Source organism: Thermodesulfitimonas autotrophica (genome assembly GCF_003815015.1).
Classification (GTDB): Bacteria; Bacillota; Desulfotomaculia; order Desulfotomaculales; family Ammonificaceae; genus Thermodesulfitimonas; species Thermodesulfitimonas autotrophica.
In genome coordinates this window covers 631,514-746,142 of the sequence record NZ_RKRE01000001.1, presented here as the reverse complement: position 1 = coordinate 746,142, position 114,629 = coordinate 631,514, and the positions used below count along the sequence as shown (strand labels likewise).

The following is a 114,629-nucleotide window of genomic DNA, read 5'->3' as shown; positions in this document are numbered from 1 at the left end:
AGTCGACGGACAAAGTAATCGCCATCGGCGCGTCTACCGGGGGAACGGAAGCAATCCGCCGGATTGTCCGGGTTTTACCGGCCACCACGCCGGGGGTGGTCGTGGTGCAACATATGCCGCCCGGCTTCACAAGGCACTTTGCCGAAAGCCTGGACAGAGTCAGCGCTATGGAGGTGGTGGAGGCGAAAACGGGCGACCGGGTAATGCCCGGCCGGGTGCTCATCGCTCCGGGAGACAGGCACATGCGCGTGCGCCGGTCTGGCGGCATCTACCTGGTTGATTGCGAGCCGGGGCCAAGGGTCAACGGCCATTGCCCTTCAGTCGACGTTCTCTTTGAGTCGGTGGCTAAATACGTGGGGCCAAACGCTATCGGGGTAATTTTGACGGGCATGGGAAGCGACGGCGCGAACGGGATGGTGGCGATGCGGCAGGCCGGGGCGCGGACGATCGCGCAGGATGAGGCTACCGCGGTCGTTTACGGGATGCCCAAAGTCGCCTACGAACGCGGCGGCGCGGAGCTTGTCCTGCCCCTTGGCGAGATCGCGGGAGCGATTCTTAACCTCTTAAATGGTAGAAGATGAGCACATAAAGGAGGGAGACCGATGGCGCTTAACGAAAGACTGGAAGCTGAGCTACTCGAAGACGAGGACGAGAACGAGGATACGCAGGAAGACAAGTTTCTCACCTTTGTTCTTGCCGACGAGGAGTACGGGATCGAGATCCGCTACGTGACGGAGATCATCGGGATGCAGAAGATCACCGAAGTCCCCGATGTGCCGCCCTATATCCGGGGCGTCATCAACCTGCGCGGCAAGGTGATCCCGGTGATGGATGTCCGGCTACGTTTCGGCCTTCCGGAGCGTCCTTACGACGAGCGGACCTGCATCGTGGTGATCAACGTTGCCGAGCAGGCGGTCGGGCTCATTGTCGACCGAGTGTCGGAAGTGTTAGACATCCCGAAGAGCGAGATCGAACCGCCGCCGCAGGTAAAAAAGGGTAGCGGCAGCCGCTTCATCGAGGGATTGGGAAAGGTCGGAGATACGGTGAAGATCCTGCTGAACGCGGGAAAACTGCTCTTCGACGAAGGGGGGAGTAACTAATGAAAGGCGGCAAGGGATCGGCAGGGGAATTTGCGATCTTCGATCTTCTCCCGGAGCCAGTAGTAGCTGTGGATGCGGATCTTAAGGTGACTTACGCTAACGGCGCCTTCCTCGCGCTGGTGGGCAGGACGGCGAAACAGGTGAAGGGCACCCCGGTAACCTCCCTGCTCGGGACGGAGGACGGCCAGGTGGAGGACGCCTTCAGCACCACGAGCGGGGCAAAGGTCACTATTCACACAACGGTCAACAGGAAGCAGCTCTATCTCGAATGCGCTACCGCGCCTCTCCCCGGTGCGGAAGAAGGCGCCGGTGGGGTTGTTGGGATCATCAGGGATAAGACGGACCTGGCTCTGGTTACCGGGGCGATCCGGGATCTTGCGGCAAAGGTGGAGGCCGGGGACCTCTTCGCGCGCGCTAATTTGAACGGCGAAGGCGGGGATTGTGCCGGCGTTATCGAAGATGTCAACCGGGTGGTCGCTACTCTTGTCGGTTATCTCAACGCAGTACCCGCGCCGGTGATGATTATCGACAAGGATTTTAGTATTCGCTTTATCAACCGGGCGGGAGCGGCCATCCTTGGCCTCAGCCCAGAGCAGTTGTGTGGCCAGAAGTGCTACAGCCACTTCAAAACTTCCGACTGCAACACGCCAAACTGCGCCTGCGCCCGCGCGATGGCGATGGGTAGCGTGCAGAAACACGAGACTGACGCTCGTCCCGCTGGCCAAGACCTCTTTATTCATTACACCGGCGCGCCGGTGCGGGACCGGGACGGGAAGATCATCGGTGCCGTCGAGATTGTGATGGATAAAACTGACGTTCGGAACGCCATCGAGGATGCCCGGGCAAAGGTTGATTACCTCAACAAGATCCCGACGACCGTTATGGTGGTGGATAAGGACTTCACCGTCCGCTTTATGAACCCTGCGGGGGCCGCTGCTGTCGGGCGCACGCCGGAAGCCTGCATCGGGGAGAAGTGCTACAACCTCTTCAACACGGGCCACTGCAACACGCCCGACTGCCGGGTGGCCAAAGCGATGCGACAGAACGGTGTCTTTACCGGTGATACGGTGGCCAAACTCCCTTCCGGCGAACTGCCTATCCGCTATACCGGTGCCCCGCTTAAAGACGAAAAAGGCAATATCATAGGGGCGCTTGAGTACGTGCTCGACATCAGCAAAGAGATGGAGATCACGAAGGAGATGCTGAGTCTGGCGGAGGCTGCCCTCGAGGGGAGACTCAGCGAGCGGGCCGACGCGGCCAAATTTGAGGGGAATTACCAGCGGATCGTCCAAGGCGTGAATGATATTCTCGATGCCGTCCTGAAACCGATTACCGAGGCCACAAAGTGCCTCGAAGAGATGGCGCGTGGCAATCTCGACGTGGCCGTAACCGGCGACTATAAGGGCGATCATGCGATCATCAAGAACGCGCTCAACACTACCATCGATTCCTTTAACGAGGTTTTAAGCGAAGTGGTAGCGGCAGTTGACCAGGTGGCGGGCGGTTCGCAGCAACTTGCGGCGACGAGCCAGCAGCTCTCCCAGGCCGCAACGGAAACCGCCGGGACGCTCGAGGAAACCACCGCTTCGATGCAGCAGATGGCGTCGCAGACAAAGCTTAACGCGGATAATGCCGCACAGGCCAACCAGCTGGCGACCCGCGCTAAGGAAAGCGCCGAAAACGGCAACCAGCAGATGGCCGAGATGGTCAGGGCAATGGGCGAGATCAACGAGGCGGCCACCAACATCTCGAAGATCATCAAGGCGATCGAGGAGATCGCCTTCCAGACGAACCTGTTAGCGCTGAACGCCGCCGTGGAGGCAGCCCGCGCGGGCAAGCACGGGAAGGGCTTCACTGTGGTGGCCGAGGAGGTCCGGAACCTAGCGCAGCGGAGCGCTAAAGCGGCCAAAGAAACCGCGGAGCTAATCGAAGATTCGATTAAGCGGACCGAAGTCGGCACCAGAATCGCAACGGAAACGGCGAAGGCGCTGGAGGAGATTGTGCTGAACGTGACGAAGGTAACCGACCTGGTAGGCGAAATTGCCTCGGCGTGTAAAGAACAGGCCATGGGCATCGAGCAGATCAGCCGGGGGCTCAGCCAGGTTGACCAGGCCACTCAGGAGAACACCGCAAGTGCGGAGGAGCTTGCTGCCACCAGCGAAGAGCTTTCCTCCCAGGCCCTGCACTTACAGCAGATGCTCGAGCGCTTCAAGCTCAAGAAGCGGCAAGAGCTCGTGGGAGCTTTAAAAGACTTGCCTGCAGGGCTGACGCCCGAGATTCTCGCGGCTTTGCAGAAATTCCTACGCAAGCAGGGCGCGGGTGAAGCCGCAACCCCGTCGCGGAACCGGTCGGGAAAGAGAACGGAGGCGAAAAGCGCGCAGAGGGTCAGACCGGAAAGCGTTATTGCTCTTGATGACCGCGAGTTCGGGAAGTTTTAGCACTTAGGCCCTTTAGGAGATATTGGAGGGAGGCGCGGCAGCCCGCCACCTATTGGCTATCCGCTCACGGAAGGTCGGCATCCGGACATCGGTGAGGGGCAACGACCACTTTGGGGCCTACCTTTTCCGGCTTCCCCGAAGATTAAATCGAAAATGGCAGGCCCGGCGTTGACGGGAACCGCAAGGTTCCCGTTGTTGTGTTATAGAGGAGCGTGGTAGCGGTTCTGGGACCGGATACCGACCCCAACGAGCGGCTGCACATCGAAGTCCGGCGGACGGAAGCACCGGTCAGGGTGCGCCTGTTGCGGCTAAAGGAGTTGCAGCCATTTCTCCGATGGCGAGCTATCTGAATAAGTTAGATACGGTGCTGTTGCAAAATCGTAGCACAATTGTATACAATAGCGGTGAGAAAACGTTGGTGGAGGTGCCAAAACTTAATGAAATTTATTTCTGTGCGTAACCTGCGGCTGAGGTCTGGGGAGATTTGGCGTCAACTGCAGCAGGAGAAGGAGATGGTGATCACTTTAAACGGCAGACCGGTGGCCATCCTGGCCGGTGTTGAAGGAGAAGACGTGATGGAATATTTGGCCACTTTGCGCCGCACCCGCGCGATGCTATCGGTCAATAAGATCCAGGAACGTGCACGGCAAACCGGTAAGGATAAGATAACAGCAGCCGAGATAGATAAAGAGATCCGGGCGGTACGGCGGAGCCGGACACGATGAGGATAGCGTTGGATACCAATGTGCTGGTTTCCGGCCTGCTAAAGGGCTATAGCACTGCCGGGATGATTGTCCGGTTGGTTGCCGGGGGACTGGTGCAAGTAGTCTATGATGCGCGCATCCTCACTGAGTACCGGGAAGTTTTGGCGCGCCCGAAATTTAGCTTCGAAGAGTCGCTTGTAAAGGCCATTCTCGTTCAAATCGAAGAAGAGGGAGTCCTGGTCACCACCGCGCCTCTGCCGGAAAGGCTCCCCGACCCGGATGACGAGCCGTTTCTGGAGGTGGCGCGCGCCGCCGGTGTCATTCTTGTTACCGGTAACAAGAAGCATTTTCCTCGAGTAGCGTGTGGACCGGTCAGGGTGATGAGCCCGACAGAATTTATTAGGTTTTGGCGGGAAAGCTGCGGCGGTTTATAAGCGGTTTATAAAAAGTTGTAGGCGCATATTTACTGTGCCGCTAGGTCATCTTAATGGAGAGGGAAGGTTGGCTAATGGGTGGGGGTGAGGCGTCTTTGGAGCACCCGATTGAGGGCCTGATGAAGACGGCGATGGAAAATATCCGGAGCATTGTCGATGTTAATACGGTGGTAGGCGATCCTGTAGAGACGCCGGACGGTACGGTGATCATTCCGGTTTCCCGGGTTACCTGTGGTTTTGCCGCGGGCGGGAGCGCCTTCCCCGGCGAGCAGGGTGGTCAGGCGGATGGGGAGTTGCCTTTCGGCGGGGGAAGTGGGGCTGGCGTTTCGGTCCAGCCGGTCGGTTTTCTGACGGTTAAAGGGGAAAATATCCGGCTGATTCCCGTTGAGGGAAACCACTTTGCGGAGCGCCTATTAGAGCTTACCCCCCAGGTACTAGAAAAGATCGAGGCGCTAAAGCAGCGAAAGGCCGGCCAGCAGTAGAAGTCCGGGGTTCAAGAATTTGTAGGGGAGCGGCTGCGCCCAATTGCGGGGAACGCTCCCCTTTGCTTTTCCCAGTGCGGCGTTGCGGTGCTGCTGTTTCTTTCTGGCAGTTACCTGCGTGGCCCAGAAGGAGTTTGCCAATTAGTGTCGAAAAAACACTAGTAAGGGATTCCGTGACTTCTGGAGAGGATCTGCGTGCAAGCTACAAGAAGGGAATTCCTTTATTTTTCTCTTTTTTATGCCGCGGTTACGCTCTTCGGCACCGGTCTTTACGTGGTTCACGACCGGCTGCCGGAGGTGCCGCTCCACTTGGCGGGCGAGGTTCTGGCCACGACGTTGTCTCTCGGTGTTTTTTTAGTGCTCTGGTACGCCTCACAATGGAGTGAACGACTGGAACACTACGTACTCGGCGTTTTTTTTCTCGGGGTAGCCGTTTTGAACCTCTTCTACGCCCTTTCCGTTCCGGCGTTGCCGGACTTTGTCTTGGCGAACAGCAGTGCCAAAGCCCTTTTCTTCTGGGTGGGGGGGCGCCTTTTTGCCGCAGCGGGGTTGTTTTGCGGCGGGATGACCGGGGAGACGCGGCGGACGACTTCCGCCCTGCGCTATTTATTGGTCGGGTTGGGTCTGGTAGCGACGGCTGCTTTTACCACTGTAGCCTTTAAATTCGGTTCTGTTTTAGGTTCTGTAAGTTCCGGGACGGCAAATCTCAGCAGCACGGCCGGGAATATTGAACTCATAGCGGCTCTGCTTACCGGAGGTGCGGCCGTTCGTTATGCTTTGAAATACCTGCGCAGCGGCGAGTTGCTTTACCTCATGATGGTGCGGGTGACCGGGGTTTTCTTGGCGAGCACCGTCTCGTCTCTTTTAGCCATTCACGGTAGCGAGTTCTTTAACTACTTAGCCCACATCTATAAGTTAGTTGCGTTTTTCCTCCTTTTTCACGCGATTTTCCTGGTGGCCGTTAAGGAACCTTTTCTGCGCCTGCTGCAGGTACAGGAGAATCTGCGCTGGGTCAACGAAAACCTCGATACCCTTGTTTCTCTACGGACGGCTGATCTGCGGGCGGTGAACGAGCGGCTGCGGCGGGCGGCAACAACCGACTACCTGACCGGGGCGCTTAACCGGCGCTATTTTCTCCAAAAGGCCCAGGAGGTGATGCTCCAGGCGAAGGTTATCCGGCGGCCTTTCAGCGTGCTGATGATGGACATCGACGGCTTCAAAAAGATAAACGATACCCTCGGGCATCAGGTGGGTGACCAGTGCCTGCAGCAGCTCGTTATCCTGGCGAAGGCGAACCTGCGCCAGAATGACGTTATCGGGCGCTATGGCGGGGACGAGTTTGCGGTTCTGCTCCCGCAGGCCGACGCTCAGGAAGCCGCAAGCGTGGCCGAGCGCGTTATCGCCGCCGTGGCGCAGAACGCCAACCCTCCTTTCACCATTTCCGTCGGGATTGCATCATTCCCGCAGCACGGGGACTCGGTAGAGGAGATCCTCGCGGCAGCGGATGCTGCGCTTTACGGGGCCAAGCACTCGGGGCGCAACCAGTACTTCATTTACGAGCCCCAGCCCGCTGCGGTTTAAGATTCACCCCGTTTTGTCTTCCGCACCGGCACTTATCTTAAGAGGTAAAATCGCTGTTATATACCTGCCGGGCCTCCAGATTTTCTCTGATCCGGACAAGTAAATTACCGGCTGAGGTGAAACCTCCAGTCTGAATAATTGACATATGCCCAAAAATAGCCTATAATTAATCACTAGCAGCCCATACTAAAGACAATAACGTCCTGAGTTGGGAGGTGACGGCATGAAAATTGCGGTGTCGGCTGCGGCAGCGCGGCCGGAGGCGGCGGTAGACGGGCATTTCGGGCGCTGCGCTTACTTCGTTATTTACGATACGGCAGCCCAATCCTGGCAGGCGATCGCGAACCCTGCCAGTGGGGCAGGTGGCGGGGCCGGCATTCAAGCGGCCCAGGCGGTGGTAGACCAGGGGGTCAACGTAGTGGTTACGGGGAGTCTTGGTCCCAACGCCTACCGGGTTTTACAGGCGGCGGGAATCCGGTGCTTTACCGGTGCCCGCGGAACGGTTAAAGAAGCGGTGGCCGCTTACGAAAAGGGCGCTCTGAAAGAGGTCCGGGATGAACCAGCGCCGCGTCCGGGTATGGGCATGGGGCGCGGGCGGCAGATGAGCCTGCGGAAAGGAGGGGAGTAAGGTGAAGGTAGCGGTGGCAACGGAAAACGGTTACGTCGCGCAGCATTTTGGTCACTGCCCTGCGTTTACCTTGGCCGAGGTCGTTAACGGTCAGGTAAAGGAGAAGACGGTAATCCCGAATCCAGGGCACCAGCCCGGGTTTTTGCCCGGTTACCTGGCCGATTTAGGCGTAACCCACGTTATCGCCGGTGGGATCGGCGCCCGGGCACAGGAGCTTTTTCTATCGCGCGGGGTCGTGCCGCTGGTCGGCGTGCGGGGAAGGGTGGATGAAGCGCTGGATGCTTTCCTCGCGGGCAGGCTGGCTACCGGGCCGTCGCTTTGCGATCACGGCGCAGGGGAGCATGGTCACGGGCGCTGTGGCGGTGGTTGCGGGGGCCAGGACAGGTGATCGTCGCCGTTCTCAGCGGTAAAGGAGGCACGGGTAAAACTACCGTTGCGGTTAACCTGGCTCTATCTATAGGCGAGGAACTCTGCTTCCTTGACTGCGATGTGGAAGAGCCGAACGCGCACCTCCTGTTGCATCCGAAAATCAGCAAGACTACGCCGGTTTACCTGCCGGTTCCCGTTTTTCAGGAGGGCAAGTGCAACAGTTGCGGCCGGTGCGTAGAGGTATGTGCGTACAACGCTCTCGCTTTAATCGGTGACGCGGTTTTGGTATTTGCGGAAATGTGCCACGGGTGCGGCGGGTGCACCTACTTTTGCCCTACCGGCGCGCTGACGGAGGGGCAAAGGGAGATTGGCGTTATTACGGAGGGAAGAGCGGGAAAGGTCATCTTCGGCGGCGGAAGGCTCCGGGTAGGCGAAGCGCTGGTCCCGCCTTTGATCAAAAACCTCCGCCGGCGGGAGTGGGGAACAGCCCATACCATCATTGACTGCCCGCCCGGCGCGTCCTGCCCGGTGGTTCACGCGGTGCGGGGCGTGGACTTCGGTCTCGTGGTGACCGAACCCACGCCCTTCGGCCGCCACGATTTGGAAGTGGTAGTGGCCATGCTGGACCTATTGGGGATTGCTGCCGGTGTGGTGATTAACAAAGCCGATCTAGGCGATAGTGGGGTGCGGGATTTCTGCCGGGAGCGCGGTCTGCCGGTGCTGGCGGAAATACCTTTTGATCTGGAAATCGCCCGCGCCGGTGCGGCCGGGACGCCTTTTACGGAGCGCCTGCCGGCGTGGCGGGATGCCTTTCGCGCGCTCTGGCGGGAGATTGGAGGGATAGTTGGCCGTGCGCGAGATCGTGGTGCTCAGCGGTAAGGGGGGCACCGGGAAGACTACGCTGACGGGTGCTTTCGCGGCTCTGGGGCAGGACCTGGTGCTGGCCGACGCGGATGTCGACGCGGCTAACCTCCATTTGCTGCTCAGTCCGACCGTTTTAACCAAGGAGCCGTTTTACGGCGGGCGGTTACCGGTGGTAGACCAGGAAAAGTGCACCCGTTGCGGGATGTGCACCGAACGGTGCCGCTTTGACGCCATTGAAGACGGGGTGGTGGACGAGACCGCCTGCGAGGGTTGCGCCGTCTGCTACCATGTCTGCCCGGCGGGGGCAATCACGCTGGCGGAGCGGTTGAGCGGCCACCTTTACAGCGCTACCACTCCCTACGGCCCTTTTGTTTATGCGGAATTGGGTGTCGGGCAGGAGAATAGCGGCAAATTGGTAGTGCGGGTGAAAGAAAAGGCGCGCCACCTGGCGCAGGAAACGAGGCGGAAGTATCTGCTTATAGACGGCCCACCGGGGATTGGCTGCCCGGTTATCGCCTCTCTTTCGGGTGCCGATCTGGCCGTGTTAGTAACCGAGCCTACGGCTGCAGGTAAGCATGATCTTGCCCGGGTCCTGGAGCTAGCGCGCCATTTTGGGGTGCAGGTTGGCGTCTGTGTAAATAAGGCCGACATCGACCCGGAAATGAGCGCGGCGATTGAGGCTTACTGCCATGACGCTGGTGCCGCTTTTCTCGGGCGCATTCCTTTTGCGCGCGCGGTTGTAAAGGCCCAGTTGGCGCACCAACCGGTAACGGAAGCCACGGCCGGTGCGGCTGGGAAGGCGGTGCGGGATATCTGGGAGGGGGCGCTGGCGCTGCTCTGACTGCTTGCTGCCGGCGGTTTAAGACTGCTCGCATACCTGGATGGCCTTCGGTTCAGTAAAAATTGAAGGGGCTGCCTTTTTCGGGCAGCCCCTTCATTCTGTTACTCCTGCTTTTGTAGCTCTTGCAGCCGCTTTTCGATTGCCTCCAGTTGCTGCCGGAGGAAAGAGGCTTCGTTTTTTAAGAATTCTTTCTCCTCGGGGAAGCCGTACCAGTAGGGCGCTCCCCAGAACCGCCGCCGGCACCAGGGTGCTGCGTGCCAGCGACCGAAGCCAAATCCCCGGCCGAAGCCGTAGCCGTATCCCCAGGGCACGAGACTCACCTCCTTCGCTTATTATGAACATATGTTCATTATAATTGTAAAAATACCAGGATAAAAAGTCAAGAGGTCTTATGCCGGTTACTGGGAGATTGCGGGTTATGATGTGTAAAACAAGGCGAAAGCCCTTTCGCGCCCGCTTCTAATTGCCGCCCACGAGGAAATAAGCTTTAGATAACGGATCTGCCGGAGGCGCGTGAGCAGCGTCCCGGCCTGGAGGGTGCGCCAGTGGTTAATCTTTTATGGCTTTTCCTTATGCTTTCTGGCGTTATCATAGCGATGATCAAGGGCAGGGCCGAGGCCGTCACGGCGGCTGTCCTTGAAGGAGCGAAAACAGCGGTGGATACCTCCTTTGGCTTAATCGCCATCATCGCCTTCTGGCTCGGGGTGATGCGGGTAGCGGAAGCGGCGGGCTTGGTTGAGTTCCTGTCTCGCTTGGTGCGGCCGCTAGTCCGTTTGCTCTTTCCGGGGCTGCCGCCCAACCACCCGGCCGTCGGTGCAATTATTTTGACCCTTGCCGCAAACATCCTTGGCCTCGGCAATGCCGCGACACCCGCGGGGCTTGCGGCTATGCGGGAGATGCAGAAACTGAACCCGCATCCGGAGGAGGCCACGCCGGCGATGTGCACCTTCCTGGCGCTTAACACCGCCTGCCTCACGCTGGTCCCCACTACGGTAATCGGTATCCGGGCACTTTACGGCTCGCGTGAGCCCGCGGCAATCATCGGCACCACGATTCTCGCAACGGCCTGCGGGATGACGGTAGCGGTGCTTGCCGACGCGGTGCTGCGGCGGTTTTACCCAAAAAGCAAGTAGGCTCAGGCAAAACAAGCGGTTCCGGGAGGCGGCCTGAATGATTGGTTTCGTGAGTGTGGCGGCGGAATGGGTGATCCCCGGCCTCTTACTTTTGGTGCTGGTGGCTGCTTTTTGCCGCCGCGTCCCTGTTTACGAGGCTTTTGTTTCCGGAGCCCAGGAGGGTTTCGCCATCGCGGTCAAAACGATCCCTTATTTAGTGGCCATGCTGGTTGCGATCAGCGTCTTTCGCGCTTCCGGTGCCATGGCGGGGATGGCACACCTGCTGGCGCCAGTCCTCACGCCGCTGGGTATCCCACCGGAAGTTTTGCCCCACGCGATTATGCGCCCGCTGTCGGGTGGCGCGGCCCTCGGCATCGCCACGGATATTATCCGCACCCACGGGCCGGACAGCTTCCTCGGCCGACTGGTCTCAACAATGCAGGGCTCGAGCGATACGACGTTCTACGTGCTGAGCCTTTACTTCGGCGCGGTCGGGGTAAAAAAGTACCGTTACGCGCCGGTAACCGGCCTTTTGGCCGATTTTACTACGTTTTTAGCTTCGGTGCTTTTTGTGCGGCTCTTTTTTCGGTAGGGGAGGAACATTTGGGGCGATAGCCAAAAGCGGGCCTTTGCCCAACAAGATTTTCGGCTGAAAGGGGGGCGTTGGCAGCGAAAAGGTAGCCCGTCCTTGCCGTTACGGGTATAATATTCCCCGGGTGATGGCGCTTTGGCAGAAGAAAGATTGCATAAGCTTTTAGCCCGGGCGGGGGTGGCTTCGCGGCGGCGGGCCGAGATGCTGATCAAGGCGGGGCGGATAAAGGTTAACGGGCGGCTCGTGGCGCGGCCCGGGGTGAAGATCGACCCGGCGCGGGACGTGGTGGAGATCGACGGAAGGCCGGTTTATTTGAAGCGGCTTCTTGAGAAGAAGCGCGTTTATCTTGCTTTTTATAAACCGGTGGGCGTCGTTACGACACTTTACGACCCCCAGGGGCGGCCCAAAGTAAGCGATTTTCTGCGGGCGGTTCCAGAGCGGGTCTATCCTGTGGGGCGACTCGACTATGAGAGCGAAGGGCTGCTTCTCCTCACCAACGACGGCGAGTTAGCCAACCGCCTGATTCACCCCCGGTATAAGGTGCCGAAGATATATTACGTATGGGTTGCGGGCGCTATTGGAGAAGAGGCCGTCCGGCAGCTCCGCGAGGGGGTGCTCTTGGAAGACGGTCCGACGCAGCCAGCAGAGGTGACGGTGCTCCGCAGGCTGCCGCGGCGCACGCTTTTGCAGATTACGCTGCGGGAAGGACGCAAGCGGCAGGTACGGCGCATGTGTGCGGCAGTAGGCTACCCGGTACTGCGTCTTAAGAGGGTTGGTATCGGCCAGTTGCGTTTGCAAGGGCTGCGTCCCGGGGCCTACCGATACCTGAGCGAAGATGAAGTGGCGGCGCTAAGGGAAGCGGTTGGCCTCTGTCCGGATTACGAAACAAGAAGTAAAGGCGAAGGAGAAAGCCGGCCGGGGAAGAGCGCGGGCGGTTAGCATTTTCTTTAAGACCTGGTCTCCTGTACAAATTTTGGGGCTAAAGAGGCGGGTAGACGCGCGGCGGGGAGGAATTTGCTGGCTTGGCGCGAATGAATTGTTATTATGGGGTGTAAGGGGGAATTCGTATTGGTCAAAAGCCTTGCGGGTACCGACCTGTTAGAAAGAGAGATTCGGGCGCGCATCCGCCTCGATTTTCGCGGGGTGAGCAGGCCGGGTCGTCTCCTGTTTGGCGGCAAAACGACGGAGAAGGCAGCGGAGGATGCGCGGGAACAGCAGGCTGCGCTTTTCCGGAACGTGCCGCTGCAGGGGATACGCATCGAGGATATCAACATGTCCTGGGAAGTGTACACCGTTACCGATGAGGTTACGGGAGCGGAGGTTGCCTTCGCACCGCTGGAGTTGACGGTGGTCGCGGAAGGTATAGATGATCTGGTGCGACTGGTCTTTCGCGAGGAATTTAGAAAAATCGAGATCCTCGAGCCGGAAAATGTGGTGCTCAGCAGGTACGAGATGGAGCGGTTCTTCTTCCGGATCGGCGAAGAACTTGCGCGTTACCGGGTTGCCCTGGAGCGCAAGTATAACGGGCGCTGAAATTTCGTGAAGGGAGTGTGCAGGCCAATTCGTGTTCGCGGGATAAGGGGAGCGATTACCGTCGAGAGGAACACGCGGGAGGAAATTATTGCGGCCACCAAAGAGCTGCTTTTAGCACTTGTCCGGGAGAACGGAATTGAGATCGAGGATATTGCGAGCATCTTTTTTACCCTGACGCCGGACTTGAACGCGGAGTTTCCTGCTTTGGCGGCAAGGGAACTAGGCTGGCAGTATGTGCCTCTTCTCTGCGCGCAGGAGATTGATGTGCCTGGGGCGATGGGAAAAGTGCTCAGGGTGCTGATGCACGTTAATACGGAAAAATCCCAGAGGGAACTCAAGCATCTTTACTTGAAAGGAGCCGCTACGTTGCGGCTCGACCTAAGTAGCGGGAATTAATTGGGAAGCGGTGGCTCGCCGCTGGCGACTTCTATTCTGGAGCGTTTGAGTTTTGCGCGCGTGGAAGCCAAACTGGCTAAGTTAATCAGGCTTTCCACCACGTCCGCCGGATTGGTCCCGGGCCGGAAGCTCCGGCGCCTGCCACCGGCTATTCCCGCCGAGAGGCTGAGGGAAACGGATTTGCAACTCCTTTCCGCTTCTTCCGTCAGGCTTCTTGCCCACACAACCGCATCTTCCAGGGGCCGGGTGCTCACCACAGCGAACTCGTCGCCGCCATAGCGACAAGGAAAGTCCTGCCCGGGTTTGCTCTGGCAACATAAAAGATTAGCCACCAGCCGGAGGCACTGGTCCCCCTGCGAGTGGCCGAGCAGCTTGTTGATCAATCCGAAATCGTCAATGTCGAAAAAAATAATGCAGATCTCCGGCGCCGTCTGCAAGAGTCGCTCTGCCGTGTCCCGGAGGTAGGCGGCGGTATAAAGGCCGGTGAGCGAATCGGTATGGCGGGCGATAGTGGTAAGAAGATCGATCTTGGTAACGATACCGATAAGTTTCTTGGCGGCGACGACCGGCAGCCTTTCAACGCCTGCCTGGTTCATAATATCCATCGCTTCCCAGAGTGACGTTGCAGGGTCAATAACCGTGAGGTCGCGGGACATTATTTCGCTGATTGGCTGGCTTGTCGGGACGCCACGCAGGTCGCGCGAGGTTACAATTCCCGCTAAGGTGCCGTCTGGTGCTAAGACGACGAGCCCTCCTACTTTATGTTTTTCCATCAGGTGAACAGCCTGCGAAACCGGCTGGTCTTGGCAGACGGTGAGGACGTTGCGGTTCATAATTTCGGTGATCTTCACGGTTGCTTCCGCCTTTCGGTATTGTAGTGCGTGAAGAACCGGAATAAAAACGAGAAAGAGACTTTCGTGGTTTGCCGGAATTTTCCTTGCTACCGCGATTAAAAAACCCAAATAAATTTTTACCAACCGGGATAAAAATGTCAAGCTATTTCTCATTCTCTTCCTGAAGATTTTTAGACAATTGTTTCTGTTTTTCGCCATTGCTCTGGGATGGCGCCTCTTTAGTCTTTGGTAAAGACGCGGTAATCGATTTCCGGGAAGATGTTGTTATGACTTTCGAGTTCTTCGATCCAGCCGTCCTCGACGCGGTTCTCGGTGATTTGTCGGTAAATGCCGATAAAATTTGCCATATGCGTTTGGAAGCGGCGCACGGCATACTCCACCATGGTGCCGGTGGCCATGATGAAGGGCCAGTCGCTTGATTGTGCCAGGAGCAGTTCCCGCGCCGCCTGGTTGAGGGCCCGGCGGAGCATACCGCTGCTTTCCGGAAAGCGGTTAGCAAGCTCTACCATTCGGTCGGCTCCCCAGTGAAGGTGCCGGTAGATCCAGTCGTTGGCGCCGCAAAGCCAGACCTCGTGGTAGCCTTTGTTCCCCCAGCTTGACGGGCAGGGGGTAACCACCTGGTTGCAGGGGTGGCGCCGCAAGTAATCCGAGGGCGTAACAAGTTCAATGATTTCCTGATCGTAAGTTATTTTGCGAACAAGGAATTCGAGCCATTGGGGCCCTTCGAACCACCAGTGGCCGAAAAGCTCGGCGTCGTAAGGAGCGACGATGAGCGGCGGCCGGTCCATGAAGCGGGAGAGATACCTGATCTGGTGTTCCCGGTTGAACATGAAATTACCGGCATGAGTAGCCGCCTTCTCGCGGGCCCATTCGGGAACGTAAGGCTCTTTGTGCTCGGTTTTGCCCGTGATCCGGTAGTATTTAAGGCCCGTGTTGATGCGGATGCCGTCCGGGTGGATGTAATCGCGAATATACTCCAAATCCAGGTCGTAGCCGATGTCCCGGTAATACTCGCGGTAGTCGAAGTCCCCCGGATAGCCTTCTTTAGCGCTCCAGACCTGCTTGGAGGATTCTACGTCACGGCCGAAGGCGGCAACGCCGGTGGGGCAGAAGACCGGGGCGAAGACGCCGAAACGGGGTCGGTGGGAGCCGAAAAGGAGGCCGTGGGTATCGACGAAAAAGTAACGGATGCCGTGCTTCTTTAAATAGGCGTCGATTCCCGGTGTGTAGGCACACTCGGGCAGCCAAAAACCGGGTGGGTTATGCCCGAAATGGCGGCGGTAAAGTTTAACCGCCACCGCGATCTGGGCGGCCACCGCCTGCGGGTTGACGAAGAGGAGGGGGAGATAGCCGTGGGTGGCAGCAGTGGTGATGATTTCGAGACACCCGGCTTCTTGGAATTTTTTGAAGGCGGCGATCAGGTTGCCACCGTAAGCGTTGAAGGTGTCGCGGACGCGGCGAAAGCGTGCTTGGTACATCTGGGCCAAGGGGAAGAAGGGCGTCCCCGCTGTACGCCAGGTTTCCTTATCCGTTAGCTCCAGCAGCTTGTGGAGGTGATGGAGATAGCGCTGCCGGAGGAATTCGTCGGTGAGCATAGAGAGGAGCGGCGGCGAAAGGGAGAGGGTGAGGCGGAAACGCACCCCGTCATTGACCAGCGCTTCGAAGGCCCAGATGAGCGGGATATAGCACTCTGTGATCGCTTCGTAAAGCCACCTTTCCTCCAGAGCAAAGGAATGTTCCGGATGCCTGACAAAGGGCAGGTGGGCGTGCAGCACGATGGCGAGATAGCCTTTACGCATGCTCGTTTCCTCCAGCTACTTTCTTACAGGGGGAAGGATTACCGGGGAGCCGATCCCAACCGGTATCACTTCCTTACCCATGCGGGCGGCGATTTCTTCGAAAAGCAACGGGGAGCTGATACCGAACTGGTAGCGCAGAATGGACCGGTACACCCCTTCTATCCACATCCATTCTTCGTCGCAGAGTTCGGAAAGTACTGCCCGCGGTGTGTGGGCTAAGTTCGAGCGGAGCAGCGTCACGAACTCCCCCGTAGGCAGGAGCCGCCCAAGGTCGACGCAGAAGGTGCGGTTGGGCTGGCCGACCTCGAGGTACCAGTTGTCCGCTTCCTCACTGATGGGAATATCAACGTAACTGTTGGCGTTGTATCCTTCGAATTTGATGCCGGTCACGTCGTAAAGGCGCAACACGGGCCGGGAGGTCCGCCAGGCTTCCGGACCGTAGCGGGCCTGAAACTCTTCCTGCTTGGTAGCGCTTACCTCCCAATAGGCAAAAAGCCAGTGGGGGTCGCGGGCGAGGAGGACAAGGCGGTCTTCCCCGTACCGCCGGGGCAGTTCGGGAGCCATTTGCCCTGCCGGCGCGGGTGGTACGGAGACGGAAGGCCAGATTTCAGCGGCGAACTCCGTATCGGGTCTCTTTGGCGGCAGCGGGGGAGAGACGTTAAGCCCTTCCCCGGCCGGCCGGCGCCAAGCCCGAAAAAAAAGGACGATAATTATAGCCGCCAAGATAATACTTAATATTAAAACGAAGAAGCTCATTATGCTTTACCCCCTCAAGGATGGCTCTCGGTCACGGTGCATATGATTTGCGTGCGGAAAATATCATAGACAAAAAACGGTAAAAAAATAGCGCCGTTCAAGCTTTTTTTATTATTGCCTCGCTTTTTGCGCTTTATAAAAGTAAAATCACGGCGCGTTTGGCCGTAAGCCGGAATTTGGGGCGAGGATTTGTCTGCAACGGTAATAACCTTTATCATGTTGTGGAGAGGTAGACCAACTGAATAAGTCGGGGAGGAAATAAATGCCGCGCGAGATAGTGCTCGGTAACGGAACGATGCTGGTAAATTTTGATAAATTTTATCACCTGCGGGACCTTTACTACCCTTACGTAGGGATGGAAAATCATTTTGGGATGGGTAAAGGCGAGGTCGGGTTGTGGGTGAACGGTGCTTTTTCTTGGGTTGGCGGGGACGGTTGGGAAATCACCATGCGCTACCAGGAGTATACCCTGGTGGCGGAAACCGAAGCGGTTCATACGGGACTGGGGGTGGCGATTCGTTTCACCGACGCTGTTGACTGCCAGGAAAACATTCTCCTCCGCAGGGCGGAGATTGAGAATCTGGCGGATGAGGCAAGGGAATTCCGGGTCTTTTTTTTCCACGATTTTAATATCGCCGGTTTTGACGTCGGGGACACGGCGCTCTACGACCCGAGTACCGCGACCCTTATTCACTACAAGCGCGACTATTATTTCCTCCTGAACGGGCGTTTTGGCGGGCAGGGCATTAAACAGTACAGCATCCGCAAGCGCTTCCCGGGAGGGCAGGGAAGCCGTGCCGACGCCGAAGACGGGGTGCTGCTGAGCAACCCCGCCGATCAGGGGGCGGTTAACAGCACGGTTGGGTTGGCGGCGGAAATCCCGCCGCAGGGAAAGGAAGTGCTCTTCTTCTGGGTGGTGGCGGGCCGGAACTTCCATGAGGTCTGGGAAAAGAACACGCTTGTCCTGAACGAAGGGCCGGAAACGCTTTTGAAGCGCACGGCCATCTACTGGCAAAATTGGGTCCGGAAGGCGGAGAACGACTTCGGGGATCTGCCGGAGGAGGTGGTCCGTCTTTACCGGCGCAGCCTGCTCATCCTGCGGACGCAGATCGATAGGCGGGGCGCAATCCTGGCGGCCAATGACAGCGACATCCTGCTGACCAACCGGGACCACTATTCCTACGTCTGGCCGCGGGACGGGGCGCTGGTGAGTTACGCGTTAGACAGGGCCGGCTACCCGGAACTCACGGTTCCTTTTTATCACTTTGCGGCGCGAACGCTGAGCGAAGGCGGTTACCACTGGCATAAGTACAACCCGGAGGGCTCGGTAGGTTCGAGCTGGCAGTCGTGGGTGCGCGACGGGGAGTTTCAGTTGCCCATCCAGGAGGACGAAACGGCGCTGGTGCTCTGGGCGCTCTGGGAGCACTACCGGCGCTACCGGAGCTTTTGCTTTCTGGCCGAGCTTTATCCCAAGCTGGTTAAACCCGCTGCCGCGTTTATGGCCGGTTACCGTGATCCCGGGAGCGGCCTGCCGCTGCCGAGCTACGATCTCTGGGAGGAGCGGTGCGGCATCTTCACTTTCACGGCGAGCGCGGTCTACGCGGGCCTCCACGCGGCCTCTTTATGCGCGGCGCTGTTAGGGGACGTGAAGTCTGCCGTGAGGTGGGAAGAGGCGGCGGAAGCGGTCAAAACCGGGATTTTGACGGAGCTTTACAGCGAAGAGTTGGGCCGGTTTATCCGCGGTTTTTACCCGGTAGCCGGGGAAAAAGTGACGCCAGATTACACCCTCGATGCGAGTCTGTGGGGCGTTTGGGGGTTCGGCGTGCTTCCGGCAACCGATCCGCGCGTGGTGCGCACGATGGAAGCGGTCCGCGACGGGCTCTGGGTGAAGACGGAAGTAGGCGGCCTGGCGCGGTACGCGAACGACTACTATTTCCGCCGCAGCGACGATATCGCCCGGGTGCCGGGAAATCCCTGGTTTATCTGCACTCTATGGCTGGCGGGCTGGCACGTGGCCCGGGCGCAGTGCCGGGAAGATCTCGCGGCTGCCAGGGAGCTGATCGAGTGGGCGGTACGCTACTCTCTGCCTACGGGAATCATGGCGGAACAGGTCCACCCTTATACCGGGGAGCCCCTTTCCGTGGCGCCGCTTACCTGGTCCCACGCGACGTTTGTGCAGGTGGTCGGGGATTACGGCAGACGCTGGTGCGAGCTTGGCCCCTGAAGTTTTTCGTTAGCATTCCCCCGGTATTTACGCTATACTTAAGGTTAAAGCAGGGTGCGCGAAGGGAACGAGCCGAATTGGCGGTTAAAGTGCTTCTACAGCGCTTCGGGGCGGCTCAGGGATATGATCTGGTTATTACGGCGAAAAGAGCAACCGTCCAGGATTATCTTGACGCCCTGAACCGTGCCTTTACGGGGCTTGAGCTCACCCGGGTGCGGCGGCCGGAAGTGCGGGCCTGCCGGGGTTGCGACCGCTGCTGCGCGGAGCGGGCGCCGCTCACGATTATCGACTCTTTTTTGCTGTCGCGGGTTACCGGATGCTCCTCTTTAAGCGAGTTTTTGAGCCGCTACGGCTACGTTGCCGTCACCGGTCCGGTTGTCGACATCACCCTCCGCCGTCTCGATGATGGTTACTGCATCTTTCTTGACCGGCAGGCGCGCACCTGCAGGGTTTACCCGGTGCGACCCTTCGTTTGCCAGACCTTTTTCTGCTGTCCGGCGACGGGTAGGGCCCTGGCGGTCCGGGAGGCGGTTGTGAACAGCGGTGAGGATGAATTAGTGCGGCGGTGGCTGAAGACCCGCCGGGTTGTTCACTACGCGGACCGGCCGCACGTTAACCCGCGTGATTGGCTTAAGAACCCTTTTACGGGGAGGTGGCGGTACGACGCGGTCCGGTTACGGGCGCTTCTGCCGGGGCGGCTCTGGCGGGAACTCTACGTGCCGCAGCAGGAAGGGCGAAGAAGTCGGGGGTGAAAAGATGCCGCAAGCACGGGCGCACGTTATTGTGAGGGGGAAAGTCCAGGGTGTCTACTTCCGCGGTTATACCCAGCAGGAGGCACTTGCGGCCGGAGTTACTGGGTGGGTGCGCAACCTGCCCGATGGTTCGGTAGAGGCGGTTTTCGAAGGAGAGCGGGAGGCGGTCGAGCGGCTCGTTGCCTGGTGCCACAAAGGTTCGCCAGCGGCGCGGGTGATGGAGGTAAAGGTTACGTGGGAAGATTGGCGCGGCGAGTTTAACGGCTTTGCGATTCGGCGGTGATCCCTGGAAAGGAGAAGTAAATGTCTAAAAAACAAGCGTTAAGCGAACAGAATAGGGTCGGACGGAACGGGGTTCGGTCAGCCTGCTCCGGGACGGGGCGGTTCCTTTACCCAGAGGAGCAAAACGGCCAGTCCGATCAAGATCAGGCTGCTGGCGATCATAAAGGTTTGGCGAAAGCCGAGGTGTTCCGCCACGAAGCCTCCGAAAGTGGGCCCCACGATCCAGCCGATAAACCAGGTGCGGTCGTATATCCCCATCGCCCAGCCCCGGCGGCTACGCGGGGCAAGGTCCGCAACCAGCGCCGTCGCCGCCGCGCCCAATCCCGCCCAGGCGACACCTTCCACGGCCTGGATCGGAAAGGCGAGCTGAATGTGGCGCATGAGGGCGTAAGCGAGGAAAACGAGAAAGAAACTCAGCATCGCGCCCATGATCACGGGCTTCCGCCCGTAACGGTCGGCAAGGCGGCCAAGACACGGACCGGTAAGAGCGCCGGTGAGGGCACCGGTGGTGTAAATCAGGCCGATCTGGCTGGTGGTGGCGCCGAGGTTGGCAAAGTAGAGGGCCAAGACGGAGTAGACCATCCCCGAACAGATCATGACGGGAAGGATGGCCAGGCAAAAGGTATAAAGGCGCTTATCCAGAGGATGCTCACCCCTTTACGCCTATTTTACCATAAAAAGACTACTCCGGACGCCAAGGGCCATACGGCCGCTCTCTCAGAACGCCTTGGCGGTGGGGTCCCGGCGGCGGGAAAGGAGTGCCGCGGTTTACGCCCCCGCATTGTTGTGGATACCAACGTGGTGATGGGGGGACTTATCAACCCGGTTAAAGCCTCTGGCCGGCTGGTAAGTCTCTGGTTGGAAGGTAAAATTGACGTCCTGATAAGTCCCGCTTTGCGGGAAGAGTACCTGCACATCTTCAACCGGATGCGTTTTGGCCCGCGGGAGGCGGTTGACCGGCGCGAACGGGCGATCCAGAAGCTCCTGTCCCGCGAGAACATGACGTTAGTGCATCCGGATTTTCGTCTGCGGGTTATTAAAGAGGACCCCTCAGATAACCGCCTGCTCGAGTGTGCGGTTTGCGGTGGGGCCGGTTATATCGTCTCTCAGGACAGACACCTGCTTCAGGTGGGCGAGTACCAGGGGATTAAAATCCTTACCGCGCACGCCTTCCTGTCCCGGGAGTTCCCGGAGGCTAAGGGGAAATCCTGAATGGAGAAGCGCTACTACACGTTTAGCCGCTTCTTGAAGGAGCATTTTGGGGGACCGGTGCGTAAAATCCCGCTTGACGCGGGTTTCGGGTGCCCGAACCGTGACGGCACCGTGGGTTCGGGGGGCTGCATCTTTTGCCTGAACCCGGCTTTCAGCCCCTTTTCCGGACGTGGACTGACGGTTGCGGAGCAGGTGCGCCGTTTTAAAGGGCACCGGCGAGGTCCGGGACGTTACATCGCCTATTTTCAGGCCTATACCAATACCTACGCGCCAATAGCGGCGCTGCGCCGGGTTTACGAGGAGGCGCTTGCTGACCCGGAGGTGGTGGGGCTGGCTGTCGCCACCCGGCCCGATTGTGTTCCTGACCCGGTTCTCGATTTACTCCAAAGCTACACGGACCGCTGGATGGTTTGGGTGGAATACGGCTTGCAATCCTGTCACGACGCGACGCTCCAGCGGATCAACCGGGGGCACGACTTCGCCACTTTTGCGGCTGCAGTGGCCAGGACCCGCGGGCGGAGCATTTATATCGGCGCGCACGTGATTCTGGGACTGCCGGGGGAGACGGCAGCCGACATGCTCGCGACGGCCGCCGCCCTGAACGCCACCGGTGTTGACGGGGTGAAGCTGCACCATTTACAGGTTTTTGAAGGAACGCCTCTTGCGGCCGCGTTTCTGCGCGGGGAAGTTAAAACGCTTAGTCTGGACGAGTATGTTTCCCTATCCTGCGATTTTATTGAGGCCCTTTCGCCGCAGACGGTGATTTTGCGATTGGTGGGTGACGTGACCGACGACGCGCTTCTCCTTGCGCCGCGCTGGGGCGTAAGTAAAGCAGCGGTCATTGACCGGATTGACCGCGAACTTGAACGGCGCGGGACGCGGCAGGGAAGCCGGGCGGGTTGGGCTTTAGAGTCTGCGGTCTTAAAAACGGTACGTCAGCACCTGGAGGGAAGGGGTTAAAATAAAGGTGAAATTGGCACCGGGAGCAACCGCTTCCCGGCGCCTTTCGGGTGAAAGAGTGACGCGCGGTTCGGTTTGGCTCTACCGGCTTTACGATGTGGCGCAGGAGATCGACCTGCTGCAGGCGGAAGAATTGCTGGCAGTGGAAAAGCCTGTTTCGCGGCTGAAGCTAGCGCGGGTGCGGCCGAAGGCGCTCGAGTTTAAGAACCCGCCGCTGACGGTGGAACTCGCGGGACGCCCGGTGCGGCTTGGGGATTGGGAGTTCGCTACGGCGCCGAGCGCGCGGCTGTACGACTTTGGGGTGCTGGCGATAGTCGTCCGGCTCTTGCTGCCAGAACGTTTTGGTTACGATGATCTCCGGAAGCTCTCGGTGTTGCTTGGCGACGCAGGGGAGTTTGAGTCGCTCTTCATGAGCTACCGGGATGAGCTCGTGAATGCTCTGCAGCCGGCGCTGGCGGGGGTGGGCTTTACCGGTTTTGCTGAAGACTTTATTGTATACTTTTTTGAAACCTGGCCGCGGGAGTGGGATCCGGTCCCTTTGCTCTTAGGGGAACCCGGAACGGTGAGCCAGGAAATGAGGCGGGAAACGTTACGCAACCAGTTTTCTTACGGTGACGATACCACCATCATTACGTGGGACGCAGCGCTGGTTTGTGATCCAGCCGGGAGCACTGACATTCCCGACCTCCTCGAGTTTGCCAACGCGCAGCTCCTGGAACTCAGGTACTACGACAGCCTGCTCGACCGGGAGGTGGCCGCGATGTATGATGCGATTGAGGAGGCGGGCCGGGGTGGTTACCGTCGCCTTCACAAGTACCGCAGCATAATGCGGAAGATGATGGAGCTGGTCGTCGAGGTTACGGAGATTACGGAGCGGGTTCAGAACGCGCTTAAAGTGACGGAGGACGTCTTCTACGCCCGCGTTTACACGGCGGCCCTGAAGATTTTCCGCGTCCAGGAATGGCTCCGGAGTATCGAGCGCAAGGTGGAGGTTATCGAGCGGAACTACGCCATGTTAAGTGATGAGTTGGTGACCCACCGTTTCTTAGTGCTTGAGGTGGCAATTGTGGTGCTGATTACCTTTGAAATTTTGCTCTGGCTTTGGACGCTACGGTAAGGAGGAATAGGCTTTGCGGGTAACGGTTTTAGTCGAAAACAGTGTAGGGCGGACGCTGCCGATCTTCGGGGAGCACGGGCTCAGCCTCTGGGTGGAGTACGAAGGGCGGAAGGTTCTTTTCGATACCGGCCAGCGCGGGGCGGTCGTGAGTAACGCGGCGCTCTTGGGTATCGATCTCAAGGCTGTGGATGCGGTAGTGCTAAGCCACGGGCACAGCGACCATACGGGAGGGCTGCGGGCGGTACTCGAGTTTATCGGACGAAAGGTGCCGGTTTACGCGCACCCCGATCTTTTTGCGCCCCACCGGGTTTCTTCTCCCCGGGACCGCTACGTGGGCGTTCCGTTCGCGCGGGAAGAGCTGGAAGCGGCCGGGGCAGAGTTCGTTTGGGTGCGCGAGCCCCGCGTGCTATTCCCGGGTTTCTGGTTGAGCGGGGAAGTGCCCCGCAGGACCACTTTTGAGAAAGGGGACCCCCGGATGTACCTCGTCCGCGACGGCGAACGGGTGCCAGATACGGTGGCAGATGACTTAAGCATCTTTGCCCAGACCCCGCGGGGCCTGGTGGTGCTCCTTGGTTGTGCGCACGCCGGGGTCGCCAATATCGTCGAGCACGCCCGGCAGGTGACGGGCGTAGAGAAAGTGGCAGCGATCTTGGGCGGCACCCACCTCGGCCCGGCAGACCCGGCGCAGCTTGAAGCCACAATCGCGTATCTCAAGAGCCTCGACCTAATGCTTCTGGCGGCCAACCACTGCACCGGCCTGCCGGTGACCGCAAAACTATCACAGGCCTTTGGCGACTGCTTCCGCTTCGCTCCGGCGGGCGAAGTTTTTGAGTTTTAAGCTTCCTGGGCCGGGGGCAGTTTTGCCCGGTTAATTCTGATTTTGGCGGCTTTTTCGATCAGCCGCAGATACTTATACTCTGCCGGGGTGACGAGGGTTATGGCGATGCCTGTATTACCCACCCGCCCTGTCCGCCCGATCCGGTGGACGTAACGTTCAGGATTTTGCGGGATGCTGTAGTTAATGACGTGGGTGACGTTTTTAATGTCCAGGCCCCGCGCCGCTACGTCGGTCGCTACGAGAAGATCAAGCGTGCCCTTTTTAAACTTGCCCATTACCTGGTCCCTGCGGGCCTGGGTGAAGTCCCCGTGCAGGGCGTTAGCGTTATACCCCATCTGCCTTAATTTCAGGGCTACCCTATCCACTTCGCGCTTGGTGCGGCAGAAGATAATGGCCAGCCGCGGGTCTTCTAAGTTTAGCAGCCGCGCGAGAACCTTAATCTTATCCGGTTCCCCCACCTCATAAAAAACTTGCTTTATCCGGGGAACGACCATATTTTGGGGGTCGATACGGATCTCTTCGGCGGTCTTCATATATTTCCTAGCCATATTCACTATCGGCTGGGGCATAGTCGCGGAAAATAAAAGCGTCTGCCTTGCGGCGGGAACGGCGGTGAGGATTCTTTCGATATCTTGGATGAAGCCCATATCGAGCATTTCGTCTGCTTCGTCGAGAACTACGGTATTTACCTCAGAAAGAGAAAGCGTCTTCCGGTTTAGGTGGTCTATCAGGCGGCCAGGGGTTCCTACAACCACCTCAACGCCTCTTTGCAGAGCTCTGCTCTGGGTCTCGAGGGGCTTGCCGCCGTAAACCGGCAGCACACGTATATTTTTGTATTTGCCGAGCCTCTCGATCTCCTGCGCTACTTGCACCGCAAGTTCTCTGGTCGGTTCAAGGACAATCGCAAAGGGCTTTTGGCCTTGGCGACTTTTTTCCACAATGGGGATGCCGAAGGCGGCAGTTTTGCCGGTCCCAGTTTGCGCCTGCCCGATGAGGTCTGCCCCCTTAAGCACTAGTGGTAAAGCAAGCATCTGAATTGGCGTTGGCTCCCGGAATCCCATTGCCGCGATCGCCTTTAAAGTTTCCTTGCTTAGCGAAAAATTTTCAAAACTCATCTCTTATAGCACCTTTCTTTGTTTTTTGTTTCCGTTTAGAGGCCGCTACCGCTACTGGCTAAGGCGACCGGTTCGGCTGCGGCTGCGTATTCTTCGCGCAGGATCCGGACCAATTCCCTTACCGAAACGATTTCTTTAGCCCGGTAGGCGTTTTCGCCCGCGAAGGCGAACCCGTGTTTTAAGTTGCCCTTCTGGGCGTTGATCAACGCGAGCGCGATGCAGTAGGGACTAGACTGGTACGCGCAGGTTTTAATGCAGTGGTAAGGACACTTAAACGGCTTTCTTTTCCCTGCGTTGACAGCGTCGGTAAAGTTGTTTCTAATCGCTCTGCCTGGCAGGCCAACCGGGCTTTTGATGATGACCAGGTCTTCTTTGCGCGCGTCGATGTATGCCTGCTTAAAGGCCGGCGCGGCGTCACATTCATAGGTGGTCACAAACCTGGTCGCCATCTGCACACCGGCAGCGCCCAGCCGGATAAATTTATAAATGTCGGCGCCGGTATAAATGCCGCCGGCGGCAATTACCGGGATGGGTCTTTGGCCCTCTGCGGCAAACGGTTTTACCGCCGCAATTACTTCCGTTACCAACCGTTCAAGCGCAAACGCCGGGTCGCCGAGCTGCTCTTCTTTAAAGCCGAGATGTCCCCCGGCCATTGGTCCTTCCACCACTATGGCATCGGGTAGGCGGCTGTATTTCCCTAACCACCTTCTGCAAATAAGGGTGGCTGCCCGGGCAGAAGAAACAATGGGCACCAGTTTCGTCCGCTGGTTTCCTTCTAAGAATTCCGGTAAATTGAGGGGAAGACCGGCGCCGGAGAAAATGATGTCCACCTTCTCTTCTACGGCGGTTTTTGCCATGTCAGCGAAATTTGACAGGGCGACCATGATGTTAACCCCCAGGATTCCTTTAGTCCGGGCCCGGGCTTTGCGGATTTCTTTTTTCAGCGCCCGGATGTTAGCGCCCGGGAAGTCGGTAGCGAAGTCGGGCTCAAACATGCCGATGCCGGCGGTGGCGATGACGCCGATACCACCCTCGTTGGCTACGGCAGATGCCAGCCCAGACAGAGAAACGCCGACGCCCATCCCTCCTTGAATTACCGGAACTTCAGCCGTCAGCTCCCCGATTCTTAGTTTGTTAAATCCGTTGGCAACCATTTGCGACTATCCTTAACTCTATATATTTTTGGTAGGCAGCGAATCGTTAGGAAGTAAAACATTTGAGTGAACGCGGGGGGCTTGAGCAGAGGCAGGTCCTGTCAGGGGTAAATCCGCTTCCTCAAAGATGTTTAACTTACCAAAAATCGTGCCGGTAGCATTATATCATACTTTTTCCTCTCTTCAAAAGGGTTTTTTACACTTTCAGTCTCCGTGGCGTTCAATCGCCGTGGCGCGGCTCTTTGAGGTCGCGTAGCCCCGTTTTGTAAACCATTCCAAGTTTAATGTCTTTGCTTGTCCCGTGGCGGTGCCGGCTCTGGAGTTGACACTTTTGGGAAGATTTTTCCCGCGGTTGCGGCGATCCGGGCGGGCGGTGGAGAAACTCCTCCAGTTCCGGTTCTTCGTAGCCGCGCTTTTTCCAGAAGAAACGCTTCGTCACCGGTTGGCCCCTCCTCATCGCGGCGCGTGTGCCGTTAATATTTTGTGCCGGTGCGAAAACACGCTTGCGGACCATTTTTTGCTACCGGGACGCTTTTTCTGGTATGATATAAAAGGTGGTCGGCGTGAAAAATAGCGATGTTTGCGCAATCTTCCGGCAAATGGCCGAGATTATGGAGATCTTGGGTGAGGACGTTTACCGGATTCGGGCTTACCAGCGGGCGGCGCAAAACATTGAGAACCTTACCGAGGATATTGCGGCCATCGCGGCGCGAGGGGAGCTTACCAAGATTCCCGGCATCGGGAAGGAGCTCGCCCGCAAGATAGAAGAAATCTTGTCCACCGGGACGCTCCAGAAATATGAGGAACTGAAAAAGAAGGTGCCGCCGGGCCTGGTGGAACTGCTGCAGGTGCCGGGCGTGGGGCCGAAAACCGCCAAGATGCTCTACGAGGAGCTGGGCATTGAGAGCGTGGCCCAGCTTGAGCGGCTTGCCCGCGAAGGACGGCTGAAGGGGCTGCCCGGGATTCAGGCCAAAACGGAAGAAAACATCCTGCGGGGCATCGGGCTTTTGCGGTCGGTCCAGGAGCGGCGACCGCTCGGACTGGTCTTACCTATGGCCCGGCACATCGTCGCCTTGCTTCGCGAGCGGGCGCCGGTGAGCCGCGTGAGTTTGGCCGGAAGCATCCGGCGTTACCGGGAGACGGTCGGTGACGTAGACATCCTGGCCGGGTCTCGGGAACCCGAGGCGGTGATGGACGTTTTTATTGGGCTGCCGGTGGTAGCCGAGGTGATTGCCCACGGCCCTACGAAATCCAGCATCAGGACTGCCGACGGCTTACAGGTCGATCTGCGCGTCGTGCCGGAGGAGAGCTACGGGGCGGCGCTCTGCTACTTTACCGGCTCGAAGGCGCACAACATCCGGGTGCGGGAATTAGGGGTCCGGCGGGGGCTCAAGATAAACGAATACGGGGTTTTCCGCGGGGAGGAGCGGATTGCCGGCGCTACCGAGGAAGAGGTTTTAGCGGCGGTGGGGCTCCCGTACATCCCTCCCGAGATGCGGGAGGACAGGGGGGAAATTGAGGCGGCCCTGGAGGGGCGCTTGCCCCGGGTAGTTGACTTAGGGGAAATTAAGGGCGATTGCCACGTGCACTCCAAGTATAGTGACGGTTCGGCCTCCTTGGAGGAGATCGCGGCGAAGGCGCGGCGGTTGGGCTACGAGTGGGTGGTGGTCTGCGACCACTCGCAATCGCTCAAGGTTGCGGGCGGGCTCGATTTGGCAGCGTTAGCCAAAAAGCGGGCGGCGATCGCGGCCTTTAACGCCAAAAGCCGGGACGTAAAGCTTCTCTGTGGCGCTGAGGTCGAGATCGGGATGGACGGGCGCCTTGATTACCCGGATGAGGTGCTGGCTGAACTTGACTTCGTCGTGGCGGCTATTCATACCGGCCTGCGCCAGAGCCGGGAGGTGCAGACCCGGCGGCTTTTGAGCGCGATTAACAATCCGTACGTGCACGCTATTGCTCATCCCACGGGGAGGCTGCTCGGCGAGCGGGAAGCGTACGCTTTAGACTTGGAGGCGATCTTTAAGGCTGCTCAAGCTACGGGGACTTTGCTCGAAATCAACGCTTATTACAAGCGGCTCGACTTGAACGACATTCACTGTCGCGCCGCTGCGGAAAAGGGGGTAAAGTTTGCTATCGGCAGTGATGCCCACCTTCTTGACCAGATGGATTTTCTTGAACTTGGGGTAGGGGTGGCGCGCCGTGGCTGGCTCGGCCCCGAACAGGTGATTAATACCTTGGGCTACCGCGAGTTGTTAGTGACTTTGGGTCGCAAAGGGAATTCCTGGCTAAACAAGTAGGTAAAAATAAATTCACGGGGTGGGAAGAGACGATGGATAAAATTAAGAGCGCTTACGAGAAAGCGTTAGAAAGAGTGCGGGCGATGAACCTGGACCAAGTCGACCTTTCCGGTATGGAGTTTGAGCCTAAGGGAAGTCAGGCGGCGGCACGCTTTCTCCGGGAGAAAAACTTCGATTTGCTGGGCGAGTTGAACCGGTATCCGGAGGACGTGCGGGGATACGTCAGGAAGGGGATGGAGGAGACTCTTTTACAGAATATCCAGTTACCTGCCGATGAAAATACCTATGAAACTAACCGGCGGGCAATGGAGGGTTTGCTGGCCCTGAAGAAGAATAAAAGCGCACTCAAGCAGGTTTTCAGCGAACTTGAATACCTTTTTAATTATTACACGCGCGCTTTTGAACACACCTACGCCAACCTGAAGGAAAGCTTTGCGGCGCGGCTCGAGCAGGCGCAGGAGGCTCTCCAGCGGCAGCTCGGCGTGAAGGTGCGGGTCGATGTCGAGCGCCACCCGGCTTTCCTCGAAGAGTGGCTGCGGGTTCAAGGGGAGCTCAACGGCCAGTACGAGACGATCCTGGCGGAGCAAAAAGAGAAGATAAGGAGTATTCCGTAGGTGGTGGCGTACCCCGGCGAATGGGAGGCGCTGGAAGGAGCGGGTGGCGGTGGTGGTGTTTGGCGACATTCGTTTGGCAAGAGAAATAATTTTTGGGGGAAAAGAGATACAAAATGCAACGGAATCTGCGTAATTATTTCTTAACCGGACTCGCCGTCATCCTGCCGGCCGCAGCAACAATCTTTGTTCTGTGGAAGATTTTCGGGTTTGTCGACGGCTTTGCGGGAAGGTTGCTAACTCACTTTACCCCTTACAAGATCCCGGGTCTGGGCATCGTTGTTACCGCAGCGCTCATCCTCTTCGTGGGTATGCTGGCCACCAACGTTATCGGGCGCCGGCTCTTGGCTTTTTGGGAGAGGGTGATGCTGCAAATCCCGCTGGTCAACTCCATCTACCGGACGGCCAAGGAGATTGTCGAGACCTTCGGTGAAAACCGGAAACAGGTCTTCCGGCAGGTGGTGCTAGTCCAGTTTCCCCGCCCGGGCTCCTGGGCCGTCGGCTTTTTAGTGGGGGAGGCTAACGGCCTCATCAGGGACCTGGTTGGTCGGGAGTTGGTTAAGGTTTTGGTGCCGCACGTGCCGGTGCCGATGTCCGGTTTTCTGCTTTTTATCCCGCGGGAAGAGGTGATTTTTCTCAATATCCCGGTAGAAGAAGGCCTCCGGCTGGTGGTCTCGACAGGGATTATTGAACCGAACTCGCGCGGGCCGGAAGCGCAAAATGCGGAGAAGAGGTAGAAGCCTTTGGCGGGTGAAATCGGGCACCGGTTTGTAAGCCCCATTGCGCTTGGCTTTCTTCTGAATTTGGCGATTGAGGCCTCCCGCCTCTTCATTCCATTGTTGACGAAAGACCTTGGCGGCACCGACTTCGATGTGGGACTGGTGGGTGCCGCGAGCGGTCTGGCTTATTTTGCGGCGGCCTTCGTTTTCGGCCGCTTATCTGACCTCTTCGGGCGCCTGCGCTTCGTGCGGTTAGGGCTGGCGGCCAGCGCGTTAGCCTTTCTCGGTCAGTTACTCGCGCGGGACGTGGTGAGCCTGTTGTTCGTCCGGACGCTGGTCGGGTTTGCGCTCGGGATTACGACGGGGGCGCTGCTTGTTTTTGCTTACGAAAACCGGGGTGGCATCGGCAAATTTAGCTCTTCCGGGGCGATGGGCTGGATTGCCGGGTCGCTTGCCGCCGCTTTCTTCAAGGAGTACCACCTGCTTTTCTTCCTCAGTTTCCTGGCGGCCGCGGTAGCCTTCCTAATCAGTCTCCGGCTTGAGGAATTCAAGCCGGTGCAGGTTGCGACCACCCCGCGCTACCTGCCGGTTATCTGGCGCAACCGCGCCGTTTACTGGCCCTTCTTCCTCCGGCACGTGGGCGCTTCCGCCGTGTGGATCATTTTCCCGCTCTTTCTGCAGGAGCTCGGTGCCGACAAGTTCTGGATCGGGCTGGTGGGCACGGCGAACTACGCCGGCCAGGTGGTGCTGATGGTTCTTGCGGAGCGCTTCGCAGGCCCCGGCCTTTTCCGGTTCGGCCTTTTCCTTTCGGGTAGCGTTTTCCTTCTCTATACGTTACTCGGACACTTTTACCAGGTTTTTCCGGTGCAGTTACTCCTCTCGGGCGCGTGGTCGGCGCTCTATATCGGTGCTCTGGTGCTGCTTTTGCGCTCCGGTGAAGAGCGAGGGACAGCGGCAGGCATCCTGGTAGCCAACATTAACCTGTGCGCGGCATTAGGACCTTTTTTGGGCGGGCTCCTTGCGGATTGGTGGGGTTACCATGCTCCGATGTATGCGGCCGCCATCCTGAGCTTTGCAGGGCTCATCTGGGCCCCCCGGCGGGCGGTGCAGGCTTCTTGAGGGGTGAGTGAATGGGCTGGGTGTGGCTGGACGGCAGGCTTTTGCGGGAGGATGAGGGCCTCTTAGCGCTCGAACGCGCCATCTTTTACGGGGACGGCCTTTTCGAGACGCTCCGGATCTGCGGCGGACGGCCTCTCTTCCTTGGGGAACATATCAAGCGGTTGATGGAAGGCGCGGCGGTCCTCGGTTTTGCGGCGGCGCTGGAGCCCGAAGCATTAGCCTGCGCCGTGCAGGAGACGGTAGCCGCGAACGAGGCTACGGAGGGCAGCGTCCGCCTTACCGTAATCCGCGGCCGGGGGCCGGGCCTTTACCCAAAGGCCAGCGCTCCACCGCTGGTACTTGTGACCTTCCGTCCGGGGGTACCTTACGCTCCGGAACTCTACGTGCGGGGTTTTAAGGCGATTTTTGTTTCCTTCCCGCGAAATGAACGTTCTCCCTTGGTTTACATAAAGTCGCTTAACTTCTTGGAGAACATCCTCGGCAAAAAAGAGGCAGCGGCAAAGGGTGCGGACGAAGGGCTTTTTCGCAATACGGCCGGTTATCTTTGCGAGGGGACCGTGAGCAATATTTTTTTAGTGCGGGAGCAGACTTTGGTTACGCCTGATGTGGCAAGCGGCCTTTTGCCCGGTGTTACCAGGAAGGTGGTTATCCGTCTCGCGCGGGAAGCCGGCCTGCCGGTAGCGGAGCGGCCGGTGCGGCCGGAGGAGCTTTTTAAGGCCGATGAGGCCTTTCTTACCAACTCCCTTCTGGAGGTTATGCCGTTGGTGGCAGTCGAGGACCGGATGATCGGCGACGGGAAGCCGGGCCCGGTGACGTGCTTCCTCAGGGAGCGGTACGCCCGATACCGGTAAGAAGGTGGCGCGAAACTGCTTGGGTAAATAGTTGTCCCGGGAAGTAAAGCCTCGAAAGTAACCGGATGCGCTACCCCGTCATAGGCTGGGGTTACGAGGTAGTTGCGGGGTGGCGAAGAATGGATGCTTTCGGGGCTCTTTTGTTGTTATTAGCGGCGAATCTTGATAATCTGGGGGTGGGGATGGCCTTAGGGACCCGGAAAATTCGGGTGCCGTTTGCTTCGAACCTGATGATCGCCCTGGTGACCAGCGGCGGGACGTGTCTCAGCCTCGTCGCTGGGCGGTGGCTGACCAAATTTCTCGCGCCCGCGACGGCCCGGGGGATAGGCGCGGTGATAATTGCCGCTACGGGTTTATGGGTTTTCTACCAAGAACTGGTCCGGGCTTACAGGAAGGGTAAAGAAAGGGCACGGGAAAGGGGTGAAGAGACGAGCCAACCGGCCGGTCGGGGCGTGGGCCGGCTGAAGGAGGTATTGGAGAAGCCGCTCCTTGCCGATGCCGACTATTCCGGGCACATCGACGTGAAGGAGGCCTACTTCCTTGGCGTGGCGTTGGCGTTAAACAATTTTGTGGCGGGTGCCGGCGCTGGCGTTTGTGGGTTGGACGCGGCTCTTGCTTGCGGCGCGGTGCTTATTTTCAGTCTGGCATTTCTCTGGCTCGGGATAAGGCTCGGCCAGAGGTGTTTGTCCCGGTGGGTAGGGGAGAAGGCTGGGCTGGCCGGGGGCCTTTTGCTGGTGGCCATCGGAATTGCGGCGTTTTTCTTTTAAGGGAGCGGCATTTTTCGCTGTACACGGCTGCGTTAGCGCGGCCTTTTCTTTTTTCGGGAAAACTATCATTACGGGTAGCGGGCGAAGGCGCGGTGGGAGAATAAAGAGTGAGGTGGTAGGCTGTGGGTTTGAGGGCCATGTTAGCGGGGGCTTTGCTTATCGCGCTGGTTGTCGCCGCTACGTGCTGGGCGGGGGAACCCCAGCGGGAGGTCCGGGAGTATAGGGTTACGTGTTACGGGACGTACCTGCGAATAACCGTAGACCCGTTCGCCGTCCTTACGGGAAACGCCGGCATTTTGCGGTTTTACAGCCCGTATTTCCCGGCGCATTCCGGTAATCTTGTCATTTTAAGCGAACCCGCGCCACCGGAGCCTTTTGTAAGGGAGCTAGCGCGGCGCTGGGCGGTAGCGGCCGAGGCCTTCATTCAAAAACGGGGGGATCAAGGTTTTCTGGAGAACTGGGGTGCGCCGGCCTGGGAGGAGTTGCTGCCGGCGCGTGGCGGTCCTTGCGTGACGGTGGTAATCCCGGATTCTCAGGAAGGGGCTGCATATTGTCGCCAGTGGCGGGCCGAACTGGTGGCGTTCAAGCCGGCGCCGCTTGGCGGGTGGCTAAACCGCGCTGGCGCGAGCGTTTGCGGGCGGGCGTGCTATACCCTCCGGGTCTATCCTACGGGTTACACCGTTGCCAGGTAACTGCTGAAGGGCGCTCTATTTACTGGGGTAACAGGGACAGAGCAGCTCTTTCTTAATTGACCACCGGGCTGGTTTTGTGCTACGATTTTCCCAGGTTTTGAGCTACGGAGGCGGGAAATTGCTCTTCACCACGCTTACGCTTGCGGCGGCGCGGCAAAAGTTAGCGGAGCGCCTGTGCCCCCTGCCTTGCGAGGAGGTCCCGCTGGCGGAGGCGCTTGGGCGGGTGCTGTCCGGGCCCGTGCAGGCACGGGAAGACGTGCCGGGCTTTGACCGGGCGACGATGGATGGCTTCGCGGTTCGGGCTGCGGATACTTTCGGGGCCTCGGAAGGGCTGCCTGCCTATCTCCGGGTAACCGGCGAAGTATTGATGGGCCAGGCTCCTAACGGGCGGGTTGGGCCGGGCGAGGCCTGGCGGATCCCGACGGGCGGGATGCTGCCGGAGGGAGCCGATGCCGTCGTGATGGTAGAACATACGGAAGAAGTTAGCTCAGATATGGTTGCGGTCCTTCGCCCCGTGGCGCCAGAGGAAAACGTGGTCCGGCGGGGGGATGACGTCCGGGCGGGTGCGGTAATTTTGCCGGCGGGCAGGAGGTTGCGGCCGCAAGATATCGGGCTCCTTGCCGCTTGCGGGGTGGCGCGGGTGTCAGTCGCAAAACGGCCTGTCGTCGGGATTATCGGCACGGGTGACGAAATCGTGGGGATTGAAGCGACGCCTGCGCCGGGGCAGGTGCGGGACGTGAATACGCCGGCGCTTGCCGCTGCGGTTTGCGCGGCCGGTGGGGTGCCGGTCGTTTTCGGCGTGGTGCGGGACGAGCTGAGCGCGTTGGAGGAAGTCCTATCGGAGGCGTTGGCAGCGGCTGAGATGGTGCTTCTTACCGGGGGCAGCTCGGTTGGGGTACGAGACCTGACGCTCCGGGCGGTGGCAGCGCTTCCGGGGGCGGAAGTGCTCTTCCACGGGCTGGCGGTGAAGCCCGGCAAACCCACGGTGGGTGCTGTAGTAAATGGAAGGCTGGTCGTAGGCCTGCCGGGCCACCCAGTTTCGGCCCTGGTGGTCTTTGAGTTCCTGGTCCGGCCGCTTTTAGAGCCGGAGAGGATAGATCGTGTGCCGCTCAAGGTGCGGCTGGGTCGCTCGCTCCGCTCCGCGCCGGGACGGGAAGATTATTTCCGGGCGCGCCTGGTGGTCGAAAACGGTGTCCTGGTCGCAGAGCCGATTTTAGGAAAATCGGGGCTCATTGCCACCTTGAGCGAAGCGGAGGGGCTCATCCGGTTGCCCCTCGATGTTGCCGGGGCCGAGGCAGGCGAGATGGTGGACTTTTTCTTGCTTTGAGGGAGGGGCGGATGAAACGCGAAATATTTCTTGAAGAAAAACCACTAGAGGAAGCGCTGGCCGGCTATTGGGAATTCTTGCGGAACTTGGGAGCCTTGGATCCGGGGCCGGCAGAAACTGTTCCCGTAGCGGCGTCCTGCGGCCGGGTGACGGCGGGCCCTGTTTTCGCTGCAGTTTCGCACCCCCATTTCCACGCTGCGGCCATGGACGGGTACGCGGTGCAGGCCCGGCGGACCTTCGGGGCAACCGAGCAGTCGCCGCTCCGTTTGCGGGTGGGCGAGGAGGCGTTCCCCGTCGATACGGGAGACGTGCTGCCGGAAGGGTGCGACGCGGTGATCATGGTGGAGGATACCCATGCGGTGACGCCGGATGTGATCGAGATCACGGCGGCGGTTTTCCCCTACCAGAATGTCCGGGTCATGGGGGAAGACGTGGTGGCGACGGAGATGTTGCTGCCGGCGAACTACTCCATCCGGCCGGTGGATGTGGGGGCGCTGCTGGCGGGCGGGGTTACCACGGTGGCCGTTCACCCCCAGCCCCGGGTAGCACTTATTCCTACCGGCACAGAGGTCGTGGCACCGGGGACGGCGCTTAAGCCCGGTGACATTGTCGACTTTAACAGCCCGATGCTGGCGGCAATGGTGCGGGAATGGGGTGGGGTTCCCGTCCGCCACGAGATCATTCCGGACGATTTCGCCGCCCTCAAAGACGCGGTTAGCCGGGCGGCGGCGGAATATGACATGGTCTTGACCATCGCCGGGGCTTCGGCAGGGCGGGAGGACTTCACCGCCGCTGTCGTGCGCGCGTGCGGGACCCTTTTTGCACACGGGGTGGCAATCAAGCCGGGGAAACCGGTCGTCCTCGGGGCTGTTGCGGGAAAGCCTTTTATCGGCCTTCCCGGCTACCCGGTTTCGACAGTTCTGAACGCTGAACTTTTTGCCCGGCCAGTCATCTTCGCCAAACAGGGGCGGGTGGTTCCGGACCGGGAAAAGGTGGCGGCAACTCTTTCCCGGCGGGTGGTCTCGCCGGCGGGTGTGGAGGAGTTTGTCCGGGTGAAGCTTGGGCGCACCGGGGAAAAAATCGTCGCTACGCCGCTCGGGCGAGGGGCGGGCCGCTTAATGACCCTCGTCCAAGCGGACGGGATTTTGCGGGTGCCGCGCTTCGCGGAAGGATTCGAGGCCGGCAGCGTGGTAACGGTGGAGCTTTTACGCACCCGGCGGGAAATTGAGGAGACGATTGTTATTATCGGCAGCCACGATCTGGCGTTAGACATCATCGCCAACTTTCTGCGCCTGAAGTTCCCGGAGGCGACTCTCTCTTCTGCCCACGTAGGGAGTCTCGGGGGGCTGCTGGCGGTCAAGCGGGGCGAGGCCCACGCGGCGGGGACCCACCTTTTGGACGAGGAAACGGGGGAGTATAACGTTCCGTATGTCCAGCGTTATCTCGCGGGCGTGCCGGTGGTGCTGGTGAACCTTTCCTACCGGGAGCAGGGGTTCATTGTGATACCGGGGAACCCGAAGGGAATTAGGGACTTTTCTGACCTGCTCCGGGAGGAGGTCCGTTTTGTGAACCGGCAGCGGGGTGCGGGCACGCGGGTGCTCCTCGATTTTCACCTGCGCCGGTTAGGGCTTGATCCCCAACGGATCACGGGTTACCAGCGGGAGGAGTACACTCACATGGCGGTCGCGGCGGCGGTAGCGGGCGGCACTGCTGACGTAGGTCTGGGTATCAGGGCGGCAGCGGTAGCGCTCGGGCTCGACTTCGTACCGGTGGCGGAGGAGCGTTACGACCTTTGTGTCTTAAAGGAGCACTGGGAGGGCAAAGTAGGGGAGCGGCTGCGCGTGGTGCTCGGGGACCCGGAGTTCCGGGCGGCCGTGCTCGCCCGCGGGGGCTACGACCTGCGCGACTGCGGGCAGGTGCTTTACGTTCAGGAGTAAAACGTCCGGTTTTTGCGGCCGGGGGCTTTGGCTTCGGGAAAGCATACTTTGACGGGAGGGATTGTGAGTGGAGCTCACCCATCTCGATGCTGCCGGACGGGCGCGGATGGTAGCGGTAGAGGAGAAACCGGAGACCTTGCGGGAGGCGGCGGCTTTCGGGGCGGTGCGAGTGCGGCCCGAGACACTGCGTCTGATTGCGGCGGGTGATATGCCAAAGGGGGACGTGCTGGCGGTCGCTCGGGTGGCGGGAATTATGGCGGCCAAGGAAACGCCACGGCTGGTGCCGCTCTGTCACCCGGTGCGGCTTACAAGCGTGGCGGTGGACTTTATGTTGAATGAGGCGGCAAGCCGGGTGGAGATAACGGCCCGGGTGAAGGCGATGGACCGGACCGGCGCGGAGATGGAGGCGTTGACGGCGGTTGCGGTGGCCGCGCTGACTTTATACGATATGGTCAAGGCGGTCGACCGGGAAGCGGTGATTCAGGAGATCCGCTTGGAGTATAAGGCTGGCGGGAAGAGCGGGGTTTACCGGCGCGGCGGTGCGTAGCAGCGGACTTTTTAAGGTTTAAAAAAGGAGGGATCGCCTTGTTCCGGGTTGCGGTGCTAACGGTGAGCGATAAAGGTGCCCGGGGTGAACGGGAAGACTTAAGCGGGCAAGCAGTGAAGGAACTGGTGGCGGACCAGGGGTGGCAGGTAGACGAGATCCGGATTGTGAGTGACGACCTGGCAGCGATCACGGGCACGCTCCTCGACTTCGTTACGGCAGGAGTAGACCTGGTTTTGACCACGGGTGGCACGGGGCTGGGTCCCCGCGACAACACACCGGAAGCGACCCTTGCCGTGATTGAACGGGAGGTACCGGGGCTTGCCGAGGCGATGCGGTGGGAAACCTTCAAGATTACCCCCCGGGCCATTCTGAGCCGGGCCGTGGCCGGGATCAGGGGGAAGACGCTGATCGTGAATCTTCCGGGAAGCCCCCAGGCGGTCCGGGAGTGCCTCGGGGTGATCTTGCCGGTTCTCGGCCACGCGCTGGGGGTGCTGACGGGTCGGGAGCAGGAGTGCGCGCGCAAAGAATAAACGGGTAAATAAATTCGGCGAAGAAGGCAGAATAAGGATGTGGCCGGTTCTCTTTCACATCGGTAATTTTGCGGTGCACAGCTACGGCGTAATGCTAGCGGTGGCCGTTTTAGTGGGGCTACTTGCCGGGGAGCGGGAGGCGAAGCGGCGGGGGATCGACCCGGATTTCGTCCTCAACCTGACCATACTCCTCGTTGTTGGTGGTATAATCGGGAGCCGCATTGCCTATGTGCTGATTGAATGGCCCTACTTTGCGGCGCACCCGCAGGAGATTGTCCGGGTGTGGGACGGCGGCCTCTCCTTCTACGGCGCGGTAATCGTGGCGGTTCCCTTAATGTGGCTTTACGGCCGGAGAGGCGGCCTGCGCTTTGGCGATATAGCCGACGTTGCGGCTTTTGGAGCGGCCGCGGGCTACCCCTTTGCCCGCATCGGCTGTTTCTTGAACGGCTGCTGTTACGGGAAACCGACTACGGTTCCCTGGGCGGTGGCCTTCCCCTTTGACGGCGTGCCCCGCCACCCGACCCAGCTTTACGCCGTTCTTCTCGGGGCGCTGATTTTCGGCGCGCTCCTCTATTTTCGCCGGCGCCAGCGTTTTGCTGGGCAGTTAGCTATTCTCTACCTAATTTTTTACAGCGCTTACCGGTTTTTCATTGATTTCTTCCGCGTCTCGCCGCCGGCGGGTGCCTACCTTACCCTCGGCCAGGTTGCCAGCCTGCTAGTGGCCGGTGCGGCCCTGGTAGTCCTGGCAGTTAAGTGGCGCGGTACACGGCCGTGAGGGAGATTAGGGAGGGGTTCGCTTGCTTAAACTGCGGGGGCACCACCTGATCTGCCTGCACTTTTTCCGGGGTGAAGGGTACAGCCAGGAATTCGTCGCAAACCTGCGGGAAGTGATGGAGCGGGCCCAAGCGGGCGAAGAGGTCGAGCTTGTCGCCGGAGCGGATGATGTCTGCCGCGCCTGCCCGACGCTTGAAGGTGACAAGTGTCAGGCCAAGCCGGGCGTGGACGCCGAAATCAGGAAAATGGATGCAGCGGCGGCGGCGCACCTTGGTGTCAAAGTGGGCGAGCGGGTGCGCTGGGCGGCGGTAAAGGAGAAGGTGGCGGCAACGCCTCCCGGCTGGTTTGCGGCCTTTTGCGCGGGGTGCGACTGGGAGCAGGTCTGCGCACCCAGAAAGAAGGAGCTGGGGCTGCTGTGAGTTGAGAGGGGTTTGTGCCCCTGAAAATGCGTAAGCCGGCGTGGGTTCGGGCGGGTGTTCCCGAGAATCAGCCGCCCGAACAACCCTCCTGATTCCCCACGAGCCTAAAGTGGTGCCAGAATGCCGTGCGTAGTGTCTCCATTGCCTGGAGAAGGGGCGCGAAATCCCCCGGCGGGGGTTCTTTTTCACTCTCTTTGCTCGCCAGTAAGAGATAGTAGAGGCTTTCCGCAAACTGCCCGGTTCTGGCCAGGGTCTGCGCTACGGCGCTGAGGCTGCGGGTGTTGCAGAGACCCTTTTCTGAGAGAAACTGATCGGGCGGGACACCAAGCTCTTCCCGCAATATGGTGAGGCTTTCGACCGCTGGCTCGAAAGCTGCGGGGTGCCTAGCCGCCTCCAGGAGCGTCGCGATTGCCTCTTTGGTCCTCCCGGTGCGCGCGTAAAGCGGGCCGAGCGAGAGTAAGACCCTGTAGCTACCGGCGCCTGGGGTTACGAGGTACTTCTCCCACGGCGCATCACCCAGCGCCAGACAGCGACGGAAAAGCTGTTCGGCCGTGCCAAGGTCGCCACGCTGAAAGCAAGCGACGGCCAGGAGGTAAAGAAGATCGGTATAGTCGGGGTGAATCGCCACTCCTTCGGTCAGGACCGCTATGGCCTGAGCGTAGTTGCCGGTGTTTATCAGCGCCAGGGCGTATAACGCAAAGATGTCGGGTGGCGCGCTCTTGGCGAGGGTCTGGTACGCTTCCCCCAAGTATTGCGTGGCGGCGGTGAAGTCCCGGGCGTAAAAAGACTCCCTGCCGAGGGCGCAGCATTGCTCGGCGGGTGCGCTTGTGAGATGCTCCCTGATCGCGGCGATCTTCCACGCCCGTCTGCGGGCAATTTCCTTCTCCGGCCTGAGAAAATGCAGGTGGTCGACGGTAATAGGCGCACAGCCTACCGTACCGCCGGCTGCTTCGACCGCCGGGAGGATGGTTTCGTCAACCGCATCCTGGTAGCGGTAGTTTCTATTCCGGAAGAGGCGGCAGCTTCCCTTCAGGTAACAGTTCAGCAGCGAAAGTCTGCGGTCAAGAAAGGTGCGGATGGGGAGCAGGTAAGCATCCCGATCGGCCGCTTTCAACAGCTCCGGGAGCGCGTTACGGCTTGCCTCCTGGAGGACTTCGTCGGCGTCGAGTACCAGAATCCATTCGCCGGTGGCTGCGGCGAGCGCGAGGTTCCGGGCGGTGCCGAAGTTATTCTGCCAGGACGCGCGGTGAACTTTAGCACCGAGCTGGTAGGCGAGGTAGGGCGTTTGGTCGGTGGAGCCGGTATCGATAAAGATGATTTCGGCGGCGATTTCGGCGACGCTTTTGATGCAAGCACCAATGCAGGAGGCCTCGTCCCGGCCGATGATACATACGCTGAGCGGCGGGCCTTCCCTGCGGCGCACCAGGGGCCTGATCCGGGCGGCAAGGGTTTCCGGAGGCTCAGGCCATTTTTCCACGGGATACCAGATTGGGGGCGGGGGCAGTACGCCGTAACGCCGGAGGCACTCCTGCGCTTCGGTATAGCGCCCGGTCTCCAGGTGGCAGAGGGCTTCGAGAAAGACGAGGTCCCGGAAGTCGGGGTAAAGGGTTTGGTAGTAACGAAGGTGGCCGACGGCTTCCCGGAACCGCCTGAGCGCCATTAGGGCGTTGATCGTCCGCTTGACGAGAATGGGACCGTAGATCTTCGCCGGGTGGGTGAGCCGGAGTGCCTCCCGGTAGTTCGCGAGCGCCTCCTTCCACCTACCGAGGCGCAGGTACTCGGTCCCCAGGTTGTAGTAAAAAAAACTGTCTCGCTCCTCGGGCGGGTAACGCTCAAGGATAGCAAGGTTTCTCCTGATCTTGGCCTGGATATTAAAAGTGGCCGGGTCGTAGCCGTGGTGGAGAATCCGGATTGGCGCCTGGCCGATCCGCTGCTGTCCGGCATGGGCGAGGATCGAGTCTACGACCTGTTCGTGGAGCCTTCCTCTAAAGCGGTAGCCCTCCCGGTTGCGGAAAAGGCGGATGCTCGGTGCCGTGAGTTCGGCCCCGCCGGGAAGCAGGTTGGTAATCAGGGCGAAATAGGCTTCTTTATCGCCTGTGCGTGCAAGGCGCGTAAGCGCGGACCCGCTTTCTGGCGCGAGTTCCTCGTCGGCGTCGAGAAAGAAGATCCAGTCGCCCGTAGCGTGGGCAAGCGAAAGATTGCGGGCGGCCGCAAAGTCGTGCTGCCACACGGTGGTAATGACCTTTGCGCCGTATCCGGCCGCAACCGCCGTGGTATCGTCAACCGAACCGGTGTCGACGACCACGATCTCGTCCACAAACTCCCGAACGCTTTCGAGACAACGACCAATATTTTCGGCTTCGTTGCGGGTGATCATACAGAGGCTAAGCCTCGGTACTCCCACTGCAGGACGCCTCCTTTAGCCGCGCCGCCTGCCTGCGTGCAGCGGCCAGCCGGAATAATGCTACGCGTAAAGATGTGTTCTGGGGCTCCCGGTTGAGGCCGGCGTAAACCAGAGTCAGAAGCGCGCTAATTAGCTGCTCGCCGGCCCAGGCGGCGAAGCACCTCTCTGCGGGGGCCAGCTGGGCAGCGCGACAGAGGTGGGTGAAGGCCTCAAAATGAAGGTTTGCGCCGGCGCAGGCGCAGCCGTAGAGAAAATGCGCCCGGGCGTCTCCCGGCTGCTCTTTTAGCGCGAACTCAAGCAGTTCCAGAGCCTCCCGGTTCTGACCTTTACTAAGAGCGTATTCTCCGAGTAAAAGATAGGCTCTTGCATCGTCGTGCGCACCTGCCGCGCGGCAGATCGTGCGGGCAACTGCTACACCGCCACACTGATAGGCGGCCAGCGCCAGCGCCAGTATTTCTTCCTGAAGAGCTGGGGCTTCGGGCGGTGGACCAGCACCTTTTCCCATTATTGCGGCTTCGGCAAGCATGCAGGCGGTTGCAACCGGATCAGCTTGCTCATCGCAGCCATACAGGAATCGTTTGGCACTCTGCGGGGGCTGCCGGAGCCACCGGGCGAGGCAGGTAGTTTTGAGGATTTCGCCGCCAAGCGCCCCGCCAGCTTCCAGTTGAGATAGAGATTCCTCGGCCCTGGTGAAGTCGCCCAGGTGCAGGAAACATCTGGCCCTGAGAAGTGTTGTTTCCGGGTTCCCGATAGTCTCTTCTGCGAGAAGGTTAAGGCAGGTAGCATATTCTCCTCCATCAAAGAGAAGCCGGGCTGCTTCTGCTACGGGGAGACCCAGGCTTTCGGTTAGGCGGGTAACCATCTCCTTTCCGCTGAAGTTAGCCTGGCGCATGAACCTGCAGAGGTTTCGGAGGAGGTCCGGGGCGGGGTTTTCCGCGGCGGCCTGAAGGGCGAAATCCACCGCCGCTGCGTACCTGCCGGCGCGGACCTGGATAAGCGCCAGGTTTTCCCGGGCGAGATAGGAGGTCACACCTTCGGTCGTCGGGTACTCGGGCGGGACCTGCCGGAAGCGGAGGCATTTCTTAAAGCAGGCTTCGGCTTCGGTGAGGAGTCCAAGGTCCCAGAAGACCTGCCCCTTTAAAAAGTAAAGGTCGGGGTAGTCGGGAAAGTAGGCAAGCCCCGTATCCGCAACCTCAAGGGCGCGGGCGTACGCGCCCATCTCGTAAAGGCAGACGGCGTAATTTCGGTAGAGAGCGGGAGCAAAGCCGGCAGGCTCTTTTAGGCTGGCAACCGCCGCTTCGTAGTGTTTTTGCGCCTTTTCGTAATCCCCGAGCGCGAAGAGGCTGACCGCCAGGTTGTAGTGGATGAAAGAGTCCGTCGGATTATCGGTTAGAGCCCGGTGCAGCAGGGCGATGTTGCGCTCGGTCTTAGCGCGGCGCCCCCGCGCCGCCCGGTTGTAGCCGTAGTGGTTGATGATAAGGCCGCTGTAGCCGATGACGGCACCAGGGTTGGCACGGAGAATGCTCCTCTTCACCTGTTCGTGAACTTTTCCTTCGAAGCGGTATTCCTTCCGGTTGCGGAAAAGCCGCAGGTTTGGGTGGCGGGTGCGCAGCCCCGTTGCGGGATCGATGTGGTTTACAACGGTGAAAATCCAGGCTTCCACACCGGTGGTCGCAGCCAGTTCTTTCAACCGTGCGGCTGTCTCTGCGGGCAGTTCTTCATCGGCGTCTAAGATGAGGATCCACTCGCCCGTGGCATATTTAAGGCTTTCGTTGCGTGCCTGGGAAAAATCATCCGGCCACGGCAAGTAAAAGACCCGGGCGCCGTACTGCGCGGCTAGATGGGGAGTGGTGTCGCGCGAACCGGTATCGATGACGATTATCTCATCCACAAATCCAGCAGCGCTTTGAAGACAGCGGGGAAGGTTTTGGGCTTCGTCTCTGACGATCATGCACAAACTGATACCGCCTGTCACCCGGGGCTCACATCCTTACCGGATCTCCCGTCGCTTCATAATATGGGCTAGGTCGGCGGATTGCTGCTGCTGTTTACTGGGATTTGTAACCTTCTGCTGGGCATAGCAGTATAATGTGAAAAACAGGTGGAGGGATTATTGTGGCTATCCGGAAACTTTGCGTCGAGGAGATAACTACGATTGGGCTAAACTGGACGGAAACACTCACCTGCACCAATCCGGCGCACACCCCGGTCGGACCGGGCGACGAGTGCAACGCTCATATTTACGGGGTTACCGTCGACCTGAGCACGGTACCGCCAACCCTCTCCTTCACTTGCGATGCCCAGTTCGAGTACCAGTACCTGCAGGACGGTGCGACCTTCCAGGACTACTGCAACATCCTTTCTTCGCAGTGTTCAACGCAGTTGCCAGCGGGCGTGCACGTCTGCTGCGGCCAAACGTTGCCCAGTGTAACCTATTCCGTTGCCTGCAGCCCTGGCAGCATCACCACTACCCCCACTTACGTGGCCGGCCAACTCTCCTATGCCTTCACGATTGATAACCTTTGCTCCTACACCATCATCTGCGTTGACGACACAATCTGCCCGTAAAAACCAGCGCGGCCCGGGCCCCTGTTACTCGCGCAGGGGCCCCACTTTTTTGTTGCTTCCGACCTTAGACAGTCTTGCGTTGGCGGGGAAATCGGGCTTGAACGACATCAACCGGCACCGGCTCCGTAAAGTACAAAACTCGGCGGAACCGCCGAGTTTTGTTGTTGTGTGCTGGTCTTTTACCGTTACTTCTGCCCCTGGATGAAGGCGGTGAGGGTAGCGCTGGTAGTGGTGGCGATAGCGGCCAACCGCACGTACTTGAGGAAAACCGAGGGCACCAGGGTGACGAGGGCTCCCGCATCAACGGTAACTGCGGTGCCGTCGTCGATCCAGCTGGTGTTGTTCGGGCTGATCTGGACCTTCACCTGGGCGGCGGTGGTGCCGGTGTTGACGGCGGCCAGGGTGTAGGTGATGTACTCGAGGACGTTGGTTGTTACGGCCGGCGCGTAAACGGTGGTGACGGTGATATCCTCCGAGGTGTCGAGAATTGTGCGGGAATTAATTGCGGTACCTACTATGCCGGTGCCGATGCAGACGGAGAGCGATCCGGTACCGGTGGTGATGGCCAAGCCCGCGGAGGTTACCGGGAGGTCTCCCGTACCAATTGAAACCGAAAGCGCTCCCGCGCCGGTGGTGATGGCCAACCCGGTTGAAGTTACCGGCACATTACCCGTGCCGATGGAGACGGCGAGCGCTCCCGCACCGGTCGTGATGGCGAGACCTGCCGAGGTAACGGGAAGGTCACCGGTACCGATCGAGACTGCAAGTGAGCCCGTGCCGGTAGTAATCGCCAGACCGGGGGAGGTAATGGCCAGCCGGCCGCCGGTGTCGGTATTCAGGGCTACGTCCTCGCTTCCGAAGATTTTCACCCGCATTTCATCGGCAACATCTTGGAAAACCTTGAAGTTGGGCAAGGTTATCACTCCTTGCAGGGGTATCCTTTTCCCTTATCCTATGCTTGCTACCATAATTTGGTTACTCGCGCACCGCCGTGGGCCTTCTCTCATAAACTGGAAAAAGAAGAGGTGAGAGCCTTGGCGGACCGCATTTCGCTCTGCTTGATTGTGAAGGACGAGGCGGCCTACCTGGCGCGGGCGATTGAAAGTTCCCGGGCGGCGGCCGACGAGATTATCGTGGTCGATACCGGTTCCCGGGACGACTCGCCGGCCATCGCCCACCGCCTTGGCGCGAAGGTTTTCCATTTTCGCTGGCGGGGGGACTTCAGCGCCGCGCGCAACTTCGCCCTGGAACAGGCGGCGGGGGAATGGATTCTTTTTCTTGACGCGGACGAGGAATTCGCCGGGGAAGATGCGCAAAAGTTGCGGGAGATTGTGGCAACTACGGACGCGGCGGGCTATTTTTTCAAAATTGTCAACTTTTACAACGTGGGAAACCGGGTTGAGCAAGCGCCAGACGTAGTTTTTCGCTTTTTCCGGAACCACCCGGACCACCGTTACGAGGGGAGGGTTCACGAACAAATTATCCCGGCGATCCTGCGCCGCAACCCAGAGGCCCGCTTTGCCATCCGCGAGGACATCACTCTCTTTCACCACGGTTATCTCGAGGCCAACCTTGCCGCGAAGCGAAAGCGGGAGCGGAACCTGCAGCTTATGGAGCGGGAAGCGGCGCGGTTTCCGGACGATCCCGTGGTGAATTTCCACCTGGGCGTGGAGTACTTCCGGCAGGGCGATTACCCTCGAGCTACCCAAGCTTTCCTGCGGGCGGCGGCGGGGTCGAGCCCCGGGGTGGTTTATGGTCCGAAGCTCCTCAAGTACCTGGTTCAGAGCCTTTACCTTGCCGGGGAGAAGAACGAGGCGCTCCGCATAGCAACGAACGGCCTTGCGGTTTATCCCGACCACCCTTACCTCCATTTTGCCCGTGGGGTCTTGCTTTTTGAAAGAAGGGATTACGCGGCGGCGCAGGAGGCATTTTTGCAGGCACGCGCCCACCGGCAGTGCCCCGCCTATTACGCGGTGGAGGAGGCGGTGACTGGTTACCAGACGCTCTTTTACCTGGGGCGGTGCGCCGAGGAGCGCGGTGATTTAGAAGAAGCGCTGGCCCACTACCTGGTGGCAGTGCGTGAAAACACGGAGTTCGTGCCGGCGGTAGCCCGGATCGTTCATATCCTCAACCCGCGGGAGTACCCGGAAGATACGGTTGAATCTTTGAAGCGGGTCTTCGATCTTTCCGCGCCGCGCGCGCGTCGCATCCTGGCGGAAATTTTTCTGGCGGAGGGCGCGGCAGAGCTTGCCCGGCGCTTCCTGCAGGCCGAGGGGTGAGAGGTCGCGGGGGCAAGAAACCGGCGACGTATCAGGCGTAAAACCGGGCCGGCATTTCAGGAGTTAACTGGCCTTTTCCGCAGGGGGAGGAGTTGTGGTGCGTATTGTGGGAATGCTGCGGGTGAAAAACGAGGCTACCTGGCTTAAAACAGTGCTGGATGCTGCCGGGCGCGTATGCGACGCGCTGGTGGTCCTGGATGATGGCTCGACCGACGCGACACCAGAGATATGCCGCCGCCACCCGAAGGTGGCCGCGTACCTCTACCAGGAGGAACCAGTGCTGGACGAAGCGCGGGACAAAAACCGGCTCCTTAAGATGGCCCTGCGGCTCGAACCCGATTGGATTCTGGCACTGGATGGGGACGAAGTCCTTGAGGACGCGGCCCCGGAAATCATCCGCCGCGAAATTGCGCTCATCGACCCGGCGCAGCCCCAGTTTACCGCCTTTGCGTTTCAGATTCTCTACTTTTGGGATGATCCGCTCACGTTTCGGTGTGAGCCTTCGTTTTACGGCGACTTTTGGCAGGTGCGCCTCTTTACCATCTGGGGCCAGGATGTGACGCGCCTGGCTTTTCTTCCCACGTCCCACGGGGGGAATCTTCACTGCGGCAGTGTTCCCGCGAACCTTACGGGCCGCGCGCGGTTCATCGACGTAAAGGTGAAACACTACGGCTACCTCTCGGCCGAAGCCCGGCGGCGCAAAAGAGAGTGGTACGCTACCTGCGACCCGGAAGCTTTCGCCCGGGGCTACTACGACCATCTAACCTCGAGCGAGGGGATGCGCCTCGCTACCTGGCGGGAGCGGAGAGAGCGGGATGCGGTGAGCAGCACGTTTATCAAGCCCACCGCCTACTTCACTGGCTACCCGATTGAGCTTATCTCCCTCCTGCCGCCCGGCGCCAAGCGGGTGCTCGAGGTGGGGTGTGGCTACGGGGATGGCGGCCGGGCAATAAAGGAGGGGTTGCCGGAAGTTTGGGTCGCCGGGGCGGAGTGGCGGTGGGCGGCGTACCTTGCGGCGCGCAGCGTGCTTGATGCTGCGGTTTACTGGCGGCCCGGGGAGCCCCTTCCTTTCCCCGATGGTTTTTTTGATGTGGTACTGCTTAACCATTGCGTCGAAAAGTTCGCCGACCCCTGGACGGTGCTCTGTGGTTTGAAGCGCTACGTGGCACCGGGAGGAAGAGTGGTAGCCGCGGTGGCTAACGCGCGGAACCTGGTGAACCTCGCGCGGCTTGCGGCTGGGGACTGGGATTACACTGCCACTGGCGTGGCGGATGTCGCCAACCTCCGTTTTTTCACCCCGCGTACCTTGGCGGCCCTTTTTGCTTATTGTGGCCTCGACGTGAAGGAGCTTTCCTTTTTGCCTGACCCGCAAATCGACGTCTCCGGAGCACCTGGCGGGGGGACGGAGCTGTCACTCGCGGTGGGGAACCTCGTCCTGAAGGCATTGGAAAGAAGAGACCTCCCCGAGCTTACCGCCCGGGACATCCTGGTGGTGGCCGAGAAACCGGCGGTCTCACGCGAAGCGGGGCAACCCGTCACCTAACGCTTCGGTGAAGTTTAAGCCGGGCGTTTCACGACAAGCCCCTTCCGGGAGGTGCGAAAGAATGCCGGAGATTATCATCAGGCCGCCACTTCAGGATGCCACCGTAAAAAGTTTAGAGCCGGAAAAAAACTTCGGGGCGACCTTCTATCTGGGGGTGGGTAAAGCTGGTGATGCTGTTGAGCGGGCGCTGGTGCAGTTTCCGTTGGCTGAAATTCCGGCGGGAGCTGCGCTTAAGACAGCTTACCTTCAGCTTTGCCTTTGCGAGAACACGTTCCGCGCCCAACCAAAAGAGATTGCTCTTTACCGGGTCCTAGAACCCTGGGAAGAATATCGGGTTAGCTTCCGCAAGCAGCCCGCTTACGATCCCGCGCCTCTATCGGCGGTACTACTTACCGGGCAGGCTGGCGGGTGGATTTCTTGGGAGGTTAGCGCCGTGGTCCGCGACTGGATAGCGGGGACCCGGCCGAACTGGGGCCTGCTGGTGAAAATGGGCGACGAGAAGCGGCTGGGCGTGGTCCGCTTTTACAGCCGCGAGTGTAGTTGCTCGGCCTGCTGGCCCCGCCTGGTGGTGTCTTTTGCCGTTGGGGTTTGCGGGGCGCCCCTTTTTACCGAAGGGACCGAAACGGTTACCACCGAGGACGCCGACCGGGGAAGCACACCGTGCGACCTTTCTACCTGGCGCACGGTGACCGTGCTGGTCGCCAACGGTGGCCCCAACCCGGCGGTGGTTCAGGGCGAGATCAGCGCGGATGGTGCGGGCTGGCTGCCGCAAGGCCGCAGCGCGATACTGGCTGCGGGGCAAACTTACCTTTTCGTGCCCCAAATTTTCCTGCGGTTCATCCGGGTGCGCTACCGTTCCGCCGTTCCCGGCTGCCCCACCACGCTAGTGGTTACCTGGCAGGCCCAAAGATAGGCTTTTCTTGCGACTGCTCGCCGGCACAGGGTGGGAGGTGCCGCACTGTGCCATTTTCATCTTCCTGCTAGTGCAGGCCGAAGGCCCGCATGGGCTACTCTCCGGAAGTGCCTTCATGCAGCGCAGAGCCAGGCGTTGGCCGGAATTCTTTGCTGGAGGTGGCAACTTTGCCAGCTGCTTGGCGGGCGCGCGGGGCTTTCTGAGCGTATGTACTTTTGCTATGCGTTAGCGTCTTGGTATGATATAATATTTATGTGTGCCAAAACATGTTATCCCGAAAGCATTTCCGCTTCGATCCTTTCACTTTACATCCGTTGACGGTCAAATAAGGTAAAAGTATCTGCAGCGCTTTCGTCGGGGATTAGGGCATTCGCAATCCTTACATACCAACTGGCAGGCTTGAGGGGGTGTGGTATTTGAGAATTGCAATGCTTCACTGGGCGTTTCCACCCACCATCGGCGGGGTGGAGACTCACCTTACCATGCTCTGTCCGGCGCTGGTCAGGGAAGGGTGTGAGGTTGCTCTTTTAACGGGCGCGGTAGACGGCAGGGTTGCGGCGGAAACCTGGGAAGGGGTCAGGATCCGGCGGACGCCGCTAATGGACCTCAATTCCCTCAGCCCAACGCTCATAAGGCGCTACAAGGACGAAATCCGGGAAGAGTTAGCCAGGTTTATCGACCGGGAACGGCCGGATGTCATTCACGCGCATAACATGCATTACTTCAGCTACGTCCACGCGGAAGCACTGGTCAGAATTAAGGAGCGCGTGGGCGCACCCTTGATTTTAAGTGCCCATAATGTTTGGGATGATGAGACCTGGGAGGAACTGCTTCGGCTCCGGTTTGCCTGGGATGGGGTTATTGCCGTAAGCCACTATATTAAAAGGGAGCTCATCGCGAGTGGTTATCCGGCCGGGCAGATCCGCGTAATCCACCACGGGCTTGATTTGGCTCGCTTCCAGGCGGCTACGCCACCGGAGGCAGTGCGGCGCGAAATCAGAGAAAAGGCGCGGGGGAGGAAGATAGTTTTTCATCCCGCGCGGATGAGTCTCGCCAAGGGTTCGGATATTGTTGTGTTGGCTTTCAGGCGGGTAAAGGAGGTTTACCCGGATGCTTTCCTGCTGCTTGCCGGGACCAATAACACGGTGGACTGGGGCAGCTACCAGCAGGGTGAAATTGCCCAGATTCGGCGCATGATTGCTGAATGCGGGCTGGAGGAGGATGTGCTTATCCGCTTCTTCCCTTGGGAAGAGATGCCCGCCGCTTACTGGGAGAGCGAAGTGGTGGTTTATCCTTCTTCGTTCGACGAGCCTTTCGGCCTGGTGCTACTCGAGGCGATGGCGGCGGGGAAGCCGCTCGTCGTCACCCGGGCGGGGGGGATGCCGGAGATTGTGGTTCCGGGAGAAACAGGATTTATCATTCCGCGGCGCCAGCCCGACGCGTTGGCCGAGAAAATATTAGCGCTGCTTCGGGCCCCAGATTTAGTGCGCCAGATGGGGCAGAGGGCCCGGCGGCGCGTCGCGGAAAGATTTACCCTCGAACGGATGGTACGGGAGACGGTTGCTTACTACGATGAAGTGTGCCGGACGCGGGGACGCGCGGAAAGGGGAAAGCGCTCAAGTGCTATCGGATGATAAGCTGAAAATCGCTCCCGAACGGGTTGAGGTTCAGACGGAGGTTATCAAGAGCAACGAAATTTTCCTCATCACGCTGCCCGATGGTTCGGTACCCTGCGGGTATCCCGGGGGACTCGGGCTTTATTACCGGGATACCCGCTTTTTAAGCGCCCTGGAATTTTACGTAGAAGGAACAGAACCGAACTTTCTTGCGGCGGGTACGCGGTTCAGCTCCTTCTTTCAGTGCGATCTCGCGAATCCGGAGCTGACGGTTGCGGGGCAGCTTATTCCCCTGCAAACGGTTCATTTTCGGCTGCTCCGCCTCCTCCACGGGGCGCTATACCAGCGTTTTCGCGTGCGCAACTACAACCTCTTTCCCGTCACGCTGACGCTGAGCTTCAGGGTAGGCGCCGATTACCGGGATCTTTTTGAAGTGCGGGGAATGAAACGGCTTGAGCGCGGGGAAATTCTTCCTGCGCAGCTTGAGCGCGACGGGGTGGTTTTTCAGTACCGGGGCCGGGACGGCTTGTACCGTACAACCCTTCTCCGGTGGGATCTGCCGCCGGACGAGGTTCAACCCGAGGGAGAAAACGTCTGGATCCGCTACCGGGTGCAGGTGCCGCCCAAGGAAAGGGTTTACCTCTATTGGGCGGTCGGGGTTGCGGTAGACGAAAAGAAGGGCGCTTTTCCGGGGGTCACGCTACCCGCAGACCTCAAGGGTGGTTTCTTAACCGGGGCGGAGGTGCAGCGGGAGGGTTTTTCAGCCTGGCGCGAGAGTTGCACGCAGTTCGCGACGCCCCGAGAGCGCTTTAACCAGATGCTCGACCAGGCGCTGGCCGACCTGTGGGTTTTGCGGAGCGAGTATCCGGAGGGGCCCGTTATTGAGGCGGGCGTCCCCTGGTTCGCAACGGTTTTCGGCCGGGACGCCCTAATCGCCGCGTGGCAGACGCTCATCGTCAATCCCCAGATCTGCCGCGAGGTGCTGCGCTTCCTGGTAAAGTACCAAGGAGCAAAGGTCGATCCTGCGCGGGAAGAAGAACCGGGAAAGATCATCCACGAGATCCGCCGGGGGGAAATGGCCAACTGCCGGGAGATCTTGCACACGCCGTACTATGGCTCCATCGACGCTACCCCCTGGTTCATTATCGTGCTCGGCGATTTCGTGCACTGGACGCAGGATTTAGAGTTTTTACAGGAGATGCACGCGCCGCTTTTAAAGGCTCTGACCTGGTGCACCGATTACGGGGATAGGGATAACGACGGCTATATCGAGTACGCGGGGGACGTTCCTGGAGGACTTAAGAATCAGGGCTGGAAAGACTCGTGGGACGGCATCCTGGACCCGGAGGGACGGCCGGTGGAGCCGCCGGTGGCCCTGGTTGAGGTGCAGGCTTACCTCTACGCCGCCTACAGGAGAGCGAGCCGGATGCTGTCGCTTTTAGGCGACAGAAAGGCGGCGAAGGAGTACGAGGAGCGGAGCCGCCGGTTGCGGCGGAACTTCTGCCGCGACTTCTGGGTGGCAGAGCAGGATTGCCTGGGCCTGGCGCTCGACGGGCGAAAGCGCCTGGTCAAGACCGTGGCTTCGAACATGGGGCACACTCTCTTTACCGGCATCCTGCAGCCGGCGGCGGCGAAGAAGGTGGCCAAGAAGCTTTTCTCCCGCGAGCTTTTTTCGGGCTGGGGTATCAGGACCCTGAGCACTGCGGAAAAAGGTTACAATGCCATCAGCTACCACAACGGCTCTGTCTGGCCGCACGACAACAGCATCATCGCCTTCGGGCTGCGCCGTTACAATCTGTTAGAAGAGCTGAGACTGCTAGCGGAGGCCCTTTTCGATGCGGCTTACGAGTTTCCGTATTTCCGGTTGCCGGAGCTCTTCTGCGGCTTCAGCCGGCGACCTAACGTCAGGCCGGTCCGGTATCCGGTCGCGTGTGAACCACAGGCCTGGGCAGTAGGCAGCCTCTTTTTGCTCCTGCAGGCCTGTATCGGCGTGAGGGTAACGGCGGAGGGACTCTTGATTCAGCGGCCAGTTTTGCCTTCGTTCTTAAAGGAGCTCCAGATAAGGGGAATGAAGGTTCACGACGGCAGAGTGGGGATTGATTTCATCAACCGGGACGGGCGCGTTTTCTGCCTGCCGATTGAAAAAACGGGCAGTGTCCGGATCATTATTGAGGCGTAAGGGTTTCCGATTGTCGGTTGGCAGTAGATGCTGTAAAGGGGGGAGATTATGGGACTCTCTTTCCAGCTTCCTGTAAAACCGCGGGTTATCGTTGTCTCCAATCGGGGCCCTCTGGTATGGGCGGAAAGATGCAGCGGCACCGAAAAAAAGGTGGCGGTTAGCGGGCTGGTGTCGGCGCTTTTGCCTCTCTTCCGCACGGTGCATGGTGTCTGGGTTGCGTGGGGTGGACGGGCTTCACTGCCTAACGAAGTAGGCTTTCTCCATCAGGAAGGGGACCTGAAGTGGCAGGAAGTTCCCCTGACAGAGGAAGAACTGCGGCTCTATTACGACGGCTTCTCCAACCAGGTGCTTTGGCCGCTCTGCCATTATTTCACGGAGAAATGTGCGGTCGAGCCCGCATGGTGGGAAGGGTATAAGGCGGTGAACAAAAAGTTCGCGTTTTTCACCCGGAAGGTCGATTGGGGCGCTGATCTCATCTGGATTCACGACTACCACCTTGCCCTCCTGCCGGCGCTGCTGCGCCAGCGGGGAAACGAAGGGAAAATGCCGCGGATCGGTTTCTTCTGGCATATCCCCTTTCCAGGTCCCGACCTGTGGGAAATTGTGCCGTGGGCGAAAGAGATCATCGAGGGCCTTCTGGGAGCGGATTTCATCGGGTTTCACACTCCCGGCTATGTGGAAAACTTCTTACGCGCCGCCACGGCTTTCACCGTAGCCACGGCTTTGCCGGGGCAGAAAGGATTAATCTACCGGGGTCGCGAGGTGACGGTGAAGGCGCTCCCTGTAGGTGTTGACCATGAATTTTTCGCCGGGTTGAGCCGGGACACTAAGGTAAGGGAACAGGCAAAGCTTATCCGGGCCCAAGTCGGCACGGAAAAGATTTGCCTTGGCGTTGAGCGACTCGACTACAGCAAGGGGGTTTTAGAGAGATTAGTCGCTTTCGAGCGGTTTCTCGAGGAAAATCCTGCTTACCGGGGCAGGGTTTCCCTTATCCAGATCGGTGTGCCCACCCGGGCGGGCGTGGGCGCTTACGAAGAGCTCCGCCGGCGGGTAGAGGACTGCGTGAACCGCATCAACAGCAGATTCGGCCGTTCTTCCTGGACGCCGGTCTGGTACCTGGCCCGGGCTTACAGTCAGCGTGAACTGGCCGCTTTTTACTTGGCGAGCGACGTGGCCATCGTCACCCCGTTGCGGGACGGCCTGAACTTAGTGGCGGCCGAATACGTGCTCACGCGGTCCGATACCGACCCCGGTGTGTTAGTGCTAAGCAGGCTGGCCGGTATTGCGCACTATTTACGGGAGGCGTTGCTCGTAAATCCGTTTAATATTGCGGAAATGGCGGCTGCGCTCCGGTCGGCGCTGGAGATGCCGGCTGCCGAGCGGCGGTTTCGCCAGCGGACGCTGCGGCAGAGGCTTGCCCGGCGCACGGCGAGTGCCTGGGTGCGGTCCTTTTTGCAGTTAGCGTTAGAGGAGGCGGCGGACGAGGTCTTTGTTGGGTAATAACAGACAGGGGGAAACGGACCGTTAAGCGGAGGATTTTGCCCCTTAAGGAGGGCTTTATTGCTGCTTGACGCCTTTTCTGGTAGTCTTTTTTTCGGGATAACCTTGCAAAAAACGGGGGTGGCCCGGTAGATGCGGGAACGGGTCCAGATTGATACGGATATCCTGATCATCGGCGGCGGGACGGCAGGTTGCCTGGCGGCTTGGGAGGCGCGGCAGGTAGGCGGGCCGGACCTGCGGATCACCATTTTAGAGAAGGCTAACATCCGGCACAGCGGTTCGCTCGCTGCCGGGCAGAACGCGCTTAACGCCTACATTAACCAGGGAACGCCGGAGGACTGGGTGGCCTACGTCCGTTACGACCTGTGCGGCGCGCCGGTGCGCGAGGACATCCTGCTGAGTGTGGGGCGGGAGCTCAACGAGACGGTGGCGATGATGGAGAAGGAAGGCCTCCCGATCAAGAAGGATGCGGACGGCCGTTACCTGGCGCGGGGCAAGTGGAACATCGAGGTCAACGGGCGGTTTTTAAAGCCGATCACCGCGAAAATGGCGGAGAAGGCCGGCGCGCAGGTGATTAACTGGGTTTATACCGTTGAACTCCTGAAAAAAGAGGGGCGCTGTGTTGGTGCGGTGGGTTTTGGCGTGCGGGACGGCCGTTTTTACGTAATCCGGGCCAAAGCGGTCCTTATGGCTGCTGGCGGGGCAGCGGGCATCTGGCGTCCCCGGTACAGCGGTGATGCTCACCACCGCATCTGGTACGTTCCGTTTAACACCGGTGCCAGTTACGCGATGATGAAGCGGATCGGGGCGGAGATGACCGGTTTCGATACCCGGATGATCCCGGTGCGCTTGAAAGATACCTACGCGCCGGCAGGGACGTTAGCCATTGGGGCGAACGCTAAGATGGTTAACGCCCTCGGCGAGGTTTTTATGCTCGAGAAGGAAGAGTACGTGCGGATGGGCGGGCATACGGCGCCGACACCCATCCGGGTCTGGGCCTGCTACCGGGAAATCGCTGCCGGGCGGGGCCCGATTTTTATGGATACGACCAAGGGTGATCCCGAAAAGGTGGCCGGGCTGCGGGAGCAGTACCTGGACATGTCGCCGAGCACCGTCCTTTACTGGGCGGCCCACGATATCGATCCCGCGCGGGAACCAATCGAGATCGAAGGCGATTCCCCCTTCCTTGTCGGGGCGCACGCCGCGTGCTGCGGGGCCTGGACCATCGGGACTACCCGGATGACGACTGTGCCCGGTCTCTTTGCCAGCGGCGAGGCGCTCGGGCAGGCCCCGTCGCGCTTCATCTCCGGCTCTTGGACCTGCGGCCGGATTGCGGGGCGTAATATGGTCAAGTGGATCGAGGAGAACGGGATTCCGCTCGCGGAACTCGATCCGGAAGAGATAGACGCGCTTGAGGAGAAGACCTTCGCGCCGCTTGCGCGGTGGAGCAAGCAACAGTTCTTTACTAACGGTAAGCCGGTCCTGGGCATCCTCCCCAAGGAGATGGAAGAGCACATGCAGAACGTGATGGAGGACTACTGCGGCGGGCGGGTGCGCCATTTCGCGGTCAGCGAGCCGTACCTGAATATCGCGCGGAAGCGGATCCACCGGCTGCGGCGGGACCAGCTGAAGTACCTGACGGTTCCCGATCTCTACGAGCTGCAGCAGGCCTGGGACGTGATCAACCGGCTCGACTGCTGCCAGTTGGTAATTGAGCACATCAGTTACCGGAAAGAGACACGCTACCTTGGCTACGTTAACCGGACGGATTATCCGGAACGGAACGATGCCGAGTACGATTGTTTCATCTGTTCCGTCTGGAACCCGGATACGGACGAGCTCACCTTTAAGAGATACCCTTACGAGCAACTCGTTCCGGGTGACCGGACTAAGGAGACGATTTAGTACGGTTCGAAAACGTTGGCCGCCCAAGAGGCGACGTTTATTGAGGTAGGGATTATCAAGGAAAGGGGCTGTGAAGCCCGCGACGCCGAACGGGGTAATGGCCTTCAAGGCTTAAGATAATAGTTGGCGAAAGGGGGTCATGTCGCGGGAATGCCGCCTTATGTCCTGCCGGATAAATGCGACGGCTGTAAAAACGAGCCCGATCCGCTCTGTGTTTCGGTCTGTCCGGGTAACCTCTTCGTCGTCGACGCGGCGACGGGCAAGGCCTACTGCCGGGATCCCGGGGAATGCTGGGACTGCATGACCTGCACCATTTACTGCCCGACCCAGGCGATCGTGACCCAGGTGCAGTACCAGCTCGCCCCCATTCCGGCGCGGCTCGTTCCGAAGCTCGGCCGGCACAGCATCACCTGGACGCTGACGGATTGCAAGGGGAAGGTTTACCGGATGCGCAACCTCGTCCTATCGGACGGTGAGGAGGATAACGGCGCCTAACAGCCGAAAGCGAAGGGGAAAAGAAAACGGCCCGCTTACAAGGGCGGGCCTATTTTTCTTTTTCGCCCGGAGCTTAAAGTTATTATTTCAGATCGACCAATTTTACCTGTTTAAAGGTATACTTATCACCTTGCTTAACCACCTGCCATACTTCGTAAACGGCGCTGATTCTATCGCCCTGCTGGTCAAAGGTGATCGTCCCGCTGGCACCCTGGTAGTTCTGGCCAACGGCGAGGAGCGCTTCGCGCACCTTCACCGGGTCGTCGTTTTGGGCTTTGGCGCACGCCGCCGCAATCAGCTTCACCGCGTCGTACACGGTATCACAGAAGACTTCCGGCTCAGTGTTGAACTTGGCCTTGTAAGCGGTGCGGAACTTGTCGTAGCTGGCGCCTGTAGGCGGTGCCGGACGGGTGCCCTTCATGGCGCGGGCCATGAATTCGGCGGCGGCCTGCGTGGTGAACATGCCGCTGCCGTAAACCCCGTCGCAGCCGATCCACCGCAGTTTATCGAGACCAAGGCTTAACGCCTGCTGGTAAATTACCCGGCCATCGTCGTTATAGCCGATATGGAAGACGCCGTCCGGTTTCAGGTTTTTAATCTGGGTGAGTTCCGTGCGGAAGTCTTTCTTATTCGGGTCGTACTTTACCACACCGACGACTTCCGCCTTACCGGCGAGTGCGGATTGAATGACGCTGCTAAGGCCTGCTCCGTACGGGTTATCCATCGCCAGGATGGCGACCTTTTTGAGCCCCTCATCTACCGCTAACTGTGCCATCACCTTGCCTTGGAAAGCGTCGCTCGGACAGGTCCGGAAGAAGTAGTCACGCCAGGACTGCCCCGAAAGCTCGGGGGAGGTAGCCGAAGGTGAAACGAGGAGCACCTTGCGGTGCGAAGCGTACGGACCGGCAGTCTTTGCCCCGCCGGAAGTCATTCCACCGATGATCAGCTTCACGTTATTAAGCTCCACCAGTTTTTTGACGGCGTTAAGACAGGTTGCCGGGTCGGTAGCGTCATCTTCTAAGTAGAGCTTAATCTTTTTCCCGTTCACCCCACCGGCCGCGTTTATTTCGTCCACGGCGAGTTTGACGGCGTCTGCCATTTTGCTCCCCATGGCCGCCAACTGACCGCTTGTCGAAAGAACGCAGCCAAGTTTAATCTCCCCCGCTGCAGCCTGCTCCGGCGACGTTGTGGGCGCGGTTTTCTTCCCGCAGCCGACTACGGTAAAAAGGAGTGCCAGCACCGCTACCAGCGCTACCGTTTTTTGAAGGCGAGTCCACTGCAAGCCAAACACCAGATTTTGCCTCCTCTCTGTATTTTTTGCGAAACCGGCGGAAATTTTTGCTCCTGCTCCGTTTACACCCCCTTCGCCACGCCGAGAAAACGTTCGCGGAGTGCCGGGTCGGCTAAAAGCGCCGCCCCAGTTCCCTCCATTACGCACCGGCCCTGGTTAAGTACGTAACCGTATGCGGCGGCTCCTAAGGCCAGGAAGGTATTCTGTTCTACCAGCAGGATGCCAATGCCCTTGGTTTTAATGGCCTGGAGCCGTTCCAGAATGAAGGCCGCGGTTTTGGGTGCGAGAAAGGCGAGTGGTTCATCCAGCAAGAGCGCGGCCGGTCTCCCCATCAGGGCGCGGCCAATGGCAAGGAGCTGCCTCTCTCCGCCGCTTAACGTTTCGGCGCGGGCGCGGCGGCGCCTTGCAAGCTCTGGGAACCGGGTATATATTTCCTCGTAATCGCTGGCGATTCCTTCTTTATCCTTGCGGAAATAGGCACCCATTTCCAGGTTTTCCTGGACGGTGAGGTTGCTGAAAACGTTATTGACCTGAGGAACGTACGCGATACCGCGCCGGATAATCTCGTAGGTGGGTAGATCGCTTATTTCCTGCTCCTGGAAAATAACCCGGCCGTTGAAGCGACGCGCCAACCGGAGGATACTCTTGAGCAGGGTTGATTTGCCGCAGCCGTTGGGCCCCACGATAGCGGTGATTGCTCCTGCTTCCACCCTGATGTTTATTCCTTCGATGATGGTTGTATCGCTGTACCCCGCAGTTAAATCGGTAACCTCTAAGAGCGCCACTGGCTACTCTCCCCCGCGTAAATAGTATAAAAAGCCGGGTCGGCAAGCACTGCTTGCGGCGTTCCCGCGAGCACGACGTGTCCGGCATCCATGAGATAAACCTGGTCGGCAAAGTCAAAGAGAATCTCCAGACGGTGTTCGATAACGAAAAAGGTAATCCCTGCTTCGCGCTGAAGGCGCTTCAGTGTTTCGTATATCTTACGTCCCAGCACTGGGTTGACGCCTGCCGCCGGCTCATCAAGCAGAATAAGTGTTGGGCTGGCCATCAGGGTGCGGCCAATTTCCAGGAGTTTCCGCTGCCCTCCCGAAAGCTCGCGGGCGGGTTTGAGTGATAGGGGGGTGAGTTCAAGAAGCTCGAGCACTTCCTTGGCTCGCGCTGCGAGTTCCCTCTCTTTTGTTTGCCAGTAACGGCGGCAAAAAAGCGCGGCTGCCGGATGTGTCCCGGCCACGTGGGGCGCTGCCAGGAAGAGGTTGTCAAGGACCGAAAGGGAGCCGAAGAGACGCGGGATTTGAAAGGCGAGGGCAAGCCCGCGCTCGTAAAGGGCAAAAGGCGGCAGACCGGTGATATTTTCGCCGCGAAAGAAAACCGCGCCGCTGTCAGGGCGGAGAAGCCCGTAAATGACGTTGAAAAGCGTGGTTTTGCCGCTTCCGTTGGGGCCCACCAGACCCGTAAAGCTCTTTTCGTTCACGGTTAGGCTGACCTCGTTGAGGACGCGGAAGCCACCAAAGTTTTTCCCTACGCGGTCGGTGGCGAGGAGAGCCACTTCTGGGCCTCCTTTCTGGCGGGTGTTTTGAGCGGGCCCTCGGGGAGCAATCCCTGGGGCCGGTAAAGAAGGATGATGATAACCAGTAGGCCGTAGAGGATGAATTGCAGGTTATTTGGGTCTACCGGTAAAGTAAGGTAATCCTTGGCGATGCGGGTACCCCTATTAATCAGTTCCACGACGAGGCCCCCTGCAAGGGCACCCCAGTTGTTCCCAGACCCGCCGAGGATCAGCATGATCCAGACCAGGAAGGTCACCGGTGGCAGGAACATGTAAGGGTCAATGAATTGAACGTATTGGGCAAAGATGCCTCCGGCTAACCCGGCGATGGCGGAACCTAACGCGAGGGCGCTCGCTTTGAAGAGAAATGTATTTTTACCTAGCGCTTGAACGGCGGTGTCGTCGTCCCGGATGGCTCTGAGGATGCGACCGTAAGGCGAATGGGCGAGGGCCTCCACGATAAGGAAGGAGCCCAAGAGGAGGGTACCGATTAAGGCGATGTTGGCCAAGGCGGAAAGCCGTAAAGAGGCAAAGGGGAAAGCGGCAGGCACGGCGATACCGTGCACGCCACCTGCAATTCCTTCCTGCGCTTTAATGATAAGCCGGAGGATTTCGCCGAACGAAAGGGTAACGATGGCCAAGTAGTCTTCGCGCAGGCGCAGGGCGGGAAGGGTGACGATCAAGCCGATGGCGGCGGCGACTAAAGCGCCTGCCGAGAGTGATAAATAAAAGGGCACGCCGAGCTGGGCCAGGAGGGCGTAAGTATAAGCACCGGCCATGAAGAAGGCTACCTTACCGAAATTGCCCAGTCCGGTGAAGCCGTACTCTAAGTTTAAGCTCAGCGTTAGGATAATGAAAATCCCGGCGAAAATGAGGGTATCTTCGATGTAGTAAACAGGATCCATCTGTTCACCTCCCGAGCCCGCGGGGGCGGAAAATTAGCACCAGGATGAGCACGAGGAAGGCGACGGCCATCCGGTACTCGGTTGATAGCCCTAAGGCCTGTAAGACAACAATCCCGAAGTTTTCGGCAATACCGAGAATTGCTGCGGCTATGAGAAGACCGTAAAAACTCCCGATGCCGCCGAGAACCACACTGGCGAAAACTGGGAGCAAGATGTCCCACCCGAGCATGGGGTAAAGCTGGGTATCCGCGGCGCGAAAAACACCGGCTACTCCTGCAAGGGCGCCACCGACAAACCAGACAAAGAGCGTTACCCGCTCGGTGTTGATCCCGGAGGCTTGGGCGAGTTCCGGATTAGCTGCCGTGGCCCGGATGGCTTTGCCGATCCTGGTGAATACGAAGAGAAGGTGCAGAACGATGCTGGTAGCGGTAGCGGCGAGAATCAAGTAAAGCCAGAGCAGCGTAATGTGGGTGTCGCCGATGGTGAAGGTTTGCCAGACCTGCTGGTACGAAAGCGCAGCCCAGGACCAGCACTCGCCCAGAGAATAACGGATGACGTAACCCAGGCCGATAGAAGCGATCATTAAGGGGATCAGGGCGGCACGCCGGTTGATTAGCGGGCGAAAGACGGTGAAATAGGCGGCGAGGCTCAAGAGCCCTGTAGCCAGTGCTGCGGTGACCAAGGCGATTGCGAGGCAGCCGGTAGGGTATTGCATAGTGAGGTACCCGATATAGGCGCCAAAGGTAAGAAACTCGGCAAACGCAAAATTCGGAAAGCGCGAAAGCCCGTAAGTTAGTGTCAAGCCCGTGCCGGCGAGGAGGTAGATGCTCCCGGTGATCAAAGAATTAACCAGAACCTGTGCAGCGTCACTCATTGTTTACCGCCAAACTTTACGTAATTTAAAATGCTTTTTCGCCTGCAAGCAGGCTTCTTTTAATCGCTACCGTAGGGGAAAGGGATTGTTCGCAGATAATTATACTTCAAAGTGGCAGGGCAAGGAAACGCCAATTATTACCAGGAGGTGGGGCGTAGCGTTTGCCTGTTCCCTGTGGGGGATTACTTAGGATAGCGCGAGGGCTATTTCCCCGATGCCGTAAATCATGGCCAAAGCCAGCACGGTGAAGATCAGAATCCAAAGGTCAGTTACCGAAAGGTCAAATTTTGCCGCAAGCCGCTGCATTAGCGACTGCCTGCCGGAAAGCTTTTCTGTCTTTTCAGCTTCCTCCGCAGGGCTCAAAATCTCCATAAGCAAGCTTTGGAAGAGCATTTTAACCGCTTCTCCTTTCCAAAGGTTTTAGCCAAGATAAAAAAAAGGGGACCCACCGGCTTCTTCCAAGAAGCCGGTGAGCTTACCACGACAGGGGCGAGTTTGGCTCCGTTTTCGCTGCTTCGGCTTCCAAACGAGTTACTAAGCGGGTCAACCATTGCCGGGTCAGAGCGAGTGCGACATAGTGCCAGATATAGAGGAAGCCTGCGGCGTAGAGTGCTCCCCCGGCAAATAATACGCAAAAATCCGTTCCTATCGGGCCAAGATTTCCTCGCGTGATTCGGGCGACATTCATCAGGATGCCCATCATAAATAGCCCCGCGGCAGAAAGCATCAAGACGGGTAGCAGCACCCGGCCCAACCGGGGCGAATAGCCGTTACCCTTCGGCGAAGAATGAGAGGCAGCTACGGTGGGCGCCATTTTGTTTGCTATGCCCTCCTTCAGATAGCCACACAGAAATTTTCTCTCTACACCCATTTGAAGTGTTAGCAAGAAGTATGCCAGTTCTTTTAAAAGCGCCTTTAGGGCCGGGGGACAGAGGTTTTGGGGGCAAACCCGGCTCTATTGGTTTCGGTTTATCACCCTCCGCCGTTGCGTTTTGCAACAGCTGTTGTCTTTTTGAACACCCACCTGATTAAAGCGGCGTCTTTCTGCTTAGAAATACAGGCGTTTATTCGCTGGCAAGGTTCTTGCTACATTCCCAGAAGTGGGTTGCTGATTTCACTGGATCTCTTGGAAAGGGGTGAAGGTAGCTGCGCAAACAACAGGTTAAGACTGCTTAAGAAAGCGACACCTTGTCTTTAGTGTTAAAAAACGTAGCGAGTAACTTGAAGGAGGGAAAATCAGGTGCGTACGGGAAACCAACTGGATCGCGAAAAAGAGGCTAAACTTCGGCAGTTCAATATCTTGGCGACTACGGTTGTAGCGGTGGTAACGCTGCTTGCTTTTTGGGCAGGGCTTTATGTTTTACAGCATGACGTGTTTAAGGATTACTACAACCCGGAACGTCATGTGATCGTTCAGCAGGACCCCGAAACGCTTGAAGTTTATGCCTGGCGGGATAGTGCCGGACATGTCTTCACCCGGGACTCTGCTACGGTGCGACTCTTTCCGTACGGGATCATGACGCTGCTCTTACTACTTATGGGCTTCAGCTCCTGGTTGTATAATCTCTTGATGCGCACTTATACTGCACGTTTGGTCCGGGAAGTTGCGCCAGAGGTACCGGTTTCCGTGAGCTACCAGCGGGTAGCAAGAGGTTAGCACCAACAAAAACAGCGGCGACAAAGGAGGTAGCTGATGCACATCTTTCTCCCTATCGCTAATATGAATATGCCGATTCTGCTGGTTCTCGGGTTGGGCGGTGTGGTAGGCTTCCTATCGGGCCTCTTTGGGGTCGGTGGGGGGTTTCTACTTACGCCGCTGCTAATTATGGCGGGTGTTCCACCGGCCGTAGCTACAGCAAGCGATACCAACCAGATCGTAGCGGCTTCTGTTTCGGGTACGCTGGCTCACTCCCGGAGCGGCAACGTGGACTTTAAACTTGGTGCAATTATTCTTATCGGTGGCTTAATCGGTGGTACCTTCGGTACCGATATGGTCCGGCACCTGCGCTCCTTAGGGAACTTCGACTTTGTGGTAAAGTTAGCTTACGTGGTGATGCTTTTCTTTGTGGGGATCTTTATGTTTCAGGAAAGCGTGCGGGCGCTTCGCTGCAAAAAGGCGGGGGAGATAGCAGAGAAACAGGATGCTTGCTCCACTCCCAGATTCGCTGCCCGCTTACCGTTACGCATCTATTTTCCAGTTTCCGGTATCGAGTGCTCGGTGGTGGCGCTGGTGGCGCTCGGGTTCTTGATTGGTATTCTTGCAGCGCTAATGGGAGTTGGAGGGGGCTTCATCATGCTCCCGGTGATGATCTACTTGTTAGGCATCCCGACTTTGAAGGCGGTGGGAACGAGCATTTTTACGGTGGTTTTTACGGCGATTAACGTAACCCTTGCGCAAGCCACGGTTAACGGGACGGTAGACGTGGTATTAGCTGTTCTTCTTCTCATTGGCTCCTCTTTAGGTGCTCAGTTCGGAGCCAAAATCAGCCGCCGCCTGGCGGGAGAACAGTTGCGGGTGGCTTTTTCCGCCATTGTTTTGGCGGTGATGGTCAAGATGCTCTACCAGCTAGTGACCAAGCCAGCCTCGCTCTTCGTCATCGGAGGGGGGCACTGAGATGCGCGGACGGTTTTGTTTATTAGTGCTGCTAGCGCTGGTATTTTGTGTTTTTGCAACCGCTGCCGAAGCAGCGATTATAGTTAAACCGGAGGTCATTGGGGTTAACCTTAACTTTTCCGGAACCTCAGTAACCGTTACGGGAATGGCACGCGGTGATGTTTGTTTACAGGTGACGTCTTCGCCCGTACGGGTTTCCCTCAACCGCCAGGGGAAAGTAGATGGTTTTTGGATGAGTGTCCAGAAAACGGTGGTAGAAGGTGTGCCTAAGCTTTGCCAGTTCTACACTTCCTCCAGCCTGGAAGCCTTACCTGCCTCTCTCCGCCAGGAAATCACTGGTTACCGGAATGCCCTCACCGGTGCTAAGGTTATTGAAAGAAAAGGGGAAAAGGAACGGGTACTTTCTCCTAACGAAGCGCAACCCTTTTTAGCCTCGCTGGTAAAGCTATATGAAAGAAAAGGGCTTTACGCGGTTCACGAGGGTAAGGTTAAGGTTGAAAACGGTCGCTTTACCGCTCAGGTTGCCGTGCCTCCAGGAACGCCCCAAGGCGACATCCATGTCACCGCCTTCTTTTTCAAAGACGGTCGGGTCATAGCTCGGGAAGAAACCACCTTTACAGTCGAAAGCTTGGGACTGGTACACTGGTTACGCCTCCTTTCGGGAACGAACGGCCCGGTTTACGGCGGCATAGCGGTGATGATTGCCCTCTTTGCAGGATTGGCGGTGGGTATGGCCTTTGGTTTTTTAGACCGGCTACTAGGTAAGGGGCAGGCAGGCGGTTCGGGTGCCCATACCCATTAGGCTGACCCGCGGGAGATTTGAGCGGCGTTGCTGCGGGGAAGAACCGGGATTGGAAGGGCCGGTTAAAGATGCGCGCCTCCAGTCCCGGCTCTTCCCTTACCGGGTTTTTCTTCTTGAAACCCCAAAGGTAAAAGGCTTAAAATTAACCTTGAACTCAAAATTTAAGCCTTGTCTTTAAAAAAAATTTGCTATATAATTCCCTAACTAAGTTGCCTCTCTTTTTATGGAGAAGGAGGCCGGCCGTTTTGCGGGTCTCTTTAAACTTTGGGCGGCAGATACTGGTATTAGTAGCCGTTCTTTTATTAATCCCGGTTGCCTTAACGGTATTTATGCTCCGGATGATTAACGAAAGCGAATCTGCCCTGGTAGAAAAGCAAAAGGCTCGCTTAATGAGAGTAGTAGAGCAGCTCGATGCGAGCCTCCCCACCGGGTTTGATGCCATCCTTGCCGAAAACGGGGCTACAGACGCGATGCCTGTCCGGGAGAAGGTGGCGATCCTCAATAAGGAGCTCCGGGGGCTGATCGAAGAAGTTAAAAGGGCGTACCCGGGGGTAGAGGCTGGGTTTTATTCCGCACAACTGGACCGGATTATTGACGGCTCACCCCCGCCCTATGCCGGAGAAAACTTCTCCAGCCGCCGGCGCCGCAACTTTTTAGGCGCAATGCGGGGGCAGTTACGGTCGGAATCCTTTGGCCCTGCGGAGGGTGGGGTCTTGGAGATCTATAAGCCTTTGGTTCGCCAAGGGAAAATCATCGGGGTGGTTTGGGCAACCGAAAGTTTAAGCCGGTTTGCGGCGCAGCGGCAGGCAATAGCCTATACCGCGTACGGGATTATTACTTTAGGGACCTTAGTCGGCATAGGAGGAGCGCTCTTTGTTGTTCACCGGTTTGTGGAGAACGTAAATCAGATAAAGTTAGGACTCCGTTCCCTCCGCTCTAATCTTGACCGACCGCTGCCGCCGGCGGCAGGAGAACTCCGGGAAATAACCGAAGCGGTTAACGAGCTTGCGGGAATGGTGGTGCGGGCCCAGCAATATATTAATGTGACGTTAGCCACCATTGACGAGGGGTTGTTAGTGGTTGATTTAGAAGGACGCGTAGTTGTTGCTAACGCGGCCATAATGAGGATTCTGGGCTTAGAAGCCGAGTGTATCGGAAAACCGTACCCGGAGATGCTTTCGCCGGATGAGCCTTTTGGACGACTGCTGCAAGAGGCGCTACAAACGGGGCGGGAGGTTCGGGATATACCCGTTGTCCGGCGCTGCCAGGGACAGAAGGAGCGGCAGCTTTTGGCAAGTACGGCGGTGCTTTTTTCGGGAGAGCGACAACCGATAGGGGCGGTGCTCTGTTTACAGGACGTGACCGAGCGGGTTAAGTTGCAACGGGAAATGCGGCGCCAGGAGAGGCTGGCGGCGCTCGGACGTCTGGTAATGGGGGTGGCGCACGAGATCCGGAACCCACTTACCGCCATTAATTGTTACCTCCAACTGTGGCAGAAAAGCAACCTTTTCCCGCGGCAGCCCTTGGCAACAATGCAAGAGGAGGTAAGCCGGTTAGACGCCCTTGTCGAAAAGTTACTTTACTTCGCTAAACCGGCCGAGGCGCGCCCGGTTATCTACAGAGTTAACCACCTAGTGAGGGAAAATTTACGGTTTTTCGAAGATGTGGTTCGAGTTTCCATACGGACTGAGCTGGCACCGGACCTGCCTCCGGTCTTGGTTGATCCGGAGCAGATGGGCCGGGTGCTTCAGAATATTATCTATAACGCCTGCCAGGCTATGCCGGAGGGCGGGTTGGTAACGGTGCGGACGTACCGGGAGCCCACGGGGGAAAACGTGGTGATCGAGGTGGAAGATACCGGCTGCGGCATCCCGGCGGAGAATATTCGGGATATTTTTGAGCCCTTCTTTACCACAAAACCGGGTGGTACGGGGTTGGGCTTGGCCTTAGCGAAGGAGGTTGTAGAAGCCCATGGAGGCCGGATTGAGGCCGAAAGCACGGTCGGACGCGGAACTAAGATGCGCGTTTACTTGCCAGTGTTTGGGGGAGAGAGTCAAGGTGGCGAAGCTAGTCCTTGTAGTGGATGATGAAGCTGCCGTGCGGGGGGCTTTGCGGGATGTTCTCGAAGAATCAGGGTATAAGGTCGTAACTGCGGCGAGCGGGAAGGAAGCCTTGGAAAAGATGGGTATGCTCAGACCCGATGCCGTTTTGCTGGATATCCGGATGCCGGAAATGGACGGCATCAGTCTCTTGGAGATTATTCGCGAACGCTACCCAGCGGTGCCCGTCATTCTGATGACCGCGTACAGTGATACCCAGACCACGATTAACGCAATGCGGACCGGGGCTTTTGAGTACGTGTTGAAACCCTTAAATCTTGACGAGTTGCTGGCCACGCTGGAAAAGGCTACGAAGGTTGCCGAACCGGTGGTTAAGGTCGGTTCTTGCTTAGGAACGCAGCCTGAAGGCCCTCCGGGGGTACTTGTGGGGTGTAGTCCGGCTATGCAGAATGTTTATAAAACTATCGGCCGGATTGTAGATTCCGACGCCACGGTCTTAATTTTGGGTGAGAGCGGTACCGGTAAGGAACTGGTCGCCAAAGCCATCCATTATAACAGTCCCCGGCGGGCGAAACCTTTTGTGAAGATTGACTGTACGGCCATCCCCGAAAATTTGCTGGAGAGCGAGCTCTTTGGGTACGAGAAAGGAGCTTTCACAGGGGCCTATACCCGGAAACCCGGGAAGTTTGAAGTTGCAGACCAGGGAACGATCTTTTTAGACGAGATCGGTGACTTAAGTCCGGCCATCCAGGCAAAATTACTGCGGGTTTTGGAAGAAAAAGCTTTTGAACGGATTGGCGGTACGGAAACTAAGAAGGTTGATGTGCGGATCATTGCTGCTACCAACAGGAATCTGAAAGAAAGGGTGAAGGCGGGTCTTTTCCGGGAAGACCTCTACTTCCGGTTAAACGTGGTAGAGATTTGGTTGCCGCCTTTACGGGAGCGCAAATCGGATATCCCGCTGTTGGTCGATTACTTCGTAGGAATTTATAACCAAAATTTTAATAAGCGGGTAACGACGATCTCCAGATCGGTTTTAGATGTCTTTTATGTCTATGACTGGCCAGGCAACGTCCGGGAGTTAAGGAATGTTTGTGAGCGGGCGGTACTAATGGCTCCGGGACCAGTGATTACCTTAGAAAGTATTCCGGAATATGTTCTCCGGGCGGTAAGGGAGAAGCAGCAGGAGAAGAGGCCTGGGACCGTAAAGGAAGAGGAGCCGGTGGTTCCCCTCCCGGGTCAAGACATTTTGCCTTTAAAGGAAATGGTGGCCCAGTTAGAGCGGGCGGCGATCATTCAAGCCCTGAAAGAGTATAAGGGAAATAAGGCCGCGGTAGCTCGGGCGCTGCGCCTGAACCGGACCACCCTTTACGCGAAGATGAAGGAGTTAGGTATTCTGGATGAAAACGCGTAAAACAGATTTTATAAGCGTATATAGCCAAATTATTTCCAAATAAACTTAACATCGGGAGGAATCAGAAAATGGCACCCCAAAAAGTTCTCCTTCTTGTGGATAACACCACCTTTTCCGAACGAGCTGCGGAATTTACGGTGAAGCTGCTGAAGGCCAATCCGGACCTTGAAGCGACGCTGCTCTTTGCGGGCCACCACCGGGATTTTGTTCCAGAAGGACCCGGTGTCGGCTGGATTAATCAAGAAGAGTTTAGTCAGTTGGTTGAAAATCAAGCAAAAGCTGCGTTTCAAAAAGTACTGGCCGTATTTCGAGCGGCAGGGATTGGCGTTCAAACCGTTGTTGACTATTGTGACCCAGTAAAGGCGGTCATCCGGCTCGTCAAAGAAGGTGATTATAGCCTAGTAGTCCTTGGGGGAAAAGGAACCGCGGACCGGCTGAATTATGTCCTTCATAGTGACGTTTACCGTCTGACCCACTTATTGGACGTTCCGTTGGTAGTAGTGAAATAGGGAGACTTAGCCGTTGGTTTTTTCCGCGGTCGAAGGTGCGGCTTCCTTTTCTGCAGTAACCTCTTCAAAGGAAGCGCTCGATGCCCGGCGGAACTCCCGGATCGTTTTCCCGAAAGAGCGCCCTATCTCGGGGAGTTTACTGGGGCCAAAGATGAGCAGCACTACCAGCAGAATTAAAATCAGGTGTGTCGGCTCGAGTAAGCCACGGAACAAGGTAATCCCTCCTCTACGCTATTTGATGTTATTCTAACATAGAACGGCGCCGGAGAGATGGGTTAGACGCAAAGTTAACAAAAAAATTTAAAGCTGCGTCTGGTTGACAGGCTGGGGCAGAAGCACTACCGTATTACTGGGATGTTTCGCTTTCGCCGCGCAGGGATACGGCTTTGAGCATCCTTGCCGCTATTTTGGCTGAGGAGAAGCCATGAGCGTAAAAGTTTTCGGCTTGATCGTGTTAAATGCTCTTTTTTTAGTAGCCGGGCAGATCTTTTGGAAGATGGGGATTGTCGCCGGGGGGAGCGGGTGGTGGCGGCTCCTGTTGAGCCCGCTTGTCTGGCTCGGCTTTGGGTGCTTTGGTCTGGCGACGGCCATCTGGTTCTATGTCCTGGCCCGGGTGCCTCTTTCCCAGGCTCTCCCGGTGCAGAGCATTGGCTATATCTTTGGTGTCGCTGCTGGTATGCTCTTCTTCCAGGAAACGGTTTCTGCCGTTCGCTGGGTGGGGGCGGTCCTTATTCTTGCCGGTATCTGCTTGGTAGCCCGCTCCTGATTTTCCCTGCATTTCAGAAGGTTTGCGGCCGAAACCTCTCCGGGTTGCCGTTCGAGGAGGGGTTAACGCAATTCTTTCGTGATAGAGGGTGGCTAGCTCTTTTGTTATTGCGGCGGGGCGGCGGGATATGATAAGATATAGGCAGCGAAAGGCACCCTGCGGTGACCGTGAGCATCTTGAAGTTCTGAGCCAACACCAACACATAGGGAGCCCGGGCTCCAGCCGTGGCTCGCAGGCCTCCGTCGGGAGGAAGCGAAAAGCGGTTGGGAGGGCACCCACCTGTTGCGAGACGGGTTCATGGAAACTTTGGGGGTTCACGGCACGCGCGGGGTTTTTCTTTTAGCTGGGGAAACTTCTAGTGGGGGTGCTGGCCCATGGAGCGCCTCTATCTTGATCATGCGGCCACGACTCCAGTGGCCCCCGAAGTGGTGGCGGCAATGCTCCCTTACCTTACGAGCGCCTTCGGCAACCCGTCAAGCGCCCACTCCTTCGGGCGGGAGGCGCGGGAAGCGGTGGAGCGCGCCCGCCGTCAGGTGGCGGCGAGCCTGGGGGCGGAACCGGCGGAAATCGTTTTCACGAGCGGCGGGACGGAGGCGGATGTATTGGCTTTGCGCGGGGCGGCTTATGCGTGCCGCCGGCGCGGCAACCACATCATCACGACCGCTGTTGAACACCACGCGGTACTCGATACTTGCTTGGCCCTCGACACCGAGGGTTTTGACGTGACGGTGCTCCCGGTGGACGAAAGGGGAAAAGTACGGCTCGAAGACGTTGCGGCGGCGATCAGGAATACGACCATCCTGATTTCGGTAATGCACGCCAACAACGAGGTGGGGACGGTTCAGCCCATCCGCGCCATCTGTGAGGTTGCCCACCGGCACGGGGTGCTGGTTCATACGGACGCGGTTCAGAGCTTCGGGAAGATTCCCGTGAGCGTGGCGGATCTCGGCGTCGATCTCCTTTCTCTTTCCGGGCACAAGATTTACGGTCCTAAAGGGGTAGGGGCACTTTACGTGCGCGCGGGGACCCCTTTAGAGCCGCTTTTTCACGGGGGCGGGCAGGAGCGGGGTTTGCGCCCCGGAACGGAGAACGTAGCGGGCATCGTGGGGCTGGGCCGGGCGGCGGCGCTGGTTAAAGAGAAGCTTGCGGAGGAGACGCGGTGTTTGCGGGCGTTGCGGGAATATTTGAAAAAAGAACTGGTAGCACGGCTCCCGGATGTCCGGTTCAACGGCGACCAGGAGGATTGCCTTCCGGGGCTACTGCACTTTAGCATTCCCGGAGTGGACGGTCCTACGCTTCTCAAGATGCTTGACGGGGAGGGGATCGCCGTGTCGGGTGGCGCGGCCTGCACCACCGGGGAGACCAAGCCTTCCTATGTCCTGTTAGCGCTGGGTCTGGCGGAAGATTACACGCGGTGCCCGGTCCGGGTGACGCTGGGCCGGAGCACAACAGTTGCTGCGGTGGAGCGGTTTGTCGCTGTCCTGGACGGGGCGGTAAGGCGGCTGCGGGGGGAGAAGCAGGGGGGATAAAGCTTCTTGGCGCGGGTGGCGGTGGCTTTGAGCGGCGGCGTGGACAGCGCTGCGGCGGCCATCCTCCTCCAGGAGGAAGGACACGAGGTTTTTGGCGTGACGATGCGGGTAACGGAGACCTGGGTGGCGGAGGCGGCGGCGGTAGCGGCGGCGCTCGGGATTGAGCATTACGTCTTCGATCTGCGGGCAGAATTCAAGGCGGCGGTAATTGAGCCTTTTGTTGCGGCCTACCTATCGGGACGGACTCCTAACCCGTGCGTTACTTGTAACCCGCGGGTGAAGTTCGGCCTGCTGCTCCGCCGGGCAGTTGAGCTAGGTGCGGCATTTTTCGCTACGGGACACTACGCCCGTGTCTGGCGGGATGGTGGGACGGGGCGGTACCTGCTGGCCCGCGGCCTAGACCGGAAAAAGGACCAGAGCTATTTCCTCTATGCGCTCAACCAGGAACAGCTCCGGTACCTCCTTTTCCCTCTCGGCACGAAAACCAAAGAGGAGGCGCGGGCGTTTGTCCGGGCGCGTGGCCTGCGGGTCGCGGCGCGGGAGAGCCAGGAGATCTGTTTCCTTCCGGAGGACGATTACCGGGCGTTTCTGCGCCAGGTGGCCGGCGAGCCGCGCGTCGGTCCCATCGTTGATTTGCAGGGGAACGTGATCGGCCGGCACCGGGGGCTCCCTTACTATACGGTAGGGCAGCGCCGGGGTCTGGGCGTGGCGGCAGGCTACCCGCTTTACGTTCTCGCCCTCGACCCCGCACGCAATGCGCTCATCGTGGGGCCGGAGGAGTTTCTTTACCGGGATGAGTGCTTGGTTGGCGACGTGAACCTCATCCTGTTTGCGGCGCTGACGGAAAGCTTGCCGGTGACGGTAAAAGTGCGGCGCGGGGCCCGGGAAAAGCCGGCGGTGATCGAGCCTGCTGGGGAGAACCGGGTGCGGGTGAGGTTTGCGGCGCCGGAGCGGGCGATAACTCCGGGACAGGCGGCCGTTTTTTACCGGGAAGACTTAGTGGTGGGTGGCGGCACAATTTTGGCGTAGGGGCGCGTAATTGTGGCAGGGTTGAGCGGCGGTCCTGTAGAAAAGGTATATCCCAATGGCCGAAAATTGGTCTTTTAAAGAGGTTTTTTGAGGAGGCGGCGATGCTCCAAGAGGTTCGTGTTGGTTTTTTGCCTGAGCTTAAGGATTCCCGCGGGGAGGAGATCCTCTACGAGATTCGCCACGCCCTGGGCATCCGGTCGGTGAACCGGATCCGCACGGTGAAGGTCTACCGCTTCGAGGGAATCAGCGCGGAAGCGGCCCGCTTTCTGGCGGAGCGGCTTTTGTGCGAGGATGTTTTCCAGGAGTACCGGCTCAATGCCCCTCTCGTTACCGACGCGGACCGGCTCGTGGAGGTGGCTTACCGGCCGGGGGTGATGAACCCCGAAGCGGGCTCGCTCTTAAAAGCGGCGGCGGACCTGGGAATTGCAGGGCTCCGCGCTGCTGATTCGAGTATGGAATACGCCTTTTACGGGGGCCTGGGCGACGAAGAGTTAGAGCTGATTCTGCGGCGCCTGCTGGTTAACGAGACGATTCAGCATGTGGTGACGGAGAAGCCCAAAACATTGCTTTTGGGTGGGGAGCCGGGGCGGACGGAAATAATCCCCATTAGGGAGATGACGGATGAAGAGTTGCTGGGGCTCTCCCGGGACCGCCTCTTTCTCAACCTCGAGGAGATGCGGCTTATCCAGCAACACTTCCGGGAGCTCGGGCGGGACCCGACCGACGCCGAGGTGGAGGTCCTGGCGCAAACCTGGTCGGAGCACTGCGTCCATAAAACCTTTAAGGCCCGGATCATCGTTGACGGGGTGGAGAAAAAGCCTTTTCTTACCCGCCTGAGAGAGGCGACGGCGAGGGTGGCGCGGAAGGACCTGGTTCTTTCGGCTTTTGTCGATAACTCGGGCGTTATGGCCTTTTACGAGGGCTGGGCGCTCTGCGGTAAGGTGGAGACGCACAACGCGCCTTCGGCCATCGAGCCTTACGGCGGCGCCGCGACCGGCTCCGGCGGCGTTTTCCGCGACATTATGGGCACGGGTCAGGGGGCGAAGGTGATCGCTTCGACCGATATCTTCTGCTTTGCGCCGCCCGACACACCGGCGGCGGCGGTGCCGCCGGGGTGCCTGCACCCCCATTACCTGCTGCGGCGCGTGGTTGCCGGGGTGCGCGATTACGGCAACCGGATGGGCATCCCTACGAATAACGGGTCGGTTCACTTCCATCCCGACTTCCGGGCCAAACCGACGGTAATCGTTGGCGCTTACGGGCTTATTCCCGCCGCCCAGGCCCAAAAAGGCTGGCCGGTGCCGGGCGACGCGGTGGTGGTGGTCGGCGGCCGGACGGGGCGCGACGGTATTCACGGCGCGACCTTTTCGAGCGCGGCGATGACCGACCGGACGCAGAGCGTCAACGCGCAGGCGGTTCAGATCGGCCACCCGATCGAGGAAAAAAGGATGGCGGACGCGCTCCTCGTCGCGCGGGACGAGGGGTTGATCCGCGCGATTACCGACTGTGGTGCGGGGGGCTTCGCTTCGGCGGTAGGGGAGATGGGAGCGGAAACGGGAGCCCGCATCTATCTCGACCGCGCGCCTGTAAAATATTCAGGCCTGGCCCCCTGGGAAATCCTCCTTTCGGAGAGCCAGGAGCGGATGGTCGCGGCAGTGGCGCCGGAGAATTTACCGCGCTTCTTCGAGATTTGCCGCGAGCATAATGTGGAGGCTACGGTGCTTGGGGAGTTTACCGCTACCGGACGCTTCGAGGCTTACTACGGTGACGAAAAAGTTCTGGACCTGACGATGGATTTCCTCCACCACGGCCTGCCCCAGCGGCTTCTTACCTGCAGTTACCGGGATCCAGCACCGCAAGAAGACCCGGATGTTCCGCTCCCGCAGGATTGGGAAGAGACTTGCTGCCGCGTCCTTGCGCACCTCAATGTTTGCTCCAAAGAACCGATCGTTCGGGTTTACGACCATGGAGTTCAGGGGACGAACGCCCTGCCGCCCTACGGGGGCGTGCGGGGGGATGGGCCGAACGATGCGGTGGTTCTGACGCCGTTATTAGGAAAACCCTACGGGATGATTATTGCGCACGGGTTAAACCCGGTACTCAACCGGATCGACCCCTACTGGGGCGGCCTCTGGGCGGCAACGGAGGCGGTGGCCAACGCCGTAGCCGTGGGGGCCAATCCGGAAGAACTCGTCCTGATCGATAACTTTATCTGGCCGGTGCCGGAGGGAGAGTTTTTAGCGCAGCTTGACCGTGCGGTGGACGCCTGCGTTGATTTCAGCGTGGCGCTCGGCCTGCCCTTCATTTCCGGGAAAGATAGCCTCTCTAGCACCTACCGCGGGCGGGGCACGGTCATCCACATTCCGCCTGTTCTCTGCGTCTCCGTTTTCGGCCGCGTTCCGGACGTAGGCAAGACTGTTTCCGCAGACCTTAAGGAACCGGGCAGCCTCCTCGTTCTCGTCGGGGAGCGGCGTGAAGAAGAGATGGGCGGTTCGGTTTACTACGACCTGCACGGGGCGTTAGGGAAAAACATCCCCCGGATTAATCTGGCGCGCCTGCGGGAGACTTTGGGCGCCCTGCACCGGGCGATTGGTGCCGGCATGGTGCGCGCATGCCACGACATAAGTGAAGGGGGTCTTCTTGCGGCGCTGGCGGAGATGTGCTTTGGCGGGGAGTTGGGGGCGGCGATCGAAATCCCCGCGGCGCTACGGCCTGACTTCTTCCTGTTCAACGAGACGGCGGGCTGCTTCGTGGTTGAGTTGGAGCCGGAGGCCGACCCGGCGCTTCTGTTTGCCGGTCTTCCCTGCCGGGTGCTCGGACGGACGCTCGCGGCACCGGAGTTGCGGGTGCTCCAGAGCGGCCGGCCGCTCTTTGCGGTACCCCTCGAGCGGCTCCGGGCCGCCTACTGCCGTCCGATGAAGGAGGTGTTTGGGGCGTGAGGCCTCCCGTAATGGTGCTGCGGACCGACGGGACAAACTGTGACGTGGAGACCGCTTACGCTTTCGAGGCCGCGGGCGGGGCACCGCGCCTCGTCCACGTCAACCAGCTTCGGGCGGGCAGGGAAAAGCTCACCGACTACCGGGTCCTCGTCATTCCCGGTGGTTTTTCTTACGGCGACGACGTCCACTCGGGGAAGATTCTTGCGGTCGAGCTCACCTCCTTCCTCCGGGAGGAGATCGAGAGCTTTGTTGCGGCGGGCGGCCTGGTTTTGGGTATCTGCAACGGTTTTCAGGTGCTGGTACGGACCGGATTGCTTCCCTTCGGAGAGGTGGGGCCTATCCGGGCAACCCTCATGGTGAACGATAGCGCCCGGTTTGAATGCCGGTGGGTGCGGCTGCGGGTGGAGGAGAGCCCGTGCGTCTTCACCCGGGGGGCGGCAGGCCGGGTGGTCACGTTTCAGGCGGCGCATGGGGAGGGGAAATTCTTCACCGACCCGGCAACGCTTAACAAGATCGAGCGGCAGGGACTTGTCGTTTTCCGGTACGTTGACGCGGCGGGCCGGCCGACCCAGCAGTACCCGGACAACCCGAACGGGTCTTTGGGTGCGATTGCCGGAATTACGGACCCGACGGGCCGGATAATGGGCCTGATGCCCCACCCCGAGCGTAATATCCTGCCGCACCACCACCCGAACTGGCGGCGGTTGAGAAGCAGTTATCCTGACGGGCGGTTTGTCTTCGAAAACGCGGTCGCGGCGGCGCGAAAGTCTTGAGTAAAAAGCAAACCGTCAGGGGAGTGAGTCTCTTGCGCGTAGCAGTGCTTGGTGGGGGAGGCTGGGGAACGGCCCTCAGCTGCCTTCTCGCCCGGAAAGGGCATGCGGTTTCCCTCTGGGCGCGGCGCCCGGAGCATGTGGCCGCCCTCGTGCGGGAGCGGGAGAACCGGCGGTACCTCCCGGGTGTTTTCCTCCCGGAGGGGGTTAACCCGACGAACTCCTTGAAGGATGCGCTGGCGGGGGCGGCCGTAGTTGTCTTCGCCGTTCCTTCCCACGCCTTCCGGGAGGTCCTGCGGACGGCCCTGCCCTTAATTCCAGCATCAGCCTGTGTGGTTAACGTGGCCAAAGGGCTCGAAGAGGAGACGTTGCTCCGGCTTTCCGAAGTTTACGGCGCCGAAGCGGGGGAGGAAGCGCTGGCCCGTTACGCCGTGCTTTCCGGACCTAGCCACGCAGAAGAAGTGGGGCGCGACCAGCCGACGGCGGTTGTCGCTGCGGCGCCGCGTTACCAAACGGCGGAGTTTGTCCAGGAGCTTTTTATGGGACCTTTCTTTCGGGTCTACACCAACGACGATCTTGTAGGTGTGGAACTCGGCGGCGCGCTTAAGAACATCATCGCGCTTGGTACCGGCATCTGCGAGGGCATCGGCTTCGGCGATAACGCCAAAGCGGCGCTCATCACGCGGGGTCTGGCCGAGATCACCCGGTTAGGTGTCCGCCTTGGCGCTAATCCCCTCACCTTTGCGGGGCTGACTGGACTTGGCGATCTGGTCGTCACCTGCACGAGTATGCACAGCCGCAACCGCCGGGCCGGCATCGAAATCGGCCGCGGCAAAACGCTTGACGCGGCGCTAGCGGCGGTGGGCATGGTGGTTGAAGGGGTCCGCACGACCCGGGCCGCCCACACGTTGGCCCGGGAACTGAACGTCGCGATGCCGGTAACTGCCGAAACCTACCGCGTCCTTTTCGAGGGGCTCTCGCCGCTCGAGGCCGCCCGCAACCTGATGGGCCGCGCGCGCACGCGCGAAATCGAAGAGGTCTGCCGGATCAAGGCTACCTGGACGGTCCGGCCGGACGCCCCTGGGGGCGGGGTTGAAAAATAAAAACGCGCGCGGTGGGCTTCACTCGGTGCGGGTGTTGGCGCCGCCGGTGAGCATTTCGATAAACGCCTCGATGCGCGTCCGCAGTTGTCCGGCGTCGTGTTCGCTGTAATCGGTTTCTACTTTTAATACGGGGAGGTTGCGGTCGCGCAGGCCTTTCTCCACCTGGTAGTGTTCTACCGCGTAAGGGTCACAGAAAGAGAGAATGTAGCTTATGACGCCTTTTGCCCGGTACTCGTTGGCGAGAAGGCCGATTTTTTGGATGCGTTTGAGATTGGGCGTGAAGCAGGCGCAGTCAAACTCGAGGTGGCGGGCGGCTATGCTTGCCAAGAGTTCGTCCGTCGTTTCCCCGCTCTCATCAGTTAGTTCCTCGTAGTAGCGCAACCCGGTGCAGAGTTCTTCAGCCACGATTACGGCACCGCTCGTTTCGGCGATGTAAGGGACCTTCCAGTTGGGTATCGCCATCGGGGTGCCGGTAATCACAAGCCGTGGTGTTCCCGGCGGTACGACCCCTTCGCCCCGGCGGACCCTTTCCTCGAGTTCGTCGCAGAGGGCGTTGACCTGGGCGGTAAAACGGTCCACGTCATCGTAGAAGGCTATCTGGTAGATGAGGAGGGCGTCCCGGCCGCTGATCGGCGGCGGGTCGGCCTTACGTAGTGCGGCAAGGCGCTTGAGTGCCCGTCTCTTGGCGTTTACTTTTACGATCGCCGCGCGCAGTGTCTCCGGCGTGATTTTCTTTCCCGTAAGCTCTTCAAGGCGGGCTGCCAGCGCCCTAATTTCCCCTAACCAGAGTTCCCAGTCGCGCGGCCCTTTCTTCTGCGGCACCTCCACCACGTAAACCGGTGCAAAATCCGCCAGGACCTCAAACGCCTTCTTCTTGCCGTCACAGGTCGTCTCGCCTACGAGAAGGTCGCAGGACTCAAAGTAGGGGCAGATGCGCGAAAGTTTGAAGCCCATAAAGGACTTGATCAGCGGGCAAATGTTGCGGGGAAGGACGGTTTCCGCCCGCGCGGTGCCGACTTCAATGCCGGCGCAGAGCCCCACAAAAACGCCACCGGCGGCTAAAATCAATTCTTCGGGAACGTAGAGGCAGAAGGTTCCGACCACCTTCCCTCCTGCCTGACGGAATTCCTGGAGTTCCTTAATGCGCAGCCCGTGGATTTCGTTGATGACGAAATCAAAATATTCCATCCCCCGCGGGCGGTTCTCCTGCTTGAGATAGACCTCGTAGTAGGTAGGAGGCAGCGCCTTAAGAAGCCTATCGTGGGCGTCTAGGTCGAGCCCCAAACCCGCCCAGAGCTCGTCGTAGCGGTGCATCATCCCCCTCCTTTTTTTTCTGCCATTATAAATTACAATACTCTATTCGTCCAATTACTTTTTGTTATCAAAGCGCCAAGGTTGGTTCTATCTGGGGGCATTTTCCCTTCGCTTATCGCATATGGTTAGTTAAGTTTGGCCGCAGCGTAACTGGTGGCTTCCGGTTCTTCCCAGGGGCGGCTACAAGTTGGGTGGCGCGGCAGAAGATGAGAAAATTTTTGGGCTTACCGGAATAAATCTTTATACCGGGAATATAAATGGTCATAGCGTTGACTGGAAAAAAATGAGAGTTGAGAATCAGGGAGGGAGTTGGTCATGGAAAAGCTTTTCCGGGATATCAACGAACGAACGGGCGGCGACATCTACATCGGTGTTGTGGGCGGGGTGCGGACGGGCAAATCGACCTTTATCAAGCGCTTCATGGAGCTTCTAGTCATTCCGAACATCAAGAATATCTACGACCGCGAGCGGGCGAGGGATGAGCTCCCGCAAAGCGGCACCGGCCGGACGGTGATGACCACCGAGCCCAAGTTTGTCCCCAACGAGGCGGTGGAGATCGCCTTGAACGGGATGAAATTCCGGGTCCGGCTGGTGGACTGTGTGGGTTACCGGGTGGAAGGGGCGCTCGGCTATGAGGAGGATGAACTCCCGCGGTTAGTGACGACGCCGTGGTTTGACGAGCCCATTCCCTTCGACGAAGCGGCGGAGGTCGGCACGCGGAAGGTGATCCAGGACCATTCGACAATCGGGATCGTGATGACCACCGACGGCACCATCACGGATATTCCGCGGGAAGGTTACGTGGAGGCCGAAGAGAGGGTGATTCAGGAGCTCAAGGACTTAAACAAGCCTTTTGTCGTTATTTTGAACAGCACCCAGCCCCACGCACTGGAAACCTCCCAACTTGCGGCCGAGCTGACGCGGAAATACGATGTGCCGGTCCTCCCGGTGGACGTTGAAGGGATGACCCAGAGCGATATTTTTAATATCCTGGAAGAGGTTTTATACGAGTTCCCCGTCAGCGAAGTGAATATCACGCTGCCGCCGTGGGTGGACGAACTCGGTGCGGAACACTGGTTGCGCCAGAAGTTCGAAAGCGCCGTCCGGGAGGCCATCAAAGATGTCCGCCGCGTCCGGGACATCAAGGAGGTTTCCGCAAAACTGAAGGGGCACGACTTTATCGGCGCAGTCGTTGAGCGGGAAACCGATCTCGGCACGGGTGTGGCCTACATTACCCTGACGGCTGCGGAGGGGCTCTTCCACCAGGTTCTTTCCGAGATCAGCGGTTTTACGGTGGCCAGCGACCAGGATATCCTCCGCCTGATGCGGGAGCTGAGCGTTGCCAAGCGGGAGTACGATAAGTTCGCCGACGCCATTCGCGAGGTAAAGGAGACCGGTTACGGGGTAGTGACGCCGCGGCTGGACGAGATGAACCTCGAGGAACCGGAACTTATCCGCCAGGGGAACCGGTTCGGCGTGCGGCTTAAGGCGAGCGCGCCGTCGCTCCACATCATCCGGGCCGACATTACCACCGAAATTACGCCGATCATTGGGACGGAAAAGCAGTGTGAGGAACTGGTGCGTTACATCCTCAACGAGTTCGAGGAAAACCCGAAAAAGATTTGGGAGTCCGAAATCTTCGGCAAGTCGCTTCACGACCTGGTGCGCGAAGGCATCCAGAACAAACTCCACCGGATGCCCGAAAATGCTCAGGCCAAATTACAGGAGACGCTGCAGCGTATTGTGAATGACGGCTCCGGCGGCCTCATCTGCATCATTATCTGAGAATAAGAAGCCCCTCCGTAAAGGAGGAGCTTCTTATTTAAAAGAGCCCGTAATGGCCTGCGCTCCGGCTATCCTGCATCCGTCAGGAGCTCCGGACAGCCTTTCGGCTATCCGGAACCCGCATGTAGAACCCAGGATAACCTTTGCCCGACTGATGCAGGTACCTTCCGAGCTACCGGCAGCCTCTCGGCTGCCGGTAACCCATTTATTACCGGCACGTGCATCAATCTTGGCTCGACCCGCAGACCTCCTTTTAAACCCGGCAGCGATCCTTAGGACCGCTGCCGAGCCGTACAGGAAGCCTGCAGATCTGCTCGCCGGCTGATACCGAGCCTTGCGACCCGGTATCAACCTTTGATCGACTGCTACCGCGCCGACTCTTTCGACACGGTAGCAATCTTAGCTCGGCCATTACGGACCCTGTTGCTCTTAGTGTGGCCCGAAATTTTTAAAATATGAGTCGTCACGCGCAAAATTTTGTTCGATAATATAATGCAGGACTAGGGAAATCAGGGTGGTGTTTGGGATGGCCGGCGAAAAATTAAGAGCAGCCCGTTTCTCGGTGGCCACAAGCCTCACTATCCTCGTCTTCAAGCTCGGGGCCGGTGTGGCTACGGGTTCGGTCGGTGTTCTTTCCGAGGCGGCGCACTCCGGAATGGACCTGCTGGCGGCGCTGGTGACTTACTTTTCCTTAAAAGCCGCCCAAGCGCCGCCTGACGAGCGCCACCGGTTCGGACACGGCAAGTTTGAAAACCTGGCGGCCGTCATCGAGGCCAGTTTTATCCTTTTAGTAGCCGCCCTGATTCTCGTGGAGAGCTTGCGGCGCCTTTTTTCCCCGCGCGCCATTTCTTATCTTGATGCCGGCATCGCGGTGATGGCTTTATCTGCGGTGGCCAACTTCTTTCTCTCCCGGTACCTCATCCGCCTGGCCCGGCAAACGGGCTCCGCGGCGCTTTTAGCCGACGGGCTGCACCTTTTGACCGATGTTTACTCCTCTGCCGGCGTCTTCGCCGGTCTCGTGCTGATCCGCCTGACGAAGATTACGCTCTTCGACCCGCTCATTGGGATTGTGGTTACCGGCTTGCTTTTCCGGACGGCCTATTTCCTGCTGCGGGATTCGCTACAGAGCTTTCTTGACGTCCGGCTTCCGGAGGAAGAGGAAGCGGCAATCCGGGAGGTGCTTGAAGGCTTTAAGGGGGAGTATGTGAGTTACCATAACCTCCGGAGCCGGCGCGCGGGTGCTGAACGGCACGTCGACCTTCACCTTGTCCTCCCCTACGACGCCACGGTAGCCGAAGGAAACGCCTTAGTCCGGCGGATAACTAGGGCCATCAACGAGCGCCTTCCCAGGACCTACGTCCTTATTTCCACCGACCCCTGCAACGCCGTATGTGAGGAATGCCGCCGTTACTGTCCGCAGCCCGACAGAACAGAAGCCTCGCGCCGCGAAAATTCCCGGGGAAAGTAAAAAAGTTCATTGTTTAAGTTATTAACGAAGGCGGAACGGAGCATAATATTGTCAAACTCCTTAAAATTTTGGGGCAAAGGAGGTCAAGAGGAATGCTTACTTTAGCGGCGCCACTGGCAGAGTACTTTCTCTACGTGGACAACCGCCTTCCGGAAGAGGCCTGGCGGGTACTCCGGACGCTCAGTGACGGCGGCCGGATGAACAAAGAGGAACTCTCCCTGATGGCGCGGGTCAAACGAGCGGTGCTCGACCACGTCGTGATGCAGCTTTACGCTTTGGGGCTCGTTGACGTGACCGCCGAGGGGAAGAGCAAGATCTGCAGCCTCACCAAGTTAGGGGAGGAGTTTTGCAGCCTGCACCGCGAAAACGGACTTGAGGGTTAAAAGCCGAAGACTTGTCGGAGGGGCCGCGTTAAGCGGCCTTTTTTAGTGCGCCAATGACAGGGATTTATTAAGCAAATGGCGAATTCTTACTATCAAAACCCGGCAGAAGAGTGGCGGCGGTAGCGGCTGGCAGATGCCGTTTTCAGACGGGTAAATTCTGTTCTTTATGCGGGAGGTTTGCGGTGGGTAAGGTGAAGCCGCCTCGCCGGTGCGGTGGGGGAGAAGGTGTTGTTTGTCCTTACTGCGGGACTCTGGCGGACGGGAGCGGTGGGGTCTGCCGCGGGTGCGGGAGCGATCTTGAGCCCAACCGAACCATCTACGACCCGGTGAGCCAGGCGTGGCAGGCGGGACGGGGATGGCGACGGCTGCCGCGAGCCGGTGAGCCAATGGGAGGATTTATGCGCTGGAGCCTCCTGGTTACCGGGCTTTTTTTCTTGCTGCCGGCGCTTTTCAGTCTGGTGCTTGGTGTTACCATGTGGCTTACCCGCACGGGTTCATGCGGCCCGCTGGAGTTGGCGGTAAGCGCACTCGGGGTGGCTATCGGGAGCTCTCTATGCTGCCGGGCGCTGCGCCGTAAGTGAGGGGTGCCGGAAGGTATAGGGGGAGTTTTGCGCCGGGGGGTAAAAGAGGACGGTGACCGCTTTAACCTTCTACGACGGCGTGGGCTGCATCGGCGGGAACAAGATCCTGATAGAGGAGAACGGTGCCGCGCTGCTGCTCGATTTCGGTACCAACTTCAAGGCCGAAGGGATGTACTTCGACGAGTTCCTCGGGCCCCGGAGCAGCTTCGGTTTCGCGGATCTTCTATCGCTTGAGATTTTGCCCCCGCTGCGGGGCTTGTACCGGCCGGACTTGGAGTATCCCGGTGTCTGGGAGCGGTACGCGGACCACCCTCTCTACCGCCAGGTCGAGGTTTTAGGGGTGCTCCTCTCGCACGCGCATTTTGATCACTGCGGCCATATTTCCTACCTGCGGACGGACATTCCGGTGGTAACGAGCCTCACCAGCGCCGTGATCTGCAAGGCGCTGCAAGACACGGGGGGCGGGAACAGGTTGCAGGAGATCTGTTACGCGACACCGCGGGAGTTCGCCGGCGGGGTGCTGAAGGCTGTCTCTTACCGCAACGCCCCCTTTGTGCAGCGGCCCTACTTCGTTTTCGGGGCGCAAGCGGCGGCGCCGGCGGTGGGGGACTTCTGGACGCAGTACGACGGCTCGCGGGCACTCGCCTGCCGGCCGCTTACCTTCTGTGGTGAAGAAGGAGAGTGCGGGCCCTTCAGGGTGCGCTTCTGGCCGGTGGACCATTCGATTCCCGGCGCGGGCGCGTTTGGGGTAAAAACGGCGGCGGGCTGGGTGGTTTATACGGGCGATTTACGCCTGCACGGCTGCCAGGGAGCGCTCACGCGCCGCTTTATGGCTGAGGCTGCGGCGCTGCGGCCGGTGGCGCTCATTTGTGAGGGAACGCACCCGGCAACTACGGAACCGGTCACCGAAGAAGAGGTTTACGCCAATGCGCTCGCCATCGTGCGGCGGACAAAGGGTCTGGTGGTAGCAGATTTTGGGCCACGCAATGTGGAGCGGCTCCTCTCTTTTCTCCGGGTCGGCGCGGAAACGGGCCGGCAGCTGGTGCTCACGCTTAAGGATGTCTATCTTCTTGCGGCGCTGCACGCGGCAGGAGAGCCGGGGGTGCCCGACCCTTTCAGCGACTGCCGCCTTTGCCTTTTTGTGAAGCCGCGAGTTACCCTTCGGGGATGGGAGAAGGCGCTGGTAGAACGTTTCGCGGCGGCGGCGCCCGACCGGATGGTAGGGGCGGTGGCGGTGGCGCGCGCCCAAGAGAGTTATCTTTTGTGCTTTTCGTACTATGATTTTCACGCGCTACTCGACATCGGTCCCCGGGGCGGCACCTACATTTACTCCTCGAGCGAGGCTTTCGACGAAGAGATGCTGCTCGACCACCGGCGGGTTGAGAACTGGATTAATCATTTCGCCTTTACGCTCTACGGTTCCCTCGGCCGCGACCGGGAAAGGTCAGGGCTGCACGCCAGCGGCCACATCCACGGGCCGGGGCTTGAGGAACTGATCGCGACGGTCCGGCCGGAAATACTTATCCCGGTGCATACGGAAAGCCCGGATTTCTTCCGGCGTTTCGCGGGCCAGTGCCGGGTGGTTTTCCCGGGGCGGGGCGAGCGGGTGGTTATCGGCTGACCACATTTACGGGTGTGGGCAGCGGGGTACCGGTTCCCCGTGACTTATAGTTTAGCTACAACCTGAAGCGCTTGACGGGGAGAAGTTGGTATCTATCGCCCTGGGCGAAGATTGTTTGGCGGTGCGGGGTGTGGTATGATTTAACTAATTAAAGGGAGACAGAGAGGTGGCGGGAAGAGCAGGTGGCCGGCAGTAAATGGCGGGTGGCTCCTGAGGAGCCGCTCCTGCGGGCGCTTTTCGTCCGGGAATTGGGTTTGCATCCGGTGACGGCGCAGTGCCTCATCAACCGGGGTGTCTGGTCGCTGCGCGAGGCGGCAGCGTTCCTGGCGGGGGAGCCGGCGCAGCTTGCGTCTCCCTGGCACCTGAAAGATCTCGATAAGGCGGTAGCGCGCCTCAAACGAGCGGTAGCGGAGCGGGAGCGGGTCCTGATTTACGGTGATTACGACGCCGACGGGATGACGGCTACCGCCCTTTTATTTTTGGCGCTGCGGGAACTGGGGCTGGAGGCCGATTGTTACCTGCCGAGCCGCGAGGCGGGATACGGGCTTAAGGAGGAAATGCTGCGGCGGTTCCGGGAAGAGGGTGTGCGCCTGGTGGTTACCGCCGACTGCGGGATCAGCGCGCTCCGAGAGGCAGCGCTATGCCGGGAATTAGGCATCGACCTGGTGGTTACGGACCACCACCAGCCTGGGCCCGCGCTACCGGATGCGGTGGCGGTGGTGAACCCAAAGCGCGCCGACTGCCCCTACCCTTATAAGGAGTTAGCGGGGGTGGGGGTCGCCTACCAGGTGGCGGCGGGCCTTTTTGAGTCTTTTGGGGCGCAACGGGCGCGGGCGGCAGCGTTTCTCGATTTGGTCGCCATCGGAACCATCGCCGATGTGGTGCCTCTTACCGGGGAGAACCGGATTTTAGTGCGGGCGGGCCTCAAGGAACTAAACGAAAGGCCGCGCCCTGGGTTGCAGGTGCTCCTGCAGGCGGCAGGCGCTACCGGCAGGGTGACGGCGCGTACGGTGGCGATGGTTCTCGCGCCGCGGCTCAACGCTCCGGGAAGGGTTGGCGACCCGCGGCCGGCCTTCGAACTTTTGCTTTGCGGGGAAGAAGAGGCGCAGGAGAAGGCGGCGTGGCTCGATCGCCTCAACCAGGAGCGGCAGCGGCTCGAAGCCTTAATGACGGCGGAGGCCCAGGCGTTGGTTGACGGGCGGCCCGGCGCGGCGGATCAAGCGGTGATAGTGGTTGCGGGTGAAGGGTGGCTGCCGGGTCTTACGGGTATCGTGGCCAACCGCCTGGTGGAGCGGTACGGGCGGCCGGTTTTTGTTATTGCGCTGAACGGCGAAGAGGGACGGGGATCAGGGCGCGGGGTACCGGGGTTTAACGTCTTCGGTGCGCTCGCCTGGGCGGGGGAGCAGCTCATAGATTACGGGGGGCATGCCGGGGCAGGGGGGTTCACGATCCACCGGCAGGCGGTCGAGCCTTTCAGGCGGGCGGTGGAAGAGTACGCCCGACGGGCGGAGCCCGTGGTGCCCGAGTCTGCTGCCTGCGACGTGCTGGTCAGGTTTACGGACCTGACGCCCGAACTCGTGACGGAGCTTGCTCTTCTTGAACCGCACGGGTGCGCCAACCCGCCGGTGCGGCTGGTTGCCTGCGGGGTGAGCGTGGAGGAAGCGCGTCCGGTAGGCAGCAACGGGAACCATTTGAAACTTCGCCTCCGCCAGGATAACGTGTCTCTCGAGGGGATCGGCTACGGGCTTGCCTCTGCAGAGGAGCTGCCCGCCGTCGTCGATCTTGTCTTCCGGCCCATCTTAAGCGAAGTTACCGGGCGGCTTGAGCTTAAGGTGGAGGAGTTCTGTCGAGCCGGAGGGACGGCCCAAGATGACCGGGAGGAACCCGATAGGGCGGGAATACTGATCAGGAAAGCCTCCCGCTATATCAGCGGCCTTACCGACCTTTACCTCCCCGAGCCCCTGCCCGAAAAGGTGCTGGCGGGAGAAAGGAGCGGGGCGCTCATTGACCTGCGGGATTCTCCCGGCAGGTGGCGGGCGCTGGCGCAAATGCTGACCACGCCGGCGGCGGTGGTCGTATCGACGCCGGCGGTGGCTTCCGAAGTGACAGCCCGGCTGCGGCTCCTTTTCCCAGAGCGGGCGCGGCGGATTATGCCCTTCCACGGGGGACTGGCGGCAGAGCGCCGGACCATCGCCGCGCTGGCCGCAGCAGGGGAGGTTGATATCCTGGTGACAACGCCGGCGCTGGCCGGACGGTTTAATGCCGACCGGGATGTTTTCGTTTTCGACCTAATGTACCTCTGGCCTCACTGGGAGTGGCTACGTAGCTGTGGTGGCCGCAACCTTATTCTCCTTTACGGCCGCCAGGACCGGGAGGCAACCCGGCGCCGGCTTGGCGCCTTGGCACCGCCACGCCGGGTGCTGTTTGCTTTTTACCGGCACCTTTTGCACCAAGCGGGCCGGGGCGTGATTAGGTTTTCTTTGGCCGAGGCGGCTGCTTTTTTAAGATCGTTAGGGATACCGGGAGCCGGCCGGCGGGCGGTGGAAAACCTGCTCGTGGTGCTGTCAGAGCTTGAACTGGTGCGTTTTACCATGCGTAACGGGGGCTGCTCGGTTTGGCTCCAGAAACCCCCGCGGCGGCGGTTTCTCCCGGCGGCGCCGACCTTCCGGAACCAGCATAACCTGAAGCGGGAAGTGCTGTGCTGCCAGCAACACTTCCTGACGGCGCCGGCAGAGATACTTAAAGACTATTTCCGGTGTGGTATAATTACCCGTGGTGGGAGCAATGACTTCCTACGAAGAGCTTCTTGGCCGGGTCAAGGCCTACAACCCTAACGTTAACGAAGACCTGCTCCGGCAGGCGTACCTTTTTGCCGTCTCGCTACATGGCGATCAGAAGCGCCACTCCGGCGAGCCTTATATCGTCCACCCGGTGGCGGTGGCGGCAATCCTGGCGGAGCTGGAGCTGGATACGGAAACGATTGTGGCGGGCCTGCTCCACGACGTGATCGAGGATACCGGCATCGCGCTCGAGGCCATCACGGACCACTTTGGCCCGGAAATTGCTGCGCTGGTGGACGGCGTGACGAAGCTTTCCCGGATCGAGTTTCGTTCCAAGGAGGAACAGCAGGCCGAAAACCTCCGCAAGATGTTCCTGGCGATGGCCAAGGATATCCGGGTGATTCTGATAAAATTGGCGGACCGCCTCCATAACATGCGGACGCTTCAGTACCACACCCCGGAGAAGCAGCGGGCAATTGCCCAGGAAACGCTCGATATCTTTGCACCGCTTGCGCACCGGCTCGGCATCTACCGTTTAAAATGGGAGCTCGAGGATCTCGCCTTCCGTTACCTCCAGCCGGAGAAGTACCGGAGCCTGGCGGAAAAGGTTGCCCGCACGCGAGCGGCCCGCGAGGAGCATACCAGGCAGACGATCGAGATTTTACGCCAGCGCCTCGAGGAAGCGGGGATCCAGGCCGAGCTCCAGGGACGGCCCAAGAATCTTTACAGCATTTACCGGAAGATGGAGCGCCAGGGGAAGGAGTTTGACGAAATATTCGACACTACCGGCATCCGTGCCCTGGTTGATACCGTGCGGGACTGCTACGCCGTTCTCGGGGTGGTGCACACCATCTGGAAGCCGGTTCCTGGACGATTCAAAGATTACATCGCGGTGCCCAAAGAAAATATGTACCAGTCGCTGCATACCACCGTGGTTGGGCTTCACGGTGAGCCCCTCGAAGTCCAGATCCGGACCTGGGAGATGCACCGGACGGCGGAGTACGGTATCGCGGCGCACTGGCGTTACAAGGAGGGGCGGCCGCGCGACGAGGAAATTGAAGCCAGGCTGGCCTGGCTCCGGGAACTCCTTGAGTGGGTGCACGAAATGCGGGATGCCCGGGAGTTTATGGAGCGGCTCAAGATCGATGTTTTTGCCGACGTGGTTTTCGTCTTCACGCCCAAAGGGGACGTGATTGAGCTGCCGGCGGGGGCGGTGCCCCTTGATTTCGCTTACCGGATCCATACCGAAGTCGGGCACCGGTATAAGGGGGCAAAGGTAAACGGACGCCTGGTTCCGCTCGACTATAAGCTCAAGACGGGGGATATTGTCGAGATCGTAACTGCCAAACAACCCAACCCGAGCCGGGACTGGCTGGCGGTGGTCCGGACCTCGCAGGCGCGCAACAAGATCCGGGCCTGGTTTAAGCGGGAATGGCGGGAGGAGACGATTGAGCGCGGCCGCGAGGCGTTAGAGAAGGAGCTGCGGAAACAGGGCCTGGAACTCGACCTCCTCAAGAGCGAAAAGCTATTAGAGCAGGGCCGTCGCTTCAACCTCTACACGCTTGAAGACGTTTACGCTGCCGTGGCGCAAGGGGTTGTGGCGCCCCAGACGCTTGTTGCCAGGCTACGGGAGGAAACGGTGCCGGCTACAGCGTCCCTGCTACCGGTCAAATCGCGCCGGGCGGGAGAAGCGCACGGGGTGAAGGTGCGCGGCGTAGGCGACCTCCTGGTCCGGCTGGCGCATTGCTGCAGCCCGGTTCCCGGGGACCCGATTATTGGCTACGTGACGCGAGGGAGGGGTATTTCGGTTCACCGGACGGACTGCCGTAATGTGGCCCTCTTGCGGGAGAAAGAGAGCCACCGGCTGGTGGAGGTTTCGTGGGAGGTCGGTTTCAGTGCTCCCTTCTCCGTGCGCATGGAGGTTTCGGCGCTTGACCGGGCGGGTCTTTTGCACGACGTGATGAGTGTGCTGACGGAGATGAAGATCAGTGCGTCGTGGGTGACTGCGCGCGGCCGAAAGGACAGGATGGCGACCATCGAATTCAGTGCGGAGGTCAGGGACAAGGAGCAGCTCGAGTACCTGATTAAGAAGATCAACCGGATCAAAGATGTTTTTGAGGTACGGCGGGTCGTATAGCGGAAGGATGAAAGCGGGAAAGTGCGGGCAGTAGTACAGCGAGTGACGCGCGGCGCCGTGCATATTGAGGGACATACTTACGCGAGTATTGGCCCAGGCTTGGTTGTTCTGGTCGGCATCCGGCGGGACGACACGCCTGAGGACGCCGCTTATCTGGCCGAGAAAATCGCCCACCTGCGGGTTTTTGAAGACCGGGAAGGCAAGCTCAGCCGCTCCGTTCTGGATGTGGGGGGAACGGTTCTGGTGGTTTCCCAGTTTACGCTTTACGGCGACTGCCGGCGGGGGCGGCGGCCGAGCTTCACCGACGCAGCGCCCCCGGCGGTTGCGGAACCGCTTTACCGGCGCTTTATCGCGGCGCTGAACGCCCGGGGTGTGGTTACGGCGGAAGGGCGCTTTCAGGCCCGGATGCTGGTGGAGATCGCCAATGACGGACCGGTGACGCTGATTCTCGAATCGGAGCGCAAAAAACAGGGATGAAGAAAATCATAGTAAAGACGCTGGTAGTAGGGGAGCTTCAGGCCAACGCTTATATCGTCGCCTGCCCGGAGCAGCGGGTAGCGGCGGTGATTGATCCCGGCGCGGCGGCGGAGCAGATTCTCCAGGCGGTTCTTGGGGACGGGTTACGGCTTACCCAGATCCTGCTCACCCACGGCCATGCCGACCATATCGGCGGCGTGGCGGCTTTGCGGCGGGCGACCGGAGCAACGGTGGCGGTGCACGCGGCGGACGCGCCCCTGTTGGAAGACGCTACGCTGAACTTATCTCTTTATCTGGGCCGGGGTTTCACCGCCGGCCCGCCAGACAGGCGGCTTGCTGACGGTGAAACCATCGCCATCGGCGCTTTGGCGCTGAAGGTCCTCCATACTCCCGGGCATACACCGGGCGGGGTTTGTTATCTTGGCCCCGGGATGGTTTTTACCGGCGATACCCTCTTTGCGGGGTCCGTGGGGCGGACCGACTTCCCCGGCGGCAGCCTGAAGCAGCTCCTCCGGTCGATTAAGGAGCGGCTTTTGACCCTGCCCGACGAAACGGTTGTCTATCCGGGCCACGGCCTGGCTACCACCATCGGGGAGGAGCGGCTGCATAACCCTTTCCTATCAGCCGACTTCTGAACGCCGGCGTGGCCGCTAATTTTTCAGCCGGGCGGTGAGTCTGGCGATGTCCTCCGGGCGCCCCTGCACGGTGAGGCGCACGCCTTCCGGCAGGTATTCCTCCTTGAGTACGCGCAGGCGCTCGCGGCAACGGCTCAACTCGCCGAGCCGGTCGAAGGGGATCAGGAGGACCGCTTCTTTTTCCGGGAAGAGGAGGGCCTCGATTTCGGCTTGGAGTGTGGATAGGTTTATCCCTGTTAGGGCGGAAATGACGATGCCGTTTTCTGGAAGGATACCCGCGTAGCGGTCGACCTTGTTGTAAACTTTCAGTAACGGCCGGTCGGTCAAGTTCAGCTCTTCCAGAAGCTTTTCTACCGCGGCTACCTGTTCGTCGAGGTAGGGGCTTGTCAGGTCGATGACGTGCAAAAGCAGGTGGGCGGAGGCGAGTTCTTCAAGGGTGGCTTTGAAGGCTTCCTTGAGTTTCGGGGGCAACTCTTTGATGAAGCCTACGGTATCCGTGAGGAGGAAAAAACGGCCTGACGGGAGCCGGACACGGCGGCTCACCGGGTCCAGCGTAGCGAAGAGGCGGTCTTCCGCCAGCACCTTTTGGTCGCTAACGGCGAGGGCGTTTAAGAGCGTCGATTTACCGGCGTTAGTATAGCCCACAAGCGCAACGGTCGGCAATCCTTCCTCCTGCCGTTGCTTACGCAGGAGGGCGCGGTTTTTTCGCACCGCCTCCAGTTCCCGGCGCAAGTCGTGGATGCGCTCGCGGAGGGCCCGCCGCAGGATTTCGAGCTTCGTTTCTCCCGGGCCGCGGGTGCCGATCCCGCCGCCCAGCCGGGAAAGGGCGCCGCCGAGGCCGTAAAGGCGCGGGTAGAGGTAGGTAAGCCGGGCGAGCTCCACCTGAATCTTCCCTTCCCGGGAATGGGCGCGGCGGCGGAAGATCTCGAGGATCACCTGGGTCCGGTCCCAAACCTCTACGGCGCCGAAAAGGTCCTCCAGCGCTTTTACCTGGCGGGGCGAGAGTTCGCGGTTGAAGACTACCGCCTCGTAGCCTTCCCGGTCGACCTGCTCCTTTACTTCCCGGATCTTCCCTTCACCGAAGAAGTAGTTGAGGTCTGGTTCCCGGTGCTGCACCACGGTGGCGGCAGCTTCGATTTCGATGTTTCGCAGGAGTTCTTGCAACTCCGTTAGGTCGTAAGCGATTTCGGCTGCGCCCTCGCGTGTTGCCAGGTAGCAGATGATGCCGCGCTTCAACTGTTTCACCCCGGATTCTATTTTAACCCCCTAGCCTTCCCGGGGGAAGAGAAAAGACGAAAAGAGTCCGTCACAGGCCGCTATTCCTCTCCGGGGCGCCTTGCGTCCGCATTGTTGGAGGAGGTATTATGAAGTTTGGTAGCGAACTGACATAAGCGGCGGCCCAAGGAGGTTATTTGTGGTGTTTGAAAATCCCCGGGACGAAGCGCTAAGAGAGTTGCTGCAGCAGAGCAGGACTGTGGCGGTGGTAGGGCTCTCGCCCAAACCGGAACGGGACAGTCACCGGGTGGCGGCCTATTTACAACAGCAGGGCTACAGGATTATCCCTGTTTACCCGCGGGAAGAGACGATCTTAGGGGAAAAGGTTTACCGGCGTCTCGGTGACATCCCGTTCGCCGTGGACATTGTTAACGTCTTCCGGCGAAGCGAGGAGGTCCTTCCGGTTGTAGAGGAAGCGCTCGCGCTGCGGCCCCGGGCGGTCTGGTTGCAGCTCGGGGTGACGCATGCGGGAGCGGTGCCGCTCTGTAGACGGGCGGGCGTCTGCCTCGTTATGGATAGGTGCATCATGGTCGAACACCGGCGCCTTTGCGGTGGTCGCGGATGAACGTGGTGCTTGTCGAGCCGGAAATTCCGCCGAACACGGGGAATGTGGCGCGGACCTGTGCCGCGACCGGAGCCCGCCTCCATTTGGTACGGCCCCTTGGCTTTGCGGTTGACGATAAGCACCTCCGGCGGGCCGGCCTCGACTACTGGCATTTGGTAGAGGTTCACTACTACGATAGTTTTGAGGAACTTTACGAAGCGAACCGCGGCGCGCCTTTTTATTTCACGACAACGAAGGCGGCACGGTGGTATACCGCGGTCTGCTACCCGCCGGGGGCGTTCCTCGTTTTCGGGAGGGAGACGGCCGGCCTGCCGGAGCGAATCCTTCAGGCTTTCCCCGACCAGTTGGTGCGGATTCCTATGCTTCCGGAGGCGCGCTCCCTAAATCTCGCCAACGCGGTGGCCATCGTTCTGTACGAGGCGCTGCGCCAGCAGGGATTTCCCGGGCTTAAATGAAGGGAGGTACGGTGGTGCGGCTGATGGCGGCGGCGCTGCCGGTGGTCGGTGTTCACGAGGAACCGCTAACCGGGTCCCCGCTTGTCACCCAGGCGCTGTTCGGCGACTGCGTGGTGCTGCTTGCGGCGGTGCAGGGATGGTGCCGGGTGATAACTAGCGACGGCTCCTGCGGCTGGGTGAGGCGGGACGAGCTGCGTAAAGTAGAACGGGTGCGCGGCAGGCGGGTGCGGGTGAGCGCGCTGCAGGCGGCGCTTGAAACCGCTGCCGGTAAGATTACGCTTTATTTAGGCGCGGAATTGACGGTCCTGGGGGAAGAGGCGGACCGGTGGCGTGTTGCTTCTGCAGACGGCACAAGGGGGACGATCAGTAAAGAGGCGGTCCGGCCCGCCGATATCGTAAAAAAAGGAGCGGTCGGCATAGGGATTGTCACCACCGCCCGGCTTTTTCTCGGTGTGCCGTATCTCTGGGGCGGGATGACGGTACGGGGTATTGATTGCTCGGGACTCACTTACATCGCTTATCTGGGGCATGGCTACCGGCTGGCGCGCGATGCTGAAGACCAGTACCGCGCTGGCCTTTCCGTAGGGCCGGAGGAACTTGCGCCAGGCGACCTTCTCTTCTTCAGCACCACGACGCCTGGCCCCAGCCACGTAGGGATTTATGCGGGGGGCGGCACGTTTATCAATGCCCGCTCGCGCTCCGGGGTCTGCTTCAGCTCTCTTGCCGACCCCTATTTTCGGGAACGTTTTCTTGGTGCGCGCCGCTACATTTAAAGCCGCGGAGGGGAATAGGGCTTTGTCGTTTGTCCATCTCCACGTCCATACAGAGTACAGCCTGCTTGACGGAGCGGCCCGGATCAGGGATGTGGTTAAACGGGCCAAGGAACTCGGGATGCCGGCTCTGGCCATCACTGACCACGGCGCCATGTACGGGGTGGTCGAGTTTTACAAGGCCTGTCTCAAGGAGGAGATAAAGCCGATCCTCGGGTGCGAGGTCTATGTGGCGCCCAGGTCGATGGCGGACCGGACACCGAAAGTTGACGATAACCTTTACCATCTGGTCCTCCTGGCGGAAAACGAAACCGGTTACCGCAACCTTATGGAGATTGTTTCCCTTGCCTTCACCGAAGGTTTTTATTATAAGCCGCGGGTGGATAAGTACCTGCTCAGCCGCAAAAGCCGGGGGCTCATCGCCTTAAGCGGCTGCACCGCCGGCGAAGTGGCCGCCCACCTGCTCGACGGGTCGTTAGCGCTTGCCCGGCAGGCCGCCGGTACCTACCGGGAGATTTTCGGCCCCGACAACTTCTTTTTGGAGTTGCAGGACCACGGCTTACCGGAGCAGCGGCGCATCAACCCGGAGCTAATCCGGCTCTCGCGGGACCTCGGCATACCGCTGGTGGCGACGAACGATGTTCACTACGTAAACCTATCCGACGCGGAGATTCAGGACATCCTTCTCTGCATCCAGACGGGCAAAACCCTTGACGACCCGAAACGGCTCCGGTTCCAGTCCAACCAGCTCTACCTGAAGAGCGCGGCCGAGATGGCGGCCCTTTTCCCGGAGTTGCCGGACGCCTTGGCCCGGACCCTGGAAATTGCGGAACGGTGCAACGTAAAACTCACCTTTGGGGAGCACCACCTGCCCGCCTACCCGGTGCCGGAGGGGCAAACGCCGGCTACCTTCCTCCGGGAGCTCTGCTACGCCGGGTTCAAAAGGCGCTATCCCGACCCGCCGGAGGGCGCGCTTGAGCGGTTAGAGTATGAGTTGCGGGTCATTGAGCAGATGGGCTACCCCTCTTATTTCCTCATTGTGTGGGACCTTATCCGTTTTGCGCGGGAAAACGGCATTCTGGTAGGACCGGGGCGCGGCTCGGCGGCGGGCAGTCTGGTGGCCTATTGCCTTGGGATCACCAATATCGACCCGCTCCGCTACGGGCTTCTCTTCGAGCGCTTTTTGAACCCGGAACGGGTTTCGCTGCCGGATATTGATACCGACTTTTGTTACGAGCTGCGCGGCAAGGTTATCGAGTACGTCTTCCACCGTTACGGTGCCGACCGGGTGGCCCAGATCGCCACCTTCGGCACGATGGCGGCGCGCGCGGCGATCAGGGACGTAGGCCGGGCGCTGGGGCTCCCTTACGGTGATGTCGACCGGGTAGCGCGCCTGGTCCCGGGAGAACCGAAAATGACCGTGGCCAAGGCCTGCGAACTCTCTCCGGAGCTGGCAGAGTTGGCGGCGGGTGACCCGACGGTGAAACGGCTCTTAGACATTGCCTCCCGGGTAGAAGGGATGCCCCGCCACGCTTCCACACACGCTGCGGGTGTGGTGATCGCCCCCGAGCCCCTTACGAACTTTCTCCCTCTTCACCGGGTGGCGGACGGAACGGTGGCTACCCAGTTCACCATGGAGGCCGTCGAGGAGCTGGGCCTGCTCAAGATGGACATCCTCGGCTTGCGCACCCTCTCGGTCATCGGCGATACGCTCAAGCTGGTGAAGGAGCACCGGGGGGTAACGGTCGATATCGACAACCCGCCCCTCGACGACCCGGCCACCTACGAACTTCTCTGCCAGGGAGAGACGGCGGGCGTCTTCCAGTTCGAGTCGAGCGGGATGCGCAATCTGCTCCGGGAGTTAAGACCGAGTACCTTTGAGGACCTGGTAGCTTTGGTAGCCCTTTACCGCCCCGGGCCTTTAGGCAGCGGGATGGTGGAAGATTTCATCCGGCGCAAGCACGGGCAGACGCCGGTGAGCTACCTGCATCCCGCGCTCGAGCCGATCCTGAAGGAGACCTACGGGGTGATCCTTTACCAGGAGCAGGTGATGAAGATCGCCAGCATCCTTGCTGGCTTCAGCCTGGGGGAGGCGGATCTCCTGCGCCGGGCGATGGGGAAGAAGAAGCCGGAGATAATTGCCGGTCTGCGGTCCCGCTTTATTGAAGGGGCGGTAAAGAACGGGATCGACGCGCAACTGGCGGGCGAGATCTTCGATCTTATGGAATATTTCGCCGGCTACGGCTTTAATAAGAGCCACTCAGCCGCCTACGCGCTGGTGGCCTACCAGACGGCCTACCTCAAGGCCAACTACACGGTGGAGTATATGGCGGCGCTGCTTACCTCGGTCCGGGACCGCGCGGAGAAGGTGGCGGCTTACGTTGAGGAGTGCCGCCGGCTCGGCCTCAAGGTTCTGCCCCCCGACGTCAACGAGAGCGGCCGGAACTTTACCGTTGTTTCCGGCGGCATCCGTTTCGGGCTGGCTGCGATAAAGAACGTCGGGGATACGGCGGTGGAAGCCATCATTGCCGCCCGGGAAGAAGGCGGTCCCTTCCGGGACTTCGGGGATTTCTGCGCCCGGATGAACCCCCGCGTGATCAACCGCCGGGTGCTTGAGTCTTTAGCGCGGGCCGGGGCCTTTACGTCGCTCGGCCACGGGCGCCGCCAAGTGCTGGCCGTGTTGGATGAGGGCCTTGAACTGGCCCAGCGTTCGGCAAAGGAAAAGGAGTCAGGCCAGCTGACCCTTTTCGGGGAGCTATCGGGTGCGGGCTACGTGCTCAGGATCGACCCTGCGCTCCCCGAATTTCCGCAGCAGGAGCTCCTCGCGATGGAAAAGGAGCTCTTAGGGCTATACATCACCGGACACCCCTTGGCGGAGTACCGGGAGGTCCTGCGGGCGCTTACCACCGTCCAGGCGGCGGACCTGGCCGAGTTGGAGGCAAACGGGCCGCTCAAGGCCGGCGGGCTTATTGTGGCGGTGCGCCGCTACCGGACTAAAAAAGGGGAACCGATGGCGGTGGTGCAGCTCGAGGACCTGACCGGCGTTATCGAAGTGGTGGTTTTCCCGCAGGTCTTCCAGGAGTGCCGCCAGTTGCTCAAGCCTGAAGCGGTAATTATCGTGAGCGGCAGGAAAGCGAAGGGGACGGAAAGAATAAGGGTGGTGGCGGACGAGGTGACGCCGCTTAAGGGCGACGGGGCGGAGCTTTATCTTTACCTTCCGGAGGCCACCCCACATCTTATCGGGCGACTGAAAGAGGTTCTCGGTTCCTACCGCGGTAGCTGCCCGGTTTACCTCTACTATCCGGGCGAGAGTGCGGTGCGCAAGGCGCCGGAAAACTACTGGGTCAACGTGGCCTCGCCGGTGATAGAGGCGTTGAAGAAACTCCTCGGGGAGAAGAATATCAGGATTGCGTGGTCCCGGTCGTGAGCCTCCATCACCCGCAAGAAACTTGTCCTTGCGGCTACGCGTATGCTATCATACTTGCGAGAAGTTAGGGGGTAGTGGCGCATGTCCGAGCAAGACTGGGTTCTGGCTGAGTATATCGTCATCAAGGCGCTGGAAAACGGGGTCACCATTATGGGGCTCACCCGGGGTAAGGATACTAAATTTCACCACACCGAAAAATTGGACCGGGGTGAGGTTATGATTGCGCAGTTTACCGAGCACACTTCAGCGATTAAGGTGCGGGGGAAAGCCGAGATTCTGACCAAACACGGTCGGCTGCGGACTGACGAATAAAAGAATTTTTCCGTAGCGGCCGGGAATAATACCCAAACGGGATAAATTTACGCGCCGGTTTTCCGGAAAGCAGCCTGTCCCCTATGGAAATCGTAGCGAGGAGGGCGCCCTGTGTGGACGGTGGTCTATATCGCACCGACGCGGAAAGAAGCAGAAAAAGTCAGGGATTTTTTAGTTAAAGAAGGCTTGTTAGTTAAGCTGAATCTTGTAGGTGCCGGCAGCGAGAACAGCCAGACTTACGAGGTCTTAGTCCCCGAGGCCGAGGTGGAGGAGGCGCTCGAACTCTTGGGGTCCTTCTGATGTCTGAAGGGAGAGGATTGGTTGGTCTTAGAGCTTTTCAAGAAGCCGAAGTACGTTACGATTCGCCAGGAAGGGAAGAGGGAGATTCCGGAGGGTTTATGGGTAAAATGCCCCCGGTGCGAGGAGATCGTTTACAACAAGGACCTCTTGAAAAACCTCAAGGTATGCCCGAAATGCGGCTTTCATTTTCGCCTAACCGCGGCGGAAAGGTTGGACTTCACCCTTGACGAAGGCAGCTTTGTCGAGTACGATGCCGATCTGGTAGCGGATAACCCCCTAGATTTTCCGGGTTATCCGGAAAAACTGGCCGAAGCGCGGCAGGTTACCGGACTCGCGGAGGCGATCATTACCGGCGAGGGGACCATTGCCGGGCACCGGACGATCATCGGGGTGATGGATCCCCGCTTCATCATGGCGAGTATGGGGGCCGCGGTGGGCGAAAAGATCGTGCGCGCGGTGGGACGGGCTTGCGAGCGGCGCTTGCCGCTCATCATTTTTGTGGCTTCCGGTGGGGCGCGGATGCAGGAAGGCGTGGTGGCGCTGCTGCAGATGGCCAAGACCGCTGCGGCGATCAAGCGCCTTGACGATGCGGGCCTCCTCTACATCCCGGTTTTGACCGATCCCACAACCGGCGGGGTTAGCGCGAGTTTCGGAATGTTAGGAGACATCATTCTCGCCGAGCCCGGCGCGCTCATCGGCTTTACCGGGCCGCGCGTGATCGAGCAAACGATCAAGCAGAAGTTGCCCGAAGGCTTTCAGAGGGCGGAGTTTTTGCAGGAACACGGGATGATCGACCTGGTGGTGCCGCGGCCTAAAATGCGGGAAACCCTGGCGCGCATCCTTAAGCTCCACGAGTGGAGGCGGCGCTATGCCGACGGTGCTTGATTTTGAAAAACCCTTCGTCGAGCTGGAAGATAAGATTGCGGAGCTGACCGCCTTCAGCGAGGAGAAGGGCCTTGATCTCTCGGAGGAGATCGAAAACCTAAAGAAGCGCGCGGAGGCGATCAAACGTTCCATCTTTGCCAATCTCACCCCCTGGCAGAAAGTGCAGTTGGCGCGCCATCCCGACCGTCCCAACGCGGCGGATTACGTGAAGATGCTGCTCACGGAGTTCATAGAGCTGCACGGGGACCGCTGTTTCGGCGATGATCCGGCGGTGCTCGGGGGGATCGGCTGGCTGGGGGAGATTCCGGTCACGGTGGTCGGCCACCTCAAGGGGCGTGACACCAAGGAAAACGTGCGCCGGAACTTCGGCATGGCGCATCCCGAAGGCTTCCGTAAGGCGCTCCGGTTGATGCTCCAGGCAGAGAAGTTCGGGCGGCCGGTGCTCAGTTTCATTGATACTCCTGGCGCCCACTGCGGCATTGGTGCGGAAGAGCGGGGCCAGAGCCGCGCGATCGCCGAAAATTTACTGCGTATGAGCGCGCTCCGCATACCCATAATAGTAGTAGTAATCGGCGAAGGGGGAAGCGGCGGCGCGCTGGCCCTGGCGGTGGGGGACGTTGTCTTAATGCAGGAACACGCCATTTTTTCGGTAATTTCCCCCGAGGGGTGTGCGAGCATCCTTTGGAAGGACGCTGGGCGGGCGCGGGAGGCGGCGGCGGCGCTTAAGCTTACGGCGCAGGATCTCCTCTCCTTAGGGGTCATTGACGAGGTTATTCCCGAGCCCTTGGGCGGGGCGCACCGGGATCCTGCCGGTGCGGGAGCGGCAATCCGGGAAGCGGTGGTGCGCCACCTTCAGGCGCTGCTGCGGCTCACACCTGAGGAACTCGTCGCCCGCCGCTACGCGAAGTTGAAAAACGTAGGCCGCGTCGGCGCGCCGGATGGCGCAGGCGAGTAGCCCCTCTTTTCCCTGTAGCTGCGGGGGTGGTTTTTTGCGCCGGATCGCCGTTTTAACCAGCGGCGGCGACGCGCCGGGAATGAACGCCGCCATCCGGGCGGTGGTGCGAAAAGCGATATTTCACGGGTGCGAAGTTTTCGGGGTCAGGCGCGGCTTTGCCGGCCTGATCGAGGGAGACGGCGAGCTCTTTACCTTGGGGTCGGTAGCCGATATCATCCAGACGGGCGGCACGATCCTCTTGACGGCACGCTCGGAGGAGTTTCTTTCCCCCGAGGGGCGAGCGGAGGCTTTTGCTTCCGTCCGGCGGGCCGGAATCGAGGGCCTCGTGGTCATTGGCGGGGATGGTTCTTTCAAAGGGGCGCTCACCTTTCACGCGGAGACCGGGGTGCCGGTGGTCTGCATCCCGGCCACGATCGATAACGACATCCCCGGAACGGACTACGCGATTGGCTTTGATACGGCGGTCAACAACGTGGTTGACGCCGTCAACAAAATCCGGGATACGGCGACCTCCCACGAGCGCACCTTTGTGGTAGAGGTTATGGGGCGCCATTCCGGATTTATTGCCCTGTACGCCGGTTTAGCCGGCGGTGCCGAATCGATCCTGATTCCGGAGGCCCCCTTCGATATCGAAGCCGTTTGCCGCAAGCTCCTGCGCGGGGTGCGGCGGGGCAAGCTGCACAGCATCATCGTAGTGGCCGAAGGAGCCGGTTCCGCCGCCGAGGTGGCCCGCGAGGTCAAAGCGCGCACCGGTTTTGATACCAAGCTCACTATTTTAGGCCATATCCAGCGCGGCGGCACGCCGACCGCCTTTGACCGGCTGTTGGCCAGCGTTATGGGGGCGCGTGCCGTAGAGTTGCTCCTGGCGGGGGAGAGGTGCGTGGCCGTTGGGGTAAGCGGCGGGCAACTCCGGCACTACAACCTGGCGGAAGTCCTGGCGGAGCGCAAGGAAATCGACCGGGAGCTCTATCAACTGGCCGAGATTTTGGCGATATAAGAGATAGGGGGGAGGTTCTTGCGCCACACGAAGATAGTCTGCACCATCGGTCCGGCGAGCGAAGATCCCGCCGTGATCGAAGCGATGCTCCGGAGCGGGATGAATGTGGCCAGGATCAACATGTCCCACGGCACGCAGGAGGAGCACCGGCGGCGGCTGCGGGTTCTCCGGGCGGTGGCGGCGAAACTCGGCCAGAACTTAGGCATCCTTTTGGATATCCGGGGCCCGCGCATCAGGATTGGGGATTTTGAAACGGGGCCGTTTCGTCTCGAGACGGGCGAGGAAGTTGAGCTGATTCCAAAGGATTTCAAAGGCACCCGGCGGCGGATCCCGGTCAACTACGAGGGGCTCGTTCGCGACGTGAAACCGGGCAACATCATCTTAGTGGCCGATGGTCTGGTGAGCCTCCGGGTTTTAAACACGACCGCAGAAGGCGTTCTCTGCCGTGTGGAAACAGGTGGTGAGGTAAGCGCCCGGAAGGGCGTTAACCTGCCGGGGGTCAAGGTGAACCTGCCTTCCCTCACGGAAAAGGATGTCGCCGACATCAGGTTTGGGATTGCCGAAGAAGTGGACTTTATCGCGCTTTCTTTCGTCAGGCGGGCTGAGGATGTGCTTGCAGCCCGGCGGCTGCTTGAGGAAGCCGGTGCCGATATTTCCCTTATTGCCAAGATCGAGAACTGGGAGGGCCTCGAAAATCTTGGGGCGATCCTGAAGGTGGCCGACGGGGTGATGGTCGCGCGCGGCGACCTCGGGCTCGAGATTCCCACGGAGGAGGTCCCTTTAGCGCAAAAACGAATCATCGAGGAGGCCAATGCCGCCGGCAAACCGGTGATTACGGCCACGCAGATGCTCGAATCGATGATTCACAACTCACGCCCGACCAGGGCCGAGGCCAGTGACGTCGCCAACGCTATCTTCGACGGCACGGACGCGGTGATGCTTTCCGGGGAAACTGCCATCGGGCGCTACCCGGTCGAAGCGGTGGCCGTTATGGCCCGGATCGCGGCCCGGACGGAGGAGGCCCTGCCTTACGGTGAGTTTCTGCGGCGGCAGCAGGCCGCGGCGAAACATTCCGTAACGGACGCCATCAGTTTTGCTACCTGCACGGCGGCCGAGGATCTAGGAGCGGCGGCGATCATCACCGCCACGCAGACCGGCTACACAGCGCGGATGGTGGCCAAGTACCGGCCCCGGCCGCCGGTCGTTGCGGTTACCCCCCACGAGAAAGTGGTGCGCCGGCTGGCCCTGGTATGGGGCGTCTTCCCGCTTTTAGTCGCGCCGACTGAGAGCACCGACCAAATGATTAAGGCGGCAGTGGAAGCGGCCGTAGCCGCGGGTTACGTCCGGGCCGGCGACTTACTTGTGATTACCGCCGGTGTTCCGGTAGGTGTGCACGGCACGACGAACCTGCTGAAAGTCCACACGGTGGGTAACGTAGTGGCGCGTGGCGTCGGAGTCGGGACGCGGGCCGTAAGCGGGCCGGCGCGGGTAGTCCACACGGCGCGGGAGGCGCTGGAGCGAGTGCAGTCCGGCGACATCCTGGTTGCGCCGGCCACCGATAAGGAGTACATCCCGGCGTTGGAACGGGCGGCGGGGGTGGTTACCGAGACGGGCGGGATGACCTCGCACGCTGCGATTGTAGGGCTTGAATTCGGTATTCCGGTGGTCGTAGGCGTCGAGGGCGCGACTGCCATCATTAAAGATGGTGCGCTTATCACCCTTGACCCGCAGCGGGGTGTCATTTATAGCGGGGTGGCGCGGGTTCTATAGGATGAAAAGGGTACCGGCGTGGTCAAGGTGGTTGGTTGCCCTCTTGGTCCTGCTGGCGCTTTGCCTCACCGCAAGCGGGTGCCGGGAGAAAGGTGAGAGCGCCTCAGTTAGAGCGGGGCTTCCTGCGCAGGACCTGCCGGCAGCGACAGTAACGGCGCGAGTAGTGCGGGTGATTGACGGTGACACGGTAGTGGTGCGCTTTGAGACGAGCCCGGCGGTGAGCCCCTCCGGGAACGGTTATTCCCTCCGCGTCCCCGGCGGCTGGGTACGGGTGGGAAGGGAGGAAAAGGTCCGGCTTATCGGGGTGAACGCGCCGGAAACCGGGTCCGGGCAGAGGGAGGCGGAGATGTACGGGTGGGAAGCAAAGGCCTACACCCGGAAGCGGACGCTAGGCCGGGTTGTGCGTCTGGAGTTCGACGTCGAAACCCGCGACCGTTACGGGCGGTTGCTGGCGTACCTTTACCTCGACGGGAATCTTTTTAACCGGGAGTTGGTGAAGGAAGGTTACGCTCAGGTCTATACCGTTCCGCCCAACCTTAAATATACGGCGGCGTTTCTATCGGCCCAGCGGGAAGCACTGGAGGCGGGGCGGGGCCTGTGGCAGAGGCGCCATTTCGTCACCGGTCCGGTAATAGGCAACTCCCGGACCTACACCTACCACCTTCCGGGTTGTTCCGGGCTCCCTACTCTGGCTAACCGGGTCTATTTCCGCAACGAAAGAGAAGCGCTAATGTCCGGATACCACCCTTGCCGGAAATGTTGCCTGCAGCGACGGCTTGAGGGCGGGAAGTGAACGTGAAGGAATTCATCCTGGATTATCTCGCCTATTTCGGTATTGGCGGCCTGCTTTTGAGCAGCCTGGTGGAGGCCCTGGGCGTTCCTTTTTTTCCCGGTGGGATAATGGTCATCTTGGCCGGGTTCCTGGTGGCCCGGGGCTACATGACCTTCCCTGCCGCCCTTCTGGCCACCTGCACCGGCTTCATCACCGGTTCAGCCCTGGCTTATCTTTTAGGCGTTAAGCTTGGGGGACAGGTTTTTGAACTCGGGGGCCGCCTGCTCAAGGTTACGCCCGCACGGTTGGCAAAAGCGCGGGCCTATCTCGGTTATTCGGCGCCAGGCTTCGTGGTCTTCGGTCGTTTCATCCCGGGAATCAGCAACCTGACGCCCTACCTTGCCGGGGTAGGGCAGCTGAATCCGGCGCTCTTCCTCGCCCTGACCGGTCTTTTTGCGGTATGCTGGGCCACGCTCTACCTCGCCCTCGGCGTTTTTTTTGAAAAAAGCTGGGCCGAAGTTACCGGGCGCCTGCAGCCCTTTCTTCTTCTCGGGGGGCTACTGGGCCTGGGGCTTTACCTGTACCTCATCGGGCGGCGGAAAAAAGTTGGCGGATGCTAAATTTTCTTGCAGGCTTATCCTGTTTTTGGTTTAAAACTAACTATATAACGCAGGGATTTCATTCCTTTAAAACCGAGTTGCCGGGTGTATTCCTTAAATGGAGCCCGGTAAAAGCGGTCCGGAAATAAGGGGTTTTTAAAGTCGATGGATGAGGAAACCCTCCGGGATTTGCTTACGCGGGCCCAGCGCGGGGAAAGCGAAGCGCGAAACGCTTTGCTTGCGGCATACCGCAAATTTATCGCTGACAGTGTCAACGCCTATCTCCGGCACGCCTCTTTGAAGCGGCGGAACGACGAGCTAAGCGTGGGCATGATTGCCTTTGACGAGGCAGTTACCAGATTCCAGCCGGAGCGGGGGGTGCCCTTTCTGGCTTTTGCCCGGCTGGTGATTAAGAGCCGGCTGGCCAACTATCTCCGCCAGGAAGCGCGGCACCGCGAGGCGGCCTCTGCCCTCGAGGTGTCGGATGCGCGGGTCGAGATGCAGGTGGCGGCGGCCCGGGATGAGGCGCTGTGGGAAGCGGTGGCTCAGGACCGGGCGGAGGAGATCAGGGACTACGAAAAGCTCCTGGCGGCTTTCGGCATCACCATAGAAGAGTTGGTGGCCCTCTCCCCAAAGCACGCCGACTGCCGCGCGTCCCTTATCCGGGCGGCGACCTTGCTGGCTCAGGAAGAAGAATTTTTCCGCCGGTTCGCTACGGGGAAGCGCCTGCCTTTGCGCGAGATGGCGCGGCGGACCGGGCTGAGCCCCAAGGTGATTTGCAAGCACCGGAAGTACCTTCTGGCCCTCGCCATCATCTTCCGCGAGCCGGAGCGCTTCATCTATTTGCATTCTTACTTGAAAGGACTCGCTAAGGGCAGGATGGCACATGCGGGGAATGCTGGTTAAAGACAAAGGTGAAGAGGGGATCGTCCTCACTCCCGACGGCGCTTTCGTCCAGGGAAAGGTTGAGGAGGCCGCTTCTCTCGGGGACGAGGTAGAGGTCGAACCGCCCCTATCGCGACGGTCGTTCTGGTGGTTGGCCGCGGCGGCCGTGGCGGTGGTCTGCCTCGGACTGGCACTTTACCGGCTCGCCGTGCCGGCGCCGTGGGCCTATGTGGCCGTGGATACGGTTCCGAGCGTAGGACTGGCGCTTGATTCGCGGCTGGTAGTTACCAGGCAGGAGGCGCTTAACGTCTGCGGCGAGGAACTGTTAGCCGGCGAAAAACTGGCCGGGAAAACATTTGCGAACGCCCTTTCCTTCCTCCTGGTGCGCCTGCGGGCTGAGGGTTACCTTCAGGAGGCCGCCGGTGATCTGGTTCTTGTTACCGTGGCGTCCCGCAAGGAAGACGAGCGGCTGGCGGCGGAAAGGGTCGCCCGCCTGGTGGCAGCTTCACTGCCAGCCGGCAGGGGCACGGCGGTGGTGGTGGCCAGGGTGGACCTGGCGACGCAGCGCCAGGCTGCGAAGGCGGGGCTCTCGCCGGGACGCTACCTGCTCCAACAGGAACTCCAACAGTCTGGGGTCAAGCTGCAAGGGCGAAAGGTCGGGGAAATGCCGCTGCGTGCGCTCGAGGAGGCCTACGGAGTGCGGGTGGCGGCGCTTATGGCGGGTAAGGCTGCGGTTGTAGTTTTGGGTGGTGACCGGAACGGAAAGAAACCGGGCGGCGAACTGCCGGGACTGCTTGCAGCGCCGGTACCTCCGGCGAAAGCAGAATGATGCGTCTGGTTGAGGCGGCACGGCCGAAATAAAATTTTGGGGGTCCGCTTCAAGTTTGGTCTCAAGGGGGCTTTAAGGGTAAAGTCCCCCTTGGCGTTTTAGAGGGGCCGCCTGTTTTTGCTGGAGGGCTGTTGTCCTCGCCGGGAGGGTAAGGTATGATTACTTTGACGGGCAGCCGCTCCGGGCAGAAATTTGCGTAGATGCGTGGTGGTTATGAAGGAGCTTGATTTGAACCAGCAGGTGATTCTCGAGGGGCGTTATCTCTGGCGCGACGCGGCGGGCCGCGTGATCGAGACCCCGGAAGAGATGTTCTGGCGGGTGGCCCGCGCGGTGGCCGCAGCGGAGGCCCGCTTCGGGGCGGATTCCAAGACAGTTGCGGCCTGGGCAGAGCGCTTTTTTGCGCTGATGGCGGCGCTCGACTTTCTGCCTAACAGCCCGACGTTAATTAACGCCGGACGGCAGGGGGGACAGCTTGCTGCCTGCTTTGTCCTGCCGGTCGAGGACAGCATCGAGGCGATCTTCGAGACCCTCAAACAGACGGCGCTCATCCACAAGAGCGGCGGGGGCACCGGTTTTGACTTTTCCCGGCTCCGGCCCAAAGGGGATCCGGTCCAATCGACCGGCGGGGTGGCTTCCGGGCCGGTGAGCTTTATGCGCATCTTTAACGCGGCCACCGAGGAGGTAAAGCAGGGCGGGGTGCGTCGGGGGGCCAACATGGGCATCCTGCGGGTCGACCACCCCGACATTTTCGGGTTCGTTGCCTGCAAAGAAAAAGAAGGGGAAATGCGGAATTTCAACATCTCGGTGGCGGTGACCGAGGAATTCTTTGGGGCTTACGCTGCGGACAAAGATTTCCCGCTCCGCTTCGGAGGGCGGGTTTACCGCTCGGTCCCGGCCCGGGAACTCTTCGACTATATCGTCGCGCACGCCCACGCTACCGGAGAGCCCGGACTCCTCTTTCTCGATGCGGTCAACCGGGCCAACCCAACGCCGGCCTTGGGCCGGATCGAGGCGACTAATCCGTGCGGGGAGCAACCGCTTTTACCCTATGAGTCCTGCAACCTTGGTTCCGTTAACCTGGCGCAGATGGTTAAGGAGCGAAGCGTTGACTGGGAAAAGCTCCGCACCGTGGTGCGCGATGCGGTCCGCTTTCTCGACGACGTGGTAGAAGTGAATAGCTTCCCGGTCCCGGCAATAGCGGCAGCGACGCGTAGAACGCGCAAGGTGGGCCTCGGGGTGATGGGCTGGGCCGACCTGCTCTTTCTGTTGCGTATCCCTTACGATTCCGAAGCGGCGTTGCAGCTTGCCGCTGAGTTGATGGGTTTCATCCGGGCGGAGGCGCGGGCGGCTTCCCGGCAACTGGCCTCCGAGCGGGGAACCTTTCCGGCCTGGGATAAATCCGTCTACTATCCGGATCTGCCCCTACGCAACGCCACCCTGACGACGATCGCGCCTACGGGGTCGATCAGCGGGATCGCGGGGGTCAGCTCCGGTATTGAGCCGGTTTTTGCGCTCAGTTACACCCGGACCGTTTTTGACCGAAAGAAACTGTTAGTGGTCAACAAACCTTTTCTCGCCTACCTTGCGGCGAACTTTCCGGAGGCGCAGCGGGAGGCGATCCTGAACGCGGTTTACCGCAACGGGACCCTGGAAGGGGTTACAGAACTCCCGCCGGAGGATAGGGCCATTTTCAAAACCGCTTTGGAGATAGCGCCGGAGTGGCACCTGCGGATGCAAGCGGCCTTCCAGCAAGCTACCGACAACGCGGTGAGCAAAACGATTAATCTGCCGGAGACGGCTACGCAGGCGGACGTGGCGGCGATCTTCCGCGCGGCCCACGCCCTGGGGCTCAAGGGCCTGACGGTTTACCGGACCGGTTCCCGGAAGGACCAGCCGCTCGCGCTACCGGCAAACTGCCGCCCCTGCCGGATTGAGTAGTTCGGGGGCGGGGAAGATAGAGCCCTGGAAGGAGAAAAGGGAAGCGGGCCGTTGATTTTTGGGGTTAAAGGGATATAATTTAGTCCGGTTAGTTATGATTTTACCGGAGGCAGCCGATGCGCTTGCGGTTCTGGGCGGCGATTTTAGCGGGTAAAGGCGCTTACCATTTGAGCCGGATCACCGGCGGGCGAGGCTCGTCGCTACCGGGCCTTGTGGCGCTGCGCCTTTTCCCGGAAATGCTGGGCGCGTTTGCCCGCCAAGCGCGTTGCGGTGCCGTGATGGTGACCGGGACCAACGGTAAGACGACGACCAACAACATGCTGGCGCGGGTGCTCGAGGCAGAAGGAGCGCGGGTGGTGGCCAATAGGGAAGGCGCCAACCTCGTAACGGGGGTCACAACCGCTTTCATCCGGGCCAGCGGGCTCGGCGGGCGGGTGGGCTACGACTGGGCGGTTTTAGAGGTGGACGAAGCCGCCTTCCCGCGGGTGGCCGAAGTTGTTCGGCCGCGAATCGTGGTGGTCACCAACTTTTTCCGCGACCAGCTTGACCGTTACGGCGAACTCGACAAGACCGTTTCCTTCATCAGGAGCACGGTGGCGAAGTTGCCCGCCACGAAATTAGTCCTTAACGCCGACGACCCCTTGGTCGCCATGCTCGCCGATACGGGGCGCGAGGCGCTCTTTTTCGGGCTGGGGGCTCCCACGCGGGGAGAGGAGGCGCAGGGAACCACCAGGGAGGCGCGGTTCTGCCCTTACTGCGGGCAGGAGTTTACCTATGACTACTACCATTACAGCCAGCTCGGCGCCTACCGCTGTTCCGGTTGCGGTTTTGCCCGGCCGCGTGCCCAGGTGGAGGCGCTCAGCGTCCAGACGCTGAACGGCGTGACGCGTTCGGTGGTCCGGGTGAGGGACGAGGTGCTCACCCTCACCCTGCCGACGCCCGGCTTTTATAACGTTTATAACGCCCTTGCCGTTTTTGGGGCGGGGCTATGGCTTGGGATCGCGCCGGGAAAAGTAGCGGCAAGCCTCCACCGGTACGTGCCCGCAACCGGGCGACTCCAGGAGTTCGTTTACAAAGGCCGGCCGGTCTATCTTAACCTGGTAAAAAATCCTGCCGGTTTCAACGAGAGCCTCAACCTCCTCACAGCCAGTCGCGAGCCGAAGGATGTTTTTATTGCGCTGAACGACAACGATGCGGACGGGCGGGACATCTCCTGGATTTGGGACGTGGATTTCGAGCGGCTCGAAAACTGCAAAGAAATCCTCCGTTTTGTCTGCGCGGGGAGACGGGCAGCGGAGATGGCGCTGCGCCTCAAGTACGCGGGCATCCCGGTCCAGAAGATCGAGACCTGCAGCCACTTTGCCGCTGGTGTGCGGCGGGCGTTAGAGGGTTACGGGAGCATTGTTTACCTGTTGGCGACCTACACGGCTCTCTGGCCGGTCGAGAAGATCCTGCGGCGTCTTGCTACGGAGGTTAACGGTGCTGACAGTGTGTCACCTGTACCCCGATCTTCTTAATCTCTACGGGGACCGGGGGAACATCATCGCCTTTACGCGGCGGGCCCGGTGGCGTAATATTCCGGTGCGGGTGCTGGGGGTGCGACTCGGGGAACCGGTTGATTTCCGGGAGGTTGATTTTCTTTTTTTAGGTGGCGGTTCGGACCGCGAGCAGAGCCTTATCGCCGCCGACCTCCAACGGCGCGCTGCGGCTCTTAGGGCCGCGATCGAGGCGGGACTGGTGGTGCTTGCCATTTGTGGCGGCTACCAGCTGCTCGGGCGGTTCTACCGGACGCTCGACGGGACGGAAATACCGGGCCTCGGCATCCTCGATTTTTACACCCAGGCGGGGCGAAAGCGCTTGATCGGCAATATCGCGATCGAGGTCGAACTCGAAGGGAAAAAGATCCGGGCCTGCGGTTTCGAAAACCATTCGGGGCAGACCTACCTCGGGGCGGTAAAACCGCTCGGCCGGGTGCTCCGGGGTTACGGCAATAACGGGCGTGACGGTTGGGAGGGCGCCCGCTACAAAAACGTGTTCTGCTCTTACCTCCATGGCCCCCTCCTCCCCAAAAATCCGGCTCTTTGCGACCACCTCCTGCGCCTATCGCTCAGGCGGCGCGGCCTTGACGGGTACCTCGCGCCGCTCGACGATTCTTTCGAGAAGCGGGCTAACGAGGTGATGCTGCACCGCCTGGGTGTTAAGGGATAGGGGTCTAAAGATCAGCCTCTCCGCGTAAGAATACAACCATAAAGAAAATTTTTTCACAAGCCCCTTGCGGCGGCGTGGGCTATTTGGTTATAATGTGTGTAGAATATTGTATACAAAATGCGCCGCTGCGAGCGGAGAGGAGGAAGGTAGAATGTATCTGGTGACCTGGATTGAGGGCGAGGAGGTCGAGTACCGGTTGCTACCTTCCGAGGAGGAACTTCCGGAAGAGTTAGAGGAAGAGAAAAACTCAATCGTGGTGGAGATTGAAAACGCTCCCATGAACTGATTAACAGGCCGCGCGACGCGGCTTTTTTATTGCCTATCTTGCCGCTCCGCGCGGAGAAACGTGGCGAGGTGCCGGACCGCGATTTTTCCGGTGAGGTTGTGGCGCTCCAGGCCGTAGCGGAGGAAGAGGAGGCAACCGGGGTTGTCGGTGACCACCGTGGCGGCGCCCGTCCGGGCAAGCGCGGCAACCTCGGCGTCAAGCAGGGCCAGGGCCACGTCGGGGTGGCGCAGCAGGTAGGTGCCGGCACTGCCGCAGCAGCCGAGGTGCGGTGCGGGTAGTATTTCCACGCCGGGCAGGCGGGAGAGGACTGCCGGCAGCGCGCTGGCGTGCGCCGTGTTTCGCAAGAGGCAGGACTCGTGGTAGGCCACCTTTCCCGGCGCGGCCGGCAGAAGAGGCGGGGCGGTCTCCCGCAGGAATTCGGCTAGCTCGCGGACCCGAACGGCAAAGGATCGGGCTGCGTCCTGCGCCGGGGACGCTGCGGGGAAAAGTTCCGGGTACTCCCGGAGGTGGACGGCACAGGCAGCCGCCGTAACGACGACGAAATCATAGGGCTCTGCCGCCGCGAAGGCGTCCAGATTTTGCCGGGCGAGCTTGGCGGCGGTTTTTTTGTCTCCCAGGTGATAGGCGAGGGCACCGCAGCAGGTCTGGGCCGGGGGGATGACGACCGTGCAGCCGGCCTGGCGGAGCAGCGCGATGGCGGCGTCGTTGGTTGCGCGGAGCGCGCTCTCCATAAGGCAGCCGGTGAAGAAAGCCACCCGCCATTTCTCCTCCGTGCGGGCGGGCAGAAGAGATGTGCGCCGCGGGGCCCGCGGGGGAGCAAAGGGGGTTAAAAGGGCGGCGAGGAGGGCGAGGGTTTCAGAAAGCTGGCCGGGAAAAAGTTTAAGGAGCTGCAAGAACGTCCGGTCCAGGAGATGGAGCAGCCGCAGGGCGAGTCTCAGACGCCCCGGTGCGGGGATGATGGTGCGGGCGGCAAAACGGAGTAGGCCCGCTATGAGGCGCCCGGTAGGCGAAGGACAGGACAAAGTGGCGCGCGCTTGGACCGCGCGGGCGGGGCTGGCGCCCGCGGGACAGGCGGCCTCGCAGGCCCGGCAGCCGAGGCAGCGGTCGAGGCAGGCGCTGGCGACCGGGGAAAGCGGCCTGCTACTGAGGAGGACCAGGCGGCCCCGGGGGGAATCCGGTTCGCGCGGGGCGAGGCGGTAGGTCGGGCAGACGGCGAGGCAAAAGCCGCAGCGGCTGCAGCGGTAGGGGTCGGGCTTCTGCACGAAAGGGTTCGGGACCTCTGTCATTTTACACCTTCCGCCGGCCAGATCTTACCGGGATTGAGGAGACCGCGCGGGTCGAAAACTGCTTTAATCCCCCGCATTATGCGCACGCATTCCTTCCCTACGGCGGCTTCGAAATAGGGCGCCTTGAGGATGCCGACGCCGTGTTCGCCCGAGAGGGTCCCGCCGCAGGCGAGTGCTTCCCGGAAGATTGCGCTTATGGCGGCTTCAACCCGGGCGGGGTCAGTTTCCTGCGGGTCGAAGAGGATGTTGGGGTGGAGGTTGCCGTCGGCGGCGTGCCCGAAAACGGCGATTGCCAGCCCGGTTTCTGCGCCGATCCGCACAACGCTGCGGATGAAAGCCGGCACCCGGCTTACGGGGACCACCACATCCTCGCCGATTTTCGCCGGGTAGCGGCGCACCAGGGCCCCCGAAACGTTGCGCCGCAACTGGTAAAACTCTTCGCGTTGCTTTCCTGCCGCCGTCCAGGTTGAAGATGCGCCGGCTTGCCGGCAGAGCGTTGCCGCCTCTTCTACCTGACGGGAAACGGTTTCCGCCGGCCCGTCGATTTCGATCCAGAGCACGGCCGCCGGCGGTTCGGTCCAGAGCGCGGGCGCCGCGCAACTAAGTGCCGTCCGGTCGATAAGCTCAAGGGCCGCTGGAACGATGCCTGCACCCGTAACCGTGATCACGCCTTGAGCGGCAGCCTCAAGTTCGCTGAACGCGGCCACCAAGCCCGCCGTTGCTTCGGGGAGGGGAAGGAGCCGGAGGATGGCGCCGGTAATGATGGCGAGCGTTCCTTCGGACCCGCAGAGAAGGCCGGTGAGGTCGTACCCGGTAGCATTTTTAAGCGTCCGGCCGCCGGTCTGAATCACGGTGCCGTCGGCGAGGACCGCCTCCAGCCCCAGGACGTAGTCCCGGGTGACACCATACTTGAAGCCGTGGGGCCCGCCGGCGTTGGTGGCGATATTACCGCCGATAGTGGCGACAGAGGCGCTCGAAGGGTCGGGCGGGTAGAAGAGGCCAGCCGCTGCCGCGGCGGTGTGCACTGTGGCGGTGGTAACACCGGCGCCGGCGACGGCGACGCGGTCTTCCGGGTGAACGGCGAGCGCACGGAGGCGGGTAAGCGCCAGGACGATCCCTTGCGCGGCGACCGCGCCGCCGGCCAGTCCCGTTCCCGCGCCGCGCGGTGTGACGGGTACGCCGGTTTTGGCGGCTATCTTCATTACGGCGGCCACTTCAGCGGTGGAGCCGGGGAGGAGTACCGCCTGCGGTGTGCCTGCCGCCACGGAAGCGTCACGGGCGTAACAGGCTACCAGAGCCGGGTCGGTGAGGACCCAGTCCGTGCCGAGGAGCCGGGTTGCCTCCGTTAGAAAGCTTTTGTAAGACACGTCAGTGCCACCCGCCGGAGCATCTTGGGGAAAAAGTTCGGTGCCCCCAGGCGACTTTCCTGCCGTATCTTGATGTTCGCCGCGGTCCTTTTTGCCGGCGCCGGGCTTCTTGTGGTTCAGGCGGCACTATGATTTTGCGTCTAAATTCTTTGGCTGGCGGCAGGGTTCGGTGCGGCGCTGCCGAATTAAAGCGAGTATGAAAGAGGAAATCTTTGCGTTACTGCGGGCGGCGGACTGGGACGGGTTGGTGGCGCGGGCGCGGGAGGACAGGCGCTTGCTTACTGCGCTTATCGGCGTGCTTTACCACCCCGACGAGTTTTTGGCGTGGCGGGCGGTTGAGGGGTTTGGACGCGTGGTTGCGGTGCTGCTTCCGGAGGATGAAGAGTTCTGCCGGGACCGGATGCGGCGGCTGTTCTGGGCTTTAAACGACGAATCGGGAACGAGCGGGCGCTTTGTGGCGCCTGCTGTCGGCGAGGCGGTGGCGCGGGCGCCCGACTTCTTGGGGGAGAATGCCCTCATTCTCCTTAACGCGCTGGATGAGCCTTACCTACAGGCGGGGGTCGCCTGGGCTTTCGGGCGTATCGGGGGTGTGCGGCTGGAGCTGGTCCAGGAAGCGGTGCCGGAGATAGGCAGGTTGCTCGGGAGTCCCGACCCGCAGGTGCGGGGATGCGCTGCCTGGGCGCTCGGCGAGATGGGTGCGGCCGAGGCCGCTGCCGCCCTGAATAAGCTTACCGGCGACGCCGCGCGGGTTAGAATATACCTGGACGGTAACCTGACCGAAAAAACGGTTGGGGAGTTGGCGGCGGGAGCGGTGGCGAAGCTGAAAGCGAAGACAGCTTGACGGTCGCCGTTCAGCGTTCAAGGTTGAGCGTCCCGTGGCAGACGTTCGGGGTTAAGGTTTGTAGCTTGCGGCGGGTGATCCGGAAGGTCCGGGGTGCGACGGTGGCGGTCCGGTTTGGGGTAGGGTTTTAAGGAATGCGGGAATTTTTGCTTGCGGTTTACGAACGACTTTTCGCGCATTTCGGCCCGCGTCACTGGTGGCCGGCGGAGACCCCCTTTGAGGTGATCGTGGGGGCCATCCTTACGCAAAACGTTGCCTGGAAGGGGGCGGCTCAGGCCATCGCCAACCTGAAGGAAAAAGGCTGGCTTGCGCCGCGGGCTCTCCTTGAGGCTCCGGAAGAAGAGCTGGCGGCCCTTGTTCGCCCAGCCCGCTACCACCGCCAGAAGGCGCAAAGGCTCAAAGATTTTTGCCGGGTCGTAGTCGAAGAGTGCGGCGGCGACCTGGAGGTGCTGTTAAAACAGGACGTGGCGCCGTTGCGGCAGCGGCTTCTATCCATCCGCGGCATCGGGCCGGAAACCGCCGATTCCATTATCCTTTACGCGGCGGAAAAGCCGGTCTTTGTCATTGATGCTTACACCCACCGCATCTTCCACCGGTTAGGGATTTTTCCTGCCCGGGCGCGGTACGCGGAAATGCAGGCCTTTTTCATGCGCCACCTCCCGCTGGATGTCAAGCTTTTCAACGAGTACCACGCCCAGCTTGATGCCTTAGGACATCATCTGTGTCTCAAAAGGGCGCCCCGCTGCGGGGAGTGTCCAGTTTTATCTTTCTGTAAAAACGCGGCGACAAACCCGAGGGAACCCTACTGTGGGAGGATGTAAATTTTAAGCCGGGAGGTGAGAAAATGCCCTTCCTCGGAGCCCATATGTCGATCGCCGGTGGCGTGGCGCAGGCGCTTTTGCGCGGGCAGAGTATCGGCTGCGAGGCGGTCCAAATCTTCACGAAGAACGCGCGCCAGTGGCGGGTGAAGCCTTTCGCGCCGGAAGAAGTGGCCCGTTTCCGGCGGGTATGGGAGGAAACCGGCATCCGCGCGGTTTTTGCCCACACCTCTTACCTCATCAACCTCGGCGCCGCCGATGCCGAACTCTGGCGCAAGTCGGTGGCGAGCTTTATAGAGGAGATGGAGCGGTGTGCCGCGCTGGGGTTGCCTTATCTCGTCACCCATCCGGGGGCCAACCCGGACGAGGCGGCGGGGCTTGCGCGTATAGGGGCAGCGCTCGACGAGATCCTGCGGCAGACCCAAGGTTCCGGGGTGATGATTCTCCTCGAAACGACTGCCGGGCAAGGGGCGAGCATCGGCCACCGCTTCGAGCACCTCGCGTGGCTTATCCGGGAAAGCAAATACCCGGAGCGGCTCGGCGTTTGCTACGATACCTGCCACACCTTTGCCGCCGGCTACGATATCCGGACGCCGGAAGCTTACGCGGAAACCTTCGCGCGCTTCGACCGGGTAATTGGCCTCGAGCGCCTGAAAGCGGTTCACCTCAACGACTCTCGCGGGGTACTGGGCAGCCACCTCGACCGCCACGAACATATCGGCGCAGGGAAACTTGGCCTTGATGCCTTCCGGCTGCTCCTTAACGACCCGCGCTTCCGGGACCTCCCGATGGTGCTCGAGACGCCGAAGGGACCGGATCTGCGGGAGGATATCGAAAACCTGCGCGTGTTACGCAGCCTGCTCAAAGGTTAGGCGTTGCTCTTCTTAAAGCGCCATGCCTAATTTCTCAGAGAGGCGCTGCCGGTAAAGCGCGAGTAGCTGCTGGTAACGTTCGGGGTCAAGGGGGCCGCTTCCCGAAGGCGTTTCAAAGTAACGCCGCGGTACCCGGAGATTTTCCAGGCTGAAGCCCAAACGCCTCTTAACCTCCCACTTCAACCGGAATATCTCGCGCCCGACCCGCTTTAAGTCCTCAGGGGTTACGGCAACACCCACCGCGCCCAACGCCGTGGCGGTTGCCTCCGGTGTGTAGATTCCCCGGGCGAAAAGGCAGATGACCAGGGAATTAAGCACGTTGCGCCACTCTTCCTCTTCGATAAGGTACTCAACGAGCGCGGCGTCTTCGAAAGCCGCGCCGTGCTTCTGGTCGAAGGAGTATCCGGCGTTGCAGAGGTGCGAGTGGCGCGCTCCCACGCTGTGCCCGAGGAGAAAAGCGTAACCGGTGTGGTAACCGGCCATCTCGTGGCCGCCAAGGGTCAGGGCGAAATCCGTGCCGCCGTAGCGGGCGGTGGCTTGGGCCAACCCCCGGCCGAGTTCCCGGTAAAACTCGTTGGGCGGTGCGGCAAGGTATTCAGCCGCCCGGATGTAGCCCGTTTCGTCGCCGAACTGCAGGGGCAACAGGGTTTCGCTCTCGGTAATCAGCCCCTGGGTTAGCGCTTCCGTCGCCCAGGCGAGGACCACCCCGGTAGAAATTACGTCGAGGCCCGTTGCTTCTACCGTATCGAGCAG

The 114,629-nt window shown here is 59.9% G+C and carries 112 protein-coding genes and 1 other RNA gene (2 of these 113 running past the window's edge); 89 read left to right on the top strand and 24 right to left on the bottom strand.

Annotation, left to right across the window (positions count from 1 at the left end; all coding sequences use genetic code 11):
* From EDD75_RS03730 to EDD75_RS03680, 12 genes are all read left to right on the top strand, one after another.
* Positions 1 to 581: the 3' portion of a protein-glutamate methylesterase/protein-glutamine glutaminase gene (locus EDD75_RS03730; RefSeq protein WP_211328063.1), read on the top strand. It extends 475 nt beyond the left edge of the window; 581 of the gene's 1,056 nt are visible here — the last part of the coding sequence; its start codon lies beyond the left edge, outside the window; it ends in the stop codon at positions 579 to 581.
* Positions 582 to 602: 21 nt separating this feature from the next.
* Positions 603 to 1,100, top strand: a complete 498-nt coding sequence (locus EDD75_RS03725) for a chemotaxis protein CheW (protein ID WP_123928199.1) — start codon at positions 603 to 605, stop codon at positions 1,098 to 1,100.
* Entirely contained in the window at positions 1,100 to 3,538 is a 2,439-nt protein-coding gene (locus EDD75_RS03720; protein WP_123928197.1) for a methyl-accepting chemotaxis protein, read from the top strand. Before EDD75_RS03725 ends, EDD75_RS03720 begins: the two co-directional genes overlap by 1 nt.
* Before the next feature lie 212 nt (positions 3,539 to 3,750).
* Positions 3,751 to 3,888 (top strand): hypothetical protein, encoded by a 138-nt coding sequence (locus EDD75_RS11155; RefSeq protein ID WP_170157692.1) that lies wholly within the window; start codon positions 3,751 to 3,753, stop codon positions 3,886 to 3,888.
* An 87-nt stretch (positions 3,889 to 3,975) separates the two neighbouring features.
* Positions 3,976 to 4,263 carry a type II toxin-antitoxin system Phd/YefM family antitoxin gene (locus EDD75_RS03715; RefSeq protein WP_123928194.1) on the top strand — a complete coding sequence of 96 codons (288 nt, stop codon included), beginning with the start codon at positions 3,976 to 3,978 and terminating at the stop codon, positions 4,261 to 4,263.
* Complete coding sequence (locus EDD75_RS03710; RefSeq protein ID WP_123928191.1) at positions 4,260 to 4,676, top strand: putative toxin-antitoxin system toxin component, PIN family; 417 nt, start codon at positions 4,260 to 4,262, stop codon at positions 4,674 to 4,676. Before EDD75_RS03715 ends, EDD75_RS03710 begins: the two co-directional genes overlap by 4 nt.
* Before the next feature lie 74 nt (positions 4,677 to 4,750).
* Positions 4,751 to 5,158, top strand: coding sequence for a GerW family sporulation protein (gene ytfJ / locus EDD75_RS03705; RefSeq protein WP_211328062.1), 408 nt, complete (start codon positions 4,751 to 4,753; stop codon positions 5,156 to 5,158).
* Positions 5,159 to 5,353: 195 nt separating this feature from the next.
* A complete protein-coding gene (locus EDD75_RS03700; protein ID WP_123928187.1) occupies positions 5,354 to 6,739 on the top strand; it encodes a sensor domain-containing diguanylate cyclase in 1,386 nt (461 codons plus the stop codon).
* 223 nt (positions 6,740 to 6,962) lie between these two features.
* The gene (locus tag EDD75_RS03695) at positions 6,963 to 7,367 is read left to right on the top strand and encodes a NifB/NifX family molybdenum-iron cluster-binding protein (protein ID WP_123928184.1); all 405 of its coding nucleotides are present in this window, start codon (positions 6,963 to 6,965) and stop codon (positions 7,365 to 7,367) included.
* Between the two features lies 1 nt (position 7,368).
* Complete coding sequence (locus tag EDD75_RS03690; protein ID WP_123928181.1) at positions 7,369 to 7,755, top strand: NifB/NifX family molybdenum-iron cluster-binding protein; 387 nt, start codon at positions 7,369 to 7,371, stop codon at positions 7,753 to 7,755.
* Positions 7,752 to 8,615 (top strand): P-loop NTPase, encoded by an 864-nt coding sequence (locus tag EDD75_RS03685; RefSeq protein ID WP_123928178.1) that lies wholly within the window; start codon positions 7,752 to 7,754, stop codon positions 8,613 to 8,615. The genes EDD75_RS03690 and EDD75_RS03685 overlap by 4 nt, the downstream gene beginning before the upstream one ends.
* Complete coding sequence (locus tag EDD75_RS03680) at positions 8,587 to 9,441, top strand: ATP-binding protein (RefSeq protein WP_123928383.1); 855 nt, start codon at positions 8,587 to 8,589, stop codon at positions 9,439 to 9,441. Before EDD75_RS03685 ends, EDD75_RS03680 begins: the two co-directional genes overlap by 29 nt.
* A gap of 101 nt (positions 9,442 to 9,542) precedes the next feature.
* Here EDD75_RS03680 and EDD75_RS03675 read toward each other — a convergent pair whose 3' ends face one another.
* Positions 9,543 to 9,752 (bottom strand): DUF5320 domain-containing protein, encoded by a 210-nt coding sequence (locus EDD75_RS03675; protein ID WP_211328061.1) that lies wholly within the window; start codon positions 9,750 to 9,752, stop codon positions 9,543 to 9,545.
* Between the two features lie 234 nt (positions 9,753 to 9,986).
* On the opposite strand from EDD75_RS03675, the gene EDD75_RS03670 reads away from it, so the two are divergent.
* From EDD75_RS03670 to aroH, 5 genes are all read left to right on the top strand, one after another.
* On the top strand, positions 9,987 to 10,574 hold the full coding sequence (locus EDD75_RS03670) for a nucleoside recognition domain-containing protein (protein ID WP_123928173.1): 588 nt from the start codon (positions 9,987 to 9,989) through the stop codon (positions 10,572 to 10,574).
* A gap of 37 nt (positions 10,575 to 10,611) precedes the next feature.
* A complete protein-coding gene (locus EDD75_RS03665; protein WP_123928171.1) occupies positions 10,612 to 11,145 on the top strand; it encodes a spore maturation protein in 534 nt (177 codons plus the stop codon).
* 135 nt (positions 11,146 to 11,280) lie between these two features.
* Positions 11,281 to 12,084 (top strand): pseudouridine synthase, encoded by an 804-nt coding sequence (locus tag EDD75_RS03660; protein WP_123928168.1) that lies wholly within the window; start codon positions 11,281 to 11,283, stop codon positions 12,082 to 12,084.
* Between the two features lie 129 nt (positions 12,085 to 12,213).
* Complete coding sequence (locus tag EDD75_RS03655) at positions 12,214 to 12,678, top strand: hypothetical protein (protein ID WP_211328060.1); 465 nt, start codon at positions 12,214 to 12,216, stop codon at positions 12,676 to 12,678.
* 6 nt (positions 12,679 to 12,684) lie between these two features.
* Entirely contained in the window at positions 12,685 to 13,074 is a 390-nt protein-coding gene (aroH, locus tag EDD75_RS03650; RefSeq protein WP_245963039.1) for a chorismate mutase, read from the top strand.
* On the opposite strand, the gene EDD75_RS03645 is transcribed toward aroH, so the two are convergent.
* The 3 genes from EDD75_RS03645 to EDD75_RS03635 all read right to left on the bottom strand — a co-directional run bounded on the left by EDD75_RS03645 (position 13,071) and on the right by EDD75_RS03635 (position 16,483).
* Positions 13,071 to 13,925, bottom strand: coding sequence for a GGDEF domain-containing protein (locus EDD75_RS03645; RefSeq protein WP_170157691.1), 855 nt, complete (start codon positions 13,923 to 13,925; stop codon positions 13,071 to 13,073). The genes aroH and EDD75_RS03645 overlap by 4 nt on opposite strands.
* A gap of 221 nt (positions 13,926 to 14,146) precedes the next feature.
* Positions 14,147 to 15,727, bottom strand: a complete 1,581-nt coding sequence (locus tag EDD75_RS03640) for a glycoside hydrolase family 57 protein (protein WP_123928156.1) — start codon at positions 15,725 to 15,727, stop codon at positions 14,147 to 14,149.
* Positions 15,728 to 15,742: 15 nt separating this feature from the next.
* Complete coding sequence (locus EDD75_RS03635; RefSeq protein ID WP_123928154.1) at positions 15,743 to 16,483, bottom strand: DUF4912 domain-containing protein; 741 nt, start codon at positions 16,481 to 16,483, stop codon at positions 15,743 to 15,745.
* A gap of 262 nt (positions 16,484 to 16,745) precedes the next feature.
* Here EDD75_RS03635 and EDD75_RS03630 point away from each other — a divergent pair, with 262 nt between their 5' ends.
* The 3 genes from EDD75_RS03630 to EDD75_RS03620 all read left to right on the top strand — a co-directional run bounded on the left by EDD75_RS03630 (position 16,746) and on the right by EDD75_RS03620 (position 19,742).
* The gene (locus tag EDD75_RS03630; protein ID WP_123928151.1) at positions 16,746 to 18,707 is read left to right on the top strand and encodes a glycoside hydrolase family 15 protein; all 1,962 of its coding nucleotides are present in this window, start codon (positions 16,746 to 16,748) and stop codon (positions 18,705 to 18,707) included.
* A gap of 77 nt (positions 18,708 to 18,784) precedes the next feature.
* Entirely contained in the window at positions 18,785 to 19,459 is a 675-nt protein-coding gene (locus EDD75_RS03625) for a YkgJ family cysteine cluster protein (RefSeq protein WP_170157690.1), read from the top strand.
* A gap of 4 nt (positions 19,460 to 19,463) precedes the next feature.
* Entirely contained in the window at positions 19,464 to 19,742 is a 279-nt protein-coding gene (locus EDD75_RS03620) for an acylphosphatase (protein ID WP_123928145.1), read from the top strand.
* Positions 19,743 to 19,819: 77 nt separating this feature from the next.
* Here EDD75_RS03620 and EDD75_RS03615 read toward each other — a convergent pair whose 3' ends face one another.
* Positions 19,820 to 20,383 carry an MFS transporter gene (locus EDD75_RS03615; protein ID WP_281277437.1) on the bottom strand — a complete coding sequence of 188 codons (564 nt, stop codon included), beginning with the start codon at positions 20,381 to 20,383 and terminating at the stop codon, positions 19,820 to 19,822.
* A 3-nt stretch (positions 20,384 to 20,386) separates the two neighbouring features.
* Here EDD75_RS03615 and EDD75_RS03610 point away from each other — a divergent pair, with 3 nt between their 5' ends.
* From EDD75_RS03610 to EDD75_RS03595, 4 genes are read left to right on the top strand one after another with little or no spacing between them, the layout of a single operon-like run.
* Positions 20,387 to 20,953: a putative toxin-antitoxin system toxin component, PIN family gene (locus tag EDD75_RS03610; RefSeq protein ID WP_123928139.1), complete on the top strand. Its 567-nt coding sequence runs from the start codon at positions 20,387 to 20,389 to the stop codon at positions 20,951 to 20,953.
* On the top strand, positions 20,954 to 21,913 hold the full coding sequence (gene mnmL, locus EDD75_RS03605; protein WP_123928136.1) for a tRNA modification radical SAM protein MnmL/YtqA: 960 nt from the start codon (positions 20,954 to 20,956) through the stop codon (positions 21,911 to 21,913).
* Positions 21,914 to 21,920: 7 nt separating this feature from the next.
* Positions 21,921 to 23,030: a hypothetical protein gene (locus EDD75_RS03600; RefSeq protein ID WP_245963038.1), complete on the top strand. Its 1,110-nt coding sequence runs from the start codon at positions 21,921 to 21,923 to the stop codon at positions 23,028 to 23,030.
* 13 nt (positions 23,031 to 23,043) lie between these two features.
* Positions 23,044 to 23,868 (top strand): MBL fold metallo-hydrolase, encoded by an 825-nt coding sequence (locus tag EDD75_RS03595; RefSeq protein WP_123928133.1) that lies wholly within the window; start codon positions 23,044 to 23,046, stop codon positions 23,866 to 23,868.
* On the opposite strand, the gene EDD75_RS03590 is transcribed toward EDD75_RS03595, so the two are convergent.
* From EDD75_RS03590 to EDD75_RS03580, 3 genes are all read right to left on the bottom strand, one after another.
* Entirely contained in the window at positions 23,865 to 24,899 is a 1,035-nt protein-coding gene (locus EDD75_RS03590; RefSeq protein WP_211328059.1) for a DEAD/DEAH box helicase, read from the bottom strand. The genes EDD75_RS03595 and EDD75_RS03590 overlap by 4 nt on opposite strands.
* Positions 24,900 to 25,018: 119 nt before the next feature.
* On the bottom strand, positions 25,019 to 26,137 hold the full coding sequence (locus EDD75_RS03585; RefSeq protein WP_123928127.1) for an NAD(P)H-dependent flavin oxidoreductase: 1,119 nt from the start codon (positions 26,135 to 26,137) through the stop codon (positions 25,019 to 25,021).
* Between the two features lie 220 nt (positions 26,138 to 26,357).
* Positions 26,358 to 26,576 carry a hypothetical protein gene (locus tag EDD75_RS03580; RefSeq protein ID WP_211328058.1) on the bottom strand — a complete coding sequence of 73 codons (219 nt, stop codon included), beginning with the start codon at positions 26,574 to 26,576 and terminating at the stop codon, positions 26,358 to 26,360.
* Between the two features lie 124 nt (positions 26,577 to 26,700).
* On the opposite strand from EDD75_RS03580, the gene polX reads away from it, so the two are divergent.
* From polX to EDD75_RS03515, 13 genes are all read left to right on the top strand, one after another.
* Positions 26,701 to 28,434 (top strand): DNA polymerase/3'-5' exonuclease PolX, encoded by a 1,734-nt coding sequence (gene polX / locus EDD75_RS03575; protein ID WP_123928125.1) that lies wholly within the window; start codon positions 26,701 to 26,703, stop codon positions 28,432 to 28,434.
* 32 nt (positions 28,435 to 28,466) lie between these two features.
* Entirely contained in the window at positions 28,467 to 29,048 is a 582-nt protein-coding gene (locus EDD75_RS03570) for a DUF6657 family protein (RefSeq protein ID WP_123928122.1), read from the top strand.
* 113 nt (positions 29,049 to 29,161) lie between these two features.
* Positions 29,162 to 29,782, top strand: a complete 621-nt coding sequence (locus EDD75_RS03565) for a DUF502 domain-containing protein (RefSeq protein ID WP_123928119.1) — start codon at positions 29,162 to 29,164, stop codon at positions 29,780 to 29,782.
* A gap of 6 nt (positions 29,783 to 29,788) precedes the next feature.
* Complete coding sequence (locus EDD75_RS03560) at positions 29,789 to 30,883, top strand: MFS transporter (protein ID WP_123928116.1); 1,095 nt, start codon at positions 29,789 to 29,791, stop codon at positions 30,881 to 30,883.
* A gap of 11 nt (positions 30,884 to 30,894) precedes the next feature.
* The gene (locus EDD75_RS03555; protein ID WP_123928113.1) at positions 30,895 to 31,734 is read left to right on the top strand and encodes an aminotransferase class IV; all 840 of its coding nucleotides are present in this window, start codon (positions 30,895 to 30,897) and stop codon (positions 31,732 to 31,734) included.
* Positions 31,735 to 31,853: 119 nt separating this feature from the next.
* Positions 31,854 to 32,501, top strand: a complete 648-nt coding sequence (gene ytaF / locus EDD75_RS03550) for a sporulation membrane protein YtaF (RefSeq protein ID WP_170157688.1) — start codon at positions 31,854 to 31,856, stop codon at positions 32,499 to 32,501.
* 122 nt (positions 32,502 to 32,623) lie between these two features.
* Positions 32,624 to 33,193 carry a hypothetical protein gene (locus EDD75_RS03545; protein ID WP_123928107.1) on the top strand — a complete coding sequence of 190 codons (570 nt, stop codon included), beginning with the start codon at positions 32,624 to 32,626 and terminating at the stop codon, positions 33,191 to 33,193.
* Between the two features lie 118 nt (positions 33,194 to 33,311).
* Positions 33,312 to 34,520: a molybdopterin molybdotransferase MoeA gene (locus EDD75_RS03540; RefSeq protein ID WP_123928104.1), complete on the top strand. Its 1,209-nt coding sequence runs from the start codon at positions 33,312 to 33,314 to the stop codon at positions 34,518 to 34,520.
* Positions 34,521 to 34,531: 11 nt separating this feature from the next.
* The gene (locus EDD75_RS03535; protein ID WP_123928101.1) at positions 34,532 to 36,457 is read left to right on the top strand and encodes a molybdopterin biosynthesis protein; all 1,926 of its coding nucleotides are present in this window, start codon (positions 34,532 to 34,534) and stop codon (positions 36,455 to 36,457) included.
* Between the two features lie 67 nt (positions 36,458 to 36,524).
* Positions 36,525 to 37,004 (top strand): cyclic pyranopterin monophosphate synthase MoaC, encoded by a 480-nt coding sequence (gene moaC, locus EDD75_RS03530; RefSeq protein ID WP_123928098.1) that lies wholly within the window; start codon positions 36,525 to 36,527, stop codon positions 37,002 to 37,004.
* A 38-nt stretch (positions 37,005 to 37,042) separates the two neighbouring features.
* Positions 37,043 to 37,534, top strand: coding sequence for a MogA/MoaB family molybdenum cofactor biosynthesis protein (locus tag EDD75_RS03525; RefSeq protein ID WP_123928095.1), 492 nt, complete (start codon positions 37,043 to 37,045; stop codon positions 37,532 to 37,534).
* 37 nt (positions 37,535 to 37,571) lie between these two features.
* On the top strand, positions 37,572 to 38,309 hold the full coding sequence (gene lgt, locus EDD75_RS03520) for a prolipoprotein diacylglyceryl transferase (protein WP_123928092.1): 738 nt from the start codon (positions 37,572 to 37,574) through the stop codon (positions 38,307 to 38,309).
* A gap of 22 nt (positions 38,310 to 38,331) precedes the next feature.
* The gene (locus EDD75_RS03515) at positions 38,332 to 38,727 is read left to right on the top strand and encodes a DUF1284 domain-containing protein (RefSeq protein WP_123928088.1); all 396 of its coding nucleotides are present in this window, start codon (positions 38,332 to 38,334) and stop codon (positions 38,725 to 38,727) included.
* 67 nt (positions 38,728 to 38,794) lie between these two features.
* On the opposite strand, the gene EDD75_RS03510 is transcribed toward EDD75_RS03515, so the two are convergent.
* Both EDD75_RS03510 and EDD75_RS03505 read right to left on the bottom strand, forming a co-directional pair.
* Positions 38,795 to 41,131 carry a glycosyltransferase gene (locus EDD75_RS03510; RefSeq protein ID WP_123928085.1) on the bottom strand — a complete coding sequence of 779 codons (2,337 nt, stop codon included), beginning with the start codon at positions 41,129 to 41,131 and terminating at the stop codon, positions 38,795 to 38,797.
* Entirely contained in the window at positions 41,112 to 43,082 is a 1,971-nt protein-coding gene (locus EDD75_RS03505; protein WP_245963059.1) for a TPR domain-containing glycosyltransferase, read from the bottom strand. The genes EDD75_RS03510 and EDD75_RS03505 overlap by 20 nt, the downstream gene beginning before the upstream one ends.
* Before the next feature lie 164 nt (positions 43,083 to 43,246).
* Here EDD75_RS03505 and EDD75_RS03500 point away from each other — a divergent pair, with 164 nt between their 5' ends.
* Positions 43,247 to 43,699 carry a hypothetical protein gene (locus tag EDD75_RS03500; protein WP_123928079.1) on the top strand — a complete coding sequence of 151 codons (453 nt, stop codon included), beginning with the start codon at positions 43,247 to 43,249 and terminating at the stop codon, positions 43,697 to 43,699.
* 185 nt (positions 43,700 to 43,884) lie between these two features.
* Here EDD75_RS03500 and EDD75_RS03495 read toward each other — a convergent pair whose 3' ends face one another.
* Positions 43,885 to 44,613 (bottom strand): DUF6385 domain-containing protein, encoded by a 729-nt coding sequence (locus EDD75_RS03495; protein ID WP_123928077.1) that lies wholly within the window; start codon positions 44,611 to 44,613, stop codon positions 43,885 to 43,887.
* 120 nt (positions 44,614 to 44,733) lie between these two features.
* Here EDD75_RS03495 and EDD75_RS03490 point away from each other — a divergent pair, with 120 nt between their 5' ends.
* The 8 genes from EDD75_RS03490 to EDD75_RS03455 all read left to right on the top strand — a co-directional run bounded on the left by EDD75_RS03490 (position 44,734) and on the right by EDD75_RS03455 (position 56,129).
* Positions 44,734 to 45,978, top strand: a complete 1,245-nt coding sequence (locus EDD75_RS03490) for a tetratricopeptide repeat-containing glycosyltransferase family 2 protein (protein WP_123928074.1) — start codon at positions 44,734 to 44,736, stop codon at positions 45,976 to 45,978.
* Positions 45,979 to 46,075: 97 nt separating this feature from the next.
* The gene (locus tag EDD75_RS03485; protein WP_123928071.1) at positions 46,076 to 47,521 is read left to right on the top strand and encodes a methyltransferase domain-containing protein; all 1,446 of its coding nucleotides are present in this window, start codon (positions 46,076 to 46,078) and stop codon (positions 47,519 to 47,521) included.
* Positions 47,522 to 47,582: 61 nt separating this feature from the next.
* A complete protein-coding gene (locus EDD75_RS03480; protein WP_123928068.1) occupies positions 47,583 to 48,434 on the top strand; it encodes a DNRLRE domain-containing protein in 852 nt (283 codons plus the stop codon).
* Between the two features lie 407 nt (positions 48,435 to 48,841).
* A complete protein-coding gene (locus EDD75_RS03475) occupies positions 48,842 to 50,068 on the top strand; it encodes a glycosyltransferase family 4 protein (RefSeq protein WP_425451638.1) in 1,227 nt (408 codons plus the stop codon).
* Complete coding sequence (locus tag EDD75_RS03470; RefSeq protein ID WP_123928063.1) at positions 50,055 to 52,229, top strand: amylo-alpha-1,6-glucosidase; 2,175 nt, start codon at positions 50,055 to 50,057, stop codon at positions 52,227 to 52,229. The genes EDD75_RS03475 and EDD75_RS03470 overlap by 14 nt, the downstream gene beginning before the upstream one ends.
* 48 nt (positions 52,230 to 52,277) lie before the next feature.
* A complete protein-coding gene (locus EDD75_RS03465) occupies positions 52,278 to 53,729 on the top strand; it encodes an alpha,alpha-trehalose-phosphate synthase (UDP-forming) (protein ID WP_123928060.1) in 1,452 nt (483 codons plus the stop codon).
* Positions 53,730 to 53,861: 132 nt separating this feature from the next.
* On the top strand, positions 53,862 to 55,634 hold the full coding sequence (locus EDD75_RS03460) for an adenylyl-sulfate reductase subunit alpha (protein WP_123928056.1): 1,773 nt from the start codon (positions 53,862 to 53,864) through the stop codon (positions 55,632 to 55,634).
* Positions 55,635 to 55,784: 150 nt separating this feature from the next.
* Positions 55,785 to 56,129 (top strand): 4Fe-4S dicluster domain-containing protein, encoded by a 345-nt coding sequence (locus EDD75_RS03455; protein ID WP_123928053.1) that lies wholly within the window; start codon positions 55,785 to 55,787, stop codon positions 56,127 to 56,129.
* 82 nt (positions 56,130 to 56,211) lie between these two features.
* Here the strand turns inward: EDD75_RS03455 and EDD75_RS03450 are convergent, their stop codons facing one another.
* The 7 genes from EDD75_RS03450 to EDD75_RS03420 form a co-directional block, all read right to left on the bottom strand.
* A complete protein-coding gene (locus EDD75_RS03450) occupies positions 56,212 to 57,420 on the bottom strand; it encodes an ABC transporter substrate-binding protein (protein WP_170157687.1) in 1,209 nt (402 codons plus the stop codon).
* Positions 57,421 to 57,482: 62 nt separating this feature from the next.
* Positions 57,483 to 58,205: an ABC transporter ATP-binding protein gene (locus tag EDD75_RS03445; RefSeq protein ID WP_123928047.1), complete on the bottom strand. Its 723-nt coding sequence runs from the start codon at positions 58,203 to 58,205 to the stop codon at positions 57,483 to 57,485.
* Positions 58,193 to 58,969, bottom strand: a complete 777-nt coding sequence (locus EDD75_RS03440) for an ABC transporter ATP-binding protein (protein ID WP_170157686.1) — start codon at positions 58,967 to 58,969, stop codon at positions 58,193 to 58,195. Before EDD75_RS03440 ends, EDD75_RS03445 begins: the two co-directional genes overlap by 13 nt.
* Positions 58,942 to 59,874 (bottom strand): branched-chain amino acid ABC transporter permease, encoded by a 933-nt coding sequence (locus EDD75_RS03435; protein WP_123928041.1) that lies wholly within the window; start codon positions 59,872 to 59,874, stop codon positions 58,942 to 58,944. The genes EDD75_RS03440 and EDD75_RS03435 overlap by 28 nt, the downstream gene beginning before the upstream one ends.
* 4 nt (positions 59,875 to 59,878) lie before the next feature.
* Positions 59,879 to 60,748, bottom strand: a complete 870-nt coding sequence (locus tag EDD75_RS03430; protein WP_123928038.1) for a branched-chain amino acid ABC transporter permease — start codon at positions 60,746 to 60,748, stop codon at positions 59,879 to 59,881.
* 186 nt (positions 60,749 to 60,934) lie between these two features.
* A complete protein-coding gene (locus EDD75_RS03425) occupies positions 60,935 to 61,141 on the bottom strand; it encodes a hypothetical protein (protein WP_123928035.1) in 207 nt (68 codons plus the stop codon).
* An 82-nt stretch (positions 61,142 to 61,223) separates the two neighbouring features.
* Positions 61,224 to 61,562 (bottom strand): hypothetical protein, encoded by a 339-nt coding sequence (locus EDD75_RS03420; protein WP_123928032.1) that lies wholly within the window; start codon positions 61,560 to 61,562, stop codon positions 61,224 to 61,226.
* A gap of 426 nt (positions 61,563 to 61,988) precedes the next feature.
* Here EDD75_RS03420 and EDD75_RS03415 point away from each other — a divergent pair, with 426 nt between their 5' ends.
* The 6 genes from EDD75_RS03415 (at position 61,989) to EDD75_RS03390 (ending at position 68,147) form a co-directional block, all read left to right on the top strand.
* The gene (locus EDD75_RS03415; RefSeq protein WP_123928029.1) at positions 61,989 to 62,405 is read left to right on the top strand and encodes a hypothetical protein; all 417 of its coding nucleotides are present in this window, start codon (positions 61,989 to 61,991) and stop codon (positions 62,403 to 62,405) included.
* A 36-nt stretch (positions 62,406 to 62,441) separates the two neighbouring features.
* A complete protein-coding gene (locus tag EDD75_RS03410; protein ID WP_123928026.1) occupies positions 62,442 to 63,362 on the top strand; it encodes a sulfite exporter TauE/SafE family protein in 921 nt (306 codons plus the stop codon).
* A gap of 1 nt (position 63,363) precedes the next feature.
* Complete coding sequence (locus EDD75_RS03405) at positions 63,364 to 64,164, top strand: TIGR02186 family protein (RefSeq protein WP_123928024.1); 801 nt, start codon at positions 63,364 to 63,366, stop codon at positions 64,162 to 64,164.
* Between the two features lie 245 nt (positions 64,165 to 64,409).
* Positions 64,410 to 66,251 carry a two-component system sensor histidine kinase AtoS gene (gene atoS / locus EDD75_RS03400; protein WP_170157685.1) on the top strand — a complete coding sequence of 614 codons (1,842 nt, stop codon included), beginning with the start codon at positions 64,410 to 64,412 and terminating at the stop codon, positions 66,249 to 66,251.
* On the top strand, positions 66,223 to 67,638 hold the full coding sequence (locus EDD75_RS03395; RefSeq protein WP_211328057.1) for a sigma-54-dependent transcriptional regulator: 1,416 nt from the start codon (positions 66,223 to 66,225) through the stop codon (positions 67,636 to 67,638). The genes atoS and EDD75_RS03395 overlap by 29 nt, the downstream gene beginning before the upstream one ends.
* 68 nt (positions 67,639 to 67,706) lie before the next feature.
* Positions 67,707 to 68,147, top strand: a complete 441-nt coding sequence (locus EDD75_RS03390) for a universal stress protein (protein ID WP_123928016.1) — start codon at positions 67,707 to 67,709, stop codon at positions 68,145 to 68,147.
* A gap of 6 nt (positions 68,148 to 68,153) precedes the next feature.
* Here the strand turns inward: EDD75_RS03390 and tatA are convergent, their stop codons facing one another.
* The gene (gene tatA / locus EDD75_RS03385; protein ID WP_123928013.1) at positions 68,154 to 68,360 is read right to left on the bottom strand and encodes a twin-arginine translocase TatA/TatE family subunit; all 207 of its coding nucleotides are present in this window, start codon (positions 68,358 to 68,360) and stop codon (positions 68,154 to 68,156) included.
* 211 nt (positions 68,361 to 68,571) lie between these two features.
* Here tatA and EDD75_RS03380 point away from each other — a divergent pair, with 211 nt between their 5' ends.
* The 7 genes from EDD75_RS03380 (at position 68,572) to EDD75_RS03350 (ending at position 76,283) form a co-directional block, all read left to right on the top strand.
* The gene (locus EDD75_RS03380; protein WP_123928010.1) at positions 68,572 to 68,913 is read left to right on the top strand and encodes an EamA family transporter; all 342 of its coding nucleotides are present in this window, start codon (positions 68,572 to 68,574) and stop codon (positions 68,911 to 68,913) included.
* Between the two features lie 150 nt (positions 68,914 to 69,063).
* Positions 69,064 to 69,249, top strand: a non-coding RNA gene (gene ssrS, locus EDD75_RS03375) — 6S RNA.
* A 38-nt stretch (positions 69,250 to 69,287) separates the two neighbouring features.
* Positions 69,288 to 70,442 carry a cysteine desulfurase family protein gene (locus tag EDD75_RS03370; protein ID WP_123928007.1) on the top strand — a complete coding sequence of 385 codons (1,155 nt, stop codon included), beginning with the start codon at positions 69,288 to 69,290 and terminating at the stop codon, positions 70,440 to 70,442.
* A 15-nt stretch (positions 70,443 to 70,457) separates the two neighbouring features.
* The gene (mnmA, locus tag EDD75_RS03365) at positions 70,458 to 71,471 is read left to right on the top strand and encodes a tRNA 2-thiouridine(34) synthase MnmA (protein ID WP_245963058.1); all 1,014 of its coding nucleotides are present in this window, start codon (positions 70,458 to 70,460) and stop codon (positions 71,469 to 71,471) included.
* A 101-nt stretch (positions 71,472 to 71,572) separates the two neighbouring features.
* Complete coding sequence (gene purL / locus EDD75_RS03360; protein WP_123928001.1) at positions 71,573 to 74,410, top strand: phosphoribosylformylglycinamidine synthase subunit PurL; 2,838 nt, start codon at positions 71,573 to 71,575, stop codon at positions 74,408 to 74,410.
* Positions 74,407 to 75,183, top strand: a complete 777-nt coding sequence (purQ, locus tag EDD75_RS03355; RefSeq protein WP_211328056.1) for a phosphoribosylformylglycinamidine synthase I — start codon at positions 74,407 to 74,409, stop codon at positions 75,181 to 75,183. Before purL ends, purQ begins: the two co-directional genes overlap by 4 nt.
* A 32-nt stretch (positions 75,184 to 75,215) precedes the next feature.
* Entirely contained in the window at positions 75,216 to 76,283 is a 1,068-nt protein-coding gene (locus tag EDD75_RS03350) for an NAD(P)H-dependent glycerol-3-phosphate dehydrogenase (RefSeq protein ID WP_211328055.1), read from the top strand.
* Between the two features lie 18 nt (positions 76,284 to 76,301).
* Here EDD75_RS03350 and EDD75_RS03345 read toward each other — a convergent pair whose 3' ends face one another.
* Positions 76,302 to 77,597, bottom strand: coding sequence for a double-cubane-cluster-containing anaerobic reductase (locus EDD75_RS03345; RefSeq protein ID WP_123928365.1), 1,296 nt, complete (start codon positions 77,595 to 77,597; stop codon positions 76,302 to 76,304).
* Positions 77,598 to 77,912: 315 nt separating this feature from the next.
* Here EDD75_RS03345 and spoIVA point away from each other — a divergent pair, with 315 nt between their 5' ends.
* From spoIVA to EDD75_RS03300, 9 genes are all read left to right on the top strand, one after another.
* Positions 77,913 to 79,382 carry a stage IV sporulation protein A gene (gene spoIVA, locus EDD75_RS03340; RefSeq protein ID WP_123927998.1) on the top strand — a complete coding sequence of 490 codons (1,470 nt, stop codon included), beginning with the start codon at positions 77,913 to 77,915 and terminating at the stop codon, positions 79,380 to 79,382.
* Positions 79,383 to 79,908: 526 nt separating this feature from the next.
* The gene (locus EDD75_RS03335) at positions 79,909 to 80,850 is read left to right on the top strand and encodes a cation diffusion facilitator family transporter (RefSeq protein WP_123927995.1); all 942 of its coding nucleotides are present in this window, start codon (positions 79,909 to 79,911) and stop codon (positions 80,848 to 80,850) included.
* 92 nt (positions 80,851 to 80,942) lie between these two features.
* Positions 80,943 to 81,233, top strand: a complete 291-nt coding sequence (locus EDD75_RS03330) for a helix-turn-helix domain-containing protein (RefSeq protein ID WP_123927992.1) — start codon at positions 80,943 to 80,945, stop codon at positions 81,231 to 81,233.
* Between the two features lie 182 nt (positions 81,234 to 81,415).
* Complete coding sequence (locus tag EDD75_RS03325) at positions 81,416 to 81,814, top strand: hypothetical protein (protein ID WP_123927988.1); 399 nt, start codon at positions 81,416 to 81,418, stop codon at positions 81,812 to 81,814.
* Between the two features lie 52 nt (positions 81,815 to 81,866).
* Complete coding sequence (locus EDD75_RS03320) at positions 81,867 to 83,435, top strand: MBL fold metallo-hydrolase (RefSeq protein WP_123927985.1); 1,569 nt, start codon at positions 81,867 to 81,869, stop codon at positions 83,433 to 83,435.
* A 182-nt stretch (positions 83,436 to 83,617) separates the two neighbouring features.
* The gene (recJ, locus tag EDD75_RS03315; RefSeq protein ID WP_123927982.1) at positions 83,618 to 86,269 is read left to right on the top strand and encodes a single-stranded-DNA-specific exonuclease RecJ; all 2,652 of its coding nucleotides are present in this window, start codon (positions 83,618 to 83,620) and stop codon (positions 86,267 to 86,269) included.
* Positions 86,220 to 88,352 (top strand): RelA/SpoT family protein, encoded by a 2,133-nt coding sequence (locus EDD75_RS03310; protein ID WP_123927980.1) that lies wholly within the window; start codon positions 86,220 to 86,222, stop codon positions 88,350 to 88,352. The genes recJ and EDD75_RS03310 overlap by 50 nt, the downstream gene beginning before the upstream one ends.
* A 21-nt stretch (positions 88,353 to 88,373) precedes the next feature.
* Positions 88,374 to 88,829, top strand: a complete 456-nt coding sequence (gene dtd, locus EDD75_RS03305) for a D-aminoacyl-tRNA deacylase (protein WP_123927978.1) — start codon at positions 88,374 to 88,376, stop codon at positions 88,827 to 88,829.
* A complete protein-coding gene (locus EDD75_RS03300; protein ID WP_245963037.1) occupies positions 88,826 to 89,464 on the top strand; it encodes an MBL fold metallo-hydrolase in 639 nt (212 codons plus the stop codon). Before dtd ends, EDD75_RS03300 begins: the two co-directional genes overlap by 4 nt.
* A gap of 15 nt (positions 89,465 to 89,479) precedes the next feature.
* On the opposite strand, the gene hflX is transcribed toward EDD75_RS03300, so the two are convergent.
* Positions 89,480 to 90,700, bottom strand: coding sequence for a GTPase HflX (gene hflX, locus EDD75_RS03295; RefSeq protein WP_123927975.1), 1,221 nt, complete (start codon positions 90,698 to 90,700; stop codon positions 89,480 to 89,482).
* 181 nt (positions 90,701 to 90,881) lie between these two features.
* On the opposite strand from hflX, the gene EDD75_RS03290 reads away from it, so the two are divergent.
* The 18 genes from EDD75_RS03290 to EDD75_RS11420 all read left to right on the top strand — a co-directional run bounded on the left by EDD75_RS03290 (position 90,882) and on the right by EDD75_RS11420 (position 108,692).
* Complete coding sequence (locus EDD75_RS03290) at positions 90,882 to 91,304, top strand: CoA-binding protein (protein ID WP_123927972.1); 423 nt, start codon at positions 90,882 to 90,884, stop codon at positions 91,302 to 91,304.
* A complete protein-coding gene (gene trmL, locus EDD75_RS03285; protein ID WP_123927969.1) occupies positions 91,301 to 91,759 on the top strand; it encodes a tRNA (uridine(34)/cytosine(34)/5-carboxymethylaminomethyluridine(34)-2'-O)-methyltransferase TrmL in 459 nt (152 codons plus the stop codon). Before EDD75_RS03290 ends, trmL begins: the two co-directional genes overlap by 4 nt.
* A gap of 23 nt (positions 91,760 to 91,782) precedes the next feature.
* Positions 91,783 to 92,532, top strand: a complete 750-nt coding sequence (locus EDD75_RS03280; RefSeq protein ID WP_245963057.1) for a C40 family peptidase — start codon at positions 91,783 to 91,785, stop codon at positions 92,530 to 92,532.
* A gap of 22 nt (positions 92,533 to 92,554) precedes the next feature.
* Positions 92,555 to 95,956, top strand: coding sequence for a DNA polymerase III subunit alpha (locus tag EDD75_RS03275; protein WP_245963036.1), 3,402 nt, complete (start codon positions 92,555 to 92,557; stop codon positions 95,954 to 95,956).
* An 81-nt stretch (positions 95,957 to 96,037) separates the two neighbouring features.
* A complete protein-coding gene (mtrB, locus tag EDD75_RS03270; RefSeq protein WP_123927960.1) occupies positions 96,038 to 96,268 on the top strand; it encodes a trp RNA-binding attenuation protein MtrB in 231 nt (76 codons plus the stop codon).
* Positions 96,269 to 96,379: 111 nt separating this feature from the next.
* Positions 96,380 to 96,568 (top strand): glutamate decarboxylase, encoded by a 189-nt coding sequence (locus EDD75_RS03265; protein WP_123927957.1) that lies wholly within the window; start codon positions 96,380 to 96,382, stop codon positions 96,566 to 96,568.
* 21 nt (positions 96,569 to 96,589) lie between these two features.
* On the top strand, positions 96,590 to 97,453 hold the full coding sequence (gene accD, locus EDD75_RS03260) for an acetyl-CoA carboxylase, carboxyltransferase subunit beta (protein ID WP_123927954.1): 864 nt from the start codon (positions 96,590 to 96,592) through the stop codon (positions 97,451 to 97,453).
* On the top strand, positions 97,437 to 98,408 hold the full coding sequence (locus EDD75_RS03255; RefSeq protein WP_123927951.1) for an acetyl-CoA carboxylase carboxyltransferase subunit alpha: 972 nt from the start codon (positions 97,437 to 97,439) through the stop codon (positions 98,406 to 98,408). Before accD ends, EDD75_RS03255 begins: the two co-directional genes overlap by 17 nt.
* A 34-nt stretch (positions 98,409 to 98,442) precedes the next feature.
* Positions 98,443 to 99,405, top strand: a complete 963-nt coding sequence (gene pfkA, locus EDD75_RS03250) for a 6-phosphofructokinase (protein WP_123927948.1) — start codon at positions 98,443 to 98,445, stop codon at positions 99,403 to 99,405.
* An 18-nt stretch (positions 99,406 to 99,423) separates the two neighbouring features.
* Complete coding sequence (pyk, locus tag EDD75_RS03245; RefSeq protein ID WP_123927946.1) at positions 99,424 to 101,175, top strand: pyruvate kinase; 1,752 nt, start codon at positions 99,424 to 99,426, stop codon at positions 101,173 to 101,175.
* A 1-nt stretch (position 101,176) separates the two neighbouring features.
* Positions 101,177 to 101,968 (top strand): thermonuclease family protein, encoded by a 792-nt coding sequence (locus EDD75_RS03240; protein ID WP_123927943.1) that lies wholly within the window; start codon positions 101,177 to 101,179, stop codon positions 101,966 to 101,968.
* A gap of 2 nt (positions 101,969 to 101,970) precedes the next feature.
* On the top strand, positions 101,971 to 102,567 hold the full coding sequence (locus EDD75_RS03235) for a DedA family protein (RefSeq protein WP_123927940.1): 597 nt from the start codon (positions 101,971 to 101,973) through the stop codon (positions 102,565 to 102,567).
* A 144-nt stretch (positions 102,568 to 102,711) separates the two neighbouring features.
* The gene (locus EDD75_RS03230; RefSeq protein WP_123927937.1) at positions 102,712 to 103,452 is read left to right on the top strand and encodes a sigma-70 family RNA polymerase sigma factor; all 741 of its coding nucleotides are present in this window, start codon (positions 102,712 to 102,714) and stop codon (positions 103,450 to 103,452) included.
* Positions 103,433 to 104,260, top strand: coding sequence for an anti-sigma factor domain-containing protein (locus tag EDD75_RS03225; protein ID WP_123927934.1), 828 nt, complete (start codon positions 103,433 to 103,435; stop codon positions 104,258 to 104,260). Before EDD75_RS03230 ends, EDD75_RS03225 begins: the two co-directional genes overlap by 20 nt.
* Positions 104,261 to 104,473: 213 nt before the next feature.
* On the top strand, positions 104,474 to 106,198 hold the full coding sequence (locus tag EDD75_RS03220; RefSeq protein ID WP_123927931.1) for an adenosylcobalamin-dependent ribonucleoside-diphosphate reductase: 1,725 nt from the start codon (positions 104,474 to 104,476) through the stop codon (positions 106,196 to 106,198).
* A 116-nt stretch (positions 106,199 to 106,314) separates the two neighbouring features.
* Positions 106,315 to 107,715 carry a Mur ligase family protein gene (locus tag EDD75_RS03215; protein WP_123927929.1) on the top strand — a complete coding sequence of 467 codons (1,401 nt, stop codon included), beginning with the start codon at positions 106,315 to 106,317 and terminating at the stop codon, positions 107,713 to 107,715.
* Positions 107,678 to 108,406, top strand: a complete 729-nt coding sequence (locus EDD75_RS03210) for a type 1 glutamine amidotransferase (RefSeq protein WP_123927927.1) — start codon at positions 107,678 to 107,680, stop codon at positions 108,404 to 108,406. Before EDD75_RS03215 ends, EDD75_RS03210 begins: the two co-directional genes overlap by 38 nt.
* A 151-nt stretch (positions 108,407 to 108,557) precedes the next feature.
* Positions 108,558 to 108,692, top strand: a complete 135-nt coding sequence (locus EDD75_RS11420; protein ID WP_281277430.1) for a hypothetical protein — start codon at positions 108,558 to 108,560, stop codon at positions 108,690 to 108,692.
* Positions 108,693 to 108,718: 26 nt separating this feature from the next.
* Here the strand turns inward: EDD75_RS11420 and EDD75_RS03205 are convergent, their stop codons facing one another.
* Together EDD75_RS03205 and EDD75_RS03200 are read right to left on the bottom strand one after the other, a co-directional pair.
* Positions 108,719 to 109,978: a (Fe-S)-binding protein gene (locus EDD75_RS03205; protein ID WP_123927925.1), complete on the bottom strand. Its 1,260-nt coding sequence runs from the start codon at positions 109,976 to 109,978 to the stop codon at positions 108,719 to 108,721.
* A complete protein-coding gene (locus tag EDD75_RS03200) occupies positions 109,975 to 111,345 on the bottom strand; it encodes an FAD-binding oxidoreductase (RefSeq protein WP_123927923.1) in 1,371 nt (456 codons plus the stop codon). The genes EDD75_RS03205 and EDD75_RS03200 overlap by 4 nt, the downstream gene beginning before the upstream one ends.
* 169 nt (positions 111,346 to 111,514) lie before the next feature.
* On the opposite strand from EDD75_RS03200, the gene EDD75_RS03195 reads away from it, so the two are divergent.
* From EDD75_RS03195 to EDD75_RS03185, 3 genes are all read left to right on the top strand, one after another.
* Positions 111,515 to 112,186, top strand: a complete 672-nt coding sequence (locus tag EDD75_RS03195) for a DVU0298 family protein (RefSeq protein ID WP_123927921.1) — start codon at positions 111,515 to 111,517, stop codon at positions 112,184 to 112,186.
* A 134-nt stretch (positions 112,187 to 112,320) separates the two neighbouring features.
* Positions 112,321 to 113,007, top strand: coding sequence for an endonuclease III domain-containing protein (locus tag EDD75_RS03190; RefSeq protein WP_123927918.1), 687 nt, complete (start codon positions 112,321 to 112,323; stop codon positions 113,005 to 113,007).
* Between the two features lie 23 nt (positions 113,008 to 113,030).
* Positions 113,031 to 113,876 carry a deoxyribonuclease IV gene (locus tag EDD75_RS03185; RefSeq protein ID WP_123927915.1) on the top strand — a complete coding sequence of 282 codons (846 nt, stop codon included), beginning with the start codon at positions 113,031 to 113,033 and terminating at the stop codon, positions 113,874 to 113,876.
* 12 nt (positions 113,877 to 113,888) lie between these two features.
* Here EDD75_RS03185 and EDD75_RS03180 read toward each other — a convergent pair whose 3' ends face one another.
* On the bottom strand, positions 113,889 to 114,629 hold the 3' end of the coding sequence (locus EDD75_RS03180; RefSeq protein WP_123927912.1) for an aldehyde ferredoxin oxidoreductase N-terminal domain-containing protein. Its footprint extends 1,014 nt past the window's final position; the window shows 741 of its 1,755 coding nt (coding positions 1,015–1,755); its start codon lies off the right edge, out of view; the stop codon is at positions 113,889 to 113,891.

Excerpts from the sequence above, each read along its gene's own strand:
- EDD75_RS03725 (WP_123928199.1), top strand. The coding sequence starts at position 603 with ATGGCGCTTAACGAAAGACTGGAAGCTGAGCTACTCGAAGACGAGGAC.
- EDD75_RS03720 (WP_123928197.1), top strand. The coding sequence starts at position 1,100 with ATGAAAGGCGGCAAGGGATCGGCAGGGGAATTTGCGATCTTCGATCTT.
- EDD75_RS03715 (WP_123928194.1), top strand. The coding sequence starts at position 3,976 with ATGAAATTTATTTCTGTGCGTAACCTGCGGCTGAGGTCTGGGGAGATT.
- EDD75_RS03710 (WP_123928191.1), top strand. The coding sequence starts at position 4,260 with ATGAGGATAGCGTTGGATACCAATGTGCTGGTTTCCGGCCTGCTAAAG.
- ytfJ (WP_211328062.1), top strand. The coding sequence starts at position 4,751 with ATGGGTGGGGGTGAGGCGTCTTTGGAGCACCCGATTGAGGGCCTGATG.
- EDD75_RS03695 (WP_123928184.1), top strand. The coding sequence starts at position 6,963 with ATGAAAATTGCGGTGTCGGCTGCGGCAGCGCGGCCGGAGGCGGCGGTA.
- EDD75_RS03665 (WP_123928171.1), top strand. The coding sequence starts at position 10,612 with ATGATTGGTTTCGTGAGTGTGGCGGCGGAATGGGTGATCCCCGGCCTC.
- EDD75_RS03640 (WP_123928156.1), bottom strand. The coding sequence starts at position 15,727 with ATGCGTAAAGGCTATCTCGCCATCGTGCTGCACGCCCACCTGCCCTTT.
- EDD75_RS03635 (WP_123928154.1), bottom strand. The coding sequence starts at position 16,483 with ATGAGCTTCTTCGTTTTAATATTAAGTATTATCTTGGCGGCTATAATT.
- EDD75_RS03630 (WP_123928151.1), top strand. The coding sequence starts at position 16,746 with ATGCCGCGCGAGATAGTGCTCGGTAACGGAACGATGCTGGTAAATTTT.
- EDD75_RS03620 (WP_123928145.1), top strand. The coding sequence starts at position 19,464 with ATGCCGCAAGCACGGGCGCACGTTATTGTGAGGGGGAAAGTCCAGGGT.
- EDD75_RS03610 (WP_123928139.1), top strand. The coding sequence starts at position 20,387 with ATGCTCACCCCTTTACGCCTATTTTACCATAAAAAGACTACTCCGGAC.
- mnmL (WP_123928136.1), top strand. The coding sequence starts at position 20,954 with ATGGAGAAGCGCTACTACACGTTTAGCCGCTTCTTGAAGGAGCATTTT.
- EDD75_RS03590 (WP_211328059.1), bottom strand. The coding sequence starts at position 24,899 with ATGCTTGCTTTACCACTAGTGCTTAAGGGGGCAGACCTCATCGGGCAG.
- EDD75_RS03585 (WP_123928127.1), bottom strand. The coding sequence starts at position 26,137 with ATGGTTGCCAACGGATTTAACAAACTAAGAATCGGGGAGCTGACGGCT.
- EDD75_RS03570 (WP_123928122.1), top strand. The coding sequence starts at position 28,467 with ATGGATAAAATTAAGAGCGCTTACGAGAAAGCGTTAGAAAGAGTGCGG.
- EDD75_RS03565 (WP_123928119.1), top strand. The coding sequence starts at position 29,162 with ATGCAACGGAATCTGCGTAATTATTTCTTAACCGGACTCGCCGTCATC.
- EDD75_RS03555 (WP_123928113.1), top strand. The coding sequence starts at position 30,895 with ATGGGCTGGGTGTGGCTGGACGGCAGGCTTTTGCGGGAGGATGAGGGC.
- ytaF (WP_170157688.1), top strand. The coding sequence starts at position 31,854 with ATGGATGCTTTCGGGGCTCTTTTGTTGTTATTAGCGGCGAATCTTGAT.
- EDD75_RS03535 (WP_123928101.1), top strand. The coding sequence starts at position 34,532 with ATGAAACGCGAAATATTTCTTGAAGAAAAACCACTAGAGGAAGCGCTG.
- lgt (WP_123928092.1), top strand. The coding sequence starts at position 37,572 with ATGTGGCCGGTTCTCTTTCACATCGGTAATTTTGCGGTGCACAGCTAC.
- EDD75_RS03505 (WP_245963059.1), bottom strand. The coding sequence starts at position 43,082 with ATGATCGTCAGAGACGAAGCCCAAAACCTTCCCCGCTGTCTTCAAAGC.
- EDD75_RS03480 (WP_123928068.1), top strand. The coding sequence starts at position 47,583 with ATGCCGGAGATTATCATCAGGCCGCCACTTCAGGATGCCACCGTAAAA.
- EDD75_RS03465 (WP_123928060.1), top strand. The coding sequence starts at position 52,278 with ATGGGACTCTCTTTCCAGCTTCCTGTAAAACCGCGGGTTATCGTTGTC.
- EDD75_RS03460 (WP_123928056.1), top strand. The coding sequence starts at position 53,862 with ATGCGGGAACGGGTCCAGATTGATACGGATATCCTGATCATCGGCGGC.
- EDD75_RS03455 (WP_123928053.1), top strand. The coding sequence starts at position 55,785 with ATGCCGCCTTATGTCCTGCCGGATAAATGCGACGGCTGTAAAAACGAG.
- EDD75_RS03435 (WP_123928041.1), bottom strand. The coding sequence starts at position 59,874 with ATGGATCCTGTTTACTACATCGAAGATACCCTCATTTTCGCCGGGATT.
- EDD75_RS03430 (WP_123928038.1), bottom strand. The coding sequence starts at position 60,748 with ATGAGTGACGCTGCACAGGTTCTGGTTAATTCTTTGATCACCGGGAGC.
- EDD75_RS03425 (WP_123928035.1), bottom strand. The coding sequence starts at position 61,141 with ATGCTCTTCCAAAGCTTGCTTATGGAGATTTTGAGCCCTGCGGAGGAA.
- EDD75_RS03420 (WP_123928032.1), bottom strand. The coding sequence starts at position 61,562 with ATGGCGCCCACCGTAGCTGCCTCTCATTCTTCGCCGAAGGGTAACGGC.
- EDD75_RS03410 (WP_123928026.1), top strand. The coding sequence starts at position 62,442 with ATGCACATCTTTCTCCCTATCGCTAATATGAATATGCCGATTCTGCTG.
- EDD75_RS03405 (WP_123928024.1), top strand. The coding sequence starts at position 63,364 with ATGCGCGGACGGTTTTGTTTATTAGTGCTGCTAGCGCTGGTATTTTGT.
- EDD75_RS03390 (WP_123928016.1), top strand. The coding sequence starts at position 67,707 with ATGGCACCCCAAAAAGTTCTCCTTCTTGTGGATAACACCACCTTTTCC.
- EDD75_RS03380 (WP_123928010.1), top strand. The coding sequence starts at position 68,572 with ATGAGCGTAAAAGTTTTCGGCTTGATCGTGTTAAATGCTCTTTTTTTA.
- EDD75_RS03370 (WP_123928007.1), top strand. The coding sequence starts at position 69,288 with ATGGAGCGCCTCTATCTTGATCATGCGGCCACGACTCCAGTGGCCCCC.
- purL (WP_123928001.1), top strand. The coding sequence starts at position 71,573 with ATGCTCCAAGAGGTTCGTGTTGGTTTTTTGCCTGAGCTTAAGGATTCC.
- EDD75_RS03345 (WP_123928365.1), bottom strand. The coding sequence starts at position 77,597 with ATGCACCGCTACGACGAGCTCTGGGCGGGTTTGGGGCTCGACCTAGAC.
- spoIVA (WP_123927998.1), top strand. The coding sequence starts at position 77,913 with ATGGAAAAGCTTTTCCGGGATATCAACGAACGAACGGGCGGCGACATC.
- EDD75_RS03335 (WP_123927995.1), top strand. The coding sequence starts at position 79,909 with ATGGCCGGCGAAAAATTAAGAGCAGCCCGTTTCTCGGTGGCCACAAGC.
- EDD75_RS03330 (WP_123927992.1), top strand. The coding sequence starts at position 80,943 with ATGCTTACTTTAGCGGCGCCACTGGCAGAGTACTTTCTCTACGTGGAC.
- EDD75_RS03310 (WP_123927980.1), top strand. The coding sequence starts at position 86,220 with ATGACTTCCTACGAAGAGCTTCTTGGCCGGGTCAAGGCCTACAACCCT.
- EDD75_RS03300 (WP_245963037.1), top strand. The coding sequence starts at position 88,826 with ATGAAGAAAATCATAGTAAAGACGCTGGTAGTAGGGGAGCTTCAGGCC.
- trmL (WP_123927969.1), top strand. The coding sequence starts at position 91,301 with ATGAACGTGGTGCTTGTCGAGCCGGAAATTCCGCCGAACACGGGGAAT.
- EDD75_RS03280 (WP_245963057.1), top strand. The coding sequence starts at position 91,783 with ATGGCGGCGGCGCTGCCGGTGGTCGGTGTTCACGAGGAACCGCTAACC.
- mtrB (WP_123927960.1), top strand. The coding sequence starts at position 96,038 with ATGTCCGAGCAAGACTGGGTTCTGGCTGAGTATATCGTCATCAAGGCG.
- EDD75_RS03255 (WP_123927951.1), top strand. The coding sequence starts at position 97,437 with ATGCCGACGGTGCTTGATTTTGAAAAACCCTTCGTCGAGCTGGAAGAT.
- EDD75_RS03240 (WP_123927943.1), top strand. The coding sequence starts at position 101,177 with ATGAAAAGGGTACCGGCGTGGTCAAGGTGGTTGGTTGCCCTCTTGGTC.
- EDD75_RS03230 (WP_123927937.1), top strand. The coding sequence starts at position 102,712 with ATGGATGAGGAAACCCTCCGGGATTTGCTTACGCGGGCCCAGCGCGGG.
- EDD75_RS03225 (WP_123927934.1), top strand. The coding sequence starts at position 103,433 with ATGCGGGGAATGCTGGTTAAAGACAAAGGTGAAGAGGGGATCGTCCTC.
- EDD75_RS03220 (WP_123927931.1), top strand. The coding sequence starts at position 104,474 with ATGAAGGAGCTTGATTTGAACCAGCAGGTGATTCTCGAGGGGCGTTAT.
- EDD75_RS03215 (WP_123927929.1), top strand. The coding sequence starts at position 106,315 with ATGCGCTTGCGGTTCTGGGCGGCGATTTTAGCGGGTAAAGGCGCTTAC.
- EDD75_RS11420 (WP_281277430.1), top strand. The coding sequence starts at position 108,558 with ATGTATCTGGTGACCTGGATTGAGGGCGAGGAGGTCGAGTACCGGTTG.
- EDD75_RS03205 (WP_123927925.1), bottom strand. The coding sequence starts at position 109,978 with ATGACAGAGGTCCCGAACCCTTTCGTGCAGAAGCCCGACCCCTACCGC.
- EDD75_RS03190 (WP_123927918.1), top strand. The coding sequence starts at position 112,321 with ATGCGGGAATTTTTGCTTGCGGTTTACGAACGACTTTTCGCGCATTTC.
- EDD75_RS03185 (WP_123927915.1), top strand. The coding sequence starts at position 113,031 with ATGCCCTTCCTCGGAGCCCATATGTCGATCGCCGGTGGCGTGGCGCAG.